Genomic DNA, 81013 nt, shown 5'->3' with positions numbered 1-81013 from the left:
CGACGCGAGCGCATCCGCACCGTCGGCGGCGGCCGATCCGGCGGTCGCCTGCGGGGTTTCGGTGGGGGTGTCCATACGTTAAGTCTCCGCCGAACCACCGACATTCCTACCGACAAAGGGCCGGTCAGCCGCATTTTCTGTGGATAATTCGCAGAAGTCTTCCCTGTGGAGGAATGGCGCCCGGCTAGGCGCGGGCGGAGTCGCCGCCCGGGGCGTTCGGTGCCGGTTCTCGAGGGTCCGGGACCGGCTTCCCGGGCTTGCGCTTGCCCCTCGCTGCCGCGACCATGCCGGCGGCGATCATGTAGCCCGCATAGGAGAGCAACAACACGGCTGCGACGGGGACGATCCAGGCCTTGTTCTCGCCGTTGACGCCGTTGTTCACGTAGCCGATATAGGGCAGTGAGTACCAGAGCCGCCCCTGGATCTGCGCCTCGATCACCTGCTCGCTGTCCGGGGCGCCGTTGTTGTCGCCCTGGAGGGTGAACGAGCGGCTGCCATCTGATGAGGACGCGACGGCAATGATCCGGTGCGTGATCACGCCCGGCTTGCCGGACTGGATCTGGTAGGTGACGACGTCGCCGATCCGGAGGTCATCGGGGTTGACCGGGCGCACGACGATCAGCGTTCCCGGCGGCAGGCGCGGCTCCATCGAACTGGTCAGAACAGTGAGCGGGACCCCACCGGCGACCTTGGGAACGACGATGAGGATGACCGCGAGGGCCAGCACGAGCAGGAGGAGCGCCCCGCTCAGGGCGACGCCGATGTAGTGCCAGAGCCCCTTGTCGAGCTTCGGCCCCGACTTCGGCCCCGACTTCGGCCCCGACTTCGGCCCGGGCTCCGGCCCGGTCTTCGGCTCTGTCCGGGGGGCGGATGTCCCGGCGGCCACGTCGGTCATGACTCCTCGTGCTCGCGGCGGCGGCGGCGGCCGGCCACGAGGAACAGGCCGATTCCGACCAGGAAACCGCCCGTGGCCAGGAGCGGGACGACGAACTCCGTCCCGGTCGTCGGAAGCGAACTCGGAAGCGAGCCCGGAAGCGAGCCCGGAAGCGAGCCCGGTCGGGCAGGATTCGAGGAGACGAGCACGCCCTCATCCTCACATGCGGATGCGGGAAAGGGGCCCGCCTCCGCGTCCCGCATGGCGACCTTCAGCCCGAGGCTGACGCTTTCGTTCTGACCGACCTCACCCGCGAAATCCGCCATCGTATACCTGACGATCATTCTCATGGTCGCCCCTGCCGCAATCGCTTGCGAGGGCACGATGATCTGGCACTCGGCGATTGTGCGCAGGGTGGCCGACAGAGTGGTATCGGTTCCGGAATCCCAGGCGGACACGGTCACTCCGTCGGCGATGTCGCCCGACGAGAACGTCACGTCCCGGGCGCTGACCCGGAGCACGGCGGATGCGCCGGTGGGATTCTTGATCCATAGGCTCGACGCCACCGAGTCGCCGGGCACGAGCAGACCGCCTACGTCGAGGAGGCCTCCGGCGAGTGCCGGAAAGAAGTGGACGCCATCCGTGCTGACAAGGAGGTCGGTCGATGGCGGCGCCTCGCTTGCGGCCGCGCCCGCCAGCCCGATACTCGCGCACACTCCCGCCGCGAGCGCGAGCGCTGCCAGGCGGGCAACGATTCGGGCAGCAGTCATGTCAGATCACCGTCAGCTCACCGTGAAGGACTGCGCGGTTGACCCGTCGCACGTTCGCTGTGTGAGTTGCGTTCCTACTGCGGTGGTTGCTCCCGGCGCCTCCAGGCACTTACCGCTCGCCCGATTCACGAACCGGTACTGGCCGGCGCTCTGCTGGATGACCTCCCATTGCTGCTTGGCGGCCCCGGTGTCGGCTCCGAATTGGGCGCCGGCGCCGTCGATGAGGCTGCCGTCCTTGATCTCCCAGGCGAAGGCCTTCGTGGGGTGAACGATCTTGTAGTAGTAGGTTCCGGTGATGAGCACGACGTTCCACGGCTGGCTATTTCCATTGCAGGTCGTGGTCACCAACGTCGTGCCGTTCGCCGGCGGATTACTCGACCCGTCCAGGCACAAGCCCGTGCTGTCGATCGGCCTGATCTTGTAGCCGGTCGTCGGCGTCACTGCGAGGGTGATCACGTTCGTCGCGCTGGAAACCGCCGATCGGTTGCCCGCGGCATCCTTGGCTTTGATTGTGTAGCTGTAGGTGCTTCCCGCGGTCAACCCGGTGTCAGTGAAGGTGGCCGACGTGACTGTTGCGATGAGTACCGTGCCTCGGTATACCTCATAGCCGGTGACCCCGACGTTGTCGGTGGATGCCGCCCAGGCCAGCGTGGCCTGGGTGCCAGTTGTGCCCGACGCCACCGGGGTGCCCGGGACGCTTGGAGCAATCGTGTCGAGCGTTGTCACGACGGTCGCTACAGAGACGGACCCGTTGCCGGCGGCATCCTTCGCCTTGATTGTGTAGCTGTACGTCGTCGCGGGAGTCAGGCCCGTGTCCGTGAACGTTGTCGACGTCACAGTTCCAACGAGCGTGGTCCCGCGGTAGACCTCATAGCCGGTCACGCCAACGTTGTCCGTGGACGCAGTCCAGATCAATGTGGTCTGCACGCCGGTCGTGCCCGACGCGACCGGCGCTCCCGGGACGGTCGGAGCGGTCGTGTCGAGAGCCGCGGTGGTCACGCTCGTCGGGAGCGACGCGGACTGGTTGCCGGCCGCATCCTTCGCCTTGATCGTGTAGTTGTAGGTCGTGATCGGGGTCAGTCCCGTATCCGTGAACATTGTTGACGTGACCGTTCCAACAAGCGTCGTACCGCGGTAGACCTCATAGCCAGTCACACCAACGTTGTCAGTGGACGCAACCCAGGTCAACGTAGTCTGCGCACTGCTCGTGCCCGACGCCACTGGCGCGCCCGGGACGGTCGGGGCAATCGTGTCTGTCGTTGCCACGGCGGTCGCGCCGGAGACTGACCCATTGCCGGCGGCATCCTTCGCCTTGACTGTGTAGCTGTAGATCGTTCCCGGTGTCAGCCCAATGTCCGTGAACGTCGTCGATGTGACCGTTCCAACGAGCGTCGTACCGCGGTAGATCTCATAGCCGGTCACGCCAACGTTGTCGGTGGAGGCCGCCCAGGTCAGAGTGGTCTGCACGCCGGTCGTCGCCGATGCCACGGGTGCGCCGGGGGCGGTCGGAGCAATCGTGTCTGTCGTTGCCACGGCGGTCGGGCCCGAGACCGACTGATTGCCGGCGGCATCCTTCGCTTTGATCGTGTAATTGTAGGTCGTTGCCGGGGCCAGCCCGGTGTCCGTGAATGTCGTCGCGGTGACAGTACCAACGAGCGTTGCGCCGCGGTAGACGTCATAGCCGGTCACCCCAACGTTGTCAGTGGACGCCGCCCAGGTCAGAGTGGTCTGCACGCCGGTCGTGCCCGATGCCACGGGCGTGCCGGGGGCGGTCGGAGCGATCGTGTCTGTCGTGGTCACGGCGGTCGTGCCGGACACGGTCCCGTTGCCGGCGGCATCCTTCGCCTTGATCACGTAGCTGTACGTCGTGCCCGGGGTCAGACCCGCGTCCGTGAATGTCGTCGCCGTGACGGTTGCGATGAGAAGGCCGGTGCGGTAGACCTCATAGGCGGTCACGCCGACGGTGTCCGTCGACGCCGTCCAGTTCAACGTGGTTGCCACGCCGGTTGTACCGGACGCGACCGGCGTGCCGGGGGCCGTTGGTGCGGTCATGTCGGAAACGGACTGCGCCACAGTCGCTGTGTCCGTGGCCGACCAATTGCCCACTGCGGAGTTTAGGGCGAGGGTCGCAACCATCGATCCCCCGGAGTTCGCGGAGAGCTGCGCGGGGGTGAGCGACGTGGTGACGCAGTAGACCGCGGAGCTTCCGGCGTCCAGGGATCCGGTCAAGGTTGTCCCGGCCGCCCAGGTCTTGCTCGTGGTGGCCGTGCCCGGAACGGGCAGGGCGCAGCTTGACCCGAACAGCACCGGCCACGTATTGACGGGAGCCTGGGCAAGCGGATTCGCGGCGGGTGCGCTGAGCGTGAGCGTGTACGGGGCCGGGATCGTGCCGGTGTTCGTCACGGTGATCGGCGCCGTGGCTGTCGTCACGGTCGGGCCGTACTGAACCGCGAGGGAAGCGAACCCGGCCTGCTGGATGCCGATGGTCCCGGAAGCCACGGATGCCGTCGTGCCGACGGGCGAAGCGGTCCAGCTCGCGCTGGCGACTCCGGTGCCCGCGAGGATGAAGAACAGCGTCAGCCCGACGGAAACGGCGAGGCGGTGAGCCCCTCGGCCCGGCGCGCGGTTCGTCCTGGTCGTCATGGCTCAGCTCTGGATTCCGTCGATGAGGATCCCAAAATTCGTGGCCGATTGCCCCTGGCTCCCGGGGGCGGCGGTCAGGGCCATCGTCACGGATACGCAGAATGTCGCGGAGCTGCCGGCGGCAAGCACGGACCCGACGACTGCGGTCGTCGCCGAGGGGAACGGTCCTGCCCAGCCCGGCGTGAAGGTGCCGCTCGAGCACGCAGCTGGTGAGGCCACGATGCCCCCGCCGATCGTGAGCGACTGGGAGAAGGGTGTGGTCGCCGTCGGCGAGGTCAGCCCGGTGATCCGCACCGAGAGCGGTACATCACCGGTGTTAGTGACCGTCGCTGCGCCGTACGTTGTGAGTCCGGGATACAGCACCGCCGTCGACATCGTGAGCGGCGAGACCGTGAGCGCTGCGGTGCCCGATGTGATTGAGGCGGCCGAGCCTATGGATGTGCTCGAGTTGAGGAGGGCGTACGTGCCGCCTGCTGCGAGGACGGCGAGGCCCATCGCGCCGACGACCACGAGCGTCGCGGTGGCCCTCGGGTGTAGAGAAGAGATTTTGGCCGACCGAGGAGAGGACATGTGAGGCATCCCCTTCGCGAGTCGTGAGGCCAGATGTGGTGCGGGTGAGTCCAGGGTGCCCGCCACCGAGGCGGCGGGCACCCTGGTCGAAGCGACTAGTCCTGGGTGAGGGTGACGGACAGGTCGGCCAGGCTGACCGATCCGTTCTTAGTGCTGTTCTCAGCGCCGGCAGTCGGGTGCTTCGGGAATGTGATTTCGACCGTGACGGTGGCAACCCCGGTGCCCTCTTCGATCGTGTAGGTCGGGCCGAGGCCAGAGATGCCGGTACCGGTCGCCGAGAGCACCGCCGTGTTGGTGAGGTAGCCAGCAAGAGCCACGTCGGCCGCGGCTGAGGACGAGGCCGTGATCGACGCGGTGCCGAGGCCCAGGGTGGCGACAAGGTTGTCGCCGGTGGCAGTGACATCCACGTCTGTCGTGTAGGTGAGGACATCACCAGGAACAGCCACGAAGGTGCTGAGGTCGATGGTCCCGTTTGCGTCGCTCCACTCTCCGCTCGTCAGGTCGGTGGCGAGGTCCAGATTTCCGGCGACGATCGTTCCACCGTCTACCGTGGCGTCGTCGTTCCACAGCGCGAACGTGCCTGCGCCGCCGAGGAGGAGGGCCACACCAGCTGCGCCGGCAATTGAACCCTTGAGGAGCTTGTTCATGATCGTTCCCTTCGCGACATCCAGGATGTCGTTAGTTGCAGGCCGTTCCCCGAAATGGAGCTGAGCTGCGTACTGGGGTTGGGCGCATATTTCGCGATAGGCACGAAGTCTGAATCTGGTGTTCCCCGTCCGGACAAGCCGGACCGAGATCTGCGCAAACGGTCTCGCCTTGCGGCTTTTCCGGCTGCTACGCCATCCCCTCAAGAACTATACGGCGGGACAGACAGATCCGTCTGTCCCTGCTCTACCCCCAGAGATAGGCACGCGCCCACTCACCTAAGCGCGTCCCTATTCGACCGTTGAAGCTGCAATATCGGCTGATTTCGTTGCGAAAACGTGAATCGACGCGCAAATCAGTTGCGTAATCTGTCAACTCTCCTTGAATGCATACGCATGGACGTGCGTGAGCGCCTCCGGCGAAGGCGATGGAACAGAATGGAATCCCACCAAGGAGAAACCGACAAGGAGGACCGGATGCCAGAGCTCACGACCGCGCGGCCGGCGTCGCCCGCAGCTTCCGGCGACGGCCCCTCCGGCGACGGCCCCTCCGTGGTCTGGTTCCGCGACGACCTCCGGCTCAGCGACAACCCGGCTCTGCACGCCGCCATCGAGCGCGGCCGGTCGGTCGTGGTCGTGTACGTTCTCGACGAGCAGTCCCCCGGCATCCGACCGCTCGGCGGCGCGGCCCGCTGGTGGCTGCACGGGAGCCTGCGCTCGCTGGCTGCCTCGCTCGAGCGACTCGGCGCCACCCTGACCCTCCGCCGCGGGCCGGCCGAACCGGTCATCACCGAACTCGCGGCATCCGTCGGCGCAGGCGCCGTGTTCTGGAACCGGCGTTACGGCGCGGCCGAACGGGAGATCGACGCCCGGCTCAAGGCGGCCCTGAGCTCCGGCGGCATCGAAACCCGGAGCTTCGCCGGCTCGCTCCTCTTCGAGCCGTGGACGATCCGCACCGGCCAGGACCGCCCGTACTCCGTCTTCACGCCGTTCTGGCGGTCATGCACGTCCGGTCCCCCGCCTCGGATGCCGCACCCGGCCCCCGAGGCCATCCCCGGACTGGGCGGCGACCTGGGCGGCGACCTCGCCTCCGACCGGCTGGGCGACTGGGCCCTCGAGCCGAGCCATCCCGACTGGGCCGCCGGGCTGCGCGAGGCGTGGGAGCCGGGCGAGGCATCCGCCCACCACCTGCTCAACTCGTTCCTGCGCGATTCCCTCGATGAGTACGCCGACGCGCGCGACGTTCCGGCCCGGGCCGCCACCTCGCGCCTGGCCCCGCACCTGCGCTGGGGCGAGATCAGCCCGTTCCAGGTGTGGCACGCGACCGACGCGGCGCGAGCCCGGGCAACCGGCCCTGCAGCCGCGAGCGCGACCCGCTTCCTCACCGAGCTGGGCTGGCGGGAGTTCTGCTACCACACGCTCTTCCACGCGCCGGAGCTGGCGACCGTGAACATCCGGCGCGAGTTCGACGCGTTCCCGTGGCCGCCGCCGGACGACCGTGCCCTGCGCGCCTGGCAGCAGGGCCGCACCGGGTACCCGCTCGTGGACGCCGGCATGCGGGAGCTCTGGCGCACCGGCAGCATGCACAACCGGGTGCGGATGGTCGTCGCGTCCTTCCTCACCAAGAACCTGCTCATCGACTGGCGGGAAGGCGAACGGTGGTTCTGGGACACCCTCGTCGACGCCGACCCGGCCAGCAACCCGTTCAACTGGCAGTGGGTCGCCGGCTCCGGAGCCGATGCCGCGCCCTACTTCCGGGTCTTCAACCCCCAGCTGCAGGCGGCCAGGTTCGACCCGAACGGCGAATACATCCGAGCCAACGTTCCGGAATGGGGCACGGATGCCTACCCCGTCCCGATCGTCGACCTCGGTGAAACCAGGCGGGCGGCCCTCGCCGCCTACGAGCACGTGAAGAACACGAAGTCGGCCCCCACCGCGGCGGCCGCCAGGGTCGGTGCGGACGAACGAGGCTAGAGGGCGCGCTCCAGCACGAAGTCGTTCTCGTACACCCCGCCGACGAGGAAGCGCTTCACCCCGACGATGACGAATCCGTTCTTCTCATAGAAGCGGATGGCGCGCGCGTTCAACTGGTTCACGCCGAGCCACGTGCCGGCGGCACCGCGCCCGCGGGCAGCCTCGAGGGTCGCCGCCATCAGGGCGGCCGCCGCACCTCGCCCGTGACTCTCGGCGAGCACGTAGAACTTGCTGAGCTCGACGGTCGGGCGAATGCCGACGGCGGCATACGCATCCGTGTCGGTCGGCTCACCGAACACCAGCATCGTGTACCCGACCATCGCCTGCTCGTCTTCGGCCACGAGCACGATGCGGTCGGGGTGAGCGAGGTACTCGTCGAAGTTGGGCTCGGCGAGCACGTCCCGCAGGAATTCCGCAATCGCGGCCGCCGTGGTGTGCGGAGGGCAGGCGAGGGCGAACGTTGCGGCGGCGAGGTCGGCCAGCCCCGTGGCATCCGCCGGGCCGGCCACACGGATCGTGACGGTCATCCCGTCAGCCTACCCAGCCCGGCCTGCCCGTCACGCTGCCGCACCCCCGCCCCGGAGCGGGACGAGGGTGCAGGGATTCACGCGTGGATCAGAGGAAGCGGGCGTAGGCACCGACCGTAAGGAAGGTCGGGAACTCCGGCTCCAGCGCCGCGGTACGGAACACCTCGAGCGCGTCGTCGAAACGGTCCCCGGGCGTGCGCTCGAGACCGGCGAACACCTCGGCCACCAACTCCTCGACCCAGGGCCGGTCAATCCGGCGCCCCTCGGCGGTGACCGAGTTGTCGTGGATCCACTGCCAGATCTGCGACCGCGAGATCTCCGCGGTGGCGGCGTCCTCCATCAGGTTGTCGATCGCCGCGGCGCCGACCCCGCGCAGCCAGGACTCGATGTAGCGCAACGCGATGATCACGTTTCCGCGCACACCGGCCTCGGTGATTTCTCCGCCAATGGATGACACGTCGAGCAGCTGTGCTGCCGTCACCACCACCTCGTCCCTGGTGCGTTCGAGCTGGTTCGGCCGGTCGCCGAGCACCTGGTCGAACTCCGCCTGGGCGGTGGGGATGAGGTCGGGGTGCGCGACCCAGGTGCCGTCGAAGCCGTCGGTCGCCTCGCGGCGCTTGTCCTCCGAGACCTGCTCCAGGGCCTGGGCGGTGACCGCCGGGTCACGCCGGTTCGGGATGAACGCACTCATGCCGCCGATGGCATATGCGCCTCGCCGGTGACAGGTCGACACCAGCAGCTCCGTGTATGCCCGCATGAACGGCACGGTCATGGTGATCTGCTTGCGGTCAGGGAACACGAAGCGGCGGCCTCGGGCGCGGAACGTCTTGATGATGCTGAAGATGTAGTCCCAGCGGCCGGCGTTGAGTCCGGCGCAGTGGTCCCGCAGCTCGTAGAGGATCTCCTCCATCTCAAACGCCGCCTGGATCGTCTCGATCAGCACGGTCGCTCGGATCGTGCCGTGGCCGATGTTCAGGTGGTCTTCGGCGTGGCTGAAGATGTCGTTCCAGAGCCGCGCCTCGCGGTGGCTCTCCAGCTTCGGCAGGTAGAAGTACGGGCCGGAGCCGGTGTCCATCAGCGTGCGGGCGTTGTGGAAGATGTACAGGCCGAAGTCAACGAGGCTGCCGGACGCGGCCATCCGGCGGTTGGCACGGTCGACGAAGGTCAGGTTCTTCTCGACCAGGTGCCAGCCGCGCGGGCGCATCACAATGGTGGGCGTCTTCTCGGCGGTGACCGTGTATTTCTTGCCCTCGGGACTGGTGAAGCTGAGCTGCCCGCGCACGGCGTCGAACAGCGTGATCTGCCCCTCGATGACGTTGGCCCAGGTGGGGCTCGTGGCGTCCTCCTGGTCGGCCAGCCAGACCTTCGCACCGGAGTTGAGGGCGTTGATGGCCATCTTGCGGTCGGTCGGTCCGGTGATTTCGACGCGGCGGTCTTCGAGCCCGGGGCCGGCGCCGGCGACGGTCCAGTTCGGGTCGCGGCGCACGTGCGCCGTCTCGCTGAGGAAGCGCGGGTCCCGGCCGTTGGCCGCATCCACTCGCGTCTGCAGCCGGGCGGCGAGCAGGTCGTGGCGGGTACCCGCGAAACGCTCGTGGAGTTCGGCGATGAACTCCAGCGCCCCCGCTGTGAGGATCTCGCCGTAGCGGGGTCCGAGGTCGCCGGTGATCTCGAGGTGCGGGCGGACGGTTGCGAAGCTGCCGGTGTTCGTCGCGGTGCGCTGCGGGCGTTCGATCGTTGACCGGGGTGAGGTGTTCATTGTCTTTCTCCTTGACAGGTTGTGGAGTCGACGAGCGCGAAATGCGTCGTTGCGGTGGCTGTGATCCCACTCTGGAGCCCCCGCACCCACTCGGACCCGGAAAGTTTGGCAGAAGAAATGTCGTTCTTCTGTTTGCCAGAACTAATCCTCCCGTGTGACGATGAAGCATGGTCCTCGCCGATGCCGTCCCGCGTTCACTGCTCAGTGCTGCCCCCGAGGATGAGGAAGCCGGGCTCGATGCGCTCACGCTCGGCCGCCGCATCCGGGATCTGCGCACGATCCGCAAGATGACCCTGGACGCCCTCGCCACGGCCATCGAACGCGCCCCCTCGCAGGTGTCGATGATCGAGAACGGCAAGCGCGAACCGCGGCTCTCCATGTTGCGCACGATCGCCGCGGCGCTCGGCACGACCGTGGACGACCTGCTCAAAACGGATGCGCCCTCCGAGCGCGCCGCTTTGGAAATCGCGGTCGAGCGGGCCCAGCGCGGACCCGTCTTCACTGCCCTCGGACTGCCGCGCATCCGGGTGAGCAAGGGTCAGAGCGACGAAACGCTCCAGACCCTGCTCACCCTGCACAACGAAATCGAGCGGCTGCACCGGGAGCGCGCAGCGACTCCGGAGGAGGCCAGGCGCGCCAACGCGGAACTGCGTGCGACGATGCGCTCGCGCGACAACTACTTCCCCGAGCTCGAGGCGCAGGCCCTCGAGCTACTGACCGCGGTCGGCCACACCGGGGGGCCGGTCTCCCACCAGGTGGTGGCGGACATGGCCAGCCACCTCGGCTACTCGCTGCACTACGTGGGCGACCTCCCGCATTCCACCCGCTCGGTCACCGACAAACGCAACGGCCGGATCTACCTGCCCACGACGCAGTCCGCGTCGCGGGACTCCCGTTCACCCATCCTGCAGGCGTTCGCCAGCCACCTCTGCGGGCACGGCGAACCCAAAAGTTATGCCGATTTTCTGCGCCAGCGGGTGGAGACCAATTACCTGACCGCGGCCATCCTGCTTCCCGAGAAGGACACCGTGAAGCTGCTCACCGAGGCGAAGAACCTGCGCCGGATCTCGATGGAAGACCTGCGCGACGCGTTCGCGGTCTCCTACGAGACGGCGGCGCACCGCTTCACCAACCTGGCCACCGCGAGGCTGGGCATCCCCGTGCACTTCATGAAGGTCCACGAGTCCGGCACCATGATCAAGGCCTACGAGAACGACTCGGTCCGCTTCCCCAGCGACGCCCTCGGCGCCGTCGAGGGCTCGACGGTGTGCCGCAACTGGACGGCCAGGACCGTCTTCGACATCGAAGACAGGTTCAGCCCCTGGTACCAGTACACGGATACGCCGAGCGGCACGTTCTGGTGCACCTCGCGCATCGAGAAGGCCAAGGAGGGCGACTACTCCGTCAGTGTCGGGGTGCCGTTCACGCACGTGAAATGGTTCCGCGGCAGGGAGACGTCCAACCGCGCGGTGTCGCTCTGCCCGGATGAGTCCTGCTGCCGCCGCGCCCCGGCCGACCTCACCGACCGGTGGGCCGGGCAGTCGTGGCCGGCGGCACGCACACCGACGAGCCTGCTCGCGGCCCTGCCCACCGGAACCTATCCGGGCGTGGATCAGACCGAGGTGTACCAATTCCTGGAGGCGCACTCCCCGCGCTAGCCCGCGGGGTGGGCCGGCGGTGGCAGGATGAAGAGGCGGCAGCGCAGCCGCGGGAAGAGGGCGACTTCGTGGGCACAACGATTTTCGAACGGGCGCGGCCCGCCGCATCCGTCGTCGCGCACTCCCTCGGCGACACCCGGCATGCGCCGTTCTGGCTCGACGACATCGCCCCGCAGGCGCGGCATCCCCGGCTGGCCGCCGACCTGAACTGCGACCTCGCGGTCGTCGGCGCCGGATACCTGGGACTCTGGACCGCCCTCATGGCCAAGCAGCAGAACCCGGCGGCCCGGGTGGTTCTGCTCGAGGCCCGAACCGTCGGCTGGGCTGCCTCCGGGCGCAACGGCGGTTTCTGCGAAGCGAGCCTGACCCACGGCGAGGAGAACGGCCGCACCCGCTGGCCGAACGAGATCGACCGGCTGAACGAACTCGGGCTGGAGAACCTCGACGAGATCGAGCGGAGCGTCGCCGAGCTCGGCCTCGACTGCGACTTCGAGCGCACGGGCGCCATCGACCTCGCCATCGAGGAGCACCAGGTGGAGTGGCTGCGGGAGGAACCGACCAGCGCCGACACCGTCTTCCTCGATGCGGAGGCCCTGCGCGGGCAGGTCGACTCGCCCACCTACCTGGCCGGCGTCTGGCACCGGCGCAGCAATGCGCTGGTGCACCCGGGCAAGCTGGCGGCCAAGCTCGCCCGGGTCGCGACCGAACTCGGCGTCGAGATCTTCGAACACACCCCGGTCCGAAAGGTCGACAGCGCGGGGCTCACTCCGGCCCAGGGCAGCAACCTGGTCACACCGCACGGCACCGTCCGGGCCCGGAAGACCGCGCTGGCCACGAACGTCTTCCCGTCGCTGCTGAAGCGCAACCGACTGTCCACCGTGCCCGTCTACGACTACGTGCTGATGACCGAGCCGCTCAGCCCCGAGCAGCTGGCGGCGATCGGATGGCAGAACCGCCAGGGCCTGAGCGACCTGGCGAACCAGTTCCACTACTACCGGCTGAGCGCCGACAACCGCATCCTCTTCGGCGGCTACGACGCGATCTACCACTATGGCGCGCGGGTCCGGAGCGAGTACGAGAACCGCCCGGCGAGCTACGAGCGGCTCGCGAGCCACTTCTTCACCACCTTCCCGCAGCTGGAAGGCATCCGTTTCAGCCACCGCTGGGCAGGCGCGATCGACACCTCCACCCGGTTCTGCGCCTTCTTCGGAACCGCCCGCGGCGGCCGAATCGCCTACGCGGCCGGCTTCACCGGGCTGGGCGTGGGCGCGACCCACTTCGCGGCGAAGGTCATGCTCGACCAGCTGGCCGGACGCCATACCGAGCGCACGCAGCTGGAGATGGTGCGCGGCCGGGCCCTGCCCTTCCCGCCGGAGCCGATCGCGTCGATGGGCATCCAGACGACGCGGTGGTCGCTCGACCGCGCCGACCACAATCGCGGGCGCCGCAACGCGATCCTGAAGACGCTCGACGCCCTCGGCCTCGGCTTCGATTCCTAGCCCCGCCCCTCGACCCACTGACCAACGGAGACACCGGATGCTCACTCCCGGCCACGCCACCGCAGCCGCAGCCCTGCGAATCGAGCGAGCCCCCGTCCCGGCCGCGCAGGTCGTCGCCGGCGCGCCCGGCACCGGGTCCGCCGTGCTCGATGTGCTCGGCGACACCGAGATCGGCGTCTGGGAGATGTCGCCCGGGGCCATGCGGGACGTCGAGGTCGACGAGGTGTTCCTGGTGCTGACCGGAGCCGCGACCGTCGACTTCGAAGCCGACGGGCGCCGCATCACCCTCGCGCCGGGTGACATCGTGCGCCTCGTCACCGGGATGCGCACCGTCTGGACCGTGACCGAAACACTCCGCAAGCTCTACCTCGCCTGACCTGACCCCCTCCCGCGAAACCGCAGTAGTGCGCGTTATGAACCCGTTTTAGCGCGCACAACTGCGTTTTCGCGGAGGAGGGTCGTCACAACGAAAAACGCTGTAGAGAGCGCCCTTCCCGATCGAGAATGGCAGCATAAAAAGATTTGACGGTAGGAATCGGCATCTTTTCCCTGTCTCGACACGCCGGGCGTGCAATCATCCATTTCCGCTTCGTTGAGGCGCCGGCCGCAGTAGGTTGAGCACACACAATGAGGTGTGCGGCCAGGTGGGCGGACGCGCGAGCCTCCGACTTGATCCGAAAGAGGTCATCATGTCAGTTGATCAACCCACGAAGAAGAGTCTTGGCGACGCGGAGCACCTCAGGGTCCTCGGCTACGACGACTCGTTCATCCGCTCCATGTCCTGGTGGGGTAACTTCGCCCTCGGCTTCACCTACCTGTCGCCGCTCGTCGGCGTCTACTCCCTGTTCGCCCTCGCATTGAGCACGGGGGGCCCGCCCTCGATCTTCTGGCTCGTCATCGTCGGAGCCGGCCAGCTCCTGGTCGCGCTCATCTTTGGCGAGGTCGTGTCGCAGTATCCGATCGCCGGGGGCATCTACCCCTGGACGCGGAGGCTATGGGGCAAGCGCTACGCCTGGATGGCCGCATGGGTGTATATCTGGGCGATGCTGGTGACGATCACGGCCGTCGCGGAATACGGCACCGGCTTCCTCGCGAGCCTGATCAACCTTCCGGTCACCAACGAGGTGACCCTCGGCCTCGCCGCGCTGTTCCTCCTCGTGGCGTTCGGGATCAACTTCTCCGGCACCAAGATGCTCGCTCGAGTCGCCCGGATCGGGCTGGCCGCCGAGCTCATCGGAGTCGTCGGCCTGGGCCTCTACCTGCTGATCTTCCAGCGCAAGCAGGAGTTCAGCGTCTTCTTCGACACCATGGGTGTCGAAGGCGACGGAAGCTACGGTGCCGCCTTCCTCGGCGCAGCGCTGGCCGGCCTCTTCCTGTTCTACGGATTCGAGGCCTGCGGCGACGTCGCGGAGGAAGTCGAGAACCCGGCCCGGCGCATCCCCACCGCCATGATCATGACGATCCTCGTCGGAGGCGTCTCCGCCCTGTTCTCGTTCGGCGGCTACGTGCTCGCCGCGCCCGACCTGCAGGCCATCGTCAACGGTGAGGATGCCGATCCGATTCCCCTGATCCTCGAGTCGTCTCTCGGGACCGTGGGAGCGAAGCTCTTCCTCGTGGTCGCGCTCACCGCATTCCTCTCCTGCGTGCTCAGCCTGCAGGCCGCGGCCAGCCGGCTGCTGTTCTCCTTCGCCAGGGACGGCATGATCCCGGGGCACACCTGGCTGGCGCAGGTCTCCCCGCGCCGCGCGGTTCCGGTCAACGCCCTGATCGTGGCCTGCACGATTCCGCTGCTGCTCTGCGTGCTGATCTACGTGGGCGGCAGCACCCTGCTGATGCGGATCACGGCCTTCGCGGTGATCGGCATCTACGTCGCGTTCCAGGCCGTGGTGCTGGCCGCACTTCGCCAGCGGATCAAGGGCTGGAAGCCGGCCGGACCGTTCAACCTGGGCGCCGCAGGCTTGCTCGTCAACGTGGCCGCCCTCGCCTACGGGCTCTTCGCGATCTACCTGCTGGGACGGCCCGGCACGTCCGGAGTCTTCCTCGACGACTGGATCGTGTTGCTCGGCCTCGGCGTCGTGATGGGCAGCGGGCTGCTCTACCTGTTCATCGCCAAGCCGCACAGCGCCTCGCACGCTCCGGAAGGCGATGCGATCGAAATGGCCAGGCAGATCCGGGAGCACCCCGACACGCAGTAGAAACGTCCAGGCACGCAAGAGGGGCCCGTCGGATGACGGGCCCCTCTTGGCGTTCGCCTTCGTGTCGTTCGCCCCGCGCGGGCCGGGGAAAAAGAAAAGGCCCGCCGAAGCGGGCCTTTCCTCACAGATCGTGAAGCTTAGATGCTGTTCACGTCGAGCGGGATGCCGGGGCCGAACGTGGTCGAGACGGCGCCCTTCGTGATGTAGCGGCCCTTCGAGGAGCTCGGCTTGAGGCGCACGATCTCTTCGAGGGCTGCGCCGATGTTCTCGTTCAGCTGCTCGGCGGTGAAGGATGCCTTGCCGACGACGAAGTGCACGTTGGAGTGCTTGTCGACGCGGAACTCGATCTTTCCGCCCTTGATGTCGGAGACTGCCTTCGCGACGTTGGGCGTCACGGTGCCGGTCTTCGGGTTCGGCATGAGGCCTCGCGGGCCGAGGACCTTACCGAGACGACCGACCTTACCCATGAGCTCCGGGGTCGAGACGGCGGAGTCGAACGAGGTGTAGCCGGCGGCCACCTTCTCGATGAGCTCGTCGCCACCAACCTCGTCGGCGCCTGCAGCGATAGCCGCCTCGGCGGCCGGGCCGGTTGCGAACACGATGACGCGGGCGGTCTTACCGGTACCGTGCGGCAGGATGACGGTGCCGCGCACCATCTGGTCTGCCTTGCGCGGGTCGACACCGAGCTTGAGGGCAACCTCAACCGTGGAGTTGAACTTGGCGGAGCCGGTCTCCTTCGCGAGGGTGACGGCTTCGGTGGGGGTGTAGAACTTGTCGGCTTCGATCTTCTCGGCCGCGGCCCGATAGGCCTTTGACTTCTGTGCCATTTGAATCTCCTGTACAAAAATTTGAGAGTGTGGTGCGAGCCTGGCTGGCTCTTCCACGTACTGCTGGGTGGCGGGATGCCGGGTGGTGAGGGTTACGCCTCGACCGTGATGCCCATGGAACGGGCGGTTCCGGCAATGATCTTCGATGCCGCGTCGAGGTCGTTGGCGTTGAGGTCAACCATCTTCGTCGTGGCGATCTCGCGAACCTGCGCCTGGGTGAGCTTCGCAACCTTGACGGTGTGCGGGGTGCCACTGCCCTTGGCAACGCCGGCTGCCTTCTTGATGAGCTCCGCCGCCGGCGGGGTCTTCAGGATGAACGTGAATGAGCGGTCGTCGTACACGGTGATCTCAACCGGGATGACGTTTCCGCGCTGGGCTTCCGTCTGGGCGTTGTACGCCTTGCAGAACTCCATGATGTTAACGCCGTGCTGGCCAAGCGCCGGCCCGATGGGCGGTGCTGGGTTCGCGGCGCCGGCCTTGATCTGAAGCTTGATCAGACCGGTAACCTTCTTCTTCGGTGCCATTGTTCTTCCTTCTTATTGATGTTCGAGCAGCCACGAGGGCATGCTCTCCCGAGGGCCCGGACGGGCCCCGGTGGACTTAAAGCTTGGTGACCTGGTCGAAGCTGAGCTCGACCGGGGTCTCACGTTCGAACAAGGACACCAGCACGATGAGCTTGCCGCTCTCCGGCTTGATCTCGTTGATGGAACCGGGCAGGCCCGCGAACGAGCCTTCCTTGATGGTGATGGTCTCGCCGATCTCGAAGTCGATCTCGGCGGGCAGCACGCGGGACGCGGCCTTGCCGCCCTGTCCGCCGCCGGTCTTGATGCTCGGAGCCTCGGTGATCTCGACGAGGCTCTTCAGCATGCCGAAAGCCTCTTCGAAGCGGAGCGGGGTGGGGTTGTGCGAGTTGCCGACGAAGCCTGTGACTCCGGGGGTGTGGCGCACAACGGACCAGCTGTCCTCGTTGAGGTCCATGCGAACAAGAACGTAGCCGGGGATGCGCACGCGGGTGACCATCTTGCGCTGGCCGTTCTTGATCTCGACGACGTCTTCCATCGGAACCTCGACCTGGTAGATGTAATCTTCCATGGCCAGCGACTGCTTGCGGTTCTCGATGTTCGACTTCACGCGGCGTTCGAAGCCGGCGTAGGAGTGAATGACGTACCACTTGCCCGGCTGGAAACGCAGTTCCTTACGGAACTCGTCGTACGGGTCCTCCGGGGTCTCCTCGGCTGCTGCCTCGTCGGCGGCTTCGGTCTCGACGTCCACCTCGTCCTCGACGGCCTCTGCGGCAGCCTCGGCTTCATCGGCGGAGTCGATGTCGAGGGCGTCATTGACGACCTCGTCAGCTTCGGGATCGGTGGCCTCAGCCAGGGCGTCCAGCGCGGCGTCGAGGTTGTCTTCGACGTTGGCGTTGGGGTCGATGATGTGCAGGGCTGCGTGCTCGGCAGGCTCTACGGCGCCTTCTTCTTCGGCGAGGATGTTGCCTTCCTGCGCCTCATCCTCGTCAGAGGACTGCTCTGCGGCGGTGGCCCAGTCGACGTCGCCGTGTTTCGTCTCAGTCACTAAATCTCAGTCCTTATCTATCGAACCGGCACGAATACGGTGCCGATTCAGAGTTGCCATGAAAATCACGCGGGATGCGCCGGCCGTCATGCGCTCTAGCCTGACGGCGTTCCGAACACATACGTCACGACGAGCGCGAACACCCAGTCGAGACCCGAAACCAGGGCCATCATGATGACCACGAAAACCAGCACGACGCCCGTGTAACTCAGGAGCTCCTTGCGGGTCGGCGTGACAACCTTGCGGAGTTCAGCCAGAACCTGCTTGATGAACAGGGTCAGCCGAGCGAACGGTCCGCGCTTGGATTCGCGGGCGAGTCTCGCGTTGGCGACGATTTCCTCACTGGGTTCGTCGATAACTGTTCGGGCCACCTGTCACACCTTTCATGGGCCGACGGAAATACCACCGACTTGCAGGGCGGACAGGACTCGAACCTGCAACCTGCGGTTTTGGAGACCGCTGCTCTACCAATTGAGCCACCACCCTAGGAATGAAATCCCCACCACCTCTTCGCGCGCCTTCCGCGTCGTCAGACGACAAAAATGGGCGCAAAAAAGCATGGCAGATTTCAACTACCTCGATCAAGTCTAGGTCACTCCGGCACCGCTGTAAAGCCGAGCCGGGCCTGTGCCGGACCGGGCCTCCCCCCTATGCTCGTATCGTGGCCCACGAACTCAAGCGAATCTCCACCCGGGTCGGCTCCATTGCGGAGTCGGCAACCCTCAAGGTCGACGGCAAGGCCAAGGCGCTCCAGGCGGCCGGTCGTCCCGTCATCAGCTACGCGGCCGGCGAGCCGGACTTCCTGACCCCGGAGCACATCGTCGAGGCCGCGCTGGCCGCGGTGCGGGACCCGAAGAACTACCGCTACACGCCCGCGGCCGGCCTGCCCGAACTCCGTGAGGCCATCGCCGCCAAGACCCTCCGCGACAGCGGCCTGGAGGTGTCGCCCGGCCAGGTCGTCGTGACCAACGGCGGCAAGCAGGCGGTCTACCAGGCCTTCGCGACGCTGCTCGACCCGGGCGACGAGGTGCTCGTGCCCACGCCGTACTGGACCACCTACCCCGAGTCGATCCGGTTGGCCGGCGGCGTGCAGGTGGACGTCTTCGCCGGCAGCGACCAGGGCTACCTCGTCACCGTCGAGCAGCTCGAGGCCGCCCGCACGCCCCGCACGAAGGTGCTGCTGTTCGTGTCGCCGTCCAACCCCACCGGGGCCGTCTACTCCCCCGAACAGACCAGGGCCATCGGCGAGTGGGCCGAGGAACACGGGCTCTGGGTCATCTCGGACGAGATCTACCAGAACCTCACCTACGACGGCGTGCGCGCCGTCTCGATCGTCGAGGCCGTTCCGGCGCTGGCAGACCGCACCATCCTGGTCAACGGCGTCGCCAAGACCTACGCCATGACCGGCTGGCGCCTGGGCTGGATGGTCGGACCCGCCGATGCGATCAAGGCCGCGGCCAACCTCCAGTCGCACCTGTCGTCCAACGTCTCGAACATCTCCCAGCGGGCGGCCATCGCCGCCCTGAACGGGCCGCAGGATGCCGCGCTCGCGATGCGCGACGCCTTCGACCGTCGGCGCAAGATCATCGTGGCCGAGCTGAACAAGATCCCCGGCATGGTCACGCCGACGCCGCAGGGCGCCTTCTACGTCTACCCCGACGTGTCCGGCCTGCTCGGGCGCACCTGGGGCGGGGTGACCGTCACCACCTCGCTGGAACTCGCCGACCTCATCCTCGACCAAACCGAGGTCGCCGTTGTCCCCGGCGAGGCCTTCGGCCCGAGCGGCTACCTGCGCCTCTCCTACGCCCTCGGCGACGCGCCCCTGGTCGAAGGCATCCAGCGCCTCCAGCGCCTCTTCGCCTGACCCCGCCCCTCCCAGGCCCCCAAGCCCCCCCCAAGCCCCTGAGGGGTCGCAAATCGACCTTCCCGAGGCCGATGAAGGTCGATTTGCGACCCCTCACGGCGGCGAACCGTCCGACACTGTGGGATTCTGTGGGATTCTGGGCGCATGACATCCTCCGCCCCCGTTGTGCGGGTTCGCGACCTGCGCAAGTCCTACGGCAGTGTCGACGCCGTCAGCGGGATCAGCTTCGACATCCACCCCGGGGAGACGTTCGCCCTGCTCGGCCCCAACGGCGCGGGGAAGAGCACGACGATCGAGATCCTCGAGGGCTATCGCGACCGCACCTCGGGCGAGGTGAGCGTGCTCGGCGTCGACCCGCGCCGCGCGGGGCTCGGCTGGAAGGCACGCCTGGGCATCGTCCTGCAATCCGCCACGGAGAGCGGCAACGTCACCGTGACCGAACAGCTCACGCACTTCGCCGGCTTCTATCCGAACCCACGCCCCGTCGGCGAGGTCATCGAGGCCGTGGGCCTCCAATCGAAGGCGAAGACCCGCATCGGCAAGCTCTCCGGCGGGCAGCGGCGCCGGGTGGATGTCGCGCTCGGGATCGTCGGACGGCCGGAGTTGCTCTTCCTGGACGAACCGACCACGGGTTTCGACCCCGAGGCGCGCCACCAGTTCTGGGACCTCGTGCGCCGGCTCAAGGACGAGGGAACCACCATCCTGCTCACCACCCACTACCTCGACGAGGCCGCCCGGCTGGGCGACCGAGCCGGGGTGATCAACGAGGGCCGGCTCATCGACATCGGCGCCATCGACGAGATCGGCGGCGCCGAGGCACGCGTGCCGCTCGTGCGCTGGCGGGACGAGACCGGCGCCCTCCGCCAGGCGCGCAGCCAGGAACCCGCCCGGGTCGTCGCGGAGCTCGTCGCGGCGCTGGGCCGGGAACCGGGCGACCTGGAGGTCATCCGGCCGAGCCTGGAAGACGTGTACCTGGGCCTGGTCCGCGGCGCGCGTCCGGAGACCGAGAACAACCGCGAAACGGAGGTCCGCGCATGAGCGCGAGCAGCACAGCCACCTCCGCACCTCGCGGCGGCCTGGGGCGCATCCTGCGGCTCGGCGCCTCCCGGGTGGGGTACGAAACGCGGGTCTATTTCCGCTCGCCGGACAGCGTGTTCTTCACGTTCCTGTTCCCGTTCATCATGCTCGGCATCTTCACGGCGGCCTTCGGCGCGGCCGGCAACATCGGAACGGCGCCGGACGGCAGCGGGGGCATCAGCGTCGGCGCGTACTACCTGCCCGGCATGCTCGCCGCCGGGATGCTGCTCTCCGGCGTGCAGAACCTGGCCGTCGACATTGCCGGGGAGAAATCCGACGGCACGCTCAAGCGCCTCGGCGGCACCCCACTGTCCCCGCTGAGCTATTTCATGGGCAAGATCGGGCAGGTCCTCGTCACCGGCATCCTCCAGGCCGGCCTGCTGCTGCTCGTCGCCCGCTTCCTGCTGGACATCGAGTTGCCGAGCGAGCCGGAGACGTGGCTGACCTTCGCGTGGGTGTTCCTGTTCGGCGTCATCACCAGCGCCTTCCTCGGGATCGCCCTCTCGTCGCTGCCCCGTTCCGGTAAGAGCGCGACGGCCGTGGTCATCCCGATCGTGCTGATCCTGCAGTTCATCTCGGGCGTTTACCTGCAGTTCTACGCTCTGCCCGAATGGATGCAGAACGTCGCCAGCCTGTTCCCGCTGAAATGGATGGCGCAGGGCATGCGCGCCGTGTTCCTGCCGGAGGGCTTCGCCTCCCTCGAACCGTCCGACTCATTCGACCTCCCGCTGGTCGCGCTCAACCTGGCCGTCTGGCTCGTCGTCGGGCTCGTACTCAGTCGGCTCACCTTCCGCTGGATCCGCCGCGACAGCTGACCGCGCGCCCTCATCGCCCCCTCACGCGGCAATTCGACCGGTTACAGGTGCACGCCCACGAGCACGGGTTCCGGCTGCAGGATGACACCGAACTCGGCCTGCACGCGGCCCTGCACGTAGCGGGCGAGTTGTGCGATTTCGTCGGCGGTCGCAGCGCCGGTGTTCGTAAGGGCGAGCGTGTGCTTGCTCGACACAGCAGCGCGCGAGCCGGGCAGTCGGAACCCGCGGGAGATCCCCGCGTGCTCGATCAGCCAGGCCGCGCTGAGCTTCACCAGACGCACCGTGCCCCCCGCTCCGGGGATCGGCCCGACACCGGCGTAGTCGGAGAGCGGAATGACCCGGTCGGGCATCTCGTCCAGGGGCCCGATCGGCCAGCGCGGGGCATCCCCCGGCAGGGTCCGCCCGAACGTCTCGGTCACGATCGGATTCGTGAAGAACGACCCCGCGCTCCACGTGTCGTGGTCGCTCGCGTCGAGCACCATCCCCTTCGACGCGCGCAGGGCGAGCACCGTGTCGCGCAGCGTGGACAGGGGGACGCGGTCCCCGAGCTGCACGCCGAGCGCCCCGGCAAGTTGCCCGTAGGCGACCGGGGCGCTGAGCGCGCTGCCCAGCACGGATGCCTCGGCGCTCGTGTCCTGCAGGTCCAGTTCGATCGCGAGCACGACGCCCCGCAGCCCCTGCTTGAGCACGGACGTGCGGTAGCCCAACTCGAGCTCACCCGCCTCCATCCGGCGGCGTGCGCCCGTCTCGTAGTCGAGGAAGTCGATGGCGACCAGGCTGGAGCCGAGCTCCTGGCCGTAGGCGCCGATGTTCTGCACCGGGGCCGCGCCGGAGGAACCGGGAATCCCGGAGAGCGCCTCGATGCCCGCCCACCCGCGCGCCACGGCCTGCGCGACGACGCTGTCCCACGGTTCACCGGCCTGCACACGCAGGCGCACCCGGTCCCGGTCCGGCGCGGACGAGCTGACCTCGATGCCCCGGGTGATCACGCGGATCACGGTCCCGCCGAAGCCCTCATCGCCGGCGACGGTGTTCGAGCCGCCGCCCAGGAGCATCCAGTCGTCGTCGGAGGACCAGGCCGCCAGGGCCGCATCGACGAGCTCCTGCTCCGTGGCCGGCGCGACCATGCGGGCTGGAACACCGCCGACGCGCATGGTGGTCAGCTGGGACAGGGGAACGGGATCGGTCATCGGCATGGGGCTCAGGCGAGGCTGACGCGCGCCTGCGCCTTGCCGAGGACGGTCTGGTCGTTGAACGTGACGGTCAGGTCGATGCGGGCGACCCGGGCTTCCGCGTCGATGACGCCGACCCTGGCGACGACGGTGACGACCGCGCCGTCAACCGGGTCCACCAGCACCGGGCGGGTGAAACGCACCTGGTAGTCCACGATGCGCGCGGGGTCGCCGACCCAGTCGACGACCGGCTGCACGGCGAATCCCATGGTCAGCATGCCGTGCGCGAGTACGCCGGGCAGGCCGACGGAGACGGCGACGTCATCCCGGTAGTGGATGGGGTTGAAGTCGCCGGATGCCCCGGCGTAGCGCACGAGGGAATCGCGGGTCAGCGCAAAGCTGCCGCCGGCGACGACGTCGCCGACGCTCAGGGACTCGAGGGCGGGTGTGGTGCTCATTCGTCTCCCCTGACAACGAGGGTGGATGTCGCCGTGACGACGTGGGCGCCGGTGGCGTCCAGAACGTTGGACTCCGCTGTGACCATCGAATGACCGCCGAGGCTCTTCACGCTCGCGACGGTCAGGGTCGCGGTGAGCTCGTCGCCGGCGACGATCGGGCGGCTGAAGCTGAAGCGCTGGTCGCCGTGCACGACCCGGCTGAAGTCGATTCCCGCCCCGGGCTCCGAGAGCAGCTGTGCCAGCGTCGCCTCCTGGACGACCACGGCGAACGTGGGCGGGGCGACGACATCGGCGTAGCCGGCCGCGCGCGCGGCCTCCGGGTCGTGGTTGATCGGGTTGGTCGCGAAGACGGCGCGGGAGAACTCGCGCACCTTCTCACGCCCGACGAGGTAGGGCGGCGCGGGCGGGAAGACCCGGCCCTGCAGTTCGGGGTTCACAGACACATCTCGAGTGTAGTTGCGCGAGGCGAAGCGGCTCCCGGCGGGCCGGGAATCGGGCAGAGTAGTGAACGTGGAATTCGTGCGCGTTCGCCTGACCGACCCGAAGGTCGACCCCCTGCTGACCGACCTGCGCCGGGAGTACGACGCCCGCTACGGCGACGGGGACTCCGTGCTCGACGCCCCGGCCGAGGCGTTCGACGCTCCGACGGGATGCTTCGTCGTGCTGCTCCATGAGGGGCGCACGGTCGCCGGCGGCGGCATCCGACGGCTGGACGCGGGCACCTGCGAGGTCAAACGCATGTGGACCAGCCCCGACCATCGCCGCCAGGGCCTCGCCAGCGTCGTGCTCGCCGAGCTCGAGTCGGTGGCCCGGGAACTCGGCTACCGGGCCGTGCGGCTGGAGACCGGCCCCGCCCAGCCGGAGGCGCTCGCCCTCTACCGCCGGCTCGGCTACCGGGAGATCGGCAACTACGGGCAGTACGAAAACGCGACCGGGTTCGAGCGTTCGCTCGCCGGCGACGAAGCCTGATCCACGGGCCGCGGGCACCCGGCATTGGCCTGCGGCACCCTCTGGCGGTAGCGTTGGCATCGCGATGCATAACAAACTAGTCCCCCACCCCGACGTGCCGTTCGACCTCCCCACCGCCGAACGCATTCACGCCGCCGTCGCTCACTACGGTGAGCAGACAGTGATCGACAACTCGATCGCCCTCCTCCGCGGCAAGAACGCCGGCAAGGATTTCCTTCTGTACGCCGGCGGGAAACACGCGCTCGGCATCCTCGACGGTGCCCCTGCCCTGTACTGGCCTGAGCTGTGGGGAGCCCGCGCACTCCTGTACGTGTGGAGCGACGCCGCCGCCCCGTATGTCGTCGTCGGCCTCACCAACCAGGCCTGGCGCGTGCGCGAAATGTGCGCGAGGGTGATCCTGCTCCGCGGCCTCCAGGTCGCCCCCAAGCTCGTGCGGATGACCACCGACGAGGTGCCGCGCGTCCGCGCCGCCGCCCTCCACACACTCGCAGCCCAGGGCACGGCCGAACACCTCGAGGCCATCACCGCGCGGCTCCGCGACCCCGACAAGGACGTCCGCCGGGCGGCGCAGCAGGCCCGCGACGAACTCACGTCCCGGCTGAAACTCCCCACGGAGCAGACGCCCACCGGTGAGTAGCCCCTTCGAGCGCTACGTCGCCATCGGCGACAGCTTCACCGAAGGCGTCGGCGACGAGCTGCCGGGCGGCCAGGTGCGCGGCTGGGCCGACCTTGTCGCGCTCGGGCTCGCCGAGGCGTCCTCCACGCCGGTCGCCTACGCGAACCTCGCCATCCGGGGCAAGCTGCTCGGCCCCATCGTGGCGGGCCAGCTGGAGCCGGCCCTGGCCCAGGCCCCCGACCTGGTGAGCATCTGCGGCGGGGGCAACGACCTGATGCGTCCGCGGGTCGAGATCCCCTACATCGTCGACCTGCTCGCCGTCGTGGTCGACCGCGCGATCGCCCAGGGCGCGCACGTGGTGATGCTCAGCGGGGCGAACCCGTCCCGGCACCTGCCGATGGGCGCGCTCATCCAGCGCCGCGGCGACCTGCTCGCGGATGCCTGCAGGGTGGCGTTCACCCGGCCCGGCGTCACACTCGTCGACAACTGGGCCGACCCGGAACTCGAGGAACGCCGCTTCTGGTCGGCCGACAAGCTGCACCTGAATTCGCGCGGACACACCCGAATCGCCTCTCGCGTGCTCGAGGCGCTCGACCTGGCGGTCCCGGGGGGCTGGGGCACGGATGCCTCCGCAGAGGCCCCGGCGGACGAGCGGGTGCAGGGCACCGCCGCCTACTACCGTGAGTTCGTGTTGCCGTGGATCGGACGCCGGCTCACCGGACGCTCGTCCGGCGACGGGCGTCCGCCGAAGCGGCCGGTCCTGGAACCGGTCGATCTCGGCTGACCGGCGGCGCGAGCGCTAGTCGGTCGCGCCGCCGGCGCGCCCCTCCATCATTTCCTTGAACTTGCGCAGGTCCTTCTTGACGACGTGGTCGTCGACGCCGAAGATGACGCCGGTCTTCTCGAGCAGCCCCTCGGCCACCCAGTCGAGCCTCACCGTGACCCGGCACGACGCGTCGGACAACGCATCGAAGGACACCATCCCGGCGTGCGTCTCATCTCCGCCGACACTGGTCCAGGCGATGCTCTCATTGGGCCGTTGTTCCATGACGGCGTCGAATTCGCGCTCCACCCCGCGGATGCTCACCTTCCAGTGCGAGCGGGTGTCGTCGATCTTCGTGACCGAGTCGACGAAATCGAGGAACTCGGGAAGCGACTCGAGACGGGTCCACCGCGCGTAGGCCCGCTCAACGGGAACGTCAAGGTCGATTTTTTCGGTAACTCGCGCCATTTCATCCTCCAGAATTGTCTTCGCGCCGGCCCTCGCGGCCTGGCCGCACCGGGGATCCGGATCCGCCGGCGACCCGGCGCCCGATGGGAGCAACCACGGCACTCGCGCGCGACCGTACCCCCGACGCAGCGACTATGCGCCACGCAGGCGCAAAAGTCCACCCCCTGGACCGGATTCCCGGGCCTTGGTAGTGTTCCTGCAGATAGGGGTGCTCCCCGAATTCCGGCCCTTAGACCCTAATGAGAGGGTTCCCAATGCGGCCGGAAGAGAAGCACACCTCTCGGGGGTAGGACATCGTCGGGGTGACCTGCCCCCTTATCCCGGCCCGAGCCAGGCGAGCTCCGGGTTCAGCCGCGCGCCTCGTGCCGCTCGCCTCGCGCGACCGGCGACAGCAAGGAAAAAGTCCCGAGATGTTCGAACCTCGGGACTGTGGTAGCGGGAGCGGGAATTGAACCCGCGACACCACGATTATGAGCCGTGTGCTCTAACCAACTGAGCTACCCCGCCACGACCTGTCGGCTGCTTCCAGCCTTCAAGCCTGAGCCCCCTGTGGGAATCGGACCCACTACCTCTTCCTTACCAAGGAAGTGCTCTACCAATGAGCTAAGGGGGCACAGCTTCCCACGTTCGGAAGCCTGCCGCGTTTTTGGCAACCGTAAAAGATTATCACCCATCCGGCCGCCCTGTGACCGCTCGGCCGTTTCCGGGCGGACGGAGAAAACTCCGGCGCCGGCCTACTTCACCGAACCGGCCGTCAACCCCCCGACGATGTACTTCTGGAGGTACAGGAACAGCGCCATGACGGGCAGCGCCGCGAGCACCGCGCCGGCCGAGAAGGCACTCCAGTCGGCGTAGTTCGGGTTGGAGACGAGGCGGTAGAGCCCCACGGCGAGGGTCTGCTTCTCCGGGTCGACGAGCAGCACGCTGGCGAGCACGAAGTCGTTCGTGGTGCTGATGAACGACAGCAGGGAGACGACGGCCAGGATCGGGGCGACCAGGCGCAGGATGATCGTGAAGAAGATGCGCGCGTGGCTCGCGCCGTCGATCTTGGCGGCCTCGTCGATGGATGCCGGAATCGTGTTGAAGAATCCGTACATCAGGAAGGTGTTCACGCCCAGCGCGCCACCCAGGTACACCATGATCAGGCCGATCTGGGAGTTCAGCCCGATCGCCGGGAAGATGTCCCCGATCGTGCTCATCAGCAGGAAGATCGCCACAACCCCGAGCAGTTGCGGGAACATCTGCACGAGCACGATGGTCAGCAGGCCGGTCCGGCGCCCGGTGAAGCGCATCCGCGAAAAGGAGTAGGCGGCGAGAGCGCCGAGAAAGACGCTGCCGAGCGCCGTGATTCCCGCGATCATCAGGGTGTTCCCGAACCAGGCTGCGTACGGAGCCTCCGGCGTGTTCAGGATGCGCACGTAGGCGTCGAAGCCGATTTTCGAGAAGAGCGCGTTGGAGCCGGTGAGCGTGCCGTGCGGGTTCAAGGACGCCGACAACACGTAGAGCAGCGGGAACGTCGAGAACACGACCATGACCAGGCCGACCACATGCCGCCAGCCGGTCGACGCGAACCAGCGCTTGAGGGTGAACGGGCGCTTGACCGGGACGAAGCCGGTGGCCTCCGCGGTCGTGCGGGTTGTCGTTTTCATTAGTTGAGATCCTCCAGCGCCTTTGTCTTCCTGAAGCTGATGATCGAGATGACAGCAACGAGGATGAAGATGATGATCGAGAACGCACTCGCCAGGCCGTAATCCCGGGTCTGCCCGGTGAACGCCACCTTGTAGACCATCGAAATCAGGATGTCCGTGGCACCCACGTTCACGCTGGCTTCCGCATCGCGCGGCCCGCCCCCGGTGAGCATGTAGATCAGGTTGAAGTTGTTGAAGTTGAACGCAAAGGACGCGATCAGCAGCGGTGCCACCGAGACGAGCAGCAGCGGCAGCTTGATCAGGCGGAAGACGGCCCACGGGCTGGCCCCGTCGACTGTCGCCGCCTCCTGCAACTCCTCCGGGATCGACTGCAGGGCACCGGTACAGACGAGGAACATGTACGGGAAGCCGAGCCACAGGTTGACCAGGAGGATGCTGAACTTGGCCAGCCACTCGTTGGTGAGCCAGGGTATCTGCGCGCCGCCGAGCAGCACCTGGTTGATGAATCCGAAGCTCTCGCTGAGCATTCCGGCCCAGACGAGCGCGGAAAGGAACGCGGGGAACGCGTATGGCAGGATCATCGCGACGCGGTAGAACTTGCGCCCCTTCATCCGAAGGTCGTTGAAGACGATCGCGAGGAAGAGCCCGAGCAGGAACGTGGACGCCACGGAGATGCCGGCGAAGAAAAACGTCCAGATGGTCACCGAGACCAGCGGGCCACGGATTCCCTCGTCGGTGAAGGCGCGCACGAAGTTGTCGAAGCCGACATTGATCCGCCAGCCCGGGAGCATCGCCTCACCGTCGGGTGAGGTGAACGCGCCCTCGCCCGTGTCGGAGTAGACCACGCCCGTCCCGGTGTTCGTCATCGTTCCGGCCTGCTCGTCGTAGACGAGGGTCGACAGGTACAGGTAGGCGTTGCGGCCGTCGGGCGTGCGCAGGCTTCCGTCGTTGGGATCCTCGGAGTACGGGACCGCCATCTTCGTGATCTCATCGGTGCGCGCGACGACGTCCTGGAAGCTCAGGGACGTGTATCCGGCGGCGGCGACGGCCTTGCCGCCTTCGACGGTCGCGTCACTGACCCGCTGCAGCGGCTCGTCGTTGCTGCCGATGCTCACGTCGCCGTCGGGGTCGGTGACGAGCAGGCTGAGCGTGCCGACCCGGTCGACCACGGTCACCGCGTAGGTGGGCGAGTCCGGCACTCGCTCCAGCGCGGAGCTCATCAGCGCCGAGACGGCCTGGTCCTTGTCGCTGTTGTGACCGGTGCTGTAGTTCGTGAAGCCGATGTAGGCGGTGTAGCCGACGGCGAAGATCTGGAAGATCACCAGGAAGATGACGCCGGGGGTGAGGTATTTGGCGGGCAGTTTGCCCGGCGAGAAGTAGATCCAGTTGACGATGAGGGTGACGGCGAGCACGAGGCCGAACACGATCCATTGGCCCTTGGCGAAGAGCACGAAGAGCGCATACAGTGCGATGGCATCGACGAGGCCGAGCAGGATGATTTTGACCAGGATGGCCTTGAGGCCGGCCGAGGCCGCCTCGGCTATCCGTGCGGCCTGTCGCTGGCGCCTGTTCGGTTTCTCTTCGTTGGCGACGTCCTCGTCGGTGATGATGCTCATGTGCCTGGTATCCCTAGCCTTCAACCTGCCAATAGCGAATCCCCGGGCGGATGCGCGTACGCATCCGCCCGGGGAATGAGGGGGGTGTTAGCCGATCGCCTTCGTGACGTCAGCCGACAGCTTCGTCCAGGTGGCCGCTGGGTCGGCGCCGTTGATGACGGCCGCCTGCGCGATTCCCCAGAACTGCCAGACCTGGCCCATTGCCGGGATGGCCGGCATCGGGACGGCCTCGGCACCGACGGCCGCGAAGCCGGCGATGATCGGGTCGGCCGATGCGGCCTCGGCCGAAGCCGAGAGCGCGGGGAGGATGTTGCCGGACTTGAAGAGCTCGGTCTGGACTGCCTCGGTGCCGAGGTAGTTGACCAGGAAGTCGTTCGCGGCAACCTTGTTCTTGCTCTGCTCGCTGACGAAGAAGCCCTTGACGCCGGCAAACGGCTGGGCCGCGTCCTTGGACGGCGGCGCGATGGTGTCGACGGCGAGGTTGATGCCCGCCTCCTTCGCTGCTCCGACGTTCCACGGTCCGGTCAGCCAGAAAGCTGCCTTTCCGGTGGTGAAGGCATCCTTGGCGATGTCACCGGTGATCTCGGTGTTGAAGACGCCGGTGCCCTTCTTGCCCTGGCTGCCGAGCCAGGTCGCGAATTCCACGCCGCCCGCGTTGCCGAGCTCCAGCTTGGTCGAGTCGTAGCCACCGTCGGCGTCGGTGCCGAACACCGGTGCGCCGAACGAGGTCTGGAACGGGTACAGGTGGTACGGGTTGCCGTCGGCACCCTGCTCCACGACGAACGGGTACTTGACGCCGGAAGCCGTGCCCTTGGCGATCATGTCGTCGTACGAGGTGGGTGCGGTCTTGACGAGGTCGGCGTTACGCAGCAGCGCCAGGTTCTCGATGGCGTAGGGGAGCATGTAGGTCTTGCCCTCGTACGTGGAGGCGTTCACCGCGACGTCGAGGAAGCCGTCTGCCTTGTCGCCGAGTTCGATCGGGGCGACGACGCCGTTGGTCACGAGCTCACCGAGCCAGTCGTGGGCGCCCATGGTGACGTCGGGCCCCTTGCCGGACGGAACCTGCTGGATGAAGTCATCCTTCAGCTTTGCGTTGTCCTTGGAGACGAGCTTGACCTTGACGCCGGTCTCGTCGGTGTACGACGCAGCGGCATCCTTCAATGCGTCGATGCGCTCGGCGTCGACCCAGACGGTCAGGGAGCCGGAGTTCTTGGCGGGGTCCGCCTTCTCGGTGCCCGCGGAGCATCCGGCCAAAGCCAGTGTTGCGACGATTGCTACTGCACCGGCAGCGAGCAGGCCGTTCTTTTTCACCATCATTGGTGTGCCTTTCTAGAGGAACGCTGACAAAAATGCAAGCGATTACATGTATAACCCGTCATTGAGGGATTGACAACTCAACAAAATACAATCGGTACCAGTTCGTTATTTTGACCGGAATTCACCTCTATGCAAACGCTTCCATGATGGTCCGGATGCCGTAAAGTCTTCCTCATGACAGGCTCAGAGTGGTGGAGAACCGCCGTTATTTACCAGATCTATCCGCGCTCGTTCGCTGACGCGAACGGCGACGGCATGGGAGACCTCGCCGGCATCACCGGCCGCCTCCCCGATTTGCAGGAACTCGGGATCGACGCCATCTGGCTGTCGCCGATGTACACCTCCCCGCAACGCGATGCCGGCTACGACGTCGCCGACTACTGCGACGTCGACCCGCTCTTCGGCACCCTCGGGGACTTCGACATCCTGCAGCGCACCGCCCACTCGCTCGGCATCCGGGTCATCGTCGACCTCGTGCCCAACCATTCCTCGAGCGATCACCCGTGGTTCCAGGCGGCCCTCGCCGCCGGGGCCGGCAGCGAGGAGCGCGCGCACTACATCTTCCGCAACGGCCAGGGCGCGGCCGGTGAGCTTCCGCCGAATAACTGGGAGTCCGTCTTCGGCGGCAACGCCTGGACACGCGTCACCGACCCCGACGACACGCCCGGCCAATGGTACCTGCATCTCTTCGACAGCACCCAGCCCGACTTCGACTGGGACAATCCCTGGGTGCGCGAGCAGTTCCGCGACGTCCTGCGCTTCTGGCTTGATCGCGGAGTCGACGGATTCCGCGTCGACGTCGCGCACGGCATGATCAAGGCCGTCGGCCTCCCGGACTACACCAAGCCGGCCGTCGGCGGAAGCATGGGCGGCGGCGGCGGCCTCGAGCCCGGCATCAGCTCGGAGCCTGCGGACTCGCCGCCGTACTGGGCCCAGGACGGCGTGCACGACATCTACCGGGACTGGCGCATCATCCTCGACGAGTACCCCGGCGAGCGGATCCTCGCGGCCGAGGCGTGGGTCGACCCGCTCGCCCGGGTCGCCGAGTGGGTGCGCCCGGATGAGATGCACCAGGCCTTCAACTTCGCCTACCTCGAGACGCCGTGGCAGGCACCGGCGCTCCGCCGGGTCATCGACGAGTCCCTCGCTGCCTTCGGGGCGGTCGGGGCGCCGAGCACCTGGGTCCTGTCCAACCACGACGTTGTGCGCCACGCGACCCGGCTGGCGCTGTCCGGAGACAACCTGCAGGGCCATGGCATCGGTCCGAACACGGTCGGACTGCCCGACCCGGCCGTCGGCCTGCGCCGCGCCCGCGCCGCCACCGCGCTCATGCTGGCCCTCCCCGGCTCAAGCTACCTCTACCAGGGCGAGGAGCTGGGCCTGCCCGAGGTGGTCGACCTGCCCGACCACGCCCGCGAAGATCCGACCTGGTTCCGCACCGGCGGGGAGCGCTACGGCCGCGACGGCTGCCGCGTGCCCATCCCCTGGCAGGCGGAGGCGCCGTCCTACGGGTTCGGCCCGTCGGAGGCCAGCTGGCTGCCCCAGCCGGCCGAGTGGGCGCACCTCGCGCGCGACCTGCAGGAGGGCGTGCCCGGTTCGACGCTCGAGCTCTACAAGCTCGCCCTGCGGTTGCGCCGGGAGCAGTCGCTTGCCCTGGGCGGGGTGGAGTGGCTGGACGGCTTCGGGGACGCGGTCGTCGCGTTCCGGAACGGCGACGTGCTGGTCCTCGCGAACACCGGGGCGTCTCCCGTGGTACTCCCCGGCGGTGAGGTCCTGCTCTCCAGCGACACCCTGACCGGGCGCACCCTTCCCGGCGACACCACCGCCTGGCTCCGCGCGTAGGTCGCCCCCGGGCGCCCGTCCACGTTGAGTTGCGGACAAAGTACCTTCACTTCGCCAACGAAGGTACTTTCTCCGCGACTCAGTCGGAGAAGTCCGTGGTGGAGTGAGGGTGCGCGCTGGGCGCAGGGCGCTGGACGCGCTGGCGCGCGAACCTAGTTCGTGTTGGCGTAGAGCCACTCGAGCGGGTCGACGTGGGTGCCGTTCAGGCCGCCGCGTCGAATCTCGAAGTGCAGGTGCGGGCCGGTCGACATGCCCGTGTCGCCGGTCTTGCCGACCACCTGGCCGACCTTGACCACGTCACCGACCTTGAAGAGCATCGAGCCGTGGATCATGTGCGCGTAGACGCTGGAGACCAGTTCGCCGTCGATCATGTGGTCGATGACCATGTGCACGCCGAGGCTTCCCTCGCCGTCGATGGCCTGGCTCACGACGCCGTCGGCGATCGACTGGATGGGCGCGCCGATACCGGGGTTGAAGTCCTGGCCGCGGTGGTTGCTCGAGCAGCCGGCGCAGTCGCGGAAGCCGAACTTTGAGCCGATGTGCACGCCAACGGCGAAGGGCCACTGGATGGTGCCGTTCGGGTTGTTGGTGAAGGTCGCTTCCATCCGGATGCCGCTGGCCGCAGCAACCTCGGCGATGGTCTGCGCCTTGTAGCCGTCGCGGTTGACCGTGATGGTGTCCGTCCCGCTGGCGCGAGCCAGCATCTGGGCCGGTTCGCCGTTCGTCGATCGCTGCGCGTCGAAGGCGGCGGCCTGCACGTCGGCCGAGGACAGCAGCGCTTCGGCCGGCAGGGAGGTGGAGACCGCCATCAGGGCAACGAAGGCCATCGCGGCCACGGTGAGGCTCTTCGCGGCCATCGTGCGTGCCCGGTCGCCGGCGGGCCGGACGGGCGGGGTCGCGGCGCGGACCGTCGGCGAAAAGGACGCGGGGGCCGGGGCCGGCTCGGCGGGCGGCGCAAGGGGAACAGCGGGCGCGGCAGCCCGACGTCCGGAGAATTCCTTGCGGCGGGACCTGGCCGAACGGGCCTCCTGCTCCTGCGCGCGCAGCTGGGCGCGGCTGGGCAGCGGAATCGCCGTCGACGTGGTGGTGGGGACCTCCGCCACCAGCAGTTCGAACGCCGAGACCAGGTCGCCCACCGGCGGTGCCGCGACGGCACGGTCGGATTCGGTCAGGACGGCCGGGACGAGGTCGGGTTCGCTGAGCTCGGCGCTGATCAGGAAATCGGCGACCGCAGTGAGCGGAGCGGGCGGCGCGGGCGGCGCGTCATCGTGCGCATCGGCCAAGGCGAGCGGAGCGGGCGCCGGCATCGGTGCGGGCTCGAGAGCTGCCGCTACGGGCGCGGCGGGGGCGAGGGGTGCACTGGCGAGGAGATCGCGTTCGCGCTGTTCGCGAAGCTCGCGGCGAGTGAGCGGCTGCACAGTCCCAGCGGGGTCACCCGCACCGGGCACACAGGCGTCCGGGGCTGAAGAGTGACGTGACAAAGGGCAGGACTTTCGGAGCGGCGGTCAGGTGGCGTGGAGCTCATCTTGGCCAGCGCCAAAATAACAATTGGGTCAAGGCTAGTCCTCGAGGGCCCGCAATTCCAGTCGACCCGCCCGGATGGCACCCGAAAACGGGGGTGGCGACGCCCCCGTCCGTTCACCTTCCGGACACCCGCAAGCCCCTCGGGATCCGCGTCATTCCGCGGTCTGAGACCCCGCCGAACGCGGGATCCGGTTCAGTCGTCCGCCTCGGCCGGGCGGCCCGCAAAGATCTCGGCGAGAAGCGGCTCGAAGGCGTCGTAGACGTCGGGCGCACCGGCGATGAGGAGCCCGCGGCCCTCGGGATCGCCCCCGAGCCCGCCGACCCTGGCGCCGGCCTCCCGGGCGATCAGCGCGCCCGCCGCGTGGTCCCAGGGGTTGAGTCCGCGCTCGTAATAGAGATCGAGTCGACCCGCCGCCACCCCGCACAGGTCGAGGGCGGCAGACCCCATGCGACGGATGTCCCGAACCCGGCCGATGAGCGCGCGAACGATCGTCGCCTCGTCCACCCGCCGAGAGGCACTGTAGGAGAAGCCCGTGCCCAGCAGGGCCAGCGCGAGCGGCACTCCGGTGTTGGCCTGCAGCCTTCGGTCCGCCAGGTAGGCGCCCGCGCCGGCCAGTGCCGTGAACGCCTCGCCGGTGGCCGGGTTGACGACCGCGCCGGCGAGGGCGGTCCAGGTGTCGGGGTCAGGGTCGCCCTCGACGACGGCGATGCTGACGGCGTAGGCGGGGATGCCGTAGAGGTAGTTGACCGTGCCGTCGATCGGGTCGACGACCCAGGTGAGTCCGGAGCTGCCGGCGGTGGCCTCGGACTCCTCGCCGTAGAATCCGTCGTTCGGCCGGGCCTCCGCGAGGAGCCCTCGGATGAGCGCCTCGGTTTCCCGGTCGGCGGGGGTGACGATGTCCTCGGCCGACGACTTCGTGGCGGCAACGGAGACACCCTCGTCCCGTCGGCGGCGGGCCAGGCCCGCTGCGGCGAGCGCGGTCTCGCGGGCGAGGGTGAGCAGTCCGGCTGGCACGGTCGCGGTCATGGCACCAAACTAGCCCGGCCCGGGAGAAGCACAGAAGCCCCGCCCGGGAGAAAGGCAGAAGCCCCGCCCGGGCCTCCGTGGAGGTCGGGCGGGGCTGTCATCCCGGTCACCACCGGGGCTGTGGCGAGTGCGAGATTCGAACTCACGAAGGCTACGCCGTCTGATTTACAGTCAGATCCCTTTGGCCACTTGGGTAACTCGCCAGTACGCACCCGACCATATGAGAACACGTGACCGGAGGCGCTGAATCAGAATACTAGGCTCAGGGCCCCAGTGAGAAATCAGCGGTGCGATCGGCGCGCTCCCGGCGTCGATATGATTCCTCCTGACCCCCGTCTTCAGTCCGGTTAGGAAACCCCATGGTCGGCATCGACGAGGTAGCCCGCCTTGCGGGCGTCTCCACCGCCACCGTTTCCCGCGCGCTCAGCGGCAGCGCCCACGTGTCACCGGCGACCCGGGTCAAGGTCGAAGCCGCGGCCGGGGAACTCGGCTACGTCGTGTCCTCCACCGCATCCAGCCTCGCGTCGGGCCGGATGAAGAACATCGGCGTCGTGGTGCCCTTTCTCAACCGGTGGTTCTTCTCCAGCGTCGTCGAGGGCGCGCAACAGACCCTCCTGCGCAACGGCTACGACCTCACCCTCTACAACCTGACCGGCGGCGGGGAAGAGCGACGCAGCGTCTTCGAGCATTTCCTGCTGCGCCAGCGGGTGGATGCCGTGATCGCGATCTCGCTCGAACTCACCGAGAACGAGGTGGCCCGCCTGCACGCGCTCGGCAAGCCCCTCGTGGGCGTGGGCGGCCCGATTCCCGGCGTGCGCACGCTCACCATCGACGATGTCGCCGTCGCGCGGCTGGCGACCGAGCACCTCCTCGCCCTCGGCCACACTCGCATCGCGCACATCGGCGGGAACAAGGCACTCGACCTCGACTTCCACCTTCCGACGAACCGCCGCATCGGGTACGAGTACGCCCTCACCGAGGCCGGGATCGACCCGTCGCCGGAGCTGTTCCAACCGGCGGACTTCACCATGCCCGGCGGCTACCAGGCCGCCAAGCAGCTCCTCGGCCGGGCGCACAACCGGCCCACCGCCATCTTCGCGGCGTCCGACGAGATGGCGATCGGCTGCATCCTGGCCGCTCGGGACCTCGGAATGGTCGTGCCGCGGGACGTCTCGGTGATCGGCATCGACGACCACGAGCTGGCGGAGTTCTTCGGGCTGAGCACGATCGCGCAGTTCCCCAAGGGGCAGGGGGAGGCAGCGGTGGGGATCCTCCTGGACCAGCTGCATCCGGGCAAGCATGACCAGGCCGGCCTCAACACCCCGATGCCGTTCGAACTCATCGTGCGCTCGAGCACGGCCCGGCCCCAGTAGCCGGTCCGGTCGCGGCTCAGGAGGTGCGCTCGTACCTCCATGGGAGAACGGTCATGTCCAGGCGATGCCTCGGGCCTTCCGCGTCGACGAGCTCCGGCGCGCCGAAGGAGACGTCGCCCTCCCAGAGGACCACGCGCGGGTCGGCGTGGAACCGCGACTCGAAGTAGTCGGGAGCGGCCGCGCGCGCCCGCGCGAGGGCGTGATCGGCGCTGTCGGCGCCCACGAGCGCGCTAAGGCTCACCCAGGTCGGCGGCGCCAGCCGGAACAGTCCCGAGGCGTGGCGCTCCAGGGCGTCCGCGGGGGAAATCCAGATGTGGTCGACGCTCTCGTCGGGGTTCAGCATAACCGGGTCGCCGGGCGCCTTCGCGTAGTAGAACCAGGTTTGGAAGCGCCTCGCCTGGGTCTCCGACGGGGTCCACCGCGCGACCGTCACCAGGGACTCGACCGTCACCGTGAGGCCGGTCTCCTCGAGCGTCTCCCGCGCCGCGGCCTGCCGGGCCGCGGCCTGCTCGTCGCCGGCCGCCACCGCCGCGGCGTCCTCCGGGTCGACGCGCCCGCCGGGGAAGACCCAGGCACCGGCAAACGACCCGCGATGATGCGGCCGTTCGAGCAGGAGCACTTCGATGCCCCGGGCGGAGTCCCGCAGGAGGATGACGGTCGCTGCCGGCTCCGCGTCGTTCGCCGGCCGGGGAGCTTCACTGGGGTGCATGTAAGCCACGATAGTAGGCTGCCGATCATGGGCAACGACGGGACATCGGGCAGGCACGGCATCGCCCGGAGCAGCCTCCTGACACGGAGGCGGCTCGCTCCCAACCCCGGTCCGATGACGCTCGACGGCACCAACTCCTACCTCATCGGCGCGCCGGGCGCCGCGTCGATCGTGGTGGTCGACCCCGGCCCGGTCGATGACGGCCACCTGGCCGCGCTGGCCGGGGCGGGCCCGGTCGAGCTCGTGCTCATCACTCACCACCACCCCGATCACACCGCCGCGAGCGAGCGGTTCGCGCGGCTGACCGGCGCCCGGGTGCGGGCAGTCGACCCCGCGTTCTGTGTCAACGGTGAACCGCTGCAGGGCGGGGAGGAGATTCGCGCGGCGGGAACTCGCATCCGCGTCATCGCGACGCCCGGCCACACGGCGGATTCCGTCTGTTTCCACCTGCCCGACGACGGGCCGAACGGCTCCGTGATCACCGGCGACACCATCCTCGGGCGCGGAACGAGCGTGATCGTTCACCCCGACGGCGCCCTCGGCCCGTACTTGCGCTCCCTGTCCACGCTGCGGGCGCTCGGACCGGCCACCGTGCTGCCCGCCCACGGCCCGTCGCTGCCCGACCTCGCGGCGATCTGCGAGGCCTACCTCGCGCACCGGCGCGAACGCCTCGACCAGGTGCGCCGATCGCTGGTCGACCTCGGGCCGGACGCGACGGTCGAGCAGGTCACCGATCGCGTGTACGCCGAGGCGGATGCCGCGGTGCGATCCGCCGCAGAGGCATCCGTTCGCGCGCAACTGGCCTACCTCGCGGGATCGAGCCAGCCCGGCCCAGGCGGAACTCGTTAGCATTGCAGGCATGGCAGACCCAACGTTATACATCTAGATGGTTCTGGGGGTCTCCTGGGGGTCGACACTGATGCTGGGGTGAGGGGACCTGATCATTCATATTCACTCGGCACCATCGCGAGCCACCCTCCCGTCGTCGCTGACCTAAAACGCGTCCGGGAACATCAGCCGTTGGCTGGTTGCCGCGACGCGAGTCTCGGAATTAACCGCAGCACGTTCTGCGAGTACACCGCTTGCAGGACGTCGTCGGGCAAGTCGATTCCTGAAATCATCCAGCGCCCCATCAGTTGGGGATTCTCCGCACTATGGGGGAAGTACTCGTCCTCCGTTTCGAGAAAGCGGAAGTGGGTTGGGTAGCTCTCGCCCGACGCAGGGATCTCGTCGGCGCCGAAAAGCACCCTGTGGGGATGCCTCAAGATGAGTTCGCGGGTTGCTCGCGGCTGACGTCCGAGTTGCGCCAGCCTGGCAGCAATGTCGATATTGAGATTCGGGTAGCTGTCGAGCATGCGGCCGACCCAGCCAAGGTTTTCGGCATAGCAGCCGGCGTGGACGGCAACGAAGGTGACAGCGGGGTGCGCCGCGACTACATGCTCAAGCGCTTCCATCAGACGAGCGAATGTGGGTCGCCCGCTGCCGTGGAAAGACCAGTCCGGTCGCTCGATCAGCATCTCGTAATTTTCATTCCGCTGGTCGACGGGCTCGAAAAAGGCGACCGGGTCGGCAATATGCCACCAGATCGGAAGTTCGAGTTCGGCCGCCGCCTCCCAGACGGGAGTCAGCCGGGGGTCGTCGGGGAGCACGAGAACGCCATCAGAGTCTCGAATACTCAAGCCGAGGTCTTTCCATATCTTGATTCCTGCTGCGCCCATCCGTGCGGCCTCGACCAGCTGGGAAACCAGTACGTCTGCGCCCGCGCCTTCTTCCAGGACCGACCAGTTCAAATGAGCGAAGGTCGCGAAGTGACCAGGAAACGCATAGTCGAACCGCTCCAGATTCTCTCGAAGCTCTGTACCCCAGCGTCCGTCGAGGTTTACGAACCCGTGCACGTTGAACGCGGCCATCTTCTCTATCCACCTGGCTACGTCCTCGACAAGCCAGCGGCCGGGCTCACCCACCCAGTCGCTCAGCCACCGCCCCGGGTGCGTGTGGGCGTCGACCGCGGGAAACTTGGCCATCAGGCGCTGGTGAGCGGGTAGCACGACCTGCGGCTGCGGTCGGTAGTCATTGAGCGGAAGGTATGTAGGCGGTGGGACCGGGTGGTTCATGCTTGGCCTTTCGTAGTTGTCGGGCGATGAGACAGTGGAACCGAGCAGAACAGTGCGCGGCCGGGCCGGAGGTCCTGCTGGTGCCAATTCTCGGTTCCCTCGTGGAACGACCCTCCCCCACCCCCGTGACAATGGATATCGATGAACCCAGGAGTGAGCCAGAGACCTTTAGCGTCAACGACGTGCTCTGGCCGATGCTCGCCGACGACCCTCCGCAACGACTCGTCAAGAGATGTCCATACACCGGAGGCGAGGACAGTGTCGCCGCCGAAGAGGACCCACGCATCGTCGGCAACTCGGCCGCCGGTCACCAAGTTTGCCGAGTGGATCAGCGTCAGGGAGAGATCTCGCTGACCTCCCGTTTCAGTCGCGGATGAAAGGGTGTTCGGTTCATTCGAACCCGTCCGTGTACTCAATACTCGTCCTCCATGTGTGATGGGTGGGCATGGGTCGCCCCGATCGTCCGCATCCTCGCGGGTAACCAGACTGGGCTAGATGCCAGCAACGCCGAAACGATACTGGCTCGTGCTCTGGTAGAGCTCTCCGGGACGAAGCACAGCCGATTCGAATCCAGGCGTATTTGGAGCGTTGGAGGGCCGCTCAGGCTCAATTGCAAAAGCGTCTGCCTGCCGGTATACGTTTCCGCCCGAACCAACCAGCCCCCCATTCAGGAAGTTACCGGTATAGAAGTCCACGGCAGGTTCCGTTGTCCATACCTCCATCGTTCGCCCGGACTTCGGCTCTTCAAAGCGTGCTGCAAATGCTAATCCGGAGCCGTCAATCCTGGATCGATTCAGCAGAAAGTTATGGTCATATCCTTTTGAAATTTGGATCTGTCGTGAGCCAGTCCGGATTCGTTCGCCGATGGCGCGCGCCGTCCTGAAATCCATCTCTGTTCCAGCCACGGCTCGTATTTCGCCAGTGGGGAGCAGGTCCTCCCCGACTGGGAGAAAGTTCTCCGCGTCAAGTTGAGCGAGATGGCCCAGAGCGCTTCCGAAGCCTTCCCCGCCTAGGTTAAAAAAACTGTGGTTCGTAAGATTGATGATGGTCGGCGCGTCGGTGGTCGCGGCGTACTGCACCTCAAGAGTGTTGTCAGCGGTCAGCTCATAACGCACGTCGATGCTCAGCGTTCCGGGATAGCCCTCCTCACCGTCGCAACTCACGTAATGCAAGGTGAGCGAACTGTCGTCGATGTCGGCGACCTGCCAAATCTTCCTGTCAAAGCCCTCGTGGCCGCCATGCAGACTGCTCGGCGAGTCATTGACTGAAACTTGATACGACGTGCCATCAATCGAGAACCGGCCCTGCGCAATCCGATTGGCATACCGGCCGATGATGGCCCCGAAATATGGACTGCTCGACACGTAGTCGTCCAGTCCGGTGAAACCCAGGACAACGTTCTTGAGGTGACCGTCGCGATCAGGGACTTGCAGGGAGCGGATGACGCCTCCGTAAGTCAGTATTTCGACGCTCGCACCTGAACGGTTGCCCAACGTGACCTTGTGGACTTCACGCCCGTCGGACAGTTGTCCAAATAGCTCTTTATTCATGGCAGGCCTTTCGCTTCGAATCTCATGGCAGGCGGGCGTCAATCCAGCCGTTCAGCGGCGACTTCGTTCAATCTCTGCTGCATATGGTTTGGGATCAGAATCCCGAAATTTCGTGCCGCCTCGAGCACCGTAGCGGCTGTGATTTCCTGATTGATCGTGTGTACGCTCCCGACTTTCATCGCGCTGATTATCGATGCAAAGCGATTCGCGTCGTGAAGCCCGACTCCATGCGCAAGTGCGGCAACGACGCCGGCCAAATGAGCGTCTCCTGCCCCTGCCGTGCTTAGGACGGCGACTTCGGGCGCCGGCGTGTGTTGCAGGGACTCTCCGTCCCATGTCCAACTCCCGTGTCGTCCGGCCGTGATGACGAGGGACAGGTGATCGTTCTGGAGAAGCAGTCCTTCCATTGACCGATGCACGATCTCAGGCGCCGACTCAACGGACGGGGGGATGCTGGCAAAGGCCCTCGCTTCGTCCAAGTTCAGGGCCAGGAGATCAACGCTTTCCAACATCCCGCTTGATAGGACCGCCGGGGCCTCTCCCGTTACGAATGCTGCAACACGCAGGAACCCCGCCTGTGTAGCAAGCCGAAGAAGCTCGGCCCGGCTTTCCAGCGGGACCTCGGGCAGGGCCAGGGCTATGCCCGCACTTCCGACGCCTTCCAACTCGTCCTCAAGCGCGCGAATGTCCTCGAGACTCACGTCGTCTGAAGCTGACCGTTGAGTAGTCAAATTGCCGCCGTCACCATTGGGGTAGATGTAGCAAACGGCGAAGAGCGTGGTTTTTCCGGTCACAACCTTGACGTGGCGAAGGTCCAGTCCGATTTGGCGCATGTCATCGAGCAGAATCGGGCCAGCGGCGTCGGCCCCGACCTTGCCAACAGGGATAATGGGAAAGTCTCGGCCGAGTAGCGTTTGCAGATAATGAGAAACGATGTGCAGTTTGCAGTAGTCTCGCGACTCCAACAAAACAGCTGCGCGACTCTCTTCACGACCCAGGGTGGCGTTCCCATTCAGCGCCAACGTGATCCCCGATCCAATTCCTCCGGTAGCCACGATGAGCCGCGGCTCCGTTGAGGAGATCACTGCGACCCACCTCTCACGCGGTCTCTGACGAGCAAACACGAAACCCGAATACGGTTGGCCTTTAATTTGTCATTAGCCATGTCTGTCTCTCTCTTTTGCGACGGCACTTGGTGGTACAGGGAAGCCTGACTGTCTGGCGAACACGCAGTCGCCCGCGCCCTGAGCCGGAGAGCGAACCGTCATCGACCACAACAATCATGCGGGGCCGGAGCCATGCGCGTCAATACTTGCATTAATACACGTCTTGACAGTCCTCCCTGTTGCACACATCATGAGTGCATGAGGACTTTGAATGAGTTGGAAGGGTCACAACTCGATCCGAAACTGGCTCTTTGGGAACAGGTTGCCATCGCGATTGAGACTGGGATCAGGTCATCGGGTACTCCCGGTATGCAACTCCCGTCGGAGGCCGATCAGCGCGCTCGACATGGCGTCAGCCGCGTCACGCTGCGCCAAGCCCTCCATCACCTCCAAGATAAGGGGCTCGTGGAGTCCAGTCCAGGTCGCGGCTGGTTTATCCGTGATGAACGCGCGTACAGGCCTCCGAGCGATGCTCGGAAATCTGAACCGCGCCCCCTCTTCGAACCTCCGGGGAAGCTGATGAGCTTCACCGAAATGGCACGGTCCCGTGGACTCACACCTGACTCCGTCGTATTAGAACAGCGCGTCCGCCCCGCGACCTTTGACGAAGCGGAGGCGCTGGCGATCGCGCCGGGCGCGGATGTGTTCCTGCTTCGTCGCCTTCGCCGGTTGAACGGACTCGCAGTCGCGCTAGATCAGAACCTGATTCCGTTTCAGGTCCTGCCTGGGGCGCTCATTCAGGACTTCACGAAGACTTCGTTGCATGCCGCGTTTCATTCCGCCGGGGCCACCCCGGTGGTCGCAGACGCAGAGGTTGAAGCGGTCGTTGCTGACGCTGAGCAAGCCCGGCTGCTGGAAGCGGCCGAAGGATTCCCGCTCTTAAAGGTGCGCCAAAACTTCTTTGACGCGCAGGGGCGAACAATCGAGCGGGGCGTCATCGTCTACCGAGGTGATCGCTACCGCTACCGGACGCGGCTCGTTCCCTAAACGGTTCGCAACATCCGCCTGGTCACCTTTGCCTCCGTGCCGCGGAGTCACTCTCCTTGGCGCTGTGCACAGCAGTTCACAGGTCCAGATAAACACTCGTCTACTGAACGGAAACAAGATGAACAAGAACAATCTCTACTCCTGGTGCAGTGTGCGGGTCGAAGATCTGCAAACACACCCTGACCGAACTACCCCGCTTCGCCTTTGCGCGGACAGCGCCGCGATGGGTGAGCTCATGGCGCGAGAGCTGGTAGACGAAATAAGTGTTGCCGCCCGAGAAGGCAGACGGTACCGAGCGATCATTCCTTGCGGCCCGGGCGGCTGGTACGAGCCGTTCGCGCGTTTGGTGAATGATGAGAGCGTCAATCTGCACCATGTGGAGGTGTTCCACATGGATGAATGCTTGGACTGGGAGGGCCGCGTCCTACCGCGATCCCACCCATACTCGTTCCGCGGCTTTATGGAGAAGTATTTCTATGACGCCATTAGACCGGAGCTGTCGATAAGGGAAGAGAACCGCCACTGGCTTGAGCCTGAAACGATGGCCCAAGTCGAGGACGCGATTGCGTCTGCGCCGATAGACATCGCATACGGAGGCTGGGGACAGGACGGCCACGTCGCTTATAACCAGGCGCGCCGAAACCCATACAGTCAGGTTTCTGTCGATGAGGTCCGCCGGTCGACGATACGCATACAGGACAATAATTGGGACACAATCATCGCCTTGGGTCAACGAGTTCTGGGGTCGGGATACCAATTTGTGCCTCCGATGTCCGTGACGCTCGGCATGAGCCAGATTCTCGCTGCGCAGAAGATACGCCTTTTCAGCGACACGGGGTCTTGGAAACAAACGGCGCTTCGAGTTGGCCTGTTCAGCCCTCAAGATGCGGAGTATCCGATCACCCTGTTGCAGGAACACCCCGATGCCCTACTGACTGCAACCCTTGACACTGCCGACCACCCAATCAGCAGACACCCGGAATGGGATTTCGGACTCGCTCTTGAATCTGCGAGTCGGCCGCGACCTACGTCAGACTGGTCGCCGAGTACGCCCTCCTGCACGGCTCCTTCGGGCGGGGTGCGAACGTCGTCATGCAACTCCTGAAGGCGCTAAAACGCGACGCGGGCGCATTACTCGCCTCAGCGTCCTCGCGGACATGAGCGCCTTCGGCCCCACCGTCGACGCCGCCATCGCCCGTGTCCGCGAGGACGTGGCTCGCCTGCACGGCGAGCTCACCCGCTACGGGCTCGTGGCCTGGACCGGCGGCAATGTCTCCGGGCGTGTGCCCGGCGCCGACCTCTTCGTGATCAAGCCCAGTGGCGTCGACTACGCCAACCTCGCCCCGGACAACATGATCCTGTGCGACCTCGACGGTGGCGTCATCCCTGGCTCCTCCGGTTCCGAACGGTCACCGTCGAGCGACACCGCCGCGCACTCCTACGTCTACCGCCACATGCCGGGGGTGGGTGGAGTCGTGCACACGCACTCCGCCTACGCCACCGCGTGGGCCGCTCGGGGAGAGGCTATCCCGTGCGTCATCACGGCCATGGCCGACGAATTCGGCGGCCCCGTGCCTATCGGCACGTTCGCGATCATCGGTGACGACACGATCGGCCGCGGCATCGTCGAAACGCTGACCGGGCACCGGTCTCGGGCGGTACTCATGCAAAACCACGGCCCGTTCACTATCGGCAAGGACGCCCGCGACGCCGTCAAGGCCGCCGTCATGGTCGAAGACGTTGCCCGCACCGTGCACCTCGCTCGGCAGGGCGGCGAACTCATCCCTATCCCGCAAGCGGCGATCGACTCACTCTTCAACCGCTACCAGAACGTTTACGGACAAGCACCGCAAGGAACACTCAGCTAATGCCTACTCTCACCACCACCCTCGACAACCAGCAAGTCTCGTTCCTCACTGGCCGCCAGAACGATTACTTCGACGAGACACTGCGGTAGGTCGCCGACCAGTCCCGGGCGATCGCCGACGCCCGGCGGGAGCAGCGCCAGCCCGGTAAGGTCGTCACTTTCGCGGAAGACCTCGCCGTGATGGAGGACGACTTCCAGGACTACGTCATAGCTCACGAGTTGCTGCATCTCCGCTACCGCGATCATGGGAAAAAAGGTATCCCGCGCTTCATCACCCCGAATCATTGAGGACATGCACGAGTGGAATGATCAGGGCGAGTAGATGAGCGCCCTTCCGGGCATCAGCCTGCGGAACCCTACGGATAGTGCAACTGACCCCAGGTGACGCTTTCGTGCTCCGGCCAAGCCATCGGGATGACTCGTCCGCCATGAGCTCCCTCGCAAATGCGCGCGGCTGTTGCGTGGCCGTGCGCGCCAGCGCCCGTTGCAACCCCGTGCGGGAACGCGGCGCGCAGGCTACTGGTGATCTGCACACCGCGGAGAATCGCCGGCGCATAATGGGCGAATCGCCACGCCTGATGCGCTTTACCTGGCTCGCATCTTGCTACCGGGCGATGACAGTCGGGGCGCGCCTAGGATTGGACTGACGCAACGGGCGAAAGATGCCCCCAAGCAGGGCTAATGCGAGCGCTCTGGTAGCTCTCGTGGAAGCTGACACGCCCGGACACTTCCTGCGAGGCGCTAAAATTCCTGATCAAATGGCATAAAGGGAGCAATCACATGGCAGACTCAACGTTCGACATCGTCAGCAAGGTCGACCAGATGGAGGCGGACAACGCTCTCCACCAGGCGCAGAAGGAAGTCGTGCAGCGGTACGACTTCAAGAACGTGGGGGCCTCGATCGAGCAGAGCGGCGAGAAGGTACTCATGAAGGCCACCAGTGAGGAACGTGTCAAGGCGATCCTCGAGGTCTACGAGGCCAAGCTGATCAAGCGCGGCATCTCCCTGCGCAGCATCGACGCCGGCGAGCCGTACGCGTCGGGCAAGGAGTACCGGATCGAGGCGTCGCTGAAGGCGGGCATCGACCAGGAGCAGGCGAAGAAGATCAACAAGATCATTCGCGACGAGGCGCCGAAGAGCGTCAAGAGCCAGATCCAGGGCGATGAGTTGCGCGTCAGCTCGAAGAGCCGGGACGACCTGCAGGCGACGATGGCGTTGCTCAAGGGCAAGGACCTCGACGTCGCGCTCCAGTTCGTGAACTTCCGCTAGCCTCCGCCGAAAACCGCAGCAGCTCGGGCTCCTGAACATCGGGGTGAACGCGTAGGCGGCTCCCGGCCGCACCCCCCGGTAGGCTCGCAGCAGATCCGTGAGTCAACCCGAGGGAGCATCATGATCGACCGCGACAGACTGGCCCACCTGCACGAGCGCGAACTGGCGAGCTTCGCAAGCCGGAATCCGAAGTCCGCCGCCGCGTACGCCGCCGCCACGCACCTCTTCGGCAAGGTGCCGATGACGTGGATGAACAAGAAGGCCGGCGGGTTCCCGCTCTACCTCGCGGGGGCACGGGGCAACCGGGTCACCGACATCGACGGGCACGAGTACATCGACTTCGCACTCGGCGACACCGGCGCCATGGCCGGGCATTCACCGCAGGCCGTGGTCGACGCCATCGGCCGTCGCATCTACGAGCAGGGCGGCCTGACCACGATGCTGCCGACCGAAGACGCCGAATGGGTCGGCGCCGAGCTCACCCGCCGGTTCGGGGTCGACCGGTGGAGCTTCTCGCTCACCGCTACCGACGCGAACCGCTGGGCGATCCGCCTGGTGCGCGCGCTCACCGATCGCCCGAAGATCCTCTTCCACAGCTACTGCTACCACGGCAGCGTCGACGAGTCGCTGATCGTCGTCGGCCCGGACGGGGAAGGCATGAGCCGCCCCGGCAACGTCGGAGCGCCGGTCGATGTCACCCAGACCAGCCGGGTGGCGGAGTTCAACGACCTCGAGGGCCTGGAGCGCCAGCTGGCGCACGAGGATGTCGCCGCCGTGCTGATCGAGCCGGCACTGACGAACATCGGCATCGTGCTGCCCGACCCGGGCTACCACGAGGCCGTGCGCGAGCTCACTCGCAAGTACGGGACGCTCCTGATCATCGACGAGACGCACACGTTCTCGGCCGGTCCGGGCGGCGCCACGAAGGCCTGGGGCCTGGATCCGGACATCGTCGTGATCGGCAAGGCGATCGGCGGCGGCATCCCGAGCGGCGCGTACGGCCTGTCCGCGGAGATCGCCGACCGGGTGCTCGGCCGCACCGACCTCGACCTCGTCGACATGGGCGGGGTCGGCGGCACGCTGGCCGGCAGCCCGCTGTCGGTCGCCGCGATGCGCGCCACCCTCGAGCACGTGCTCACGGATGACGCCTTCGACGGGATGATCGCCACCGCGACCCTGTTCACGGAGGGCATGCAGGCCATCCTGGACGAGCTGGAGCTGCCCTGGGCAATCAACCAGCTCGGCGCCCGCGCCGAGTACCGGTTCGTGAAGCCCTACCCGCGCACTGGAACCGAGGCGCACGAGGCCGCGGACGAGGGGATCGAGGACTTCCTGCACCTCTACCTGGCGAACCGGGGCATCCTGCTCACGCCGTTCCACAACATGGCCCTGATGTCCCCCGATACGAGCGCCGCGGACGTCGAGGCGCACCTCGCCGTGTTCCAGTCCGCCGTCCGCGAGCTCCTGAACCGCTAACCCCCCGATCCCTCTCGCCAATCCCCCCATCCCCCTTCGCCGAACTGTGAGTTTGGCACCTTCCCGGACCCCGGGAAGGTGCCAAACTCACAGTTCGGCGGATGAGCGGGGAGGCTATTCGGCGCGGGAGATGTTGACCATGTCGGGGCGCGGGACGACCTTGACGCGGGTGCGTCCGTCCTCGGCGCCCAGGGCGAGCTCGTGCAGGTCGAGGTTGTGCCACCCGGCCAGGTTCGTGTACCGGATTCCGCGTTCGTGCAACAGGTCGAGGATGCTCTGCTCGGACGGAGACTCGGGCCGCCACCAGTTGCCGAGGTCGTTGATCAGGTGCCTGATGGTTTCCATCGCGTCCGACTTGGTGTGGCCGATCAGCCCGACCGGACCGCGCTTGATCCACCCGGTCACGTAGACGCCGTACATCTGCTGGTTGGCGCTGGCCGAACCGGACGACGGGGCGCCCTTCCAGAGCACCTGCCCCTCGCGGTTGGGAATGACGCCGCGCTTCTTGTCGAACGGGATGCCGGGCAGCGGCGTGCCGAAGTAGCCGACCGCCCGGTAGAGGGCCTGGATCGGCAGCTCGCGGATCTCGCCGGTCCCGACGACCCCGCCGGCGCCATCCGGCCGGGTGCGCTCGTACCGGAACGCGCCGACCCGGCCCGTGCCGTCGTCGACGACCTCGACCGGCTTTGCGAAGAAGTGCAGGTGCAGCCTGCGGCTCGCCGTCCCGGTTTCGCGCTGGCGCCACTGGTTCAGCACCTTGTCGATGACGAAGACCTGCTTGTTGCTCGCGACCGCGTCCCTGGCCGCGTCGTCGTAGTCGAAGTCCTCGTCGTAGAGCACGATGTCCACGTCGCGCAGCTCGCCCAGCTCCCGCAGTTCGAGCGGGGTGAACTTCACGGATGTCGGCCCGCGGCGCCCGAACACGTGCACGTCGGTGACCGGCGAGGCCTTGAGCCCCTCGTAGACGTTGGCCGGGATCTCGGTGGAGAGCAGGTCGTCGGCGTGCTTGGCCAGGATGCGCGCGACATCCAGCGCCACATTGCCGTTGCCGATGACGGCCACGTCCGTGGCGTCCAGGGGCCAGGTGCGCGGCACGTCGGGATGCCCGTCGAACCAGCTCACGAATCCGGCCGCTCCGTAGGAGCCCTCGAGGTCGATGCCGGGGATCTTGAGGTCGGCGTCGTGCACGGCGCCGGTGGCGAAGATCACGGCGTTGTAGTGCTTCTTCAGGTCTTCGAGGGTAATGTCCGTGCCGTAGCGCACGTTGCCGAACAGGCGGATGTCCCCGCGATCGAGCACATTCCGCAGCGCGGAGATGATGCCCTTGATCCGCGGGTGGTCGGGCGCGACCCCGTACCGGACCAGGCCGTAGGGCGCCGGGAGGTGGTCGAACAGGTCGATCGACACGTCGAAGTTCCGCTCCGCCTTGAGCAGGATGTCGGCGGCGTAGATGCCCGCGGGCCCCGCGCCGACTATGGCCAATCGCAACTTGGTCATGGGAGCCCTTCTAGCTGGATCGCTCGACGATTGTTTCGGCAAAGCGGGTCAGCGCCTTCTTGACGGATCCGGCCGGCAGGGGGCTCAGCGCCTCCACCGCGTCGCGGGCCCAGCCGTGTGCCTCGGCCAGCGTCTCCGCGGTGACCTCGTGTTCCCGCAGCGCCGCGATGGCCGCGTCGGCGGCGGCGGAGGGAGCGCCGCCGCTGGACATCACGTCTTCCTCGAGCCGGTTCACGAGGGAGGCCGCGCCCGCATCCGTTTGCGCTCGCTCCCGCAGCCGCAGGAGCGGCAGCGTCGCCACCCCGGCGCGCAGGTCGGTGCCGGGCACCTTGCCGGTCGACTCCGGCTGGGGGGACAGGTCGATGACGTCGTCGATCAGCTGGAAGGCGACGCCGATCCTTTCGCCGAACATCACGACGGGACGCTCGAGCTCGCCCGGGGCGCCGGAGAACACGACGCCAGCCTGCGCGGCGGCCGCAATGAGCGATCCGGTCTTGTCGGCGAGCACCTGGATGTAATGCTGCACCGGGTCCGCGCCGCCCTGCGCGCCGACGGTTTCGTGCAGCTGGCCGAGGACGAGGCGTTCGAAGGTGTCCGCCTGAAGGCGGATCGCGCGCTCCCCCAGCCGGGCCATGAGCTGGCTGGCCCGGGCAAACAGCAGGTCCCCGGTGAGGATGGCGACGGAGTTGCCCCACACGGTCTGCGCGCTCGGGATGCCGCGCCGCTTGTCGGCGTCGTCCATCACGTCGTCGTGGTACAGCGAGGCCAGGTGCGTGATCTCGATCGCGGTCGCCGCGGTCACCACGTCGGGCACCGAACCGCCGCCGAGGTGGGCGGTGAGGAGGGCGAGCATCGGGCGCACGCGCTTGCCGCCGGCATTCAGCAGGTAACGGCTGGTCACATTGGCGATGTCGTCGGCGAACGTGACCTCGGCGAGCAACCCGGACTCCACCTGCACGAGGCCGGCGTCGATGCCGGCGGCCAGTCCACGGTCGGCGGCCGTCGAGAAGATGCGGTCACGGAGGCCGAGTTGCGACGTCACCGACGGACTGCGGCGGATCACGGGAGCGCTCGGTTTCACTCTGTCAGCCTAAACGATTGGAACCGGGAAGAAATCAGGAGTCCGCCACGGGCGTATCCGCCGGCTTGATCCCGCGGTGCAGAGCGACGATGCCGAGGGTGAGGTTGCGGTGCGCGACCGAGACGAAACCGGCGTCCCGCAGCCAACCGGCGAGCGTGGCCTGGTCCGGCCAGGCCGCGATCGATTCGCCGAGGTAGTCGTAGGCCTCGGCGTTCGACGAGACGAGCGTGACGATCCGGGGCATCACGTGATTGAGGTAGGCGAAGTAGCCGGCGCGGATCGGCCCGAAGGGCGGCGTCGAGAACTCGCAGATGACGACGCGCCCGCCCGGCTTGACGACCCGGTAGAACTCGTCGAGCGCCTTCTTCGGCGGGGACACGTTGCGGAGTCCGAAGGAGATGGTAACGGCGTCGAACTCGTTGTCGGCGAAGGGAAGCGCCGTCGCATCCGCCTGCACGAACTCGAGGTTCGGGTTGTCGGCGTGGCGCGTGCGGCCGACCTCGATCATCCCACCGGAGAAGTCGGCGGCGACGACGTGCGCGCCGGTGCGGGTCAGGGCGACGCTCGAGGTTCCGGTGCCGGCGGCGATGTCGAGGATGCGCTCGCCCCGTTGCGGGTTGACCGCCTTCGTCGTCGCCAGGCGCCAGAGCGCGGCGTTGCCGACCGAGAGCACGGCGTTGGTGCGGTCGTAGTGCGTGGAGACCTGGTCGAACATGGCGGCAACCTGCTTCGGCTGCTTGTTGAGGTCTGCCCTAGTCATCCATCCAGTCTAGGTCGGGCCGGGCCACGCCGGACTCGGGCGTAGTCTGGACCCGTGAATGTGCAGGCCCTGACGGTCGAAACCACCCCGATTCCCGACATCCGTCAACTCATTCCGCTGCTCGACGGGCGCGACCCGCTGCTCTGGATGCGCCGCGGCCAGGGCCTGGCCGGCATCGGCACCGCGCTTCGGCTCGAGTTCTCCGGGCCGGGCCGCATGACGGATGCCGCACTCGCCTGGCGCCGCGTCGTGGAAGCGGCCGCGGTGACCGACCCGCTCGCCCGCACCGGCACCGGACTGCTCGCGTTCGGCGCCTTCGCCTTCGACGAGTCCTCCGCCGAGGCCAGCGTGCTGATCGTGCCGCAGGTCATCGTCGGCCGGGAGGACGGACAGTGCTGGGTGACCAGGATCTGGCCCACCGGCTCCGACGCGCCGGACATCCCGCTCGAGCTGCACCCCCTGGGCGACGAATACCGGGTCGCCCTGGGCCCCGGGTCCCTGTCGGCAGCCGGCTACCGGGCCGCGGTCGCCGAGGCGGTCGGGCGGATTGCCGCCCAGGACCTGAGCAAGGTCGTGCTCGCACGCGACCTGGCCGGACGGCTCCCCGCCGCGGCCGACCTGCGCCGGCCGATCACCGAACTCGCGCTCGGCTACCCGGACTGCTGGACCTACGCCGTCGACGGCCTGTTCGGCTCGAGCCCGGAGACCCTGATCCGGGCCGACCACGGCGAGGTGAACGCCCGGGTGCTCGCCGGGACAATCTCGCGGGGGGCGGATCCCGTCGCCGACACCGAGGCCGCCCTGGCCCTGGCGACCTCGACCAAGGACGGCGACGAGCACGAGTTCGCCGTGCAGAGCGTGCTCCAGTCGCTCCGCCCGCACACCTCGCACATCACCACGAGCGAGATCCCGTTCACGGTGAAACTGCCGAACCTGTGGCACCTCGCGACCGACCTCGAGGGCACGCTGAGTGACGGCTCCACCTCGCTGGACCTGATCGCCGCCCTGCACCCGACCGCCGCGGTGGCCGGCACCCCCACGGCGAGCGCCCTCGCGCTCATCCGCGAACTGGAACCGTTCGACCGCGGTCGGTACGCGGGGCCGGTGGGCTGGGTCGGCGCCGATGGCGACGGTGAGTGGGCCATCGCCCTGCGCTGCGCCCAGGTCGGTCCGGACGGTGACGTTACCGCGTACGCTGGCTGCGGCATCGTGCTGGACTCTGACCCCGAGAAGGAACTCGCCGAAACCCGGATGAAGTTCCGACCGGTCGTCGAGGCCTTCGACTGACCCCGCCGCTCAGGACGCGCGGAGGCGGGCCTTTTCCGTCTTGATGTCGTAGTCCGCTTCCGGCCAGCTGAGCTCCATTCGGGTGAGCGCGTCGATCAGCAGGTGCTGCACCGCGAGGCGGGCGTACCATTTGTGGTCGGCCGGGATGACGAACCACGGGGCCGCCGTCGTCGAGGTGCGCTCAAGGGCGACCTGGTAGGCCTCCTGGTAGGCGGGCCAGTGCAGCCGCTCGTCGACGTCTCCCGGGTTGTACTTCCAGTATTTGTCCGGCCGGTCGAGCCGCTCGGCGAGGCGCGATTTCTGCTCGTCGGAGCTGATGTGCAGCATCACCTTGATGACCGTCGTGCCGTCGTCGGTGAGCTCCTGCTCGAACGCGTTGATCTCGTCATAGCGCTCGTCGATCGTCTCCAGCGGGAACAGCTCCCGCACCCGGGTGATCAGCACATCCTCGTAGTGGGAGCGGTCGAAGACACCGATCCGGCCGGCGCCGGGAAGCTGCTTGCGGATGCGCCAGAGGAAGTCGTGGGAGAGTTCGGCCTTCGTGGGCGCCTTGAAGGCCAAGTGGTCGATGCCCTGCGGGTCGGCCGCGCCGACGACGTGGCGAACGATTCCGCCCTTGCCGGAGGTGTCCATGGCCTGGAGCACGAGGAGCACCTTGCGCTCGTCCCCGTCCTGGCTGCCGGCGAAGAACATCTCCTGCTGGTGACGGAAGATGCTGGCGCCCTTCCGCAGCGCCTCGACCGAGTGCTTCTTCTTGCCGTCGAAGCCGGGGGTCGACGTCGTGTCGACGTCGGCGAGGCTGAATCCCGGATTCACGCGGAGCGAGTCGATCGGGTCGCCCGTCCAGAACTTTTCGATTTTCGCCTTCGCGCCCATGCCGAGCCCCTTCGTCCGTGGTCAATCCGTCCGTGGTCAATCCGCCAACACTACAGCGGGCACCGGTGCAGGCGGCTACCGGGCGAGCGGAACTTCGAGGATGCTCGGGCCGCGAGGGGGACCGGTCAGCGCCCGTTCGAGCTCGCTCCGGGTCGCCGCGCGGCTGTACTCCCAGCCGTAGGCCGAAGCCAGCGCGGACAGGTCGACCCGCTGCGGCGTGAACAGCACGCGGTCGAGGGCCGCGGCCGGAGCCGATGCGGCCACCTCGAGGCCGTCGAAGATACTGCCTCCCCCGTCATTGCCCACGATGACCTGCAGGCGGGGCAGCGGCTCCCCCGGCGCCAGGAGCAACGATCCGGCGTCGTGCAGGAGGGCCAGGTCGCCCAGCAGCAGCCGGGTGGTCCCGGTCGAGCGGGGATCCGGCCCCGCCTGGCCGGCCAGCGCGATTCCGATGGCCGTGGCGACGGTGCCATCGATCCCGGCCAGGCCGCGGTTGGCGTGCACGCTGATCTTCTTGCCGGGCACGCGGCTGTCGGCCTCCCGGATCAGGCGGGACGCACCGAGGACCAGCCGGTCGTGCGGCCACGACGCCCGCCAGAGGGTATCCACGAGCATGGGGCGGGTGACCGGGGCGCGCATGAAGGCGAGTTCGGCGCGGCCGATGCCCCGCTCATCGATCGGCGCGGCGGCCAGTGCCGGGTCGGCCGCGAGGATCTGCCGGCTGGTCATCACCCATCGGCCGAGCCACTCCCGTGCCTCCGGGGTCGCCGCTGCTGCGGCGGCCTCCTCGTCCGGCCGGGCCGCGGCAGCGAAGTGCGCCACCCGGTGACCGGGGTTGTACCTCTCGGCGCCCGGCGAGGCCACGACGATGGCCTCAACGTCGCCCCGCTGGAGCAGGGCGGGGATCTCCCGGCTGAGCGTCGGGTGACCGAACACGATCGCGCGCTCGATCCGTCCGCCGAAGTCGGGGTCGCGCAGCAGTTCCCGGTAGGCCGCCACCAGGGTGGGCCCGAAGCGGGCACCGCTGGACACCTCGGCGAGCAGCGGCCAGCCGCCGGCGCGGGCGAACTCCTCGGCCGCCGGGCCGGCCGCGTGGCCGGCGATGACGACCGTGCGCGGACCCGCGGCCACCGCCAGCGGCCGGTCGGACGCGGGCCGGTCGGCCTCGGGCCGGGCGGAGGCAGGCGGGTCGGCCTCGGCGGGCGGCTCATCGCCGGTCAGGGTCACCGCGCTCGAGAGCGGTTCCCGGAAGGCCAGGTTCAGCTGCACCGGGCCGGGGCCGGCCGGCCGGATGCCGGTCGACGTGATGCCGGTCGATTTGATGCCGGCCGCCGCCTCCAGCGCCCGCCGGGCGAGGGCGAGGGCGCCGCGCTGCTCGCCGGAGCCGCCGACCGGGGCGGGCTCGTCGACGCTGAGCCGCACGGCCCCGCCGAACAGGCCCGGCTGCACCGTGGTCTGGTTCGACCCGATGCCGCGCAGTTCATCGGGCCGGTCGGCGGTGAGCAGGATCATCGGGACGCCGGAATGGTGGGCTTCGAGCACGGCGGGGTGCAGGTTCGCGACGGCCGTCCCGGAGGTGGTGATCACGAGCGCCGGGACGCCGGTTTCGACGGCCATGCCCAGCGCGAGGAAGCCGGCTCCGCGTTCGTCCAGGCGCACATGCAGGCGGATCCGCCCGATCCGTTCGAGTTCGGCGCAGGCGAGGGCGAGGGCCTGCGAACGCGACCCCGGGCAGAGCACCACATCGCGCACGCCGAGGCGCACGAATTCGCCAAGCAGCGCGACGCTGAAGGCTGTCGCCGGGCTGTCGCCCGGGGCGGATTCAGCCACCGCGGATTCAGGCACCGACGGGCTCAGACGTCCCGGCGGTCGGGCTGTTCACCCTCACCCGGATCGGGCTGCTGAGGGTTGAAGCCGGGGGCTCCGCCCGGCCCGGGGGTCCCACCGGTGCGGGGGTCGGGCTTGTCGAGGTCGGCCAGTTCCTGCTCCATCTGCCGGATTCGCTCCTGCTGCTGGCTCTCTCGCTTGAGGCCCTGGAGGAACTCCGGGTCGTCGTCGGGGGCGAGCGAACGGGTCGTTCGACCACCGGCGCCGCCCGCGCGGCCTCGACCGACGAACAGCCAGAGCAGGGGGCCGATCACCGGCACGAGGACCAGCACGAAGATCCAGACCCAGCGGGGAAGCCCGCGGATGCGGTTGCGATCGGCGAGGGCACAGTCCACGAGCGTGTAGACGGTGAGTATGACAACAACCAGTCCGAGACCGATCAGCAGCTTGGGCATACCTGATTGTAGGCCGCGCGGCCGAGAGTACGGTGAGCGCCCGCACAGCCGCCCGGTTCTAAGCTGGAGGGATGAAGGCCGTTCCCGCTTGGTTGTCCTATTCGCTCCTGCGCGTGCTGATGTTCGCGGTCCCGCTCGGGGTTCTGCTTGCGCTGCGGATCGAGTGGTGGCTCGCCGCGCTCGTTGCCGCGGTGATCGGGCTGTGCCTCTCGTACATCTTCCTGCGCACGCCCCGGGAGAACGTCGCCCGCGACCTGTATGCGGCCAGGCACCCCGCGTCGGAGCCGGTTCACCCGGACGCCGAGTCGGAAGACGCGGTGCTCGACCGCCTCGACCGCGCCCGGGACGAGCAGGCCGGACGCGAAGGCTAGAGCGCGAAAGCGAGCCCGAGCAGCACCCCGTAGCCCAGCGCGGCCAGGCTGGTGAGCTGCAGGGCCAGGATCAACTCCCGTGACGTCTTCGCCGTCACGGTGATCAGGCAGGCCGGCAGCGCCAGCAGGAGCACGAAGAACGTGAAGTACGCCAGCGGGTAGAAGATCGTGAAGAACAGCGCGATCCCGAACGGCGCGAGCAGGAAGACGCAGAAGACGACGCGGGAGGCCACGTTGCCGATCAGGACCGCGAGCGTGCGCTTGCCCGCCTTCTTGTCGGTCTCGCGGTCGCGCAGGTTGTTGACCATGAGCACCGCGCAGGCGACCAGGCCGATGCCGACCGCGCCCAGCCAGCTTTCGGTGTTGATCGTCCCCGCCTGGACGTAGGTCGTTCCGAGCGTGGCCACCAGCCCGAAGAAGACGAAGACGAACAGTTCGCCCAGGCCGAAGTACCCGTACGGCTTCTTGCCCCCGGTATAGAGCCAGGCCGCCCCGATGGCCGCGGCGCCGACGAGGAGCAGCCACCACTGCTGGGTCATCAGCACGAGGGCGAGCCCGGCCAGGGCCGCGAGGGCGAAGAAGGCCAGCGCCACGCTCAGGACAACGGCGGGTCTCGCCGCCCCGGACCCGGTCAGCCGGGCCGGGCCGACCCGGTGGGCATCCGTGCCGCGCACGCCATCCGAATAGTCGTTGGCGTAGTTCACGCCGATCTGCAGGCACAGGGCGACCACGAGGGCGAGCAGCGCCCGCTCCGGGTAGAAGACCCCTGGGCCGGTGGCGACGATCGCCGCGCCGGTGCCGAGGGCGACCGGGGCGATCGCGAGCGGGAGGGTGCGCAGCCTGGCCCCGGAAACCCAGTCGGCCGCCGTGGCCGGTTTGACCTTCGCCGGGCCCTTGCGCGGCGGGCCGCTCTTCGGCGCGCCGCTCCTGGCCGCACCATTCCCGGCCGCACCGCTCGCCTGGGCGAGTCGTTCGGCGGGATTCAACCGCTGCATTTTGGGCCTGACCGGCCGCGCTCCGTGTGCCACGCAATCATGCTACTGGGCCGGGCTACCGGGGGCCGAGGCGAGCAGCCGGCGCAACGCCTGCCGGTCCGGCTTGCCCGAGGCCAGGACCGGGATCGCCGGCACCGCCACGACCCGTGCCGGCCTCGCCGCCTTGCCGAGCAACGATGCCGCAGCCTCACGGATCTGCGCCAGCTCGGCCGGCCGGACAGGCCCGTCCGACGCCGCGGCGAGCACGACGACGGGGACCTGGCCCCACTCCGCGTCGTCGGCGTCGAGGACGACCGCCTCGGCGAGGCCGGGGAGCGTGCGCACGACCCGTTCGACCGCGTCGAGCGACACCTTTTCGCCGCCGGAGATGATGACGTTGTCCGCGCGGCCGAAGACGCGCACGAGGCCGGTCCGGGCATCCACGGAACCGAGGTCGCCGGTGCGGTACCAGCGCACCCCGTGCTCGCTGACGAAGCGCTCCGCGGTCAGCGCCGCGTCACCGAGGTACCCCTCGGCCAGCACGGCGCCGGTGATCTCGAGTTGCCCGTCGACGACCCGGACCATCGTGTCGCCGATGGGGACCCCGTCGTACACGCAGCCCCCGGCGGTCTCCGACGAGCCGTAGCTGCGCACGACCCGCAGGTCCAGTTCGGCCGCGCGGCGGAGCAGCTCCGGCGGGACCGCCTGGCCGCCGACGAGGATGGCGGTGAAGCGCCGGAGCACGGCCAGGCTGGGGCGGTCCAGGGCCGCGGCATCCATCAGCCGGGCCAGTTGCACGGGCACGAGGGAGGTGAACCGGAGGGGCTCGCCGAGCCGCCCCGCGAGCCGGATGAAGGCGGCCGGGTCGAAACCGCCCGGCGGCAGGACGAGCGGTGTGGTCTGGGCCGCGATCGAGCGCACCAGCACCTGCACCCCCGCGATGTAGTGGCCGGGCAGGGCGAGCAGCCATTGGCCCGGGCCGCCGAGGGCCACGTTCGACGCCGCGGCTCCGGCCAGCAGAGCGTCCGTGCTGAGCATCACCCGTTTCGGGGCGCCGGTCGAGCCGGACGTTTCGATCACCACGGCGACCCGGCGCGGCACGGTTCCGCTCGGCCGGGCGCCCGCGCTCCCGGGGACCGGCATCACGGCGTCGCCCTCCCCGGTGAGCGCCGACCGCAGCAGGGCCAGCAGCCTGGTGGTGTTGTCCGCCGGAACAACGATCAGCGCCCTGGTCATGCGCGCCTAGAACTGCCAGGGGTAGGGACCCCAGTCCGGCTCGCGCTTCTCGAGGAAGGCGTCGCGGCCCTCGACCGCTTCGTCCGTCCCGTAGGCCAGGCGGGTGGCCTCACCGGCGAACACCTGCTGGCCGACCAGGCCGTCGTCGACGGCATTGAACGCGAACTTGAGCATCCGGATGGCGGTGGGTGACTTGGTCAGGATTTCGCGGGCCCAGTCGAGGGCTTCCGCCTCCAGGTCCGAGTGCGGCACGACGGCGTTCACGGCGCCCATCTCGAGCGCGCGCTGCGCGGAGTATTCGCGGGCGAGGAAGAAGACCTCCCTGGCCGCCTTCTGGCCGACCTGGCGGGCGAAGTAGGCGCTGCCGTAGCCGGCGTCGAAGGAGCCCACGTCGGCATCCGTCTGCTTGAACTTGCCGTGCTCCGCGCTGGCGATGCTGAGGTCGCAGACGACGTGCAGGGAATGCCCGCCGCCGGCGGCCCAGCCGGGAATGACCGCGATGACGACCTTGGGCATGAAACGGATGAGGCGCTGCACCTCGAGGATGTGCAGCCGCCCGCCGCGCGCGGCATCGATCCCCGACGCCGTCTCGCCGTCGGCGTACTTGTAGCCGTCGCGGCCGCGGATGCGCTGGTCTCCCCCCGAGCAGAATGCCCAGCCGCCGTCTTTCGGGCTGGGTCCGTTCCCGGTCAGCAGCACGACCCCGATGCGCGGGTTCGTGCGTGCGTCCTCGAGCGCCGCGTGGAGTTCGTCGACGGTGCGCGGGCGGAAGGCGTTGCGCACCTCGGGCCGATTGAACGCCACGCGGGCGATCCGGCCGGTCACGTCGTGGTGGTAGGTCACGTCCGTGAGGGTGTCGAAGCCGGCGACATCCCGCCACTGGCCTGGGTCAAAGATTTCGGACACCTGTTCGGTCATGCAGCAAGACTACGCGGGGCTCCGGTCCTCGTCGGCGGTCCCCCATTCGGAGGACAAAGATTGGCCGCTCGGCGCGGGAATGTCAACCCCCTTGAGCGCCATTCCTGCGCGTTATCTACTTGTGTCCTTGGTACGACCCGGAGGTGTCATGAATAACGTCGCAGATGACGGTATGAACCGTCTCGAAGTCCGAATTACCGAACTCTCACCCACAGAATGGCGCATCTGCGACCGGTCGATTGCCGGCGGGGAGGCGTCGGCGGTGCTGGGATTCATCCAGCAGGTCGAGGGCGCCTTCGAAGTCACTCACCTGGGGCTTCTCCGTGAGAGAACCTATTACGCGTCATTCGAACGAGCGGCCGCGAGCTTCGCCGGACGGGTGGTGATGTCATGACGATCACCGCGCATTCCGCCCCGTCGAGCGCTCGGTACGGCCGGGCCTCCACCGACGCCTTCGGCGACTACCTCCGCCGGATCGGCAAGGGCGCCCTGCTCACCGCAGAAGACGAGGTGAACCTCGCCCGACGGATCGAAGTGGGCCTGTTCGCCGAGGAGAAACTCCTCAAGGGAAACATCGATGACCCGGACCTCGAACGCGAACTAGCGTGGCTCGTGCACGACGGATGCCGTTCGAAGAACCACTTCATCGAAGCGAACCTGCGCCTGGTCGTGAGCATCGCGAAGCACTACTCCGGCCGCGGAGTGCCGATCATGGACCTGGTCCAGGACGGGAACATCGGGCTCGTTCGGGCGGTCGAGAAGTTCGACTTCATGACCGGGTACAAGTTCTCGACCTACGCCACCTGGTGGATCCGCCAGGCCATCCACCGCGGCATGGCGGACAAGTCCCGGATGATCCGGATCCCGGTGCACACCGCGGAGAAGCTGAACAAGATCAAGCGGATTCGCCGCGACCTGACGAGCACGCTCGACCGCGACCCCACCGTGCGCGAACTCGCCGAGGCCACCCAGATTCCGGCCCGCGATGTGGCTCGACTGCTGCAATACGACAACGAACCCATTTCCCTGCACGCTCCCGTCGGGGACGGCATCGGGGACATCTCCGAGTTGATCATCGACGACGACCTGCCCCAGCCGGATGAATACGCCACCATCGCCCTGCGGGCGGCGGACATCACGTTCTACCTGGACGCACTGCCACCCCGGGAACGCGCCATCCTCCAGGCCCGGTTCGGTCTCGACGGCGACGCCCCCAGAACCCTCGACCAGATCGCGCTGATCCAGGGCGTGACCCGGGAACGGGTCCGGCAGATCGAAAAGCGCGCACTGGCCCTCCTGCATGTGCCGCGCCTGGAGCGCTACCTGAGGGATTGAGTACCCCCCGAACTGAGCATGGTGGGCGCGCCTCGAACCGAGGTACTCTCACAAGACCGGGGAACGGGGAGCGGTGCAATGGGCAAGCTGACATACGATTCGACGCTCACGGCTGACTTTGACGATCGAATACTCGCGCACATCCAGGTCGTGATCGGCGCCAAGCTGCGCCGCGGAGAGTCCTTCTACTTCACGTGGCGGGACGACCCGCAGGGCGGCGGCGGCCGGAGCACCATCTGGCTGAATCCGGGCATCCCGATCGCCTACAAGTACTTCGGCGCCCGAACCCCGAGCCTCAACCGGGAATGGATCGAAGCGCTCATGTTCACCGCCAATTCCTCCGGTGGGCTGCAGATCGTTCCCGAGCCGCATCCGACGCCGACCACGCTGACGAAGGGGACGCCGTGAACCGGATCGACATCGTCTACGGGGGCCGGCCGTACTCCCTCGGCGGGCGCACCGTCGCGTCGGTCCAGGAAGAACTGGCCACGGCGCTGGCGGCGGGCCGGCCGTACTGGCTGCGCGTGAACAGCGGCGAAGGCCGCATCGAGGATGCCTACCTGCTGATTGCGCCCGGGATTTCCGTCGTCCTGGTCAACACGAAGCCGAACGGCAACGGCGCGGACGTCGGGCCCGAGCCGGACAACGCGTTCATGCGGGATGTTCTCTGACCTGACCGGGCCGAGGCTGACGGTCTCCGTCGCGCTCGAGTGCCAGACTGGGGGGATGCTGCCCTCACTGGACGAGTTGCTCGGTACCGCGCGCGTTGTCGCCCTGCCCCTGGTCACGCGGTTCCGGGGGCTGGAGAGCCGCGAGGCCCTGCTCCTGAAGGGCCCGCACGGCTGGACGGAGTTCTCGCCGTTCGCCGAATACGACGATGCCGAATCCGCGGCCTGGCTGCGGGCAGCCATCGATTTCGGCTGGCACGAAACGCCCGCGCTGCTGCGCACGAGCGTCCCGGTGAACGCCACGGTGCCCGCGGTCGAACCCGAGGCCGTGGCCGGGGTCCTGGCCCGCTTTCCCGGCTGCCGCACCGCGAAGGTCAAGGTCGCCGATCCGGGCCGCACCCTGGCCGAGGACGTGGCGCGGGTGCGCGCCGTGCGCGCGGCACTCGGGCCGGAGGGGCGCATCCGCGTCGACGCGAACGGGCTCTGGAATGTGGACGAGGCCGAGCACGCCATGCACGCCCTGGCCGGGTTCGACCTCGAGTATGTGGAGCAGCCCTGCGCGACCGTCGAGGAGCTGGCCGAGATCCGGGTCCGCACGCGGTACATGGGGGTGCCGATCGCCGCCGACGAGAGCGTGCGCCGCGCCGATGACCCGCTCGCGGTGGCCCGGGCCAATGCGGCGGACATCCTGGTGGTGAAGGCCCAGCCGCTCGGCGGCATCCGTGCGGCGCTGTCGATCACCCGCGAAGCCGGGCTGCCCGTCGTCGTCTCGAGCGCGCTGGACACCTCGATCGGGATCTCGATGGGCGCGCACCTCGCCGCTGCCATCCCCGACCTGTCGTTCGACTGCGGCCTCGGAACGGCCGCGCTGCTGGCCGCGGATGTCACGAACGAGCCGCTCATCCCGGTCCAGGGTCGCGTTGCCGTGCGCCGGGTCACTCCCGATCCGGCGCTGCTCGAGCGCCACGCGGCGGCCGCGGACCGTCGCGACTGGTGGCTGGACCGCCTGGCCCGCACCCACGCGCTCCTCGCTGGTTAGGCGATCTCGCAGCCCCCACCCGGCTCAACTGAGTTGCGGAGAAAGTACCTTCCCGAGCGAAATGAAGGTACTTTCTCCGCAACTCAGCGGCATCCTGATTGGGCTTGTGAGATCGTCTACAGGCCGGAGTAGGCGTGCAGGCCCTTGAAGAAGACGTTCACGATGCCGAAGTTGAACAAGACGGCGCTGAAACCGATGATCGCCAGCCACGCCGACCGGGAACCGCGCCATCCGCGGGTCGCCCTGGCGTGGATATACCCGGCGTAGATGGTCCAGATGATGAAGGTCCAGACCTCCTTGGTGTCCCAGCCCCAGTACCGGCCCCAGGCCTTCTCGGCCCAGATCGAGCCGGCCATCAGGGTGAAGGTCCAGAGGATGAACCCGATGATGTTGACCCGGTAGGCGAGGTTCTCCAGGGTCGCCGAGGACGGCAGCGTGGCCACGAACCGCAGCCGCGTCGCCCGGGCCTCGGCCACGAGGCTCTCTCGCCGGAACTGGAGCAGCTGCACGGCCGACAGGGCGAAGCCGAGCGCGAAGAACCCGGTGCCGAGCGAGGCGACGAAGACGTGGATGACGAGCCAGACCGACTGGAGCGCCGGCGGCAGCGGGGCGACCTCGACGTAGAACCGGAGGGCGGCGATCCCCAGCAGGATGAGCACGAGGCCGGTGACGAAGGTGCCGAGGAAGCGCAGGTCGGCCCGGGTCAGCACGATCAGGAAGACCGTGACGATGAGGAGGGTTCCGGTCATCGCGAATTCGTACATGTTCGCCCACGGGACCCGGCCGGCGGCCAGGCCGCGCAGCACGTCGGCGGCCAGGTGCAGCGCCCAGGCGAGCACGGTCAGCGAGACGCCGACGCGGAGGCTGGCCGAGCGGCCGTAGGGGGTGGCCGCGTCATTGGCGATGCGCGTGCTGATCCGGGTCAGGGTGGTTGTGCCCCCGGATGCGGCCTCGGCGGCGCCTCGGGCTTCGGGCGACGAAAGCTCGTCAGCCTGGACCGCGCCGACGGCGGAGGAGCGCCGGGCCAGGTCGATCGAGAAAGCGATGAATGCGAGCGCGTAGACGCCCATGGCGGAGTACAGGCTCAGGATCGAGAGCTCATTGAGATTCACTAGGCCAGCCTAAGTCTGTTCAGGGGCGGGGGCGAGCGGCGCGGACGCGGGCGAGGTCAGCCGGGCGCTGTGGCGGTCGGCCAGTGCGGCCACCGCGGCTTCGAGGGCCGGATCGTCGCCGCGGGCGAGTCCGGCGTACTCGAGGCGCACCGAGCCGTCGTCCTGCCGGACCGCCTTCACCCAGACGCGGCGGCGCGGCACGAACAGGGAGGTGAGCAGGCCGAGCAGCACGAGCACCGCGAACAGGAGCACCCAGCCCTGGGTGGGGTCGTGGTGGATGTCGAAGGAGGCGAACCGCAGGACGGAGCCGGAGAAGTCGCCCTTCTTCGCGCCCGGGTTGGCTTCCTCGAAGGTGACCGAGCCGAGTCCGCCCGGAAGCTGCTGGGTCTCGCCTGGCTTGAGCTCGAGCGGCTTGACCGTGGTCGTGCGCGTGGCCAGGGCATCCATCTTGTCGGTGTCGAGCGAATAGACGGATGTCGGGACGCCTTCGTCGAGGCCGAGGTCGCCGGCGTAGACGTTCAGGGTCAGCAGCGGGTATTCGAGATCCGGGAAGGAGGAGAAGTAGGCGCCGGACTGCGCCTCCGCCTGGGTCGGGTAGAAGAACCCGATCATGCCGACCTGCTTCTTCAGCCCGTCCGGAACCTTCACCACCCCGAGGGAGGTTAGGTTCGCGTCCTGGGGCAGGAACGGGATCGAGTCGGTGAACACGACCTTGCCAGCGGGGTCCTTCACGGTGATGGTCGGGGCGTAGCCGTTGCCCAGCAGGTAGACATCCGTGCCGCCGGTCCGGAGCGGAGCGTTGACCTTGACCGCGGCGGGCTCGGGGTCCTCGCCCCGCGGGGTGACCGTGACATCGGCGGTGAAGTCGAGCGGCTGACCGAAGGCCTTGAGGTTCTCGGTCTCGTAGTCGACGGTGAAGTCGTCGAGCTTCAACTTGTAGGGGTCGAGGCCGGCGTCGTCGAAGAAACGTCCGGGGTTGAAGGAGTCATAGGCCAGCAGCGAGTTCACGAAGGTCTGGCCTTCGACGAGCACGCGCTGACCACTGAAACCGAATCCGCTGCCGAATCCGACGGTGATCAGGATGCCGACCAGGGCCGAGTGGAAGACGAGGTTGCCGGTCTCGCGGAGGTAGCCGCGCTCGGCCGAGACGGAGGCCTCCCGCTCGGTGTCGAACCGGGCAACGCGGTAGCCGCTCTCCTTGAGGAGCCCGCGCGCGGAATCGATCGCGGCAGCGGGATCCGTGCCGGCGGGGGCGTCGCGGGTGGTGAACCCGGCCAGCCGGGCCAGGCGGGCCGGGGTCTTCGGGGGTGTGGCTCGGAGCGCCTGCAGGTGGTGCTTCGTGCGCGGGATCACGCATCCGATCAGGGAGACGAAGAGCAGCAGGTAGATCGCGGAGAACCAGGCCGAGGAGTACACATCGAAGGCCTGGATGGTGTCGAGGGCGGGCGCGAGGTCCGGGTTGTTCGCGAAGTACTGGGTGACGCCGTTCGGGTCGGAGCTGCGCTGCGGCACGAGCGAGCCCGGAACGGCCGCGATCGCGAGCAGCAGGAGCAGGAACAGCGCCGTGCGCATGCTGGTGAGCTGGCGCCAGAACCAGCGCAGCCAGCCCGAAGTGCCGAGCCGTGGCTGGGTGACGTCGGCGCCGGGGCGGGCCGGGCGGGAATCGTAGTGGTCAGATGGCCGGGACAAAGTTGCCAATCACCCCCTGGAGATCGAGGAGCCAGGCGTTCCAGACGCCGCTGACCATGAGCAGGCCGATGAGAATGAGCAGAGCGCCGCCCATCAGGTTGATCACCCGAATATGCCGCTTCAGGAATGCGACCGCTCCGGTCGCCCAGTTGAGGCCGAGGGCGATCAGCAGGAACGGGATGCCGAGGCCGAGGGCGTAGAAGAGGGCCAGCAGGCCGCCCTGCCAGGGTGACCCCGAGCTCAGGCTGAGCGAATTGATCGCGGTCAGCGTCGGCCCCGTGCACGGTGTCCAGCCGATCGCGAACACGGCGCCGAGCACCGGCGCACCGGCGAGCCCCATCCGCGGACGCCACGAGGACTTGACCGTGCGCTGCATGACGCCGAACTGGCCGATGAAAACGAGCCCGAGCAGCACGACGATGCCGCCGGCGACGCGGGTGATCAGGTCGCGGTACTGGTTGAGCCAGAATCCCGCCGCGCCGAACATGACGCCGGTGAGCACGAAAACGAGCGTGAATCCGAGGATGAAGAGGCCGACGCCGGCGAGGAGCCGGTTCCGGCCGCTGCGATCACCCCGGGCCGGCGTGCGCCCGTCGGTGAAGCCGCCGATGTAGGCGAGGTAGCCGGGCACGAGCGGGAGGATGCACGGAGACGCGAAGGAGACGAGTCCGGCCAGCACGGCAATCGGGATCGCGATGAGAAGCTGGCCGCTGAAGACGAGTTCCCCGAACGGATCACCCACGCCTACGAGTCCTCGGCGATCGTGTCGCGAATGAAGGTCTTCAGGATTGACGGCGACGACACCCGGCCGAGAATCCGCGCGGCCACGCGGCCGGAGCCGTCCAGGACCAGGGTCGTGGGCACGGCGTTGGGCGGGATGCTCCCGCTGAACGCCAGCTGCATGCTGCCGTCCTCGACGTCCATCACCGAGGGAAAGGTGATGCCGTAGGTGTCGTTGAACGCGATCGCGTTGGCGGCCCGGTCGCGCACGTTGACGCCGAGGAACGAGGCGCCCTTCCCCTCGAACTCCTGGTTCAGTTTTTGCAGGTCGGGGGCTTCGGCACGGCACGGAGCGCAGCTGGCGTACCAGAAGTTGAGGACGACGACCTGGCCGGCGTAATCGGCCGAGGACACGGCCTTGCCGTTTTCGGTGGTCCCGCTCCAGGCCACGGCGTCGCCGCGCTTGGCCGCGGGGATCTCGGTCCAGCTGCCGTCCCCGGCGATGAAGCCCTTGCTGCTGCCCTCGCGGTATTGCTCGGCGAGCGGGTCGGCGGCGCATCCGGCGAGCAGGATGGACAGTGTCGCAGCCGCAGCGAGGACGGTCAGGAAACGGGGGCGCCTCATACCGCCCCGACATCCGTGGCCAGCACCTGGAGGTGCCCGGCCGGGTTCGCGTAGCCGACCTCGACGAAGGCCTCGCCTCGTCGGGAGAGGGTCGTGATGCTCGAGAGCTCGCAGCGGCGCTTGCGCGGGTCGTGGGGCAGGCGGTCGCCGGTGAGCGCGCGATGCACCATCCAGATCGGCAGCTGGTGGCTGACGAGCACGACGTCTCCGTCTTCGACCGAGCGCCAGGCCTCGTCGACGGCGGCGAGCATCCGCCCTGCGATCGACCGGAAGGGCTCACCCCAGCTCGGGCGGAGCGGATTCGTCAGCGAGGGCCAGTTTCGCGGGTCGCGGAGCGCGCCGCCCGGGCCGGTCAGCCTGGTTCCCTCGAAGCGGTTCTTCGGCTCGATCAGGCGGTCGTCGGTGGAGACCGGCAGGTTGAACAGGGCGGCAATCGGCTCTGCCGATTCCCGCGTGCGCTGCAGCGGTGAGGAGACGACGCGTGCGACCGGGCGACCCCGGTCGACCAGGTCTGCCGCGGCTGCCTCGGCCATCTTCTGCCCCAGGGGGGAGAGGCCGAATCCCGGCAGCCTTCCATAAAGGACGCGCTCGGGGTTCAAAACCTCACCGTGCCGCACGAGATGTATCTGGCTAGCTACCACGTGTTCCAGTCTACGGAGGGCCCGGCCGCGAATTCGCCGAGAGCCGTTCGGCTAAACTTGCCACGTGAATGCGCGCGTATTGATCAAGAACCTGTCCGCCCTCGACGACGGCCCCGTTTCGGTGTCCGGGTGGGTCGAGACGGTGCGAGACCAGAAGAAGGTGCAGTTCGTCGTGCTCCGCGACGAGTCCGGCGCCGTGCAGCTGGTCAATCCGCGCAACTCGGATGCCGACGGCGTGGTCATCGCCGACGAGCCGGCCACGAGCATCTCGTCGCTCTCGCAGGGCAGCTTCGTCACCGTGACCGGCCAGCTCAAGCACGACGAGCGGGTCAAGCTCGGCGGCATCGAGATCAAGCTGGCCACGCTGGAGATCGTCACCCTCGCGATCCCGGAAACGCCGATCGCGGCCGATTCCAGCCTGGACAAGCGCATGGACTGGCGCTTCCTCGACCTGCGCAACCCGAAGCAGAACCTCATCTTCCGCATCCAGACCACCTTCGAGCACGCGCTCCGCACCTACTGGGTCGACAACGACTTCATCGAACTGCACACCCCGAAGCTGATGGCCAGCGCCAGCGAGTCCAGTGCGGAGCTGTTCGAGGTTGAGTACTTCGACACCAAGGCCTACCTCGCGCAGAGCCCGCAGTTCTTCAAGCAGATGGCGCAGTCCGCCGGCTTCGGCAAGATGTTCGAGGTGGGGCCCGCGTTCCGCGCCGACCCGTCGTTCACCAGCCGCCACGCCACCGAGTTCACCAGCATCGACTCGGAGATCAGCTGGATCGACAGCCACGAAGACGTCATGGCGCTGCACGAGGACCTGCTCGTCGCCGCATTCACGGCCGTCAAGGCGAAGCACGGCGACGAGGTCAAGACCCTCTTCGACGTCGAGGTGACCGTTCCAAGCAAGCCGTTCCCGCGCATCCCCCTCGCCGAGGCGAAGGAGATCGTCAAGCAGCACGGCTACGAGGTTCCGCGCGACGACGACGACATGGACCCAGAGGGCGAGCGCCGGATCGCCGCGTACGTCAAGGAGACCTACGGCCACGAGTTCGTCTTCCTCACCGACTACGCGTCGAGCATCCGCCCGTTCTACCACATGCGCCACGAGGGCGACGCGGGCCTCACCAACAGCTACGACCTGATCTTCAACGGCACCGAAATCTCCACCGGAGCCCAGCGCGAGCACCGCATCGACGTGCTCGTCGAGCAGGCGAAGGAGAAGGGCCTCGACCCGGAGGAGCTCGAGACCTACCTCGACTTCTTCCGTTACGGCGTGCCGGCCCACGGCGGTTTCGGCATGGGCCTCGCCCGGGTGCTGATGCTCATGCTGCACCAGACCAGCATCCGCGAGGTCACCTACCTGTTCCGCGGCCCCACCCGCCTCGAGCCCTAACCCCCGTTCCCTCCCCCTCCCCCTTCTCCTCCCCCTTCTCCTCCCCGCGAAACCGCAGTTGTGCGCGTTATTCGGGCGTTTTAGCGCGCACAACTGCAGTCTCGCGGTGGGCTGTGGACAGGTTCGGCGCGCACGGGCGGAAGAAGGCATCATGACCGGGTGCGAAACCGAACGATCCTCCCAGAGCCGCTCCGCGGACGTGCGTTCCTCACCACGGATGTTCCCCCGGAAACCCTGGGACGAGGCCGGCTGCTCGCCCCCGACGTGCAGCGACCGTCCCGTGGCGTGCGCGCGATCGACCTCGACTTCACGGCCGTGCACGGCCGGTGCGAGGGCTACCTGCCGCGGATGCCCGCCGGCCAGGCCTTCAGCCACATCACGGCGGCGCAGCTCTACCTGATCCCGCTGCCCCCGTCCCTCGCCTACGATCAGACCCTCCACGTTGCCGTGAACGAGCGCGGCCAACCGCCTCGCGTCGTCGGCGTGGTCGGACACGCGCTCGGCGGCATCGAGTCCCGGTTCCGGGAACTCGACGGCTTCGTGGTGACCGACCCGGTATCGACGTGGTGCCAGCTGGCTACGCACCTCACGCTCTACGACCTCATTGCCGCCGGCGACTACCTCGTCTCCGGCCGGGTCACCGACGCGGGCCGCGAGCCCCCGCTGGCCACCATCGCCGAGCTGAGAGCCGGCGTGCTGCGCTGCGCCCGCCGCCGGGGCGCGAAGAACCTCAGGGAGGCAATCGCCCGGGTGCGCACCGGCGTGGATTCGCGCCCGGAGACGTGGTTGCGGCTGATCCTCGTCGATGACGGCCTGCCCGAACCTGTCGTCAACGAGGTGATTTTCGACGTCAACGGGCGGCGCCTCGGGAAACCCGACCTCGCCTACCCGTGGGCCCGCCTCCTGTTCGAGTACGAAGGCGACGGGCACCGGATAGACAAAGAGCGTTTTCGCAGGGACATCACTCGGCGCGAGATCTTCGAAACCGACCAGTGGCGCGTCATCCGGGTGGTACCCGACGATGTGTTCACGCGCCAACGGGCGTTCCTCAACCGCGTGCGGCGAGTCATCGCCCAGCAAACCTCCGCGAAACCGCAGTAGTGCGCGCTAAACGACGCGAATAACGCGCACAAGTGCGGTTTCGCGGGGGGGATGGGGCGGGGCTAGAAGGCCAGGTCGACGGCCATGCGGGCGGCGACGACGGACCGGATGTACGCGCCCACCTTCTGGTGTTCGGGGTGCGCCTGGTAGCGGGCGACCGCCTCCATGTCGTCGAAGTCGGCGATCAGAACGACGTCCCAGTTGTCGCCACCGGCGACATCAGCGCCGACGGTGAGCGAACGGATCTCGTCGACCACGCCGACCAGGGACTCCAGCCCGGCGATGATCCGGGCCGCGTGCTCGGCCTTCTCGGCCGGGTCCGTCGCTGCGAGCCGCCAGGAGACGACGTGCCGGATGCTCATCGCACCTCCAGCAGGGCCGTGCGCAGGCGCAGGGGGTCAATCCGCCAGTAGTTGTGCATCTTGCCGTTGATGAGGAGCACGGGAATCTCCTCGACGTACTGCTCGTGCAACGCGGCGTCGTCGAGGATCGAACGCTCCTCGAACACGATTTCGGGAGCGGACGGGTGGCCGGCGATCTTCTCCACGACGCTGTCGATGAGGTCCCGAGCGTCATCGCAGAGGTGACAGCCGGGCTTGCCGATCAGGGTGAGGAGTGCGGTAGCCATGCCTCCAGCCTAGGCGCGCGAAGCTGGGAGAGTGCAGACCCGACCGCCCCCCGCGGACGAACTAGACTCGTCCGCACATGGTGACCGGACCTCCTCCCCGCGCGATCGCGTTCTTCGACGTGGACAACACGCTGCTGCGCGGCGCAAGCCTCTACTACCTCGGCGTCGGCGCCTGGCGGCGGGGCTTGATCTCCCTGCGGGACATCCTGTCATTCGGCTGGAAGCAGGCCCGGTTCCTGGCCGTGGGCGAAAACCCCGCCCACGTCAGCCGGGTCAGCGAGCGCGGACTCGAGCTTGTCATCGGTCACAACCAGGCCGCGCTCATCCGGTTCAGCAACGAGATCTTCGACACGCGGCTCGTGCAGCGCCTCTGGCCCGAGACGGTTGACGTCGCCCGGCGGCACCTGGCGGCCGGCCGAGAGGTGTGGCTGATCAGTGCGACGGCACAGGAGCTGGCCGACGTGATCGCGACACGGCTGGGTTTCACCGGCGCGTTCGGCACCGTGCTGGAAACCGTTGACGGCGCGTTCACCGGGCGCCTGGTCGACGGCATCTGCCACGGGCAGGGCAAAGCGCGCGCGGCCGAGGCCCGCGCCGCGGCGAGCGGCGTCGACCTCGCCGACTGCTGGGCCTACTCCGATTCCCACAACGACATTCCGCTGCTCGAGCTGGTCGGTCACCCGGTGGTGGTGAATCCGGATGCCGTCCTGCACCGGTACGCCGTGGCGCACCGCTGGCCGATGATTCGGATGAAGCCGGCGAGCATCAGGGCCGCGATCCGAGCAAGCAAAAAGCGTCAGACCCGAAGGGCCTGACGCTCACGCCAGTACGGTCAGAGACCGTCCTACTTCTTGTTGCGACGCTGGTGGCGAGTCTTACGAAGCAGCTTGCGGTGCTTCTTCTTCGCCATGCGCTTGCGTCGCTTCTTGATTACAGAACCCACACGGACCTCACAAAGTTTTGGTTGAGCCGCGGATCTGCGACCGACACGAAAACACCATTCTAACCGAAAAAAACAGGGCCTCCTACGCAGAGTCCGCGACCGGCCGTTCGATGGCCGCCCGGGCGGCGGACTCGGGCACGCGAAAGGAGCGCCCGAAGCGGATCGCGGGCAGTTCCCCGGAGTGAACGAGGCGGTAAACCGTCATCTTCGACACGCGCATCATCTCGGCGACCTCGGCCACCGTAAGGAAGCGCACCTCGGACAAGTCCTGTGCCATTCGCGTGAACCCCTCGTCATCCCGGCGAGTCGACCCTGCCAGCACCGGGTGTTACGGGTGTTACCCGAGTGCTATTTGGACACTCTAGGGGTAAGCCGAGCGGTCGTCTAGTCGCTCTTGCGCCACTTCTTCGAGGTGGCATCCTTCACGGCGTGGCTCATCTGGAACGACGTGTCGGCGAAGGCCTTGCCGATGGCCGCGGCAAAGGCGCGCTGCTCGGACTTCAGACCGGCCTCGGCGTCGATTTCCTCGGCGGTCGCATCGAAGTCGACGCTGAGGAACGGGATCAGCCAGTCCTCAATCTCTTCCAGCGGCGCGTAGTCGAGGTGGTAGTAGCGGTGCTGCCCTTCTTCGCGCACGCCCACGAGGCCGGCTTCGCGCAGGACCTTGAGGTGCTTCGAGATCGTCGGCTGGCTCAGACCAAGCTGGCTCACGATGTCGGAGACGCTCAGCTCCCCCACGCTGTCGGCCGCCTGGTTGTAGCGCTCCAGGAGAATGTGCAGGATGTCGCGCCGAGTTGAGTCCGCCACCACGTCGAAGATGTTTGCCATGAGCCAAGATTAGTCACTCGCCCTACGGGTACGATGACATATCGTCGACGGCCACAACGGAAGCGGGAGCGACAGGTGCCATTCGTCTCGTCTGAGACTCGTTTCCCAGCACTGAACTCGTCGTGGTACGGACGTGCTCGGGACCTCGTCGACGACCTGGTGCGCAAATCACCGTCGCGATTCGCGCTGCTCGTCTTCACCTCCCTGGTGCTGCTCTTCACCCTGCTGTTCTCCCTCCCGATCGCCTCGGCGAACGGGGCGATAACGCCGCTGCACGATGCTCTCTTCACCGCCGTCTCGGTGATCTGCGTCACCGGCCTCTCGACGGTTGACATGGCGACGCATTGGTCGCCGTTCGGAAACATCCTCGTCGTCGTCGGCGTCAACATCGGCGGCATCGGCGTGCTCACCCTGGCGTCGATCATGGGGATGGTCATCTCCCGCCGGCTCGGCCTGCGCGCGAAACTCATGGCCGCGAGCGACACCAACCCCTCGCGCATCCACGCCGGGCCGATCAACGAGAGCCAGGCTGTGCGCCTGGGCGAGGTCGGAAGCCTGCTGGCGACGGTGGCCATCAGCACCCTGGTGATCGAGGCCGTGGTCACCGCGATCCTCTTCCCGCGGATGCTGCTCGACGGAGTCCCCCTGGGCGAGGCCGCCTGGCACAGCATCTACTACTCCGCGATGGCCTTCACGAACACCGGCTTCAGCCCGAACGTCGGGGGCCTCGACCAGTTCGCGAACGACTACTGGTTTCTCGGCGGACTCATGCTCGGCGTGTTCCTCGGAAGTCTCGGCTTCCCCGTGATCTACGCCTTCGCAAACGGATGGCTGAGCCCCCGCCGCTGGTCCCTGCACGTGAAGCTGACGCTGGTGACCACATTCGCCCTCATGTTCGCCGGCATGCTCATCTACATCCTGCTCGAATTCGACAACCCGAAGACGTTCGGATCGTTGAATGCCGGAGACACGATCTTCCAGTCGCTGTTCATGTCCGTGATGACGAGGTCGGGAGGGTTCGCCACCATCACCGTGAGCGACCTGCACGGATCGAGCCTGCTGGTCAGCGACATGCTCATGTTCATCGGCGGCGGCTCGGCCTCCACCGCGGGCGGCATCAAGGTCACCACCCTGGCCATCCTCTTCCTCGCCGCTTTCGCCGAGGCACGCGGGCGTGCGCAGATGGAGGCCTTCGGCCGCCGGATCCCCGCTGACATCCTGCGCCTGGCCGTGAGCGTCGTGCTCTGGGGGGCGACCACCGTGGCGGTGTCCAGCATCCTCATCCTGCAGATCTCGAAGCAGCCCTTCGACCTGGTGCTCTTCGACGTCATCTCGGCGTTCGCGACCTGCGGCCTCTCGACCGGCCTCACCCAGGATCTGCCGCCCGCGGGCGTCTACGTGCTGGCGGCGACCATGTTCATGGGCCGGGTTGGTACAGTGACACTCGCGGCGGCGTTGGCCGCCAGCCACAGCAGGCAGCTTTTCAGGCGCCCCGAGGAGAGGCCCATCGTTGGTTGATCGCATTAAGCACGACGCCCCTGTGCTCGTCATCGGCCTCGGCCGGTTCGGGGCGGCCACGGCCGGCCAGCTCGACCGCCTCGGGCGGGAAGTACTCGCCGTCGACGACAACGAGGCACTCGTGCAGAAGTGGTCGGAGAGAGTCACCCACGCGGTTCAGGCGGATGCGAAGTCCATCGACGCCCTCCGGCAGATCGGCGCCCAGGACTTCTCGGTCGCGGTCTGCGCGGTCGGGTCATCCGTCGAGGCCAGCGTGCTCATTGTGGCCAACCTGGTCGACCTGAAGATCCCGCAGATCTGGGCCAAGGCGATTTCGAAGTCGCACGGCAAGATCCTCGAGCGCATCGGCGCCAACCACGTGATCTATCCGGAAGCGGAGGCCGGCGAGCGGGTCGCCCACCTCGTCTCGGGCCGGATGCTCGACTTCATCGAGTTCGACGACAACTTCGCGCTGGTCAAGATGTATCCGCCCAAGGCCATCCGCGGGCGCAACCTCACCGACTCCGGTGTGCGCAGCAAGCACAAGGTGACCGTCGTCGGGGTGAAGAGCCCCGGCCGTCCGTTCACGTACGCGACGGCGGAGACCGTTGTGACCGACGAGGACCTCATCATCGTGGCCGGCACCGAGCCGGACATCGAACGGTTCGCCGCCCTCGGCTCGTAACGGCCGGCCGGCCGCTACGAGGCCGCCAGCTCGCGGGCCCGGGCGAGCGCGGCATCCGTTGCCGTGTCGAACAGTGACTTGAGGCCGCCCTTTTCGAGCTCCCAGACCGCCCGCTCGGTGGTGCCGTTGGGGCTGGTCACCTGGCGGCGCAGCTCTCCGGGGGTCTTGTCCGAGACCGCCAGCAGGGAGCTGGCGCCGAGGAACGTTCCGTTGACCATCGTCGCCGCTTCCTCCGGCGTGAATCCCTTGTCGATCGCCGTGGCAGTGAGCTGTTCGATCAGGTAGAACACGTAGGCGGGTCCGGATCCGGAGATGGTGCTGAGTGCGTCGAGCTTGCCTTCCGGCACCACGAGCACGTCGCCGACGGTGTCGAAGAGCGCCGTGGCGAGCGCGAGGTCCTCGGCGGTCGAACGCGTGCCGGCGCTCAGCCCGGTCACCGCCTGGCCGACGATGGCCGGAGTATTGGGCATCGACCGGATGACGTGCACCGATTCGGGCAGCAGCGACTCGAAGGTGGCGATCGTCACACCGGCCGCGACGCTGATGACGAGGGTTCCCGGCTCGAGGCTGCCGGCGATCTCGGTGAGCAGGCCGGGCACCATGGCGGGTTTGACCGCGACGACGACGATGCGGGCCCCGGCGACCGCCTTGAGGTTGGCTTCCGGGTCGACCTCGGTGGCCCAGGCCGTGACGCCCTCGGTGCCGGCCAGTTCGTCGGCCTTCGCGGTGCTGCGGTTGGTGGCGCGGATGCCGCCCTCCACGTTCACGCTCGGCTTGAGGAGCCCCGCCAGGACCGCCCTGGCCATCGAACCGGCGCCGAGGAAGGCGATTGCGGGGAGCGTGGTCGAGTCTGCTGAAGTCATCTTCCGAGTCTACTTTCCGGGCCCCGTCACGCGTCGGCCGCTGGAACGGCTGGCGACCTAGGATGTTTACATGAGCGCATCCGGCGGAAACAAGGCAATCGTGGCCGCACTCCTGGCCAATCTGGGAATCGCGGTCACCAAGTTCGTGGCCTGGGCGTTCTCCGGCTCATCCTCGATGCTTGCCGAGGGCGTGCACTCCCTCGCCGACTCCGGGAACCAGGGCCTGCTGCTGCTCGGCGGACGCAAGGCGAAGAAGGATGCCACGGAGGAGCATCCGTTCGGCTACGGCCGGGAACGGTACGTGTACGCCTTCGTGGTGTCGATCGTGCTCTTCTCCATCGGCGGCGTCTTCTCCCTGTACGAGGGCGTCAACAAGCTGCAGGACCCGCATCCGCTCGAGGTGCCGTGGCTGCCGATCGTCGTTCTCATCGTCGCCATGATCCTCGAATCGTTCTCCCTGCGCACCGCGATCATCGAATCGAATCACGTGCGAGGGACCCAGACCTGGGTGCAGTTCGTGCGTCGCGCGAAGGCCCCTGAGCTCCCGGTGGTGCTGCTCGAGGACATCGCCGCCCTCCTCGGCCTCGTCCTGGCCTTCCTCGGGGTGAGCCTCACGATCCTCACCGGCAACCCGATCTGGGATGCCGTCGGCACCCTCGCCATCGGCGTGCTGCTCGTGCTGGTGGCCATCATCCTGGGCGTCGAAACCAAGAGCCTGCTGGTGGGCGAGGGCGCCGGCACGAAGGATGCCGCCGCCATCGAGAGTGCGATCCTGGCCGGCCCGGAGACCCGGCGTATCATCCACATGAAGACGCTCTACCTCGGCCCGGACGAGCTCCTGGTCGCCGCCAAGCTGTCCTTCGATGCCGGCAGCCGATTCTCCGAGGTCGCCGGTGCGATCAATACGGTCGAAGCCCGGATCCGCCAGGCCGTCCCGGTCGCGCGGGCGATCTACCTGGAGCCGGATGTCTACGTCGACCCGAACCTCGCCAACCCTCCCACCGACGCGATCGTGATCAAAGGACTCGAGTGAGCCCCACCGCCCTGGTGCTCAGGCACGACGAGGCGATCCATCTCGGCAACCTGGAGCCGGTGCTGCGCGAGCATGGCTATGAGGTGCTCCACATCGACACGCTCCGGGACGATGTGCGCGGGATCGACGCGCTGGCCGCGGACCTCGTCGTCGTCCTGGGCGGGGACATGGGCCTCGGCGACGCCGATCGGTTCCCGGCTCTCCGCGACGAGGTCAGGCTGCTCGCCGACAGGCTCGAGGTCGGGCGGCCCGTCTTCGGAGTGTGCCTCGGCGCCCAGCTCATGGCCAGCGCCCTCGGCTCTGCGGTCTATTCCGGCCCGACGAACGAGATCGGCTACCGCACGGTGGAGCCGACGGAGGCCGGCGCTCTCTCGCCGCTCCGGCACATTGCCGGCGTGCCCGTGATGCAGTGGCACAGCGACACCTTCGACCTGCCCGACGGCGTGACCCGGCTGGCCGGGTCGCCCCAGTACGGCAATGAGGCGTTCGGGATCGGCAACTGGGCCCTGGCCGTGCAGTTCCACCCGGAGGTCACCGACGAGATGCACGAGCAATGGCTCGCGGCATCCGCTGCCGAACTGCTCGCCGAGGGCGTCGACGCCGACGACCTCCGCCGCGAGCGCGCCCGCTACTCGGCGGCCATGCAGGACGCGTCCCGCGCCATGTTCAGCGAGTGGCTCGACGGGCTGGGTCCTCGAAGAACTCCCTGAGCAGGTCCCCGCACTCCTCCGCGTCCACGTCGGGATAGACCTCGACCCGGTGATTGAGTCGCCGGTCCCGCAGCACGTCGTACACCGACCCGGATGCGCCCGCCTTCTCGTCCCAGGCGCCGAAAACCACCACGGGAACCCGTGCCGCGACGATCGCACCCGCACACATCACACAGGGCTCCAGCGTCACCACGAGGGTGCATCCGGTGAGGCGCCAGTCCCCTGTCGCGGCCGCCGCCTGACGGATGGCCACGATCTCGGCGTGCGCCGTCGGGTCCTGGAGCAGTTCGCGCTCGTTGCGGCCGGTCCCGATGACCCGTCCGTCGGCATCCACGACGATCGCCCCGACCGGAACATCGCCCGTCGCCAGTGCCGCCCGGGCCTCGGCGAGGGCCAGCCGCATCCATTCAACGTACCGGCCGCTCTGCTGACCCATGCGGAACTCCTCTCAACTAGTAGATTGAGCCTATGCGAGTCCACGTTGCCGACCACCCTCTCATCACCCACAAGCTCACGGTGCTCCGCGACAAGACCACCCCATCGCCCCTGTTCCGGGCTCTCGTCGAGGAACTCATGACCCTGCTCGCCTACGAGGGAACCCGAGGCGTGCGCGTCGAAGGCGTGACCGTGCAGACTCCGGTCTCCGAGGCGCGTGGAGTGCGGATCAGCGATCCCAAGCCGCTCGTCGTGCCGATCCTCCGCGCCGGGCTCGGCATGCTCGAAGGAATGGTGAAGCTGCTTCCGACCGCCGAGGTTGGCTTCCTCGGGATGGCCCGCAACGAGGAGACCCTCCAGCCGACGACCTACGCCGAGCGCCTGCCGGACGACCTCTCCGACCGCCAGTGCTTCGTTCTCGATCCGATGCTCGCCACCGGCGGATCGTTGATCGCCGCGATCGACTTTCTCTTCGACCGCGGAGCCGTGGATGTCACGGCCATCTGCATCCTGGCCGCACCCGAAGGCCTGGCGGCGGTGGAGAAGGCCCTCGCCGGCCGCGAGGTGACCATCGTGCTCGGCGCCGTCGATGACCACCTCAACGAGCTCGGCTACATCGTGCCGGGCCTCGGCGACGCCGGAGATCGCCTGTACGGCCTGGTCTAACCGCGCGGCATCCTGCAGAACCTGCGACGGTCGACACGCCCTGCGGGACGAACTTCGAGAATCTTTGATCAGATTCGTTTTCGTCGAGGATTCTTTGACGAATGGGCAATTCGTGCTGGATCCTCCGAACGTCCGCGGAGCCCAATGGACGTGATGCGCGTCACATCGGGTCATCCCGCGTCACCGAGTTGACACACGGCGTCACAGTCGGCTTGACTCACCTTCATGACAACCAACGCGTTCCCCCTGACCTCCTCCGAGGCCCCTGGGACTGCCGGCATGATGATGCCCGGCAGCGACGTCGTTCTCTGTTGCCGAATGTCCCGCTGACACGCGACCCCCTCGCCGAGTTCCTGCCGAGCTGAATCCCACCGGCCGAGCGAACTCCCCCGGAGCCCTTAAGGCTTCCGCATCCCGGCCATCGGCCGCACATTTTACGAACCCATTTCACGCAACGGACGCGTCGGGTTCCCCGCATCATCATCACAAAGGACCTGTTCCATGTCACTTGCACACATCGACACCGCCCGTTCGGCCCACGTCGCCCGCCAGGACGTCGCCCCCGCTGCACCCCGCATCCGAGCAGTTCCCGACGGCACCCAGGCTCGCGGGTTCGTGCTCTACGTCGGCATCGACGAAGCAAAGGCCGCGGCCGCCGGCACCAGCCTCCACCGCATCGTCGAGGCGCTCAAGGCTCTGACGGCCGGCCTGGCCCCCACCGCCGAAACCTACGCAGCCGTCGCCATCGCCCCCGAGGGCGCCGGCGGCCGGGACGTGGACGTCGTGCGCCTCGCCCTGCAGGATCCGGCGGCGCTGGCACAGCACCGAGCCCCCGCGGATGACCCGGACCGCGCGCCGGGCGGGGTCGTCGTGGACATCTCCCGCAAGCGTGTGATCCTCGACAACGAGACCGCGTCACTCACCTACAAGGAATTCGAGCTGCTCCAGTACCTGGTGCTGCGCGAGGGACGCACGATCGAGCGTGCGGAGTTGATCTCCTCGCTCTGGTCGGCCGCGGACGAAGAGGACGCCCCGAACGAGCGCACGATCGACGTGCACGTGCGACGTCTGCGCGCCAAGCTCGGGCGTTACGAGGACATCGTGCGCACCGTCCGTGGCGCCGGCTACCGCTTCGACCGCCACGCGGATGTATCCATCCGCCAGGCCAGCACGCCCAGCCCTGACATCTTCTGACGCTGACACCTGCTGACGCTGGGCCCGCGGCCTGCTTAACGTGATTGAGGGCCGGTCGCAGAGGTAAGCGACCGACCCTCTTCCCTTGCACCAAGAGTGTCCTGCAATCACATTTCACGCCATCCGCCACAGCAAACGTTTGACGCACTCCGAATATATAACGAATGAGTAACGAGCGCCAGACATCGTCCCGATATTCTCCGAGGAGTTTTCGCGCGCAGCCTGCGCCGAGATTCCCGGCTCAGTCCCTATCCTTAGAGGTCAGGGATGGGAGTCCGCGTGGCCGATCGAGCCGTGGCAGTCAGCGCATGGGAGGCACTTTTCCGCGCCCAGGTGGCCATCATGCGGGGGCTTGCCGAGGACTTCCCGTCCCGGGAGATCTCCTTCAACGAGTACGACGTGCTGTTCACCCTCTCGAGGCGCCCCGACTGGCGCCTCCGCCTGCGTGAGCTCAACAAGAACGTGCTCCTGACCCAGCCGAGCGTGAGCCGACTCGTTGACCGCCTCGTGTCCCGCGGCTACCTGCGCAAGCGGGGTGACCCGGATGACCGTCGGGGGGCGATCGTGGAGCTGACGACGGAGGGGTTCGCACTGTTCCGCCGGGTGGCCGCCCTGCACATGGCCTCAATCGCCCATCGCATCGGCGACGCGCTCAGCGAAGACGAGCTGATGCAACTCACCGACCTGTGCGATCGCCTGAGAACCGGGAGCCCCCAGGAACGCCTCTCTCTACCCGGCGACCCGAGGCCCGGGGAGTAGCCACGGCCCTCGCGAGCCGGGCCTACCGCCCCTCGGCGGCCGCCAGGGATGCCAGCGCGGCGCGCAGCTTGCCGTCGACCTCGTCGGCAATCTCCTGCATCCCCGGCCGGCCGCTCAGCTGCACCATCGTGGCGGGGTCAATGGCCTGAACGATGGTTTCGGACGCGCCCCGACCGCGGCGCACGACCACATTGCAGGGAAGCAGGACACCCATGTCGGGGTCCGCTGTGATGGCCCGGTGCGCGAGCGGGGGATTGCACGCACCGAGGATGAGGTAATCGCCGACCGACTCCGCCGCATCCGCTCCCAGCTTGGCGGTGAAGGTGGCCGTGACGTCGATCTCGGTCAGGATCCCGAAGCCCTGCGCGCCCAGGGCCTCGCGCACCATCCCCACCGTTTCGACGAAGGGACGGTTGAGTGCGATCGTGTTGGCGTAAGTCATCCCGCAAGAATATACCCGGCGGATGTCCTGGGAAGAGGTGACCAGAATGTGCCCTGTGCCGATCCGGCGTCCGGGCGTACCCTTACGCCCAGGAGGTGGGTGCGATGCACGCAGCACAAGGGGACCGGATCATCATCCGCGGTAAGAATGTGGAAACGCCGGATCGCCACGGCGAAATCATTGAGGTGCGCGGGGCGGAGGGGGCGCCCCCTTATCTCGTTCGCTTCAGCGAGGGGCACGAAAGCGTCGTCTTTCCCGGCTCGGACTTCCTGATCGAGCACAAAGACTCCGAATAGTTCGTCGCCCAGTAGAGTGAGCGAAGAGGCGCCCTCGCTGACGACGGTCTCACCGGCGATGCCTCGGTCGAACCGCCCGGTTCGCATGGCTCCAGGGGGTATCGTGCGAGGACTGGCGCGGTGGGTCTGCCTTCCGATCATGAAGACCTTCGTTGCCGCGCGATCACGGGCCTACCGTGACATTCCGCGGCCCATGGATGCGCCCCAGGCCCACTCCCCCGGCACCGACAGCGATCGGATCCTCATCTTCGGCAGCGGCCCGGCGCTCGGCTGGGGCGTGCTCAGCCACGACCTCGCCCTGCCCGGCGCCCTGGCCAGGGCGCTCTCGGCCCGTTCCGGGCGGGGCGTCGACGTCGACCTGGCGGCCGGCCCGGCAACATCCCTCGGCACGGCTCCCCGCGAGCTGACGGCGCTCCGGCTCTGTCGTTTCGACGCCATCGTCATCACGCTCGGCGCTCGGGACGCCCTCAACCTGACATCGGTGCGGGTCTGGCGCCGCGAGTTGACGGCGTTGCTGCGACTTCTCGAACAGGAGACCTCGCGGACCACGCACATCTTCATGTTGGGCAACCAGCCCATCCGCTCGATCCCCGTTTTCGACTCCCTGCTCGGCTCGGTGGGCGCACGGCACGCCGCGGCACTGGACCGGGTGACAGCGGAGGTCTGCCAGACCCTCCCGCGGACGACGTTCATCGCCATGACGGCCGCGGCCCGAGGTGAGCCCGGCCGCTTCCGATCGGCCACGGATTATCGCAATTGGGCCGAGCTCCTGGCCGACTCGATGGCCGCGCCCCTCGACGCCGGGCACCTCGCCCCTGGCGATGCCTCCCCCGCCCCGGAAGCTGCGCCCCAGGACGTCCGTGGGCTCGAGGAGGCGCGCCAGCGCGCCGTTGACGGGCTGGGCATCCTGGACACGGATCCCGAAGAGCGCTTCACCCGAATCGTCGCACTGGCGCAGCGCTCGTTCGGCACTCGCTGGGCGGCGTTCACCGTGACCGACCATGACCGGCAGTGGGACAAGGCCAACGTCGGTACGCTTCCCCAGGAAATCCCCCGCAGTTGTTCCTTCTCGGATGTGACGATTCGAGACCCGGGGCCGCTGGTCGTGGCCGACGCCCGGACGGACCCGCTGTTCCGCGCCAATCCGCTTGTGATCGGGGAACCTTACATCCGCTTCTACGCCGGATTCCCGGTGGAATCGGCATCCGGTGAGCGGATCGGCGCGCTGTGCGTGTT

85 protein-coding genes, 4 tRNA genes and 1 pseudogene (1 of these 90 only partly in view) are annotated in these 81013 nt (G+C 67.6%); 41 read left to right on the top strand and 49 right to left on the bottom strand.

Annotated features, from left to right (window positions below; translation table 11 throughout):
* Nucleotides 1-184: 184 nt before the first annotated feature.
* Genes BLQ39_RS09090 through BLQ39_RS16235 form a run of 3 tightly spaced genes read right to left on the bottom strand, consistent with a single transcriptional unit; the run spans nucleotide 185 to nucleotide 4287 of the window.
* Complete coding sequence (locus BLQ39_RS09090) at nucleotides 185-895, bottom strand: signal peptidase I (RefSeq protein WP_092323419.1); 711 nt, start codon at nucleotides 893-895, stop codon at nucleotides 185-187.
* Nucleotides 892-1644, bottom strand: a complete 753-nt coding sequence (locus BLQ39_RS09085; RefSeq protein WP_092323417.1) for an LPXTG cell wall anchor domain-containing protein — start codon at nucleotides 1642-1644, stop codon at nucleotides 892-894. The genes BLQ39_RS09090 and BLQ39_RS09085 overlap by 4 nt, the downstream gene beginning before the upstream one ends.
* A gap of 12 nt (nucleotides 1645-1656) precedes the next feature.
* Complete coding sequence (locus BLQ39_RS16235; RefSeq protein ID WP_092323416.1) at nucleotides 1657-4287, bottom strand: fibronectin type III domain-containing protein; 2631 nt, start codon at nucleotides 4285-4287, stop codon at nucleotides 1657-1659.
* Between BLQ39_RS16235 and BLQ39_RS09075 the strand changes: the two genes are divergently transcribed.
* Nucleotides 4286-4861, top strand: a complete 576-nt coding sequence (locus tag BLQ39_RS09075) for a hypothetical protein (protein WP_134574751.1) — start codon at nucleotides 4286-4288, stop codon at nucleotides 4859-4861. The genes BLQ39_RS16235 and BLQ39_RS09075 overlap by 2 nt on opposite strands.
* Nucleotides 4862-4952: 91 nt before the next feature.
* On the opposite strand, the gene BLQ39_RS09070 is transcribed toward BLQ39_RS09075, so the two are convergent.
* A complete protein-coding gene (locus tag BLQ39_RS09070) occupies nucleotides 4953-5504 on the bottom strand; it encodes an alternate-type signal peptide domain-containing protein (RefSeq protein ID WP_092323413.1) in 552 nt (183 codons plus the stop codon).
* 474 nt (nucleotides 5505-5978) lie between these two features.
* Here BLQ39_RS09070 and BLQ39_RS09065 point away from each other — a divergent pair, with 474 nt between their 5' ends.
* Entirely contained in the window at nucleotides 5979-7475 is a 1497-nt protein-coding gene (locus BLQ39_RS09065) for a cryptochrome/photolyase family protein (protein ID WP_092323435.1), read from the top strand.
* Here BLQ39_RS09065 and BLQ39_RS09060 read toward each other — a convergent pair.
* Nucleotides 7472-8002 carry a GNAT family N-acetyltransferase gene (locus BLQ39_RS09060; RefSeq protein WP_092323411.1) on the bottom strand — a complete coding sequence of 177 codons (531 nt, stop codon included), beginning with the start codon at nucleotides 8000-8002 and terminating at the stop codon, nucleotides 7472-7474. The two genes, BLQ39_RS09065 and BLQ39_RS09060, sit on opposite strands and share 4 nt — an antisense overlap.
* Before the next feature lie 88 nt (nucleotides 8003-8090).
* Nucleotides 8091-9758, bottom strand: coding sequence for a malate synthase A (gene aceB / locus BLQ39_RS09055; protein ID WP_092323410.1), 1668 nt, complete (start codon nucleotides 9756-9758; stop codon nucleotides 8091-8093).
* Nucleotides 9759-9925: 167 nt separating this feature from the next.
* Here aceB and BLQ39_RS09050 point away from each other — a divergent pair, with 167 nt between their 5' ends.
* From BLQ39_RS09050 to BLQ39_RS09035, 4 genes are all read left to right on the top strand, one after another.
* Nucleotides 9926-11416, top strand: a complete 1491-nt coding sequence (locus BLQ39_RS09050) for a helix-turn-helix transcriptional regulator (protein ID WP_092323408.1) — start codon at nucleotides 9926-9928, stop codon at nucleotides 11414-11416.
* 68 nt (nucleotides 11417-11484) lie between these two features.
* The gene (locus BLQ39_RS09045; RefSeq protein WP_092323434.1) at nucleotides 11485-12915 is read left to right on the top strand and encodes an NAD(P)/FAD-dependent oxidoreductase; all 1431 of its coding nucleotides are present in this window, start codon (nucleotides 11485-11487) and stop codon (nucleotides 12913-12915) included.
* A 37-nt stretch (nucleotides 12916-12952) separates the two neighbouring features.
* On the top strand, nucleotides 12953-13291 hold the full coding sequence (locus BLQ39_RS09040) for a cupin domain-containing protein (protein WP_092323407.1): 339 nt from the start codon (nucleotides 12953-12955) through the stop codon (nucleotides 13289-13291).
* Nucleotides 13292-13604: 313 nt separating this feature from the next.
* Nucleotides 13605-15110, top strand: coding sequence for an APC family permease (locus BLQ39_RS09035; RefSeq protein ID WP_092323405.1), 1506 nt, complete (start codon nucleotides 13605-13607; stop codon nucleotides 15108-15110).
* 137 nt (nucleotides 15111-15247) lie between these two features.
* Here the strand turns inward: BLQ39_RS09035 and rplA are convergent, their stop codons facing one another.
* The 5 genes from rplA to BLQ39_RS09010 form a co-directional block, all read right to left on the bottom strand.
* Nucleotides 15248-15937: a 50S ribosomal protein L1 gene (gene rplA / locus BLQ39_RS09030; protein WP_092323404.1), complete on the bottom strand. Its 690-nt coding sequence runs from the start codon at nucleotides 15935-15937 to the stop codon at nucleotides 15248-15250.
* A 92-nt stretch (nucleotides 15938-16029) separates the two neighbouring features.
* A complete protein-coding gene (gene rplK / locus BLQ39_RS09025) occupies nucleotides 16030-16461 on the bottom strand; it encodes a 50S ribosomal protein L11 (RefSeq protein ID WP_092323402.1) in 432 nt (143 codons plus the stop codon).
* Between the two features lie 76 nt (nucleotides 16462-16537).
* On the bottom strand, nucleotides 16538-17506 hold the full coding sequence (nusG, locus tag BLQ39_RS09020) for a transcription termination/antitermination protein NusG (protein ID WP_092323401.1): 969 nt from the start codon (nucleotides 17504-17506) through the stop codon (nucleotides 16538-16540).
* A 95-nt stretch (nucleotides 17507-17601) separates the two neighbouring features.
* Nucleotides 17602-17877: a preprotein translocase subunit SecE gene (gene secE, locus BLQ39_RS09015; RefSeq protein ID WP_092323399.1), complete on the bottom strand. Its 276-nt coding sequence runs from the start codon at nucleotides 17875-17877 to the stop codon at nucleotides 17602-17604.
* A 42-nt stretch (nucleotides 17878-17919) separates the two neighbouring features.
* Nucleotides 17920-17992: transfer RNA gene (locus BLQ39_RS09010), tRNA-Trp, on the bottom strand.
* 175 nt (nucleotides 17993-18167) lie between these two features.
* On the opposite strand from BLQ39_RS09010, the gene BLQ39_RS09005 reads away from it, so the two are divergent.
* The 3 genes from BLQ39_RS09005 to BLQ39_RS08995 all read left to right on the top strand — a co-directional run bounded on the left by BLQ39_RS09005 (nucleotide 18168) and on the right by BLQ39_RS08995 (nucleotide 21262).
* Nucleotides 18168-19370 carry a pyridoxal phosphate-dependent aminotransferase gene (locus BLQ39_RS09005; protein ID WP_092323398.1) on the top strand — a complete coding sequence of 401 codons (1203 nt, stop codon included), beginning with the start codon at nucleotides 18168-18170 and terminating at the stop codon, nucleotides 19368-19370.
* A 144-nt stretch (nucleotides 19371-19514) separates the two neighbouring features.
* Complete coding sequence (locus BLQ39_RS09000) at nucleotides 19515-20408, top strand: ABC transporter ATP-binding protein (RefSeq protein ID WP_092323396.1); 894 nt, start codon at nucleotides 19515-19517, stop codon at nucleotides 20406-20408.
* A complete protein-coding gene (locus BLQ39_RS08995; protein WP_092323395.1) occupies nucleotides 20405-21262 on the top strand; it encodes an ABC transporter permease in 858 nt (285 codons plus the stop codon). Before BLQ39_RS09000 ends, BLQ39_RS08995 begins: the two co-directional genes overlap by 4 nt.
* Nucleotides 21263-21303: 41 nt before the next feature.
* On the opposite strand, the gene BLQ39_RS08990 is transcribed toward BLQ39_RS08995, so the two are convergent.
* From BLQ39_RS08990 to BLQ39_RS08980, 3 genes are read right to left on the bottom strand one after another with little or no spacing between them, the layout of a single operon-like run.
* Nucleotides 21304-22452 carry a UDP-N-acetylmuramate dehydrogenase gene (locus tag BLQ39_RS08990; protein WP_092323432.1) on the bottom strand — a complete coding sequence of 383 codons (1149 nt, stop codon included), beginning with the start codon at nucleotides 22450-22452 and terminating at the stop codon, nucleotides 21304-21306.
* A gap of 11 nt (nucleotides 22453-22463) precedes the next feature.
* Nucleotides 22464-22892, bottom strand: a complete 429-nt coding sequence (locus BLQ39_RS08985; RefSeq protein ID WP_092323393.1) for a MaoC family dehydratase — start codon at nucleotides 22890-22892, stop codon at nucleotides 22464-22466.
* A complete protein-coding gene (locus tag BLQ39_RS08980; RefSeq protein ID WP_092323392.1) occupies nucleotides 22889-23335 on the bottom strand; it encodes an FAS1-like dehydratase domain-containing protein in 447 nt (148 codons plus the stop codon). The genes BLQ39_RS08985 and BLQ39_RS08980 overlap by 4 nt, the downstream gene beginning before the upstream one ends.
* Before the next feature lie 67 nt (nucleotides 23336-23402).
* Here BLQ39_RS08980 and BLQ39_RS08975 point away from each other — a divergent pair, with 67 nt between their 5' ends.
* From BLQ39_RS08975 to BLQ39_RS08965, 3 genes are all read left to right on the top strand, one after another.
* Nucleotides 23403-23861: a GNAT family N-acetyltransferase gene (locus BLQ39_RS08975; RefSeq protein WP_166804930.1), complete on the top strand. Its 459-nt coding sequence runs from the start codon at nucleotides 23403-23405 to the stop codon at nucleotides 23859-23861.
* A gap of 64 nt (nucleotides 23862-23925) precedes the next feature.
* Nucleotides 23926-24498 carry a HEAT repeat domain-containing protein gene (locus BLQ39_RS08970; protein WP_092323388.1) on the top strand — a complete coding sequence of 191 codons (573 nt, stop codon included), beginning with the start codon at nucleotides 23926-23928 and terminating at the stop codon, nucleotides 24496-24498.
* A complete protein-coding gene (locus BLQ39_RS08965) occupies nucleotides 24491-25261 on the top strand; it encodes an SGNH/GDSL hydrolase family protein (protein ID WP_092323387.1) in 771 nt (256 codons plus the stop codon). Before BLQ39_RS08970 ends, BLQ39_RS08965 begins: the two co-directional genes overlap by 8 nt.
* A gap of 15 nt (nucleotides 25262-25276) precedes the next feature.
* Here the strand turns inward: BLQ39_RS08965 and BLQ39_RS08960 are convergent, their stop codons facing one another.
* The 6 genes from BLQ39_RS08960 to BLQ39_RS08935 all read right to left on the bottom strand — a co-directional run bounded on the left by BLQ39_RS08960 (nucleotide 25277) and on the right by BLQ39_RS08935 (nucleotide 30290).
* Nucleotides 25277-25708 (bottom strand): SRPBCC family protein, encoded by a 432-nt coding sequence (locus BLQ39_RS08960; protein ID WP_092323385.1) that lies wholly within the window; start codon nucleotides 25706-25708, stop codon nucleotides 25277-25279.
* A gap of 430 nt (nucleotides 25709-26138) precedes the next feature.
* Nucleotides 26139-26215: transfer RNA gene (locus BLQ39_RS08955), tRNA-Met, on the bottom strand.
* A 34-nt stretch (nucleotides 26216-26249) separates the two neighbouring features.
* Nucleotides 26250-26321, bottom strand: a tRNA-Thr gene (locus BLQ39_RS08950).
* Between the two features lie 121 nt (nucleotides 26322-26442).
* Nucleotides 26443-27357 (bottom strand): sugar ABC transporter permease, encoded by a 915-nt coding sequence (locus BLQ39_RS08945; RefSeq protein WP_092323384.1) that lies wholly within the window; start codon nucleotides 27355-27357, stop codon nucleotides 26443-26445.
* Nucleotides 27357-28973, bottom strand: a complete 1617-nt coding sequence (locus tag BLQ39_RS08940) for an ABC transporter permease subunit (RefSeq protein ID WP_092323382.1) — start codon at nucleotides 28971-28973, stop codon at nucleotides 27357-27359. The genes BLQ39_RS08945 and BLQ39_RS08940 overlap by 1 nt, the downstream gene beginning before the upstream one ends.
* An 87-nt stretch (nucleotides 28974-29060) precedes the next feature.
* Nucleotides 29061-30290, bottom strand: a complete 1230-nt coding sequence (locus BLQ39_RS08935; RefSeq protein WP_092323381.1) for a sugar ABC transporter substrate-binding protein — start codon at nucleotides 30288-30290, stop codon at nucleotides 29061-29063.
* Between the two features lie 174 nt (nucleotides 30291-30464).
* Here BLQ39_RS08935 and BLQ39_RS08930 point away from each other — a divergent pair, with 174 nt between their 5' ends.
* On the top strand, nucleotides 30465-32132 hold the full coding sequence (locus tag BLQ39_RS08930; protein ID WP_092323379.1) for a glycoside hydrolase family 13 protein: 1668 nt from the start codon (nucleotides 30465-30467) through the stop codon (nucleotides 32130-32132).
* A 152-nt stretch (nucleotides 32133-32284) separates the two neighbouring features.
* On the opposite strand, the gene BLQ39_RS16230 is transcribed toward BLQ39_RS08930, so the two are convergent.
* From BLQ39_RS16230 to BLQ39_RS08910, 3 genes are all read right to left on the bottom strand, one after another.
* Entirely contained in the window at nucleotides 32285-33550 is a 1266-nt protein-coding gene (locus BLQ39_RS16230) for a M23 family metallopeptidase (RefSeq protein WP_135109248.1), read from the bottom strand.
* A gap of 299 nt (nucleotides 33551-33849) precedes the next feature.
* Nucleotides 33850-34683: an inositol monophosphatase family protein gene (locus BLQ39_RS08915; protein ID WP_092323375.1), complete on the bottom strand. Its 834-nt coding sequence runs from the start codon at nucleotides 34681-34683 to the stop codon at nucleotides 33850-33852.
* A 121-nt stretch (nucleotides 34684-34804) separates the two neighbouring features.
* Nucleotides 34805-34886, bottom strand: a tRNA-Tyr gene (locus tag BLQ39_RS08910).
* A 156-nt stretch (nucleotides 34887-35042) separates the two neighbouring features.
* Here BLQ39_RS08910 and BLQ39_RS08905 point away from each other — a divergent pair.
* Nucleotides 35043-36056 (top strand): LacI family DNA-binding transcriptional regulator, encoded by a 1014-nt coding sequence (locus BLQ39_RS08905; protein WP_092323373.1) that lies wholly within the window; start codon nucleotides 35043-35045, stop codon nucleotides 36054-36056.
* A 16-nt stretch (nucleotides 36057-36072) separates the two neighbouring features.
* Here BLQ39_RS08905 and BLQ39_RS08900 read toward each other — a convergent pair whose 3' ends face one another.
* Nucleotides 36073-36765: an NUDIX hydrolase gene (locus BLQ39_RS08900; RefSeq protein ID WP_092323372.1), complete on the bottom strand. Its 693-nt coding sequence runs from the start codon at nucleotides 36763-36765 to the stop codon at nucleotides 36073-36075.
* Nucleotides 36766-36792: 27 nt separating this feature from the next.
* Here BLQ39_RS08900 and BLQ39_RS08895 point away from each other — a divergent pair, with 27 nt between their 5' ends.
* Nucleotides 36793-37614, top strand: a complete 822-nt coding sequence (locus BLQ39_RS08895) for an MBL fold metallo-hydrolase (RefSeq protein WP_092323370.1) — start codon at nucleotides 36793-36795, stop codon at nucleotides 37612-37614.
* Nucleotides 37615-37778: 164 nt separating this feature from the next.
* On the opposite strand, the gene BLQ39_RS08890 is transcribed toward BLQ39_RS08895, so the two are convergent.
* From BLQ39_RS08890 to BLQ39_RS08880, 3 genes are all read right to left on the bottom strand, one after another.
* Nucleotides 37779-38789, bottom strand: a complete 1011-nt coding sequence (locus tag BLQ39_RS08890; protein WP_198417072.1) for an amidohydrolase family protein — start codon at nucleotides 38787-38789, stop codon at nucleotides 37779-37781.
* 581 nt (nucleotides 38790-39370) lie between these two features.
* Entirely contained in the window at nucleotides 39371-40429 is a 1059-nt protein-coding gene (locus BLQ39_RS08885) for an aldose epimerase family protein (protein WP_092323367.1), read from the bottom strand.
* Nucleotides 40430-40467: 38 nt separating this feature from the next.
* Complete coding sequence (locus BLQ39_RS08880; RefSeq protein WP_167738522.1) at nucleotides 40468-41514, bottom strand: carbohydrate kinase family protein; 1047 nt, start codon at nucleotides 41512-41514, stop codon at nucleotides 40468-40470.
* A gap of 213 nt (nucleotides 41515-41727) precedes the next feature.
* On the opposite strand from BLQ39_RS08880, the pseudogene BLQ39_RS16270 reads away from it, so the two are divergent.
* The 7 genes and pseudogenes from BLQ39_RS16270 to BLQ39_RS08850 all read left to right on the top strand — a co-directional run.
* Nucleotides 41728-42021, top strand: a pseudogene (locus BLQ39_RS16270) (winged helix-turn-helix domain-containing protein); the annotation flags it as partial.
* Nucleotides 42022-42114: 93 nt separating this feature from the next.
* Complete coding sequence (locus BLQ39_RS16135) at nucleotides 42115-42582, top strand: GntR family transcriptional regulator (RefSeq protein WP_241986906.1); 468 nt, start codon at nucleotides 42115-42117, stop codon at nucleotides 42580-42582.
* A gap of 118 nt (nucleotides 42583-42700) precedes the next feature.
* A complete protein-coding gene (locus BLQ39_RS08870; RefSeq protein ID WP_198417071.1) occupies nucleotides 42701-43687 on the top strand; it encodes a sugar phosphate isomerase family in 987 nt (328 codons plus the stop codon).
* Nucleotides 43688-43739: 52 nt separating this feature from the next.
* Nucleotides 43740-44450: an L-ribulose-5-phosphate 4-epimerase gene (locus tag BLQ39_RS08865; protein ID WP_092323363.1), complete on the top strand. Its 711-nt coding sequence runs from the start codon at nucleotides 43740-43742 to the stop codon at nucleotides 44448-44450.
* 179 nt (nucleotides 44451-44629) lie between these two features.
* A complete protein-coding gene (locus BLQ39_RS16225; protein WP_092323431.1) occupies nucleotides 44630-44737 on the top strand; it encodes a YgjP-like metallopeptidase domain-containing protein in 108 nt (35 codons plus the stop codon).
* A gap of 492 nt (nucleotides 44738-45229) precedes the next feature.
* Nucleotides 45230-45718 carry a YajQ family cyclic di-GMP-binding protein gene (locus BLQ39_RS08855; RefSeq protein WP_092323362.1) on the top strand — a complete coding sequence of 163 codons (489 nt, stop codon included), beginning with the start codon at nucleotides 45230-45232 and terminating at the stop codon, nucleotides 45716-45718.
* Between the two features lie 120 nt (nucleotides 45719-45838).
* Entirely contained in the window at nucleotides 45839-47194 is a 1356-nt protein-coding gene (locus tag BLQ39_RS08850) for a transaminase (protein WP_092323360.1), read from the top strand.
* A 114-nt stretch (nucleotides 47195-47308) separates the two neighbouring features.
* On the opposite strand, the gene BLQ39_RS08845 is transcribed toward BLQ39_RS08850, so the two are convergent.
* Genes BLQ39_RS08845 through ubiE form a run of 3 tightly spaced genes read right to left on the bottom strand, consistent with a single transcriptional unit; the run spans nucleotide 47309 to nucleotide 50532 of the window.
* Nucleotides 47309-48691, bottom strand: coding sequence for an FAD-dependent oxidoreductase (locus tag BLQ39_RS08845; protein ID WP_092323359.1), 1383 nt, complete (start codon nucleotides 48689-48691; stop codon nucleotides 47309-47311).
* 10 nt (nucleotides 48692-48701) lie between these two features.
* Entirely contained in the window at nucleotides 48702-49772 is a 1071-nt protein-coding gene (locus tag BLQ39_RS08840; RefSeq protein WP_092323357.1) for a polyprenyl synthetase family protein, read from the bottom strand.
* Between the two features lie 34 nt (nucleotides 49773-49806).
* Entirely contained in the window at nucleotides 49807-50532 is a 726-nt protein-coding gene (ubiE, locus tag BLQ39_RS08835; protein WP_092323356.1) for a bifunctional demethylmenaquinone methyltransferase/2-methoxy-6-polyprenyl-1,4-benzoquinol methylase UbiE, read from the bottom strand.
* A 54-nt stretch (nucleotides 50533-50586) separates the two neighbouring features.
* On the opposite strand from ubiE, the gene BLQ39_RS08830 reads away from it, so the two are divergent.
* Nucleotides 50587-51819, top strand: coding sequence for an isochorismate synthase (locus BLQ39_RS08830; protein ID WP_241986904.1), 1233 nt, complete (start codon nucleotides 50587-50589; stop codon nucleotides 51817-51819).
* Nucleotides 51820-51828: 9 nt separating this feature from the next.
* Here the strand turns inward: BLQ39_RS08830 and BLQ39_RS08825 are convergent, their stop codons facing one another.
* The 3 genes from BLQ39_RS08825 to BLQ39_RS08815 form a co-directional block, all read right to left on the bottom strand.
* The gene (locus BLQ39_RS08825; RefSeq protein WP_092323354.1) at nucleotides 51829-52695 is read right to left on the bottom strand and encodes a PPK2 family polyphosphate kinase; all 867 of its coding nucleotides are present in this window, start codon (nucleotides 52693-52695) and stop codon (nucleotides 51829-51831) included.
* Between the two features lie 75 nt (nucleotides 52696-52770).
* Nucleotides 52771-54525, bottom strand: a complete 1755-nt coding sequence (gene menD / locus BLQ39_RS08820; RefSeq protein WP_338419106.1) for a 2-succinyl-5-enolpyruvyl-6-hydroxy-3-cyclohexene-1-carboxylic-acid synthase — start codon at nucleotides 54523-54525, stop codon at nucleotides 52771-52773.
* 23 nt (nucleotides 54526-54548) lie between these two features.
* Nucleotides 54549-54977 (bottom strand): PLD nuclease N-terminal domain-containing protein, encoded by a 429-nt coding sequence (locus BLQ39_RS08815; RefSeq protein ID WP_092323351.1) that lies wholly within the window; start codon nucleotides 54975-54977, stop codon nucleotides 54549-54551.
* Nucleotides 54978-55048: 71 nt separating this feature from the next.
* Here BLQ39_RS08815 and BLQ39_RS08810 point away from each other — a divergent pair, with 71 nt between their 5' ends.
* The gene (locus BLQ39_RS08810; RefSeq protein WP_092323350.1) at nucleotides 55049-55348 is read left to right on the top strand and encodes a DUF4229 domain-containing protein; all 300 of its coding nucleotides are present in this window, start codon (nucleotides 55049-55051) and stop codon (nucleotides 55346-55348) included.
* Here the strand turns inward: BLQ39_RS08810 and BLQ39_RS08805 are convergent.
* From BLQ39_RS08805 to BLQ39_RS08795, 3 genes are read right to left on the bottom strand one after another with little or no spacing between them, the layout of a single operon-like run.
* Nucleotides 55345-56343, bottom strand: a complete 999-nt coding sequence (locus BLQ39_RS08805) for a 1,4-dihydroxy-2-naphthoate polyprenyltransferase (RefSeq protein WP_092323348.1) — start codon at nucleotides 56341-56343, stop codon at nucleotides 55345-55347. The genes BLQ39_RS08810 and BLQ39_RS08805 overlap by 4 nt on opposite strands.
* A 42-nt stretch (nucleotides 56344-56385) precedes the next feature.
* Complete coding sequence (locus BLQ39_RS08800; RefSeq protein ID WP_167738520.1) at nucleotides 56386-57558, bottom strand: AMP-binding protein; 1173 nt, start codon at nucleotides 57556-57558, stop codon at nucleotides 56386-56388.
* 6 nt (nucleotides 57559-57564) lie between these two features.
* Entirely contained in the window at nucleotides 57565-58476 is a 912-nt protein-coding gene (locus BLQ39_RS08795) for a 1,4-dihydroxy-2-naphthoyl-CoA synthase (RefSeq protein ID WP_092323347.1), read from the bottom strand.
* A 148-nt stretch (nucleotides 58477-58624) separates the two neighbouring features.
* Here BLQ39_RS08795 and BLQ39_RS08790 point away from each other — a divergent pair, with 148 nt between their 5' ends.
* From BLQ39_RS08790 to BLQ39_RS08770, 5 genes are all read left to right on the top strand, one after another.
* Nucleotides 58625-58870, top strand: a complete 246-nt coding sequence (locus tag BLQ39_RS08790) for a hypothetical protein (protein WP_134575576.1) — start codon at nucleotides 58625-58627, stop codon at nucleotides 58868-58870.
* Nucleotides 58867-59811, top strand: coding sequence for a sigma-70 family RNA polymerase sigma factor (locus BLQ39_RS08785; RefSeq protein ID WP_092323344.1), 945 nt, complete (start codon nucleotides 58867-58869; stop codon nucleotides 59809-59811). The genes BLQ39_RS08790 and BLQ39_RS08785 overlap by 4 nt, the downstream gene beginning before the upstream one ends.
* Before the next feature lie 78 nt (nucleotides 59812-59889).
* Nucleotides 59890-60219 (top strand): DUF7882 family protein, encoded by a 330-nt coding sequence (locus tag BLQ39_RS08780; protein WP_092323342.1) that lies wholly within the window; start codon nucleotides 59890-59892, stop codon nucleotides 60217-60219.
* Entirely contained in the window at nucleotides 60216-60482 is a 267-nt protein-coding gene (locus tag BLQ39_RS08775) for a hypothetical protein (RefSeq protein WP_092323340.1), read from the top strand. Before BLQ39_RS08780 ends, BLQ39_RS08775 begins: the two co-directional genes overlap by 4 nt.
* A 55-nt stretch (nucleotides 60483-60537) precedes the next feature.
* Nucleotides 60538-61518, top strand: coding sequence for an o-succinylbenzoate synthase (locus BLQ39_RS08770; RefSeq protein ID WP_092323338.1), 981 nt, complete (start codon nucleotides 60538-60540; stop codon nucleotides 61516-61518).
* A gap of 116 nt (nucleotides 61519-61634) precedes the next feature.
* Here the strand turns inward: BLQ39_RS08770 and ccsB are convergent, their stop codons facing one another.
* Genes ccsB through BLQ39_RS08745 form a run of 5 tightly spaced genes read right to left on the bottom strand, consistent with a single transcriptional unit; the run spans nucleotide 61635 to nucleotide 66304 of the window.
* A complete protein-coding gene (gene ccsB, locus BLQ39_RS08765) occupies nucleotides 61635-62588 on the bottom strand; it encodes a c-type cytochrome biogenesis protein CcsB (protein WP_092323426.1) in 954 nt (317 codons plus the stop codon).
* 51 nt (nucleotides 62589-62639) lie between these two features.
* Nucleotides 62640-64319: a cytochrome c biogenesis protein ResB gene (gene resB, locus BLQ39_RS08760; protein WP_092323337.1), complete on the bottom strand. Its 1680-nt coding sequence runs from the start codon at nucleotides 64317-64319 to the stop codon at nucleotides 62640-62642.
* Nucleotides 64303-65061, bottom strand: a complete 759-nt coding sequence (locus tag BLQ39_RS08755) for a cytochrome c biogenesis CcdA family protein (protein WP_092323335.1) — start codon at nucleotides 65059-65061, stop codon at nucleotides 64303-64305. Before BLQ39_RS08755 ends, resB begins: the two co-directional genes overlap by 17 nt.
* Nucleotides 65062-65063: 2 nt before the next feature.
* On the bottom strand, nucleotides 65064-65663 hold the full coding sequence (locus BLQ39_RS08750; protein WP_092323334.1) for a TlpA family protein disulfide reductase: 600 nt from the start codon (nucleotides 65661-65663) through the stop codon (nucleotides 65064-65066).
* Entirely contained in the window at nucleotides 65660-66304 is a 645-nt protein-coding gene (locus BLQ39_RS08745) for a histidine phosphatase family protein (protein WP_092323332.1), read from the bottom strand. Before BLQ39_RS08745 ends, BLQ39_RS08750 begins: the two co-directional genes overlap by 4 nt.
* A gap of 79 nt (nucleotides 66305-66383) precedes the next feature.
* Here BLQ39_RS08745 and aspS point away from each other — a divergent pair, with 79 nt between their 5' ends.
* Complete coding sequence (gene aspS / locus BLQ39_RS08740) at nucleotides 66384-67697, top strand: aspartate--tRNA(Asn) ligase (RefSeq protein WP_370255583.1); 1314 nt, start codon at nucleotides 66384-66386, stop codon at nucleotides 67695-67697.
* 159 nt (nucleotides 67698-67856) lie between these two features.
* Complete coding sequence (locus tag BLQ39_RS08735) at nucleotides 67857-68798, top strand: putative endonuclease domain-containing protein (RefSeq protein ID WP_092323329.1); 942 nt, start codon at nucleotides 67857-67859, stop codon at nucleotides 68796-68798.
* Nucleotides 68799-68860: 62 nt separating this feature from the next.
* Here BLQ39_RS08735 and BLQ39_RS08730 read toward each other — a convergent pair whose 3' ends face one another.
* Together BLQ39_RS08730 and BLQ39_RS08725 are read right to left on the bottom strand one after the other, a co-directional pair.
* Nucleotides 68861-69160: a Dabb family protein gene (locus tag BLQ39_RS08730; RefSeq protein ID WP_092323328.1), complete on the bottom strand. Its 300-nt coding sequence runs from the start codon at nucleotides 69158-69160 to the stop codon at nucleotides 68861-68863.
* Nucleotides 69157-69426 (bottom strand): glutaredoxin family protein, encoded by a 270-nt coding sequence (locus BLQ39_RS08725; RefSeq protein ID WP_092323326.1) that lies wholly within the window; start codon nucleotides 69424-69426, stop codon nucleotides 69157-69159. Before BLQ39_RS08725 ends, BLQ39_RS08730 begins: the two co-directional genes overlap by 4 nt.
* A gap of 77 nt (nucleotides 69427-69503) precedes the next feature.
* Between BLQ39_RS08725 and BLQ39_RS08720 the strand changes: the two genes are divergently transcribed.
* Nucleotides 69504-70241, top strand: coding sequence for an HAD family hydrolase (locus BLQ39_RS08720; protein WP_092323325.1), 738 nt, complete (start codon nucleotides 69504-69506; stop codon nucleotides 70239-70241).
* A gap of 29 nt (nucleotides 70242-70270) precedes the next feature.
* On the opposite strand, the gene BLQ39_RS08715 is transcribed toward BLQ39_RS08720, so the two are convergent.
* The 3 genes from BLQ39_RS08715 to BLQ39_RS08705 form a co-directional block, all read right to left on the bottom strand.
* On the bottom strand, nucleotides 70271-70369 hold the full coding sequence (locus BLQ39_RS08715) for a 30S ribosomal protein bS22 (RefSeq protein WP_003792170.1): 99 nt from the start codon (nucleotides 70367-70369) through the stop codon (nucleotides 70271-70273).
* Nucleotides 70370-70451: 82 nt separating this feature from the next.
* Nucleotides 70452-70646, bottom strand: a complete 195-nt coding sequence (locus BLQ39_RS08710; protein WP_092323323.1) for a helix-turn-helix domain-containing protein — start codon at nucleotides 70644-70646, stop codon at nucleotides 70452-70454.
* 107 nt (nucleotides 70647-70753) lie between these two features.
* Nucleotides 70754-71197, bottom strand: coding sequence for an ArsR/SmtB family transcription factor (locus tag BLQ39_RS08705; protein ID WP_092323322.1), 444 nt, complete (start codon nucleotides 71195-71197; stop codon nucleotides 70754-70756).
* 75 nt (nucleotides 71198-71272) lie between these two features.
* On the opposite strand from BLQ39_RS08705, the gene BLQ39_RS08700 reads away from it, so the two are divergent.
* Both BLQ39_RS08700 and BLQ39_RS08695 read left to right on the top strand, forming a co-directional pair.
* A complete protein-coding gene (locus BLQ39_RS08700; RefSeq protein ID WP_422386353.1) occupies nucleotides 71273-72715 on the top strand; it encodes a TrkH family potassium uptake protein in 1443 nt (480 codons plus the stop codon).
* Nucleotides 72708-73379: a potassium channel family protein gene (locus BLQ39_RS08695; protein ID WP_092323319.1), complete on the top strand. Its 672-nt coding sequence runs from the start codon at nucleotides 72708-72710 to the stop codon at nucleotides 73377-73379. Before BLQ39_RS08700 ends, BLQ39_RS08695 begins: the two co-directional genes overlap by 8 nt.
* A gap of 14 nt (nucleotides 73380-73393) precedes the next feature.
* Here BLQ39_RS08695 and proC read toward each other — a convergent pair whose 3' ends face one another.
* Nucleotides 73394-74242 carry a pyrroline-5-carboxylate reductase gene (gene proC / locus BLQ39_RS08690; protein ID WP_092323317.1) on the bottom strand — a complete coding sequence of 283 codons (849 nt, stop codon included), beginning with the start codon at nucleotides 74240-74242 and terminating at the stop codon, nucleotides 73394-73396.
* A 70-nt stretch (nucleotides 74243-74312) separates the two neighbouring features.
* Here proC and BLQ39_RS08685 point away from each other — a divergent pair, with 70 nt between their 5' ends.
* Both BLQ39_RS08685 and BLQ39_RS08680 read left to right on the top strand, forming a co-directional pair.
* Nucleotides 74313-75275 carry a cation diffusion facilitator family transporter gene (locus BLQ39_RS08685; protein ID WP_092323316.1) on the top strand — a complete coding sequence of 321 codons (963 nt, stop codon included), beginning with the start codon at nucleotides 74313-74315 and terminating at the stop codon, nucleotides 75273-75275.
* Nucleotides 75272-75985: a glutamine amidotransferase-related protein gene (locus BLQ39_RS08680; protein WP_092323314.1), complete on the top strand. Its 714-nt coding sequence runs from the start codon at nucleotides 75272-75274 to the stop codon at nucleotides 75983-75985. The genes BLQ39_RS08685 and BLQ39_RS08680 overlap by 4 nt, the downstream gene beginning before the upstream one ends.
* Here the strand turns inward: BLQ39_RS08680 and tadA are convergent.
* Complete coding sequence (gene tadA / locus BLQ39_RS08675) at nucleotides 75942-76421, bottom strand: tRNA adenosine(34) deaminase TadA (protein ID WP_092323313.1); 480 nt, start codon at nucleotides 76419-76421, stop codon at nucleotides 75942-75944. The genes BLQ39_RS08680 and tadA overlap by 44 nt on opposite strands.
* A 32-nt stretch (nucleotides 76422-76453) precedes the next feature.
* Between tadA and upp the strand changes: the two genes are divergently transcribed.
* The 3 genes from upp to BLQ39_RS08660 all read left to right on the top strand — a co-directional run bounded on the left by upp (nucleotide 76454) and on the right by BLQ39_RS08660 (nucleotide 79039).
* The gene (gene upp / locus BLQ39_RS08670) at nucleotides 76454-77086 is read left to right on the top strand and encodes a uracil phosphoribosyltransferase (RefSeq protein ID WP_092323311.1); all 633 of its coding nucleotides are present in this window, start codon (nucleotides 76454-76456) and stop codon (nucleotides 77084-77086) included.
* Between the two features lie 501 nt (nucleotides 77087-77587).
* The gene (locus BLQ39_RS08665) at nucleotides 77588-78280 is read left to right on the top strand and encodes a winged helix-turn-helix domain-containing protein (protein WP_092323310.1); all 693 of its coding nucleotides are present in this window, start codon (nucleotides 77588-77590) and stop codon (nucleotides 78278-78280) included.
* Nucleotides 78281-78547: 267 nt separating this feature from the next.
* Nucleotides 78548-79039, top strand: a complete 492-nt coding sequence (locus BLQ39_RS08660; protein WP_092323308.1) for a MarR family winged helix-turn-helix transcriptional regulator — start codon at nucleotides 78548-78550, stop codon at nucleotides 79037-79039.
* 22 nt (nucleotides 79040-79061) lie between these two features.
* Here BLQ39_RS08660 and BLQ39_RS08655 read toward each other — a convergent pair whose 3' ends face one another.
* Nucleotides 79062-79481, bottom strand: coding sequence for a DUF302 domain-containing protein (locus tag BLQ39_RS08655; protein ID WP_092323307.1), 420 nt, complete (start codon nucleotides 79479-79481; stop codon nucleotides 79062-79064).
* Nucleotides 79482-79585: 104 nt separating this feature from the next.
* Between BLQ39_RS08655 and BLQ39_RS08650 the strand changes: the two genes are divergently transcribed.
* Nucleotides 79586-79777 (top strand): DUF1918 domain-containing protein, encoded by a 192-nt coding sequence (locus BLQ39_RS08650; RefSeq protein WP_092323305.1) that lies wholly within the window; start codon nucleotides 79586-79588, stop codon nucleotides 79775-79777.
* Nucleotides 79778-79916: 139 nt separating this feature from the next.
* Nucleotides 79917-81013 carry the 5' portion of a GAF domain-containing protein gene (locus BLQ39_RS08645; protein ID WP_167738519.1) on the top strand. The gene runs 103 nt beyond the window's last position, so the window shows 1097 of its 1200 coding nt (coding positions 1-1097); the start codon lies at nucleotides 79917-79919; its stop codon lies off the right edge, out of view.

The organism is Cryobacterium psychrotolerans (genome assembly GCF_900101115.1).
GTDB lineage: Bacteria > Actinomycetota > Actinomycetes > Actinomycetales > Microbacteriaceae > Cryobacterium > Cryobacterium psychrotolerans.
The sequence above is the reverse complement of the archived record's forward strand: the minus strand, read 5'-3'. Positions and strand labels throughout refer to the sequence as shown.

Bases quoted from the DNA above. Each gene is read 5' to 3' on its own strand.
- BLQ39_RS08945 (WP_092323384.1), bottom strand. From the start codon at position 27,357: ATGAAAACGACAACCCGCACGACCGCGGAGGCCACCGGCTTCGTCCCG.
- BLQ39_RS08795 (WP_092323347.1), bottom strand. From the start codon at position 58,476: ATGACCGAACAGGTGTCCGAAATCTTTGACCCAGGCCAGTGGCGGGAT.
- BLQ39_RS08885 (WP_092323367.1), bottom strand. From the start codon at position 40,429: ATGAATAAAGAGCTATTTGGACAACTGTCCGACGGGCGTGAAGTCCAC.
- BLQ39_RS08750 (WP_092323334.1), bottom strand. From the start codon at position 65,663: ATGAGGCGCCCCCGTTTCCTGACCGTCCTCGCTGCGGCTGCGACACTG.
- BLQ39_RS08915 (WP_092323375.1), bottom strand. From the start codon at position 34,683: ATGACCGCGACCGTGCCAGCCGGACTGCTCACCCTCGCCCGCGAGACC.
- BLQ39_RS08790 (WP_134575576.1), top strand. From the start codon at position 58,625: ATGAATAACGTCGCAGATGACGGTATGAACCGTCTCGAAGTCCGAATT.
- tadA (WP_092323313.1), bottom strand. From the start codon at position 76,421: ATGGGTCAGCAGAGCGGCCGGTACGTTGAATGGATGCGGCTGGCCCTC.
- BLQ39_RS08850 (WP_092323360.1), top strand. From the start codon at position 45,839: ATGATCGACCGCGACAGACTGGCCCACCTGCACGAGCGCGAACTGGCG.
- BLQ39_RS08800 (WP_167738520.1), bottom strand. From the start codon at position 57,558: ATGACCAGGGCGCTGATCGTTGTTCCGGCGGACAACACCACCAGGCTG.
- BLQ39_RS08995 (WP_092323395.1), top strand. From the start codon at position 20,405: ATGAGCGCGAGCAGCACAGCCACCTCCGCACCTCGCGGCGGCCTGGGG.
- BLQ39_RS08815 (WP_092323351.1), bottom strand. From the start codon at position 54,977: ATGCCCAAGCTGCTGATCGGTCTCGGACTGGTTGTTGTCATACTCACC.
- BLQ39_RS09060 (WP_092323411.1), bottom strand. From the start codon at position 8,002: ATGACCGTCACGATCCGTGTGGCCGGCCCGGCGGATGCCACGGGGCTG.
- BLQ39_RS09040 (WP_092323407.1), top strand. From the start codon at position 12,953: ATGCTCACTCCCGGCCACGCCACCGCAGCCGCAGCCCTGCGAATCGAG.
- rplK (WP_092323402.1), bottom strand. From the start codon at position 16,461: ATGGCACCGAAGAAGAAGGTTACCGGTCTGATCAAGCTTCAGATCAAG.
- BLQ39_RS09000 (WP_092323396.1), top strand. From the start codon at position 19,515: ATGACATCCTCCGCCCCCGTTGTGCGGGTTCGCGACCTGCGCAAGTCC.
- BLQ39_RS08665 (WP_092323310.1), top strand. From the start codon at position 77,588: ATGTCACTTGCACACATCGACACCGCCCGTTCGGCCCACGTCGCCCGC.
- BLQ39_RS08970 (WP_092323388.1), top strand. From the start codon at position 23,926: ATGCATAACAAACTAGTCCCCCACCCCGACGTGCCGTTCGACCTCCCC.
- BLQ39_RS08650 (WP_092323305.1), top strand. From the start codon at position 79,586: ATGCACGCAGCACAAGGGGACCGGATCATCATCCGCGGTAAGAATGTG.
- BLQ39_RS09050 (WP_092323408.1), top strand. From the start codon at position 9,926: ATGGTCCTCGCCGATGCCGTCCCGCGTTCACTGCTCAGTGCTGCCCCC.
- BLQ39_RS09085 (WP_092323417.1), bottom strand. From the start codon at position 1,644: ATGACTGCTGCCCGAATCGTTGCCCGCCTGGCAGCGCTCGCGCTCGCG.
- upp (WP_092323311.1), top strand. From the start codon at position 76,454: ATGCGAGTCCACGTTGCCGACCACCCTCTCATCACCCACAAGCTCACG.
- proC (WP_092323317.1), bottom strand. From the start codon at position 74,242: ATGACTTCAGCAGACTCGACCACGCTCCCCGCAATCGCCTTCCTCGGC.
- BLQ39_RS08810 (WP_092323350.1), top strand. From the start codon at position 55,049: ATGAAGGCCGTTCCCGCTTGGTTGTCCTATTCGCTCCTGCGCGTGCTG.
- aceB (WP_092323410.1), bottom strand. From the start codon at position 9,758: ATGAACACCTCACCCCGGTCAACGATCGAACGCCCGCAGCGCACCGCG.
- BLQ39_RS08940 (WP_092323382.1), bottom strand. From the start codon at position 28,973: ATGAGCATCATCACCGACGAGGACGTCGCCAACGAAGAGAAACCGAAC.
- BLQ39_RS08935 (WP_092323381.1), bottom strand. From the start codon at position 30,290: ATGATGGTGAAAAAGAACGGCCTGCTCGCTGCCGGTGCAGTAGCAATC.
- BLQ39_RS16135 (WP_241986906.1), top strand. From the start codon at position 42,115: ATGAGCTTCACCGAAATGGCACGGTCCCGTGGACTCACACCTGACTCC.
- BLQ39_RS08710 (WP_092323323.1), bottom strand. From the start codon at position 70,646: ATGGCACAGGACTTGTCCGAGGTGCGCTTCCTTACGGTGGCCGAGGTC.
- BLQ39_RS08905 (WP_092323373.1), top strand. From the start codon at position 35,043: ATGGTCGGCATCGACGAGGTAGCCCGCCTTGCGGGCGTCTCCACCGCC.
- BLQ39_RS08730 (WP_092323328.1), bottom strand. From the start codon at position 69,160: ATGAGCATCCGGCACGTCGTCTCCTGGCGGCTCGCAGCGACGGACCCG.
- BLQ39_RS09075 (WP_134574751.1), top strand. From the start codon at position 4,286: ATGGCTCAGCTCTGGATTCCGTCGATGAGGATCCCAAAATTCGTGGCC.
- BLQ39_RS08725 (WP_092323326.1), bottom strand. From the start codon at position 69,426: ATGGCTACCGCACTCCTCACCCTGATCGGCAAGCCCGGCTGTCACCTC.
- BLQ39_RS08870 (WP_198417071.1), top strand. From the start codon at position 42,701: ATGAACAAGAACAATCTCTACTCCTGGTGCAGTGTGCGGGTCGAAGAT.
- BLQ39_RS08825 (WP_092323354.1), bottom strand. From the start codon at position 52,695: ATGGGCGCGAAGGCGAAAATCGAAAAGTTCTGGACGGGCGACCCGATC.
- BLQ39_RS08900 (WP_092323372.1), bottom strand. From the start codon at position 36,765: ATGCACCCCAGTGAAGCTCCCCGGCCGGCGAACGACGCGGAGCCGGCA.
- BLQ39_RS09070 (WP_092323413.1), bottom strand. From the start codon at position 5,504: ATGAACAAGCTCCTCAAGGGTTCAATTGCCGGCGCAGCTGGTGTGGCC.
- BLQ39_RS08930 (WP_092323379.1), top strand. From the start codon at position 30,465: ATGACAGGCTCAGAGTGGTGGAGAACCGCCGTTATTTACCAGATCTAT.
- BLQ39_RS08660 (WP_092323308.1), top strand. From the start codon at position 78,548: ATGGGAGTCCGCGTGGCCGATCGAGCCGTGGCAGTCAGCGCATGGGAG.
- BLQ39_RS08960 (WP_092323385.1), bottom strand. From the start codon at position 25,708: ATGGCGCGAGTTACCGAAAAAATCGACCTTGACGTTCCCGTTGAGCGG.
- BLQ39_RS08990 (WP_092323432.1), bottom strand. From the start codon at position 22,452: ATGACCGATCCCGTTCCCCTGTCCCAGCTGACCACCATGCGCGTCGGC.
- BLQ39_RS16235 (WP_092323416.1), bottom strand. From the start codon at position 4,287: ATGACGACCAGGACGAACCGCGCGCCGGGCCGAGGGGCTCACCGCCTC.
- BLQ39_RS08785 (WP_092323344.1), top strand. From the start codon at position 58,867: ATGACGATCACCGCGCATTCCGCCCCGTCGAGCGCTCGGTACGGCCGG.
- BLQ39_RS09035 (WP_092323405.1), top strand. From the start codon at position 13,605: ATGTCAGTTGATCAACCCACGAAGAAGAGTCTTGGCGACGCGGAGCAC.
- BLQ39_RS09065 (WP_092323435.1), top strand. From the start codon at position 5,979: ATGCCAGAGCTCACGACCGCGCGGCCGGCGTCGCCCGCAGCTTCCGGC.
- BLQ39_RS08890 (WP_198417072.1), bottom strand. From the start codon at position 38,789: ATGGCCAAGTTTCCCGCGGTCGACGCCCACACGCACCCGGGGCGGTGG.
- BLQ39_RS08770 (WP_092323338.1), top strand. From the start codon at position 60,538: ATGCTGCCCTCACTGGACGAGTTGCTCGGTACCGCGCGCGTTGTCGCC.
- ubiE (WP_092323356.1), bottom strand. From the start codon at position 50,532: ATGACTAGGGCAGACCTCAACAAGCAGCCGAAGCAGGTTGCCGCCATG.
- BLQ39_RS08705 (WP_092323322.1), bottom strand. From the start codon at position 71,197: ATGGCAAACATCTTCGACGTGGTGGCGGACTCAACTCGGCGCGACATC.
- BLQ39_RS08655 (WP_092323307.1), bottom strand. From the start codon at position 79,481: ATGACTTACGCCAACACGATCGCACTCAACCGTCCCTTCGTCGAAACG.
- BLQ39_RS08845 (WP_092323359.1), bottom strand. From the start codon at position 48,691: ATGACCAAGTTGCGATTGGCCATAGTCGGCGCGGGGCCCGCGGGCATC.
- BLQ39_RS08720 (WP_092323325.1), top strand. From the start codon at position 69,504: ATGGTGACCGGACCTCCTCCCCGCGCGATCGCGTTCTTCGACGTGGAC.
- BLQ39_RS09090 (WP_092323419.1), bottom strand. From the start codon at position 895: ATGACCGACGTGGCCGCCGGGACATCCGCCCCCCGGACAGAGCCGAAG.
- BLQ39_RS08780 (WP_092323342.1), top strand. From the start codon at position 59,890: ATGGGCAAGCTGACATACGATTCGACGCTCACGGCTGACTTTGACGAT.
- BLQ39_RS16225 (WP_092323431.1), top strand. From the start codon at position 44,630: ATGGAGGACGACTTCCAGGACTACGTCATAGCTCACGAGTTGCTGCAT.
- BLQ39_RS08865 (WP_092323363.1), top strand. From the start codon at position 43,740: ATGAGCGCCTTCGGCCCCACCGTCGACGCCGCCATCGCCCGTGTCCGC.
- ccsB (WP_092323426.1), bottom strand. From the start codon at position 62,588: ATGGGCGTCTACGCGCTCGCATTCATCGCTTTCTCGATCGACCTGGCC.
- BLQ39_RS08985 (WP_092323393.1), bottom strand. From the start codon at position 22,892: ATGAGCACCACACCCGCCCTCGAGTCCCTGAGCGTCGGCGACGTCGTC.
- BLQ39_RS08895 (WP_092323370.1), top strand. From the start codon at position 36,793: ATGGGCAACGACGGGACATCGGGCAGGCACGGCATCGCCCGGAGCAGC.
- BLQ39_RS08685 (WP_092323316.1), top strand. From the start codon at position 74,313: ATGAGCGCATCCGGCGGAAACAAGGCAATCGTGGCCGCACTCCTGGCC.
- rplA (WP_092323404.1), bottom strand. From the start codon at position 15,937: ATGGCACAGAAGTCAAAGGCCTATCGGGCCGCGGCCGAGAAGATCGAA.
- BLQ39_RS08805 (WP_092323348.1), bottom strand. From the start codon at position 56,343: ATGCAGCGGTTGAATCCCGCCGAACGACTCGCCCAGGCGAGCGGTGCG.
- BLQ39_RS08855 (WP_092323362.1), top strand. From the start codon at position 45,230: ATGGCAGACTCAACGTTCGACATCGTCAGCAAGGTCGACCAGATGGAG.